This is a genomic window from Sulfitobacter sp. TBRI5 (genome assembly GCF_051013555.1).
Taxonomy (GTDB): Bacteria; Pseudomonadota; Alphaproteobacteria; order Rhodobacterales; family Rhodobacteraceae; genus JL08.
This window is the reverse complement of the sequence record NZ_CP112884.1, coordinates 2,222,021-2,336,763: the sequence shown is the minus strand read 5'-3', so window position 1 is coordinate 2,336,763 and position 114,743 is coordinate 2,222,021. Positions and strand designations below refer to the sequence as shown.

114 protein-coding genes and 2 tRNA genes (2 of these 116 running past the window's edge) are annotated in these 114,743 nt (G+C 56.8%); 51 read left to right on the top strand and 65 right to left on the bottom strand.

Translation table 11 applies throughout. The features are described 5' to 3' along the window. From OLX72_RS11735 to OLX72_RS11670, 14 genes are all read right to left on the bottom strand, one after another. Positions 1–846 carry the 5' portion of a LysR substrate-binding domain-containing protein gene (locus tag OLX72_RS11735; protein WP_162798004.1) on the bottom strand. It extends 42 nt beyond the left edge of the window, so only the first 846 of its 888 coding nucleotides appear in the window; the start codon lies at positions 844–846; its stop codon lies off the left edge, out of view. 795 nt (positions 847–1,641) lie between these two features. Further along, positions 1,642–3,006, bottom strand: a complete 1,365-nt coding sequence (locus tag OLX72_RS11730; RefSeq protein WP_433988715.1) for a phospholipase D family protein — start codon at positions 3,004–3,006, stop codon at positions 1,642–1,644. Between the two features lie 311 nt (positions 3,007–3,317). Further along, positions 3,318–3,686, bottom strand: coding sequence for a cupin domain-containing protein (locus OLX72_RS11725; protein WP_162797998.1), 369 nt, complete (start codon positions 3,684–3,686; stop codon positions 3,318–3,320). Between the two features lie 41 nt (positions 3,687–3,727). Further along, positions 3,728–5,440 carry a mechanosensitive ion channel family protein gene (locus tag OLX72_RS11720; RefSeq protein ID WP_433988714.1) on the bottom strand — a complete coding sequence of 571 codons (1,713 nt, stop codon included), beginning with the start codon at positions 5,438–5,440 and terminating at the stop codon, positions 3,728–3,730. Further along, positions 5,437–6,750, bottom strand: coding sequence for a mechanosensitive ion channel family protein (locus OLX72_RS11715; protein ID WP_114870241.1), 1,314 nt, complete (start codon positions 6,748–6,750; stop codon positions 5,437–5,439). The genes OLX72_RS11720 and OLX72_RS11715 overlap by 4 nt, the downstream gene beginning before the upstream one ends. A 48-nt stretch (positions 6,751–6,798) precedes the next feature. After that, a complete protein-coding gene (locus tag OLX72_RS11710; RefSeq protein ID WP_205388900.1) occupies positions 6,799–7,929 on the bottom strand; it encodes a BamA/TamA family outer membrane protein in 1,131 nt (376 codons plus the stop codon). A gap of 102 nt (positions 7,930–8,031) precedes the next feature. Beyond that, positions 8,032–8,529, bottom strand: coding sequence for a hypothetical protein (locus tag OLX72_RS11705; protein ID WP_114870242.1), 498 nt, complete (start codon positions 8,527–8,529; stop codon positions 8,032–8,034). Between the two features lie 46 nt (positions 8,530–8,575). Then, positions 8,576–8,944, bottom strand: a complete 369-nt coding sequence (locus OLX72_RS11700; RefSeq protein WP_114870243.1) for a hypothetical protein — start codon at positions 8,942–8,944, stop codon at positions 8,576–8,578. An 81-nt stretch (positions 8,945–9,025) separates the two neighbouring features. Continuing rightward, on the bottom strand, positions 9,026–10,060 hold the full coding sequence (locus OLX72_RS11695; RefSeq protein ID WP_433988713.1) for a carbohydrate porin: 1,035 nt from the start codon (positions 10,058–10,060) through the stop codon (positions 9,026–9,028). A gap of 157 nt (positions 10,061–10,217) precedes the next feature. Continuing rightward, a complete protein-coding gene (locus tag OLX72_RS11690; RefSeq protein ID WP_433988712.1) occupies positions 10,218–11,108 on the bottom strand; it encodes a hypothetical protein in 891 nt (296 codons plus the stop codon). Between the two features lie 108 nt (positions 11,109–11,216). After that, on the bottom strand, positions 11,217–12,251 hold the full coding sequence (locus OLX72_RS11685; RefSeq protein WP_433988711.1) for a YSC84-related protein: 1,035 nt from the start codon (positions 12,249–12,251) through the stop codon (positions 11,217–11,219). A gap of 89 nt (positions 12,252–12,340) precedes the next feature. Continuing rightward, positions 12,341–12,679 (bottom strand): hypothetical protein, encoded by a 339-nt coding sequence (locus OLX72_RS11680; RefSeq protein ID WP_433988710.1) that lies wholly within the window; start codon positions 12,677–12,679, stop codon positions 12,341–12,343. A gap of 180 nt (positions 12,680–12,859) precedes the next feature. Continuing rightward, positions 12,860–13,585 carry a DUF3299 domain-containing protein gene (locus OLX72_RS11675; protein WP_433988709.1) on the bottom strand — a complete coding sequence of 242 codons (726 nt, stop codon included), beginning with the start codon at positions 13,583–13,585 and terminating at the stop codon, positions 12,860–12,862. 158 nt (positions 13,586–13,743) lie between these two features. Beyond that, positions 13,744–15,189 (bottom strand): amidohydrolase family protein, encoded by a 1,446-nt coding sequence (locus tag OLX72_RS11670; RefSeq protein WP_433988708.1) that lies wholly within the window; start codon positions 15,187–15,189, stop codon positions 13,744–13,746. 110 nt (positions 15,190–15,299) lie between these two features. Here OLX72_RS11670 and OLX72_RS11665 point away from each other — a divergent pair, with 110 nt between their 5' ends. Together OLX72_RS11665 and OLX72_RS11660 are read left to right on the top strand one after the other, a co-directional pair. Next, the gene (locus tag OLX72_RS11665; RefSeq protein ID WP_433988707.1) at positions 15,300–16,385 is read left to right on the top strand and encodes a helix-turn-helix domain-containing protein; all 1,086 of its coding nucleotides are present in this window, start codon (positions 15,300–15,302) and stop codon (positions 16,383–16,385) included. 259 nt (positions 16,386–16,644) lie between these two features. Beyond that, entirely contained in the window at positions 16,645–17,805 is a 1,161-nt protein-coding gene (locus OLX72_RS11660) for an IS30 family transposase (protein ID WP_114869640.1), read from the top strand. 102 nt (positions 17,806–17,907) lie between these two features. Here OLX72_RS11660 and OLX72_RS11655 read toward each other — a convergent pair whose 3' ends face one another. From OLX72_RS11655 to OLX72_RS11625, 7 genes are all read right to left on the bottom strand, one after another. Further along, complete coding sequence (locus OLX72_RS11655) at positions 17,908–18,522, bottom strand: dimethylsulfonioproprionate lyase family protein (RefSeq protein ID WP_433988706.1); 615 nt, start codon at positions 18,520–18,522, stop codon at positions 17,908–17,910. 664 nt (positions 18,523–19,186) lie between these two features. Continuing rightward, on the bottom strand, positions 19,187–20,467 hold the full coding sequence (locus tag OLX72_RS11650) for a DUF3631 domain-containing protein (protein ID WP_433988705.1): 1,281 nt from the start codon (positions 20,465–20,467) through the stop codon (positions 19,187–19,189). Then, positions 20,464–20,706, bottom strand: coding sequence for a hypothetical protein (locus OLX72_RS11645; RefSeq protein WP_433988704.1), 243 nt, complete (start codon positions 20,704–20,706; stop codon positions 20,464–20,466). Before OLX72_RS11645 ends, OLX72_RS11650 begins: the two co-directional genes overlap by 4 nt. 115 nt (positions 20,707–20,821) lie before the next feature. Next, entirely contained in the window at positions 20,822–21,109 is a 288-nt protein-coding gene (locus tag OLX72_RS11640) for a hypothetical protein (protein ID WP_433988703.1), read from the bottom strand. Positions 21,110–21,224: 115 nt separating this feature from the next. Then, a complete protein-coding gene (locus OLX72_RS11635) occupies positions 21,225–21,395 on the bottom strand; it encodes a helix-turn-helix transcriptional regulator (RefSeq protein WP_433988702.1) in 171 nt (56 codons plus the stop codon). 57 nt (positions 21,396–21,452) lie between these two features. Further along, positions 21,453–22,052, bottom strand: a complete 600-nt coding sequence (locus OLX72_RS11630; RefSeq protein ID WP_433988701.1) for a hypothetical protein — start codon at positions 22,050–22,052, stop codon at positions 21,453–21,455. Positions 22,053–22,122: 70 nt separating this feature from the next. Next, the gene (locus tag OLX72_RS11625) at positions 22,123–23,322 is read right to left on the bottom strand and encodes a tyrosine-type recombinase/integrase (protein ID WP_433988700.1); all 1,200 of its coding nucleotides are present in this window, start codon (positions 23,320–23,322) and stop codon (positions 22,123–22,125) included. Positions 23,323–23,825: 503 nt separating this feature from the next. Between OLX72_RS11625 and OLX72_RS11620 the strand changes: the two genes are divergently transcribed. Continuing rightward, positions 23,826–25,469: a hypothetical protein gene (locus OLX72_RS11620; RefSeq protein ID WP_433988699.1), complete on the top strand. Its 1,644-nt coding sequence runs from the start codon at positions 23,826–23,828 to the stop codon at positions 25,467–25,469. Positions 25,470–25,580: 111 nt separating this feature from the next. On the opposite strand, the gene OLX72_RS11615 is transcribed toward OLX72_RS11620, so the two are convergent. The 4 genes from OLX72_RS11615 to pdxH all read right to left on the bottom strand — a co-directional run bounded on the left by OLX72_RS11615 (position 25,581) and on the right by pdxH (position 27,443). Continuing rightward, positions 25,581–25,657, bottom strand: a tRNA-Pro gene (locus OLX72_RS11615). 56 nt (positions 25,658–25,713) lie between these two features. After that, positions 25,714–26,208: a DUF192 domain-containing protein gene (locus tag OLX72_RS11610; RefSeq protein WP_433988698.1), complete on the bottom strand. Its 495-nt coding sequence runs from the start codon at positions 26,206–26,208 to the stop codon at positions 25,714–25,716. Continuing rightward, positions 26,175–26,690 carry a cold-shock protein gene (locus tag OLX72_RS11605; RefSeq protein WP_433988697.1) on the bottom strand — a complete coding sequence of 172 codons (516 nt, stop codon included), beginning with the start codon at positions 26,688–26,690 and terminating at the stop codon, positions 26,175–26,177. Before OLX72_RS11605 ends, OLX72_RS11610 begins: the two co-directional genes overlap by 34 nt. 147 nt (positions 26,691–26,837) lie before the next feature. Next, entirely contained in the window at positions 26,838–27,443 is a 606-nt protein-coding gene (gene pdxH / locus OLX72_RS11600; RefSeq protein ID WP_433988696.1) for a pyridoxamine 5'-phosphate oxidase, read from the bottom strand. Positions 27,444–27,587: 144 nt separating this feature from the next. Between pdxH and fabI the strand changes: the two genes are divergently transcribed. From fabI to trpE, 6 genes are all read left to right on the top strand, one after another. Beyond that, positions 27,588–28,394, top strand: a complete 807-nt coding sequence (fabI, locus tag OLX72_RS11595) for an enoyl-ACP reductase FabI (protein WP_114871098.1) — start codon at positions 27,588–27,590, stop codon at positions 28,392–28,394. A gap of 7 nt (positions 28,395–28,401) precedes the next feature. Beyond that, positions 28,402–29,004 (top strand): LysE family translocator, encoded by a 603-nt coding sequence (locus OLX72_RS11590; protein ID WP_114871099.1) that lies wholly within the window; start codon positions 28,402–28,404, stop codon positions 29,002–29,004. 4 nt (positions 29,005–29,008) lie between these two features. Further along, complete coding sequence (gene gpt / locus OLX72_RS11585) at positions 29,009–29,512, top strand: xanthine phosphoribosyltransferase (protein WP_114871100.1); 504 nt, start codon at positions 29,009–29,011, stop codon at positions 29,510–29,512. A 159-nt stretch (positions 29,513–29,671) separates the two neighbouring features. After that, positions 29,672–30,847, top strand: coding sequence for an aminotransferase (locus OLX72_RS11580; protein WP_114872375.1), 1,176 nt, complete (start codon positions 29,672–29,674; stop codon positions 30,845–30,847). 66 nt (positions 30,848–30,913) lie between these two features. Next, positions 30,914–32,755, top strand: a complete 1,842-nt coding sequence (locus OLX72_RS11575; RefSeq protein WP_433988695.1) for a peptidyl-prolyl cis-trans isomerase — start codon at positions 30,914–30,916, stop codon at positions 32,753–32,755. Positions 32,756–32,765: 10 nt separating this feature from the next. Beyond that, positions 32,766–34,274: an anthranilate synthase component I gene (gene trpE, locus OLX72_RS11570; protein WP_114871102.1), complete on the top strand. Its 1,509-nt coding sequence runs from the start codon at positions 32,766–32,768 to the stop codon at positions 34,272–34,274. A 51-nt stretch (positions 34,275–34,325) separates the two neighbouring features. On the opposite strand, the gene OLX72_RS11565 is transcribed toward trpE, so the two are convergent. After that, positions 34,326–35,162: a LysR family transcriptional regulator gene (locus OLX72_RS11565; protein WP_433988694.1), complete on the bottom strand. Its 837-nt coding sequence runs from the start codon at positions 35,160–35,162 to the stop codon at positions 34,326–34,328. A gap of 103 nt (positions 35,163–35,265) precedes the next feature. On the opposite strand from OLX72_RS11565, the gene tmpA reads away from it, so the two are divergent. The 3 genes from tmpA to OLX72_RS11550 all read left to right on the top strand — a co-directional run bounded on the left by tmpA (position 35,266) and on the right by OLX72_RS11550 (position 37,530). Beyond that, entirely contained in the window at positions 35,266–36,408 is a 1,143-nt protein-coding gene (gene tmpA, locus OLX72_RS11560) for a 2-trimethylaminoethylphosphonate dioxygenase (protein ID WP_433988693.1), read from the top strand. Continuing rightward, positions 36,405–36,995 (top strand): (R)-1-hydroxy-2-trimethylaminoethylphosphonate oxygenase, encoded by a 591-nt coding sequence (gene tmpB / locus OLX72_RS11555; RefSeq protein WP_433988692.1) that lies wholly within the window; start codon positions 36,405–36,407, stop codon positions 36,993–36,995. Before tmpA ends, tmpB begins: the two co-directional genes overlap by 4 nt. Positions 36,996–37,200: 205 nt before the next feature. Further along, a complete protein-coding gene (locus OLX72_RS11550) occupies positions 37,201–37,530 on the top strand; it encodes a cupredoxin domain-containing protein (protein WP_162798112.1) in 330 nt (109 codons plus the stop codon). 28 nt (positions 37,531–37,558) lie between these two features. Here OLX72_RS11550 and OLX72_RS11545 read toward each other — a convergent pair whose 3' ends face one another. Further along, a complete protein-coding gene (locus OLX72_RS11545; protein WP_433990458.1) occupies positions 37,559–38,218 on the bottom strand; it encodes an SOS response-associated peptidase in 660 nt (219 codons plus the stop codon). Between the two features lie 114 nt (positions 38,219–38,332). On the opposite strand from OLX72_RS11545, the gene OLX72_RS11540 reads away from it, so the two are divergent. Next, entirely contained in the window at positions 38,333–40,105 is a 1,773-nt protein-coding gene (locus OLX72_RS11540; RefSeq protein WP_433988691.1) for a tetratricopeptide repeat-containing sulfotransferase family protein, read from the top strand. On the opposite strand, the gene OLX72_RS11535 is transcribed toward OLX72_RS11540, so the two are convergent. After that, positions 40,106–41,683, bottom strand: coding sequence for a bifunctional metallophosphatase/5'-nucleotidase (locus OLX72_RS11535; RefSeq protein WP_114871107.1), 1,578 nt, complete (start codon positions 41,681–41,683; stop codon positions 40,106–40,108). A gap of 141 nt (positions 41,684–41,824) precedes the next feature. Here OLX72_RS11535 and OLX72_RS11530 point away from each other — a divergent pair, with 141 nt between their 5' ends. Genes OLX72_RS11530 through arsC form a run of 3 tightly spaced genes read left to right on the top strand, consistent with a single transcriptional unit; the run spans position 41,825 to position 43,550 of the window. Next, complete coding sequence (locus OLX72_RS11530; protein ID WP_114872378.1) at positions 41,825–42,163, top strand: DUF952 domain-containing protein; 339 nt, start codon at positions 41,825–41,827, stop codon at positions 42,161–42,163. After that, positions 42,160–43,212, top strand: coding sequence for a quinone-dependent dihydroorotate dehydrogenase (locus OLX72_RS11525; RefSeq protein ID WP_433988690.1), 1,053 nt, complete (start codon positions 42,160–42,162; stop codon positions 43,210–43,212). Before OLX72_RS11530 ends, OLX72_RS11525 begins: the two co-directional genes overlap by 4 nt. Then, positions 43,209–43,550: an arsenate reductase (glutaredoxin) gene (gene arsC, locus OLX72_RS11520; RefSeq protein WP_114871109.1), complete on the top strand. Its 342-nt coding sequence runs from the start codon at positions 43,209–43,211 to the stop codon at positions 43,548–43,550. The genes OLX72_RS11525 and arsC overlap by 4 nt, the downstream gene beginning before the upstream one ends. A gap of 3 nt (positions 43,551–43,553) precedes the next feature. On the opposite strand, the gene OLX72_RS11515 is transcribed toward arsC, so the two are convergent. From OLX72_RS11515 to OLX72_RS11505, 3 genes are read right to left on the bottom strand one after another with little or no spacing between them, the layout of a single operon-like run. Next, on the bottom strand, positions 43,554–44,888 hold the full coding sequence (locus OLX72_RS11515; protein WP_114871110.1) for an MATE family efflux transporter: 1,335 nt from the start codon (positions 44,886–44,888) through the stop codon (positions 43,554–43,556). After that, positions 44,881–45,390, bottom strand: a complete 510-nt coding sequence (locus tag OLX72_RS11510) for a PaaI family thioesterase (RefSeq protein WP_114871111.1) — start codon at positions 45,388–45,390, stop codon at positions 44,881–44,883. Before OLX72_RS11510 ends, OLX72_RS11515 begins: the two co-directional genes overlap by 8 nt. A gap of 1 nt (position 45,391) precedes the next feature. Continuing rightward, positions 45,392–45,811, bottom strand: coding sequence for a PaaI family thioesterase (locus OLX72_RS11505; protein WP_114871112.1), 420 nt, complete (start codon positions 45,809–45,811; stop codon positions 45,392–45,394). A gap of 116 nt (positions 45,812–45,927) precedes the next feature. Here OLX72_RS11505 and OLX72_RS11500 point away from each other — a divergent pair, with 116 nt between their 5' ends. The 8 genes from OLX72_RS11500 (at position 45,928) to OLX72_RS11465 (ending at position 54,464) form a co-directional block, all read left to right on the top strand. Beyond that, positions 45,928–46,296: a MerR family transcriptional regulator gene (locus OLX72_RS11500; RefSeq protein WP_433988689.1), complete on the top strand. Its 369-nt coding sequence runs from the start codon at positions 45,928–45,930 to the stop codon at positions 46,294–46,296. 190 nt (positions 46,297–46,486) lie between these two features. Then, a complete protein-coding gene (locus tag OLX72_RS11495) occupies positions 46,487–46,888 on the top strand; it encodes a MerR family transcriptional regulator (protein WP_433988688.1) in 402 nt (133 codons plus the stop codon). Positions 46,889–46,921: 33 nt separating this feature from the next. Beyond that, the gene (locus tag OLX72_RS11490; protein ID WP_114871115.1) at positions 46,922–48,703 is read left to right on the top strand and encodes an acyl-CoA dehydrogenase C-terminal domain-containing protein; all 1,782 of its coding nucleotides are present in this window, start codon (positions 46,922–46,924) and stop codon (positions 48,701–48,703) included. A 24-nt stretch (positions 48,704–48,727) separates the two neighbouring features. After that, positions 48,728–48,940, top strand: a complete 213-nt coding sequence (locus OLX72_RS11485) for a hypothetical protein (RefSeq protein ID WP_114871116.1) — start codon at positions 48,728–48,730, stop codon at positions 48,938–48,940. 17 nt (positions 48,941–48,957) lie between these two features. Then, a complete protein-coding gene (locus OLX72_RS11480; protein ID WP_114871117.1) occupies positions 48,958–50,106 on the top strand; it encodes an acyl-CoA dehydrogenase family protein in 1,149 nt (382 codons plus the stop codon). Positions 50,107–50,392: 286 nt separating this feature from the next. After that, positions 50,393–51,028: a glutathione S-transferase family protein gene (locus OLX72_RS11475; protein ID WP_433988687.1), complete on the top strand. Its 636-nt coding sequence runs from the start codon at positions 50,393–50,395 to the stop codon at positions 51,026–51,028. Positions 51,029–51,039: 11 nt separating this feature from the next. Next, complete coding sequence (locus OLX72_RS11470; RefSeq protein ID WP_114871119.1) at positions 51,040–52,251, top strand: acetyl-CoA C-acetyltransferase; 1,212 nt, start codon at positions 51,040–51,042, stop codon at positions 52,249–52,251. An 11-nt stretch (positions 52,252–52,262) separates the two neighbouring features. Then, the gene (locus OLX72_RS11465) at positions 52,263–54,464 is read left to right on the top strand and encodes a 3-hydroxyacyl-CoA dehydrogenase NAD-binding domain-containing protein (RefSeq protein WP_433988686.1); all 2,202 of its coding nucleotides are present in this window, start codon (positions 52,263–52,265) and stop codon (positions 54,462–54,464) included. 166 nt (positions 54,465–54,630) lie between these two features. On the opposite strand, the gene OLX72_RS11460 is transcribed toward OLX72_RS11465, so the two are convergent. The 3 genes from OLX72_RS11460 to OLX72_RS11450 all read right to left on the bottom strand — a co-directional run bounded on the left by OLX72_RS11460 (position 54,631) and on the right by OLX72_RS11450 (position 57,064). Next, on the bottom strand, positions 54,631–55,305 hold the full coding sequence (locus OLX72_RS11460; protein WP_433988685.1) for a Hint domain-containing protein: 675 nt from the start codon (positions 55,303–55,305) through the stop codon (positions 54,631–54,633). Between the two features lie 185 nt (positions 55,306–55,490). Then, complete coding sequence (locus OLX72_RS11455) at positions 55,491–56,138, bottom strand: sulfotransferase family 2 domain-containing protein (RefSeq protein ID WP_433988684.1); 648 nt, start codon at positions 56,136–56,138, stop codon at positions 55,491–55,493. 14 nt (positions 56,139–56,152) lie between these two features. After that, the gene (locus OLX72_RS11450; protein ID WP_114871123.1) at positions 56,153–57,064 is read right to left on the bottom strand and encodes a DMT family transporter; all 912 of its coding nucleotides are present in this window, start codon (positions 57,062–57,064) and stop codon (positions 56,153–56,155) included. Positions 57,065–57,164: 100 nt separating this feature from the next. Between OLX72_RS11450 and OLX72_RS11445 the strand changes: the two genes are divergently transcribed. Together OLX72_RS11445 and OLX72_RS11440 are read left to right on the top strand one after the other, a co-directional pair. Next, positions 57,165–58,793 carry an AMP-binding protein gene (locus OLX72_RS11445; RefSeq protein WP_433988683.1) on the top strand — a complete coding sequence of 543 codons (1,629 nt, stop codon included), beginning with the start codon at positions 57,165–57,167 and terminating at the stop codon, positions 58,791–58,793. A 117-nt stretch (positions 58,794–58,910) separates the two neighbouring features. Beyond that, positions 58,911–59,924, top strand: a complete 1,014-nt coding sequence (locus OLX72_RS11440; RefSeq protein WP_114871125.1) for a hypothetical protein — start codon at positions 58,911–58,913, stop codon at positions 59,922–59,924. Positions 59,925–59,962: 38 nt separating this feature from the next. Here OLX72_RS11440 and OLX72_RS11435 read toward each other — a convergent pair whose 3' ends face one another. The 6 genes from OLX72_RS11435 to OLX72_RS11410 all read right to left on the bottom strand — a co-directional run bounded on the left by OLX72_RS11435 (position 59,963) and on the right by OLX72_RS11410 (position 65,658). After that, positions 59,963–60,853, bottom strand: a complete 891-nt coding sequence (locus OLX72_RS11435; RefSeq protein WP_114871126.1) for a hypothetical protein — start codon at positions 60,851–60,853, stop codon at positions 59,963–59,965. Between the two features lie 106 nt (positions 60,854–60,959). Continuing rightward, complete coding sequence (gene upp, locus OLX72_RS11430; protein WP_114872379.1) at positions 60,960–61,592, bottom strand: uracil phosphoribosyltransferase; 633 nt, start codon at positions 61,590–61,592, stop codon at positions 60,960–60,962. Between the two features lie 60 nt (positions 61,593–61,652). Further along, the gene (locus OLX72_RS11425; protein WP_433988682.1) at positions 61,653–62,867 is read right to left on the bottom strand and encodes a phosphopentomutase; all 1,215 of its coding nucleotides are present in this window, start codon (positions 62,865–62,867) and stop codon (positions 61,653–61,655) included. Beyond that, a complete protein-coding gene (locus OLX72_RS11420) occupies positions 62,867–64,171 on the bottom strand; it encodes a thymidine phosphorylase (RefSeq protein ID WP_433988681.1) in 1,305 nt (434 codons plus the stop codon). The genes OLX72_RS11425 and OLX72_RS11420 overlap by 1 nt, the downstream gene beginning before the upstream one ends. A 4-nt stretch (positions 64,172–64,175) precedes the next feature. After that, entirely contained in the window at positions 64,176–64,568 is a 393-nt protein-coding gene (locus tag OLX72_RS11415) for a cytidine deaminase (protein ID WP_114871129.1), read from the bottom strand. A 1-nt stretch (position 64,569) separates the two neighbouring features. Beyond that, entirely contained in the window at positions 64,570–65,658 is a 1,089-nt protein-coding gene (locus OLX72_RS11410; RefSeq protein ID WP_433988680.1) for a cupin domain-containing protein, read from the bottom strand. Positions 65,659–65,814: 156 nt separating this feature from the next. Here OLX72_RS11410 and OLX72_RS11405 point away from each other — a divergent pair, with 156 nt between their 5' ends. Both OLX72_RS11405 and prpE read left to right on the top strand, forming a co-directional pair. Then, positions 65,815–68,085, top strand: a complete 2,271-nt coding sequence (locus OLX72_RS11405; protein ID WP_114871131.1) for an NADP-dependent malic enzyme — start codon at positions 65,815–65,817, stop codon at positions 68,083–68,085. A 113-nt stretch (positions 68,086–68,198) separates the two neighbouring features. Next, the gene (gene prpE / locus OLX72_RS11400) at positions 68,199–70,097 is read left to right on the top strand and encodes a propionate-CoA ligase PrpE (RefSeq protein ID WP_114871132.1); all 1,899 of its coding nucleotides are present in this window, start codon (positions 68,199–68,201) and stop codon (positions 70,095–70,097) included. A gap of 13 nt (positions 70,098–70,110) precedes the next feature. Here prpE and OLX72_RS11395 read toward each other — a convergent pair whose 3' ends face one another. Beyond that, the gene (locus OLX72_RS11395) at positions 70,111–70,872 is read right to left on the bottom strand and encodes an NAD kinase (protein ID WP_433988679.1); all 762 of its coding nucleotides are present in this window, start codon (positions 70,870–70,872) and stop codon (positions 70,111–70,113) included. Positions 70,873–71,048: 176 nt separating this feature from the next. Here OLX72_RS11395 and glyA point away from each other — a divergent pair, with 176 nt between their 5' ends. Then, positions 71,049–72,344, top strand: a complete 1,296-nt coding sequence (glyA, locus tag OLX72_RS11390; RefSeq protein WP_114871134.1) for a serine hydroxymethyltransferase — start codon at positions 71,049–71,051, stop codon at positions 72,342–72,344. A 51-nt stretch (positions 72,345–72,395) separates the two neighbouring features. Here the strand turns inward: glyA and OLX72_RS11385 are convergent, their stop codons facing one another. Continuing rightward, complete coding sequence (locus OLX72_RS11385; RefSeq protein ID WP_162798114.1) at positions 72,396–72,770, bottom strand: hypothetical protein; 375 nt, start codon at positions 72,768–72,770, stop codon at positions 72,396–72,398. 90 nt (positions 72,771–72,860) lie between these two features. On the opposite strand from OLX72_RS11385, the gene OLX72_RS11380 reads away from it, so the two are divergent. Continuing rightward, positions 72,861–73,616: an alpha/beta fold hydrolase gene (locus tag OLX72_RS11380; protein WP_114871136.1), complete on the top strand. Its 756-nt coding sequence runs from the start codon at positions 72,861–72,863 to the stop codon at positions 73,614–73,616. Between the two features lie 9 nt (positions 73,617–73,625). Here OLX72_RS11380 and OLX72_RS11375 read toward each other — a convergent pair whose 3' ends face one another. Next, on the bottom strand, positions 73,626–73,805 hold the full coding sequence (locus tag OLX72_RS11375) for a CTP synthetase (RefSeq protein WP_114871137.1): 180 nt from the start codon (positions 73,803–73,805) through the stop codon (positions 73,626–73,628). 169 nt (positions 73,806–73,974) lie between these two features. Between OLX72_RS11375 and OLX72_RS11370 the strand changes: the two genes are divergently transcribed. Beyond that, entirely contained in the window at positions 73,975–74,112 is a 138-nt protein-coding gene (locus tag OLX72_RS11370; RefSeq protein ID WP_114872380.1) for an entericidin A/B family lipoprotein, read from the top strand. A gap of 69 nt (positions 74,113–74,181) precedes the next feature. On the opposite strand, the gene OLX72_RS11365 is transcribed toward OLX72_RS11370, so the two are convergent. The 3 genes from OLX72_RS11365 to lepA all read right to left on the bottom strand — a co-directional run bounded on the left by OLX72_RS11365 (position 74,182) and on the right by lepA (position 77,054). Further along, positions 74,182–74,370: a hypothetical protein gene (locus OLX72_RS11365; protein ID WP_114871138.1), complete on the bottom strand. Its 189-nt coding sequence runs from the start codon at positions 74,368–74,370 to the stop codon at positions 74,182–74,184. 235 nt (positions 74,371–74,605) lie between these two features. Further along, positions 74,606–74,782: a hypothetical protein gene (locus OLX72_RS11360; RefSeq protein ID WP_162798115.1), complete on the bottom strand. Its 177-nt coding sequence runs from the start codon at positions 74,780–74,782 to the stop codon at positions 74,606–74,608. A 472-nt stretch (positions 74,783–75,254) separates the two neighbouring features. Beyond that, positions 75,255–77,054, bottom strand: coding sequence for a translation elongation factor 4 (gene lepA, locus OLX72_RS11355; protein ID WP_114872381.1), 1,800 nt, complete (start codon positions 77,052–77,054; stop codon positions 75,255–75,257). Positions 77,055–77,269: 215 nt separating this feature from the next. On the opposite strand from lepA, the gene OLX72_RS11350 reads away from it, so the two are divergent. Then, positions 77,270–77,647 carry a hypothetical protein gene (locus tag OLX72_RS11350; RefSeq protein WP_433988678.1) on the top strand — a complete coding sequence of 126 codons (378 nt, stop codon included), beginning with the start codon at positions 77,270–77,272 and terminating at the stop codon, positions 77,645–77,647. Between the two features lie 12 nt (positions 77,648–77,659). Here the strand turns inward: OLX72_RS11350 and OLX72_RS11345 are convergent, their stop codons facing one another. Genes OLX72_RS11345 through hisD form a run of 3 tightly spaced genes read right to left on the bottom strand, consistent with a single transcriptional unit; the run spans position 77,660 to position 80,667 of the window. Continuing rightward, on the bottom strand, positions 77,660–78,352 hold the full coding sequence (locus OLX72_RS11345; RefSeq protein WP_433988677.1) for an aspartate/glutamate racemase family protein: 693 nt from the start codon (positions 78,350–78,352) through the stop codon (positions 77,660–77,662). Then, positions 78,349–79,359 (bottom strand): D-cysteine desulfhydrase, encoded by a 1,011-nt coding sequence (locus tag OLX72_RS11340; RefSeq protein WP_433988676.1) that lies wholly within the window; start codon positions 79,357–79,359, stop codon positions 78,349–78,351. The genes OLX72_RS11345 and OLX72_RS11340 overlap by 4 nt, the downstream gene beginning before the upstream one ends. 12 nt (positions 79,360–79,371) lie before the next feature. Next, entirely contained in the window at positions 79,372–80,667 is a 1,296-nt protein-coding gene (hisD, locus tag OLX72_RS11335) for a histidinol dehydrogenase (protein WP_114871141.1), read from the bottom strand. 79 nt (positions 80,668–80,746) lie between these two features. Here hisD and OLX72_RS11330 point away from each other — a divergent pair, with 79 nt between their 5' ends. Both OLX72_RS11330 and OLX72_RS11325 read left to right on the top strand, forming a co-directional pair. Then, complete coding sequence (locus OLX72_RS11330) at positions 80,747–81,715, top strand: LysR family transcriptional regulator (RefSeq protein ID WP_114871142.1); 969 nt, start codon at positions 80,747–80,749, stop codon at positions 81,713–81,715. A 198-nt stretch (positions 81,716–81,913) separates the two neighbouring features. Further along, complete coding sequence (locus OLX72_RS11325) at positions 81,914–82,606, top strand: NAD-dependent deacylase (RefSeq protein ID WP_433988675.1); 693 nt, start codon at positions 81,914–81,916, stop codon at positions 82,604–82,606. Here OLX72_RS11325 and OLX72_RS11320 read toward each other — a convergent pair. The 4 genes from OLX72_RS11320 to meaB all read right to left on the bottom strand — a co-directional run bounded on the left by OLX72_RS11320 (position 82,603) and on the right by meaB (position 85,050). After that, positions 82,603–83,097, bottom strand: a complete 495-nt coding sequence (locus OLX72_RS11320; protein ID WP_433990457.1) for a copper chaperone PCu(A)C — start codon at positions 83,095–83,097, stop codon at positions 82,603–82,605. The two genes, OLX72_RS11325 and OLX72_RS11320, sit on opposite strands and share 4 nt — an antisense overlap. Before the next feature lie 43 nt (positions 83,098–83,140). Then, positions 83,141–83,497: a hypothetical protein gene (locus OLX72_RS11315; protein ID WP_162798116.1), complete on the bottom strand. Its 357-nt coding sequence runs from the start codon at positions 83,495–83,497 to the stop codon at positions 83,141–83,143. A 113-nt stretch (positions 83,498–83,610) separates the two neighbouring features. Then, positions 83,611–83,898, bottom strand: coding sequence for a 50S ribosomal protein L28 (gene rpmB / locus OLX72_RS11310; protein ID WP_114872384.1), 288 nt, complete (start codon positions 83,896–83,898; stop codon positions 83,611–83,613). Between the two features lie 165 nt (positions 83,899–84,063). Then, entirely contained in the window at positions 84,064–85,050 is a 987-nt protein-coding gene (gene meaB / locus OLX72_RS11305) for a methylmalonyl Co-A mutase-associated GTPase MeaB (RefSeq protein ID WP_114871145.1), read from the bottom strand. 117 nt (positions 85,051–85,167) lie between these two features. On the opposite strand from meaB, the gene hrpB reads away from it, so the two are divergent. Together hrpB and OLX72_RS11295 are read left to right on the top strand one after the other, a co-directional pair. Continuing rightward, a complete protein-coding gene (hrpB, locus tag OLX72_RS11300; protein ID WP_433988674.1) occupies positions 85,168–87,609 on the top strand; it encodes an ATP-dependent helicase HrpB in 2,442 nt (813 codons plus the stop codon). 12 nt (positions 87,610–87,621) lie between these two features. Beyond that, on the top strand, positions 87,622–88,176 hold the full coding sequence (locus OLX72_RS11295; protein WP_433988673.1) for a sugar O-acetyltransferase: 555 nt from the start codon (positions 87,622–87,624) through the stop codon (positions 88,174–88,176). Here OLX72_RS11295 and OLX72_RS11290 read toward each other — a convergent pair. The 3 genes from OLX72_RS11290 to OLX72_RS11280 form a co-directional block, all read right to left on the bottom strand. After that, the gene (locus OLX72_RS11290) at positions 88,173–89,726 is read right to left on the bottom strand and encodes an acetolactate synthase large subunit (protein ID WP_433988672.1); all 1,554 of its coding nucleotides are present in this window, start codon (positions 89,724–89,726) and stop codon (positions 88,173–88,175) included. The genes OLX72_RS11295 and OLX72_RS11290 overlap by 4 nt on opposite strands. A gap of 12 nt (positions 89,727–89,738) precedes the next feature. Further along, positions 89,739–90,665: an ornithine carbamoyltransferase gene (gene argF / locus OLX72_RS11285; protein WP_114871149.1), complete on the bottom strand. Its 927-nt coding sequence runs from the start codon at positions 90,663–90,665 to the stop codon at positions 89,739–89,741. 85 nt (positions 90,666–90,750) lie between these two features. Next, entirely contained in the window at positions 90,751–91,917 is a 1,167-nt protein-coding gene (locus OLX72_RS11280; protein WP_114872385.1) for an aspartate aminotransferase family protein, read from the bottom strand. A gap of 285 nt (positions 91,918–92,202) precedes the next feature. On the opposite strand from OLX72_RS11280, the gene OLX72_RS11275 reads away from it, so the two are divergent. The 9 genes from OLX72_RS11275 (at position 92,203) to mdoH (ending at position 104,402) form a co-directional block, all read left to right on the top strand. Next, positions 92,203–93,093, top strand: a complete 891-nt coding sequence (locus OLX72_RS11275; RefSeq protein WP_114871150.1) for a DMT family transporter — start codon at positions 92,203–92,205, stop codon at positions 93,091–93,093. A gap of 128 nt (positions 93,094–93,221) precedes the next feature. Further along, on the top strand, positions 93,222–94,481 hold the full coding sequence (locus tag OLX72_RS11270) for an MFS transporter (RefSeq protein WP_114871151.1): 1,260 nt from the start codon (positions 93,222–93,224) through the stop codon (positions 94,479–94,481). 148 nt (positions 94,482–94,629) lie between these two features. Further along, on the top strand, positions 94,630–95,193 hold the full coding sequence (locus OLX72_RS11265; protein WP_114871152.1) for a GcrA family cell cycle regulator: 564 nt from the start codon (positions 94,630–94,632) through the stop codon (positions 95,191–95,193). A 200-nt stretch (positions 95,194–95,393) separates the two neighbouring features. Then, positions 95,394–96,998, top strand: coding sequence for a thiamine pyrophosphate-binding protein (locus tag OLX72_RS11260; protein WP_114871153.1), 1,605 nt, complete (start codon positions 95,394–95,396; stop codon positions 96,996–96,998). Next, a complete protein-coding gene (locus OLX72_RS11255) occupies positions 96,982–98,187 on the top strand; it encodes a CaiB/BaiF CoA transferase family protein (protein ID WP_114871154.1) in 1,206 nt (401 codons plus the stop codon). Before OLX72_RS11260 ends, OLX72_RS11255 begins: the two co-directional genes overlap by 17 nt. A 169-nt stretch (positions 98,188–98,356) precedes the next feature. After that, positions 98,357–99,718, top strand: a complete 1,362-nt coding sequence (locus tag OLX72_RS11250) for a tetratricopeptide repeat protein (protein WP_433988671.1) — start codon at positions 98,357–98,359, stop codon at positions 99,716–99,718. Between the two features lie 30 nt (positions 99,719–99,748). Continuing rightward, the gene (locus OLX72_RS11245; RefSeq protein WP_433990456.1) at positions 99,749–100,969 is read left to right on the top strand and encodes an OpgC family protein; all 1,221 of its coding nucleotides are present in this window, start codon (positions 99,749–99,751) and stop codon (positions 100,967–100,969) included. Next, complete coding sequence (locus OLX72_RS11240) at positions 100,969–102,504, top strand: glucan biosynthesis protein (protein ID WP_114871156.1); 1,536 nt, start codon at positions 100,969–100,971, stop codon at positions 102,502–102,504. Before OLX72_RS11245 ends, OLX72_RS11240 begins: the two co-directional genes overlap by 1 nt. Beyond that, the gene (gene mdoH / locus OLX72_RS11235) at positions 102,501–104,402 is read left to right on the top strand and encodes a glucans biosynthesis glucosyltransferase MdoH (protein ID WP_433988670.1); all 1,902 of its coding nucleotides are present in this window, start codon (positions 102,501–102,503) and stop codon (positions 104,400–104,402) included. Before OLX72_RS11240 ends, mdoH begins: the two co-directional genes overlap by 4 nt. A gap of 3 nt (positions 104,403–104,405) precedes the next feature. On the opposite strand, the gene OLX72_RS11230 is transcribed toward mdoH, so the two are convergent. Genes OLX72_RS11230 through OLX72_RS11220 form a run of 3 tightly spaced genes read right to left on the bottom strand, consistent with a single transcriptional unit; the run spans position 104,406 to position 106,271 of the window. Next, on the bottom strand, positions 104,406–105,311 hold the full coding sequence (locus OLX72_RS11230; protein ID WP_254684627.1) for an alpha/beta hydrolase family esterase: 906 nt from the start codon (positions 105,309–105,311) through the stop codon (positions 104,406–104,408). Further along, on the bottom strand, positions 105,251–105,763 hold the full coding sequence (locus tag OLX72_RS11225) for a rhodanese-like domain-containing protein (RefSeq protein WP_254684628.1): 513 nt from the start codon (positions 105,761–105,763) through the stop codon (positions 105,251–105,253). Before OLX72_RS11225 ends, OLX72_RS11230 begins: the two co-directional genes overlap by 61 nt. Continuing rightward, positions 105,753–106,271 carry a YHS domain-containing (seleno)protein gene (locus tag OLX72_RS11220; protein ID WP_114871158.1) on the bottom strand — a complete coding sequence of 173 codons (519 nt, stop codon included), beginning with the start codon at positions 106,269–106,271 and terminating at the stop codon, positions 105,753–105,755. The genes OLX72_RS11225 and OLX72_RS11220 overlap by 11 nt, the downstream gene beginning before the upstream one ends. A 301-nt stretch (positions 106,272–106,572) precedes the next feature. Between OLX72_RS11220 and OLX72_RS11215 the strand changes: the two genes are divergently transcribed. Then, entirely contained in the window at positions 106,573–107,160 is a 588-nt protein-coding gene (locus OLX72_RS11215) for a VOC family protein (RefSeq protein WP_114872389.1), read from the top strand. A 26-nt stretch (positions 107,161–107,186) separates the two neighbouring features. Here the strand turns inward: OLX72_RS11215 and OLX72_RS11210 are convergent, their stop codons facing one another. Then, positions 107,187–107,639, bottom strand: coding sequence for an Lrp/AsnC family transcriptional regulator (locus tag OLX72_RS11210; protein WP_433988669.1), 453 nt, complete (start codon positions 107,637–107,639; stop codon positions 107,187–107,189). A gap of 72 nt (positions 107,640–107,711) precedes the next feature. Between OLX72_RS11210 and OLX72_RS11205 the strand changes: the two genes are divergently transcribed. Both OLX72_RS11205 and OLX72_RS11200 read left to right on the top strand, forming a co-directional pair. Further along, a complete protein-coding gene (locus OLX72_RS11205; protein ID WP_114871160.1) occupies positions 107,712–108,305 on the top strand; it encodes a LysE family translocator in 594 nt (197 codons plus the stop codon). A gap of 83 nt (positions 108,306–108,388) precedes the next feature. Next, complete coding sequence (locus OLX72_RS11200; RefSeq protein ID WP_433988668.1) at positions 108,389–109,351, top strand: acetyl-CoA carboxylase carboxyltransferase subunit alpha; 963 nt, start codon at positions 108,389–108,391, stop codon at positions 109,349–109,351. 7 nt (positions 109,352–109,358) lie between these two features. Here the strand turns inward: OLX72_RS11200 and OLX72_RS11195 are convergent, their stop codons facing one another. The 5 genes from OLX72_RS11195 to OLX72_RS11175 form a co-directional block, all read right to left on the bottom strand. Beyond that, positions 109,359–110,150: an ABC transporter permease gene (locus OLX72_RS11195; RefSeq protein ID WP_433988667.1), complete on the bottom strand. Its 792-nt coding sequence runs from the start codon at positions 110,148–110,150 to the stop codon at positions 109,359–109,361. Next, positions 110,143–110,910 carry an ABC transporter ATP-binding protein gene (locus OLX72_RS11190; RefSeq protein WP_433988666.1) on the bottom strand — a complete coding sequence of 256 codons (768 nt, stop codon included), beginning with the start codon at positions 110,908–110,910 and terminating at the stop codon, positions 110,143–110,145. Before OLX72_RS11190 ends, OLX72_RS11195 begins: the two co-directional genes overlap by 8 nt. Before the next feature lie 9 nt (positions 110,911–110,919). Then, positions 110,920–111,933, bottom strand: a complete 1,014-nt coding sequence (locus tag OLX72_RS11185) for an ABC transporter substrate-binding protein (protein WP_433988665.1) — start codon at positions 111,931–111,933, stop codon at positions 110,920–110,922. A 139-nt stretch (positions 111,934–112,072) separates the two neighbouring features. Then, entirely contained in the window at positions 112,073–112,723 is a 651-nt protein-coding gene (locus OLX72_RS11180) for a GntR family transcriptional regulator (RefSeq protein ID WP_114871164.1), read from the bottom strand. A 66-nt stretch (positions 112,724–112,789) separates the two neighbouring features. Further along, on the bottom strand, positions 112,790–113,476 hold the full coding sequence (locus OLX72_RS11175; RefSeq protein WP_114871165.1) for a M48 family metallopeptidase: 687 nt from the start codon (positions 113,474–113,476) through the stop codon (positions 112,790–112,792). Between the two features lie 103 nt (positions 113,477–113,579). Between OLX72_RS11175 and OLX72_RS11170 the strand changes: the two genes are divergently transcribed. The 3 genes from OLX72_RS11170 to OLX72_RS11160 all read left to right on the top strand — a co-directional run. Further along, on the top strand, positions 113,580–113,906 hold the full coding sequence (locus OLX72_RS11170) for a TIGR02300 family protein (protein ID WP_114871166.1): 327 nt from the start codon (positions 113,580–113,582) through the stop codon (positions 113,904–113,906). A 102-nt stretch (positions 113,907–114,008) separates the two neighbouring features. Then, a tRNA-Ala gene (locus OLX72_RS11165) sits at positions 114,009–114,084 on the top strand. Between the two features lie 184 nt (positions 114,085–114,268). Then, positions 114,269–114,743, top strand: partial view of a hypothetical protein gene (locus OLX72_RS11160; RefSeq protein WP_433988664.1) — the 5' portion only. 275 nt of this gene lie beyond the right edge of the window; only the first 475 of its 750 coding nucleotides appear in the window; the start codon lies at positions 114,269–114,271; its stop codon lies beyond the right edge, outside the window.

Genomic DNA, 114,743 nt, shown 5'->3' with positions numbered 1-114,743 from the left:
GGCAAAAGCAATCAGGCGCGGGTCCGGGTATGCGGTCTCAGCATAAACGACATACATGCTTTTCTCAGAAGGAACTGTTTCGGGATGCAGTCGAACGAGGTGGCCATTGCGTACATCGGCTTCGGTCAACAGGGTGTCGGCGAGCGCAACGCCATTGCCCGATAAAGCAAGATCAATGGCCTTGGCGCGGTCAGAATACTCAATCAGTTGCTGGCGCGCGTCAGGAAAGGCATTGCACTGAGCAAACCATCTCGGCCAATCGCCTTGAGTACCGAGGTTATATGCAAGGGGCAACTTGGCAATCTCTTCAGGAGACATTGGCAAATCATACTCTTGCACCAGTTCCGGTGCGGCCACTGGGCCGACCTGATCTTGCCTGAGCAAGATCGAAGCGAGGCCTGACCACGAACCGTCTCCGTACCGCACTGCACCGTCAATATCACTGCCTTTGAGGATTACGACATCTGCGTCCATCTCCGGCATAATGCGAATATCTGGATAAACCTCGTGAAAATTCCGTAGCAGGGGCAACAGCATTCGGTTTGCGTAGAACGGAGCAACTGACAGCTTCAGACTACCAGCCATCTGCTGACTGCTGATCCGCTCAACAGAGGCCTGCATTTGCGCAAAAGCACCAAAAAGACCTTCAGCAAACTCTCTTGCTGCATCCGTCAGCACGAGTTGGCGGGTCTTTCGGTGAAAGAGTTTCTTCCCAAGATGATCTTCGAGTGCACGAACCTGATGGCTTATCGCCGCCTGTGTCACATTTAACTCTTCTGCCGCTTTCTTGAAGCTCTGATGCCGGGCGGCGGCTTCAAAGGCGTGTAACTGTTTGAGCGGAGGCATTCGGAAGACCATAACGCATCATACACAAATTTTTCTTTTCTATGTACCAAAAAACCATCGTTTGTCATGGGCCCCCAGACCGGAGCATTCTTTCTTCAGAGACCACCAAATCAAGAGACCATAAAGAGGAAATGACAATGCACTCCGGACAGAAAACCAAGCCATTTGCTGACTACGAAATGATGATGCTTCGGGAGGGGTGGAACCCCCGATGTGAACTACTTGAGTTGGAAATTACCCGGCTTGAAGCTGGCCATGAAATGCGCGGGAGTTTCACATGCGAGGTCTGCGTCCGCCTTGCGGCAATACTTCACAAGGCCGCTCGACGTCTTGAGGAATTTGCTGCGACCAGCGAGCCAGTTTGACCGAAAAACACTGCGGACAGAGCGACCGTTCTGTCCCGCATGTGAGACATACGTCGCAACCGCAGCGAACGTCCGGTCCTGGTGAAAGCGGTCGTTTAGAACCAAAACTTCAAATTTCCGGTTGTGAACGGCTGCTTAACGCGACGAACCGGTCATCAGAGAAGAACAGTCGAATGACTGCATCGAGCCCGAAGCCGCCGGATTGAAATCGTGTGCTTCGCCGGTGCAGCAAGCTGAGTTCCCTGATCGATCCGAGAGCTACGCTGCAAAGTAGTCACAGAAGCCGACGTTCGACATTAACGCAGTGAAGATCCAAATGCCTACAATCGAGTTGCAGACGAAGCATGCATTCGATGCTGTTGTCCCCAAGGCTGTTTTTACCAAAGTTTTAGCTTCTCCGCCCACCAAACAACGATATGAAACCAACAACCTACAATTGTTGTTCTACGGGCAGCCACCCTGTCAGTCTCGCTATCAACTTACGCACGAATCCTGCGTTGGGCTCGTCGTAGTAGATTTCGCTTATGCCAGCCCCTTCATATCGCCAAATTGGTTCGCCGCCGGGTCCAGCAACTACGTCGAAGACGTAGTCTCCAACCTCGGCATTCCACTGGTTCAACATATCCGACGCCAGTTGTGGGCTTTCTATGATCATCCCTATTTCAGTATTTTGCCGAATGGACCGAGGATCGATGTTTGTCGAACTTACAAACAGTCTTTCTGCATCGATGATTGCGAGTTTCGAATGAAGCACCAACGGGGTCCGACTGCCTTCGGCGATCAACGGCGCATCTGCGCGAACCTCGATAAACTCTATCCCTGATTCCAGGAGGCGGTTCCGGTATTTTGCGTAACTACCATGCACATAAGCGTGGTTCGTAGATGCCAGAGAGTTTGTGATGATGCGCACCCGCAAACCGCGCGAGACGAGCCTTTCGAAGATATCAGCACCGTAGTCCTCAGGCACGAAATAGGGTGTAACTATCAGAACCTCACGTTTGGCTGACAGAAGCGTATTGTAGAAGGCATTGCCAACTTTAAACGGACCTTGGCCTGGTGGTCTACGCAGCTTCTCGGGATCGTCCGTGACCACATACGCCGCCCCTCGATACGACGGCTTCATTCCCTCTCTAAGATCTCGAAGATATTGAGAGTTAACAGCGCCTCTGTAAACTTTGGAAGCCGGCGCGTCGGGGACGGCACGTAGGACGGTGACCGCCTCACTCAACAATGTCGAGTCGCCGCGCGTAAAGCTTTCGACTGGTACCGCCCATTCATCATTCCAGAAGAGGTCGAAAGCATCTGATATCTGTTCAACCGGCGGACCGGCAACGAATAAATCAAAATCAGCAAATTCGCTTTCTGTTTCTATTTGGTAATATTCGTCCGCGATATTGCGACCGCCTACAATGGCCAATGCGCCATCGACGATGAAGGCTTTGTTGTGCATGCGTCGATTTACACGCCTAAAATCAAGCAGGAAGTTAACTGCCAGCGTGCTGTTTCTTGACAGGGGGTTAAATGCGCGGATTTCGACATTCGGATGCGCGTCGAGGGTTGCGATCTCTTCATCGCGTGCACTTGTAAACACGTCGTCGTATAGGAGGCGGATTTTGACGCCTCTTTCGGCTGCGTCATAGAGCGCCAGCCAGATCAACGCACCAGCAGTGTCTGGCTTGATGAGAAATGTTTTGAGGTCGATCGATGCCTCTGCCTGTTCGATCATTCTCAATCGTGCGCCCAAGGCATCATTGCCATTGCCTAGCGGTGCCAGCACAACCTGATTACCGCTCAACTTGGTTCCTGATACATTTTCCAAACGACTGACGGTGGACTGTGCAGGCGGCAAAGCATTTTGTGTCGGGCGGTTTGTTTCGAAAGGTACGTATGTGCAAGCATTCAAATGCGCAAAGCAAAACGCAAAAACAGCTAAAATGAGACGCCGGCCACAGAGATATCTTATTGCGCCGCTCCCCGCCAAACGGTTTGGGTATGCATGAATGCCTCTGTGTCGCTTGGCTTTGCCAATATTGAGGGGGTGCCACCGGCATATCCGGGATAGCCCGGCTCTTGCGAAAGGTATTGTGAAAGCAGAGGCCCCAAGTTTCACGCTTGCAGGACCATAAGACGCACAGCTTCCGGCCCGATGGCTTCCAATGTGTGGGTGGAGCTTGCAGCCTGCGGAAGGCGGAAAATTCCTCCAGGTCCAAGAAGTGTCTCTTCGTTTTCTGGCGCCGATATACGCAATGAGCCGCTCAGAACCACGGCTAACTGATCTTGATCGGGTACCCGCTTCCCGCTCTTGAAACCGGCTGGAAATTCAACAAATACCACGAGCTTGCACTTGGTTGCCTCAGAAATTTTGGCCATATCGCCCATCAGATCGTTGTTGGATACACGCAGCCTTACCTCCGATTTGTCCAGATACGGCTGACCTTCTTCGTCAGACAAGAGTTCTGTTATACTTAAGGCCAAGATTTTTCCTTTTCTCTTTTATCTAAAGGTTCGGTCAGGTCTTACGGTGATTTTCGCGCTGCAAGTTTCCCATTCCATACTTCTACTGGAACCTTTGGTTGATCCGGATCTGCTACGTATGATGGCGTCATGATCTGAACGCCGTTTTCGTGGAACACATCCACAATGTTGCGGTGCAAATCGGACAAGATGCGAGGCAAGCTTGAGCCACGAGTGGTAAAGGCGTTGATTTGATAGTTGATCGCATAGTCGGCCAGTTGCGCCCAGAGAACGAACGGCGCAGGTGATTTTTTGAGGTCACGCGTTCGATTAGCGGCTTCAATCAGCATGGCCTCCACTTTGTCTTGCGGCTCTTCGTAGCCGATGCCCACAGTCGTATGAACGAGCAGACCACGCCCGTCGATCTTTCGCGAGTAATTCACGACCTCGGAATTTAGAAGCTGGGCATTAGGAATGCTCACCATTTCGTTTTTGACGGATTTGATAAGTGTTTCCATCATCTTGATTTCGACAACGTCCCCAACCTGATCGCCTACTTTAATTCGGTCACCGATGTTAGTGCTGCGACGGTAAATGACAAACAACCCCGCCATCATGTTGCTCACCACTGTGTTGGAGCCAAAAGAAACCATGAGGCCAGCAAGAATAGTCAGTCCCTGAAATGCGCGACTGCCTGATCCGGGTATATGTGGATAAGCAAAAACGATAGCGATCGCGATGATAATGACCCGCGCAATGTTAAATGTCGGCTTGATCCAGCTTTGTTCAAAGTCCTTCCATTCGATTGCGCCGGCTTCGATGTTGTCCATGAAAAGACGCAAGCCCTTGATCAGATAGCGGGTAACCAAGAAGATTATGATCAGCGTAATCAGATTGGGCAGATAGCTGAAAAAACCGAATATCACATCCATCAGAGGTTGCGAGACATAGGTGAGCAGAAACTGCGCGAATGGGCGGGTTTGAACAAAGGACAAGAGAACGAACGTGAGGTAGTAGTAAAGGATAAAAATCCATCCAATCCACAGCACCATATTGGTTCCAAAACCGATCAATTGCGCTACAGCTTTTCCTTTTACAACTGCATTGGTGGCCTCTTCGAATTGCGTAAACCGCTTTATAGTGACCTGCTGTATCCATCGAATAAGCTTTGAGCGCCCTTTCAAAAACAGGAAGGTCAACAAGGCAAATCCGACGGTCAACCCGACAGCAACCAGCGCGCTGTCGACCAGCGCCTCTTCTGACCGACCAGAACGATAATTGGCGATAGATTTTTTGATTGCCTCTGCATGAAGCTCGGCCAGCACTATAAGGCTTATTTGCTCAAAGTCCGCATCGGCCTGGGTCGCAACCGTCAAAAGGCGTCCGTTTGCCAAAATCGCAAGCCCGAGACCATCTTCACGGATCTCATAATCAAGCTCCACAAATTCCGGTAACTCAGCAATCTCCAGAATCCGTTGTTCGATCCTTGCAGCCCGTTCGGGCGCAGGCAGTGCGCTGAAACCGCGCACGAGAAACAATGTCTCACCGTCAATGACAACTGGAGCAGCAAAAGCGTCGTCTGCCTGTGTTTGGGTTTCAGCGGCCTCTGGAGCGCTCTCCTGAGCCTGCACCACTGTTGAAAGCAGCGTGAAGAGTACAAGCGAGAGAGCAATCAAGGCCGTCCGCAAAATTTTTCCAATGCACTGCAAACAGTAGCCATAATCATTAGTTTTTTTCCTATGCTGACTGCACAACTTGCGAGCTCCTAACGTCATGTTGAAGCGCCGTCTTGGACTAGCTGCCCATTGTGAATGACGTGAACGTCCCGTTGTGGAAACGGTATTGATATTCCTTCCGCATCGAAACTTTCTTTCGCCTGGCCTGTCAAATCCCAATAAACTGTCCAATAATCATCGGACTTTGACCAAGGTCGACAGAAAATATTGACGGAGCTGTCGCCCAGTTCACCGACAAATACCTCTGGGGCAGGATCGTTCAGGCATTTGGGGTGCGCTGCCACCAGTTCTTTGAGAACCTCGATGGCCTGTGCTGCACTATCGGAATATCCGATACCAAAAACCAGATCGACACGGCGTTCAGGGGATACGCTAACGTTGGTAATAACGTCGCCCCAGATCTTGGAATTTGGCACAACAATGATCTGATTATCAAATGTTCGGATTTGAGTGGATACAACCGACATCTCGTTGACAAAGCCGGAAGCCCCGCTGACTTCGATGTAATCTCCGGTATCAAACGGTTTGAGGATCATAATCATCAGCCCGCTTGCCAGATTGCCGAGCGTATCTTGCATGGCAAAACCAAGGATGAAGGACAAACCGCCGAAGACGGCAAACAGAGGGGTCACGTTGACGCCGAAGAAACCCAGCACAACCAGAATGCCCAAGATAAAGGTGGCCCAATACACTGCACTGATAATGAAGCGCTGAAGCAGGCGAGACAGATTTGGCACTCTCGCAAGACCACGAGTTGTAGCGCGCCGCAAAAGGCGCGCAACATAGTACATAACCCATAATGCAACGAAGAATCCGGCGATCTTGAGCAGGAACCCCAATCCCCCTTCTGCGGAGGTCAGCCAGTTGACGGAAAGCTGCCAAAGCGTTCTCGGGTCTGTTGTCCGCACGGCTTCGAGCCCGAGTGCGTTAATATATGTATCATGTACCTGCGTCTCTTCTGCAGCAGCGCCCTTTGTGCGCCAGGCTTCAATGACAGCAGAGTAGCTGTCTTGAACCTCGCGCTGTCTTTCCAATGCAGCAGCCAGTTGACCGCGCAAAACAGCGTCGCGCGCTTCGTTTTCTACCTCGAGTTCCAGATTGAGCAAGGCGATTTCTTGCAAAACGCCCTTGATGTGCTCCTGCCATGTTGTGGCAAGGTCTGATAGTTCATCCGCCGTCATCGGAACGGTGAGAATTTCAAGCTCACTTGCGGTCGTGGTTACGGCAGTCGGCTCCGGCGCAGAAAATATTGGAACAGCCTGATCTTGTGCGACGGCATCAGAGCCGAGCCCCACAGATAATGTGAGACAGCAGATCGAAAGGAGTGACAAAAGACGGTGATGGGTCATTGAGTTTTCACTTTTTCCAGGCCAAGGAATAACCTTCTGTTTTCAGATTTAGAAACGCTGTCCCACGAATATATAAAGAAACTCTTCGGAGTCGTTGTTTGTAGAGACGTCGACGGAGAAATCCACTGGGAACTTTTGTGACACGCGATAGCGAACTCCAATGCCGCCAGCGATGCGGTCGCCGTTGTCTGTGAGCGATCCGAATTCTGAACCGGTCCAGCCAATTCCGGCGAAAGCGACAAAGCCAAATCGATTGCCCAGACGTTGACGGTATTCCACTTGCGCCGATACCAGCCGGGTGTCGTAAAATTGGGTCGGATTGAAGCCCCGAAGCCCATCGGTAAAGCCGATTGAGCATTTGTCAAAAAATGGCGCATCAGATGAGGCAGCACATGCCGATAGTCTACCAGCGACAACTTTTTCAGCGCCGACCGTACGGTAAGCATCAAAATTGAGTGAGGCGTAGTTATAAGCTCGTGAACCTTCAGACAAAGAGAAACCGCGGTTTACGTTAGCACTCAAACGGGACCCGTTTGTTGGATAGTCGCTGTCATCTCGGAGGTCCCACTCGTAGCTCACTCCCAGGCTTCCAAGCTCAAGCTCCAAATCGGGCAAAAGGTCATCTGGAATGCTGGTTCCGCCAGTGTTTAATCCGATACTTGTGTTTAGGTAACGCAGGTTTAGGCCAAAAGTGTTGGTCTCTGTTACAGCGAATGTAAGTCCGCCGTTAAACAGCTCGCCATCTTGCTTGATCGGAAGCTTCAAACTGCCAAAGAACAAATCATAGCGTATATCCGCTTCCGCCAAGGCAAGGTTGAACCCCCAACCGGTACCAAATGACAGATTGGCCGCAATCCCATAGGCTTGGCTGCCATTGTCAGACCCCATGGCGCCGAGACCTACAAAAGACGTGTCTGCTTCCGGTGATAATTGAAAGAGGTAGCCTGCGCCCAAGGATAAGCCGGCACCGATGGCAGGATTTGAAAATGGAATGGGGACGACCAATGCAGAGCCGTTCCTGATGCCGTAGTCCGAGTTTTCCTGAGGTGCGCGTACAGGTGACAAACCGTTGTCAACAAGATTGGGGTTTGCCAGCAAGTCACTAGATATACAGCTCGCAAATATTGCTGTTCCAATTAGGACGCCCACGTGTTTCGAAAAGCACTTCAAATTCTTCACATGGTGTCTCACTTGTCCGCTATCACTAAGCTATTCTTGCTTACTTATTGGTTTGAAGCTTATTTATCTCTGCAATTTGAGCTTAAGTAAAAAACGGGCGTCCTATCGAGCCAAAGATTTTTCAAGCTCTTCCAATTTAACCTTTGCATCACCTGGAGTGTCCCGTAGCAACTCCATAAAGGCGATTACTTGCGTCTTCGTTTCAATTGGAATTTCGGACTTATCCACTGCGCTAATAGCAGCATCTAAATCGATACCGTTGTCTGTAACGATTCCAGTTTCTCGCCAGTCAGCGATCAAACTCTCGATTTCTTTTCTCACTTCGCCGGACGTTTCCGTCATTTGCCTGGAAATCGTGTCACTCAAGATGGCGGCACTAGCTTCAAGTTCTTCCATTTTAGCTTCAGCTTCGACTTGGAGCGCTTCGGCCGCTTCACCCGTCGCGGATGTCAGATCGTCGGCGGCGTCAGACAGGGCATCACCCGCTTCTTGTGCCGCTTCGGACAAACGTTCTGCTGGCGTCGGTTCGGGTCGCGTAAACGTGTATATCGCAGCAGCTACCACCACTGTCACTACGGCAATTAAACCGATTTTCTTCATGATAAAAACTCCCGTCCTTTTGTCAGTATTGCAGCTTGTTTCGCGCTTACTTAAGCAGATCCCCAACGATCCCTACGGCATCGACCACGGTGGTCAAGTCTTGGCTCACTTCAAGGATTTCATCATCTACGCGAATGTAGCGATTACCTTTTCCAGGTGCTTTCAAATTCCATTTCGACAAATCATCAATATCGTCAAAATCAAGATCTTTGGGCAGCTTGGCGCCCCGCGTATACCTTTTGATCTGCCCCGGCGGGACTGCTTTTGGTCCCTTACCGGGTTTGTTATCAATCTGAACGGCTTTGTCTTTCTTGCCCTTGCCTTTGTCGCTCTTGTCTTTTGCAACCGCCGCGTCTGCCGAAGCGAGAACTGCCACAACGGCCAGGCAAGCAGTGATTAAAGTGAAGTTTTTCATCAGTTATATCCATTTTAAGGTCACGCGACTGATCCTGTCATGTGTGCATCATTGAGTGCCTCAAACGAGGGCAGTCTAGAGCTAAAAGACAATCCGCGCTCGCAACCCAAAAAGCGTTATGCTTGATTCATCCGAAGTCAGCAGCGGGTCCTTGATAAACTGGACCGAAGGCGTGATCTGCAGGTTGGGCGAAATAGAGAAGCGGTAAAACGCTTCAATAGTTTTCTGGTCGCCTGAGATACCGTCTGCTTCGGCCCAGTTGAGACCGATGCCCGCCAAGTCCGTGTTGCGTGCAAAGTAACCAAGACCCGCTGAGACGGACTTCTGATACAGGGCTGCCCGTCCTTTGGACGTACCCGCGCGAAAGAAGGGCATCCACTTGTTCTTAAGAAACCAAGCTGCGGAGAACGTCGCGCCGTAGTCTTCGCGGCGGCTTCCGTCATCCGCTTCATCGGCATGCCAGAACGTGAAATGGATATTGTCAAAGTAGATGCGATCAAAGCCGCTCGTGTAGCCGATTTCTACACTTTTGAAGAGCTCACCATCGGAGAAGACATCAAGATCGGGGCTTGACGGGTCCGCATTCGCGTCAGCGACAGCGCCAGTCACATAGAAATTCGAGCCAAGTTTTGCGCCGCCCGCGATCGCGAGCCCGGGGTTGGGGGCGTTGATCGTAGGGTTCGTATTGAACGCCAGATTTTGGAAGGCGGTATATGGGCTGACAAGCCCGTAAACATCTAGGAAGTCCGTCACATCGATTTGGCCGATCTGGAAGGTCCACGCGCCATCGTCTGCCCGTTGCGTCCAGAACAGGTTTGTCAGCAGCGTGCCATTGTCGTTAAAGGCTGTGCCGGTGATGGACAGCGCGCCGCCGTCAAACCCAAAGTTTTGTGGCGCAACGTCGCCGTAGGCATGGCGGTCTTCCAATTTGAACGTCAGGGAGCCATTCTCTGTTGCCTTCCAGTTCCCGTAGAACCTGAAGATGCCACCTGATGCGTTACCCTCTCCCAGATCGGAGTCCGACCACTGCCCCAGTGACAGGTAGTCAAAATTGAAGCTGAAGCCATTCTCAGCCAATCCTTCTTTCCATCGGAAGTAGCCGGGTGCAATGTTCACTGGAAAATCTGACCGGAACTGTGGGTCAGTGAGCCCATCGCCGGGCTGCAAATCGGCCTGTACAGAAGATGGCCCGCCCAACCCTTGTGCGATGGCTGCGCTTGACAGGCAGACCAGAACTGACGCTAGAGAGAGTATTTTTCTAACCATGTGAGACCTAACGGATGGGTGCAAGGACAGCGGCGCGCGTTGCCGCGTCGACCGGTGGAGACGGCGGGTTTGGCTGGAACGGATTGCCGATGACCGGGCTGAATTGCAGGGTGAACTTCCAGTCCGATGCAAAATCATCAGGCGCGACTACATTCTTTTCGATGCCCGCATTCAGTTTGACAATCTGGTTCCCGATCGCCGTTGTCTTCGAGACTTGTACACCGAATGGTACGGTCCAGTCATTTTCGCTGTCCGCGTTCCAGTCATAGGTGATCGTGGGTCCGGTCCCGATTTGCCAGCCGTCATTCAGACTGAAAAACAGGAAGTACTGCAATGATGTGATCGACGTATCATCACCGCTGCCGCCAACCTTTTCATTGTGGAACGGGAAGAACCCCCAGATACCCCAGTCAGTGGGCTTGACAGCCAGAAAGCTTGGGCCCAGCAGCCAGTTGTCAGACGAAATGCCGCTGCCTGTCGGTATCGCACCAACGACACCCGCGCCGAACGTCCAGCCACTGCTGCTCCAGGAATACAGCAAGTCATAGGATATGTCGCCGAACTGACTAACGTCCGAAAAACCTGACGCCGAAGCAATGGGCTGATCGAAGACATAAGAAAAAGCAGGGCGGAAGATCAGGTTATTTCCGTTCTCCAATACGAATGGAAGCGCAGGTTGAAATATGGCTGTCAGACTATCTTGATCGTCTGCACCGGGCAGGTCGCCGTCGAAACTGCGATACTCCAGTTTGAAATTCAAAGTCGCATTCGCCGCGCCGGGGTTCGCAAGTTCTTTGGCCAATTCGTCGATATTGGGGCCGACTTGGGCATAGACAGGGAGAGACAACAGGGTCACCACGATAAAGGCGGCTAGTGATTTGAAACACATATGCTTCACTCAATGTTCCTCTGGCAAACGCGCTCATGTCATAAAATGGCGCGCCGTTTCTACGTATAGCTGTACGCCGCCCCTCAATGAGACGGCGTACACGTTCGGTCCAAGGTACTACTGTTCAAGTTCTCTGATGCGCGAGGCCTCAAGCGTCCAATTCGCCATCAAGCCTTCTTCGTCATACACGAATGCAACCGTATCGACTTTGGTTTTGGTTGTATCAACTTCAGCTGTGATCCCGGCGCGGAACACTGCTACCGAAGCGTCGACACCAAGTTCGAGGCGCTTTCTGGAGAAAAACCGCTTATAGGCTTGTTCGTCAAGAAACATTACCGCGTATCCGTAAGACTGCGCACCTGCTTGTGCGCCAACCGAAAGCGACGAAGTACGGTAATGTCCCAGAACCTGACCGTCTTTAAACAATACGCCATTCCCGGCTTCTCCACCAACAACCAGTCCAGCTTTCTTTATTTCAGGAAACACCATCACGGCGACGGCCTCATCTGCGTAGCGCGCGGCGCGCCTGTTCCCTTCCAGCAGGGAATTCCAGCTTGCTAATGCGTTAGCTTCAAGCGTGCTCAGTGTTGCAGCGTCACCCATGTCCTCCACTGCGACGCCATAGCTATCGCAAAGCTCTGTTGCCGCCATGGCTTTCAGCGTTCCGTCAAGGCTGATCTTTATCGGGTTTTCGTCAGGATTTAGCGTCAACACATACTTTCGCGCCAACGCTTCTCCAAACTGAGGATTGTTCGCCTTCATGTAGCCGCCACGATACCCTTCGCGGAAATCAAGATCTCCAACGGCAGTACCAGTAAAGCGTTGTCCGTCGATGTCGAGAACAACGTCACCTGTAACGCCGCCGTAAATATTTACGTCAGGGTTTTGGGTGTAGACGCCGATGTAGCCGAAGGGCGCGCCTGCTTTTTCCTTGCCCAGACGCACGAGATACCCGTCATCCATGGTGCGTTCCATCACGCAGCCCAGACTTTCGGTCCCTTGGTAAATTTCCCAGCCTTCGACTGTATCCAGAAGAACGTCAGTTTCAGCAAAAGCCGCGCTGGAGGCTCCAATAAAGAATGTTGCGAGCCCGCAAAGACCGAAGGTTCTTGTTTTATTCATAATATTTTGGTTCCCAGTTTTGTTTCCCACCTGATGGTGCTTGGTTTTGGCTAAAAATCGCGTGGCTGGCGCAGGCCGAGGTTAGCACCATGCGCCAGCCATATTACTCGCTACTCAACTCAATTGATGGCGTATTGCGTGAGCAAAATTTTACGGACGCTTTCACAACGCCCTGCGTCCAGCGGGTCGCCGAGGTATTCGCCGTCTTCCGCTGCTTTTTTCATAAGCAAGGCTTTGGCCTTATCTTCACCTTCAGCAATGTTGCCGAAGTCTTTGGTTGTGGCTGCGATCAACAAGGCATATCGGCCATTGTCATCATCGGTCATAAAGTTGTCGCGGCAATATTCCATCGCGCCGGCGTTTGCGCCTAGTTTTGACGCGTCTGACACGTCGGCGGCAGCCGTCATTGTCAAAAGCAAGCTTGTAAAAACACTTAAGGCAGGGGTTCTGAGGTTCATTTTTTACTCCTAGGGTTGAGGAAGATTCGATTAATTATGCTGCGTCTTTCGGGCTGTGGTTGTCATTGCCTTACGCAAGAGCCGAAGGCGAAGCGAGACAGCGGCGTCTCTCCAACCAGCGTGACTGTGTAACCGCGAGCGGGACTGAAGACGCTGGCAGCCATTGTGGCCGCCAGGAAACTACGGCGACTCTTCATTGGTTGTCCCTTTGTCTTGCAGTTGCCCTGATGCACGCAGGCGCTCCGCAATGGATGCTGCCCATTCATTTGTGGCCTGAGGCGGCGAGCCAAAACTGGGGGCCGTTTCAACGTCTGTTGCGTCCAAGATATAGCTAGCGCGCATTGGCACCTCACCGTCTACGATACGGAAACTGTGCCTTGTCTCTTTAACCGAAAGCGTTCCGGTTAGGCGCACAGGTTCATGCATACTACTCGGGCTCCAGTCGCCTTTGACGCGCGCGCGGATCATCTGATTTGCATTGGGCGGTGGTGTGTGGCTGCACATGCCCCGTTCAGGAACGAGATAGACAACTGTCGTTCCATCCTCATTCGGAGGTGCCGAAACGGCAAACCCGGCTAGCGTTATAATTTGTCCATCAAGGTTAGGATTGGCCGCAATTGCGGCTTTCTCGCGCAGGTCGGCAACGAGCCAGCGTTGGTCGATCAGCCAATCTGCATCAATCCTGTCTTCAGCCAGTTCTGCAAGCGCCGCATTGATTTTTGCGGCACTGTCGGCCATCTGCGCCTCGCTGAGCGTGGGGTCATTTAGCCGGGCGCGGTTCTGGACAATCGTCCGTAAGGCTTCGATCTGCTGACTGCTCAGATCTCGAAAAGGATCTTCGAAGATCTGCGCCGATGGATCGACAAGATCGGCCCATGCGACAGGATCGCTTTCGCTCGCCTGCACAGCCACAGACATGACCAGAGTGAAAGCAACCGCATGGCTAAAAACTGAAAACACATTCATTTTGATATCCCCCGATCTCAAATTTTTTGCGGGGCGGCCGAGGTAAACAAACCGCCCCGCTGTGTCACAACTGTTGTGACGAAGCCCAGATCATAGGATCAGGGGTAGACCTTTGGTTCTGAAACCGCGGGCCGGTACATGATGCTGTCGCTGTCTGCCAATGTGTTCTTGTAAGCACGACCGTCCTTCATCACCAACTGCAGCTTGCTCTCGTCGAGGATCAGATTGATGTCCTCCAACGGGTTGCCGTCCCAAAGCAAAATGTCTGCGTAGCTCTCCGGGGCAATCCGGCCAAGGTGGTAGCTCGGATATGGATTTTTCGGACCAGACCAGGCCATCACGATTCCGGCATTTCCAGTCCAGTGCTTCAAAGCTTGTGCAGGTGTAAAGCCAGCGTCGACATTGCAGGTGATGTCTTCCTTAATCTTCTCGACCAGACCGGGGCTGAACATGTCAGAACCGCCGATGGTAAACATATCGTATTCGTTCATCCATTTGGACATCGCCCGAACACCTTCGCCAACCCGGACACCCTTCAGCTTTTGCTCATGCGTAAAGAATGCGGGCATGGATTCGTAGCTGCCGAAGGAGTTAACACTCATAAAGCACTGGAAGCTCCAGACGATATCCTCGGTCTCTTCGTATTTGGCCACCATACGTTTGACCATATCCTCGGAGATGAGGAAGCCGTGTTCAAAGGATCGCGTGCCAAGGCGCAGGTGCCGGTCATAACTTTCGTCGTGATAGGCATGCACTGCCACATAGGTGCCGTTGTCGGCCGCGATTTCCACAGCTTTAGATACTTCTTCTTCGGACAGGCCCATGATGTCGAGCGGGTCAAATTCGCTGGCGACACCGCCACCGCCCATGACCTTGATGAACCCTGCGCCGCGCCGCAGGTTCAGGCGTACCGCCTTGGTCACCTCGTCAGGGCCATCAACAGTCCAAGAGTTTTGCGAAGCTTGAGTCACGTCGGCATGTTCCGCGATAATCCCAGGAGGGACGTTGCGACCGGCCCAATCACCATGACCACCTGTTTGTGAGATAGCGCCACCAGAAGAGACGATCCGCGGTCCGGGAATTAGTCCCATGTCAATGGCCTTGGCAATGTCCAGCGGATCTCCTGCAATATCCCTAACAGAGGTAATACCCTTCATCAGAATGTTGTTTACAAGATGATGCTGTGCGATCGCGCCGCCTGATGCCTCGTCCCATCGCGTCTGATATGCGGCTGTGCCCTCGGGAGGGTTCAGCATGACGTGCTGGTGCATGTCGATCAAGCCGGGTGTCATTGTTTTACCAGTACCATCGACTTCAAACGCACCGTCAATCTCAATCGGATCAGTCGATACTTGCGTGATCACATTGCCCTCGACCAGAACATTGGCGTTCATGATCAGGTCGGGGCTAAATCCGTCGAACACATTAACATTGGTGAACAGGATGGGTGGCGGAGCCTCTTCCTCTTGTGCCACGCCAACTTGGGGCGCGAACGCCAGTACGAAGCTGGCAACGACGCCAGCCATAAAACTGCTGTTTTTCATGTGATACTCCCAGTGTGTCATTTGCCCCTCAGGACGGCTGCCTCACTTAAACACAAAAGTTTCAGATCCTCTGGTCATGATCGGACAAACGTAAAGAAATATGTCGCCTAATGATCGATGACGCGTATTTTTTCATTGACCCACAGACACTATGGCTGCTGAGGTCAGCCGGACAAGGAGATCTGCACCAAGTGACTGACTCGCTTCCTCTGGTTCAATTGCAACTCATAGCGCCACTTTTGACCGCGTTGAAAGCGCGGGGCATCGACCCGGAGATCGTCCTAGAAAGCGTTGGCCTGACGCTCTCTGCTGTGGAGCAGCCGGGATCATCAGTTCATGTGATGGTCATCCACCAGTTCCTTCAAAGCTGTGCTGAAGTAACCAATGACAAAACCTTCTGCGCCGAGGTCGGTGCCGGCCTCGATACAACGGGCTGGCCAATGATTCAAAAAGCGCTGACTGACGCCAGAACGCTTGGCGGGTTTCTGACCATATATGTCACGCTCTCCTCTCAGGTGGCATCATCCGTTATGGCCTTCCTTGATATCAGAGGCGATATGGCCGTGTTCGGGGAGCGTCGGAAATTTAAGCCATTGATTTTACCAGCCCAGAATGATGGGTTTATGATCTGCCTGAAGCTGTCGCTGATTGAAAGAGCCATGGGCGCGCAGTTGGATGACACCCGCGTTTCGCTCGTTGTGAGCGATCCGAGTATCTTGCCGAAGACGATGAAACGTTTTCAGGTGTTAAAAGGTGACGAAATGGGATCAAAAATCCAGTTTCCGTCAGAGTGGTTGAATACCCCGCTCTCTGCACATGGAGTTGTCGAAAAATCGGCGACCAATCCGGCTAAAGTTTCTGATACCAGTTTTTTGATGGGCTTTCGTATGCTTTTACGCCAGCATGTTCCGATGGGCGGTATAAGCGCAGAAGATGCGGCCGGATTGGTTCATTTGAACGCCAGAACGCTTTCCCGCCGACTTTCAAAATTTGGAACGACCACGGCAAAGGAAGTACTGGCAGCCAAAATTGAATACGCTCAAAATGTCTTGGAGAAATCAGATCGAAGTACTGAAGAGATCGCACTTGATCTGGGGTATTCGGACCCATCCAACTTTTCACGCGCGTTTGTAAAAGCCGTCGGAAAAACGCCATCCAAGTATCGCACGCTGCATCGCAATATGAAGATCGAATAGCGACAGTCGAACCACAATTCATTGAACCTGAAGCGACAACCGCGTCAGTTCTTTCTGCCCCAGTAATTGTTAGGCATTCTGAGGCAAACGTTTCAGTCACCAGTGCTATCATTCCGCTCGTTTGCAGTGAATCAACGAACGTCTGCCTTGCGGAAAGGTGATGCAAAAATGGAAGGAATTGAGTAATGGCTGGTTTGTCCGGCGGTTTCAACGGGTCGACGCAACACTTTAATCTTTGACCAAAGATGGAGTGAGCATAATGAAGTATCGTCGCCGGATATTTTTCACAGATAAACAGAAGTCAGAGATATGGGATCGATGGCAACGCGGCGAGTCGATGAGTTCGATCGGACGTTTGTTTGAACGCGAGTCATCGTCGATCTATCCGCTGCTTGCGCGCACTGGCGGCATTCGCCCGCCGGACCGTGTGAGGTCTCGGCTCGCTCTGACGCTTTCCGACCGCGAAGAGATATCCAGAGGCTTGCGAGCGCAGGTCTCGCTGCGTTCAATTGCTCAAACATTGAAGCGACCGGCATCCACAATCAGTCGCGAGGTCAGGCGCAATGGCGGCGCCAAACTTTATCGAGCAGCGGTGTCTGATGCAGCTGCTTGGGACCGCGCCCATCGCCCAAAGCTCTGCAAGTTGGCGGGCAATGACTATCTGTGCCGCGCAATATCGGCCAAGCTGACGCGCAAATGGTCTCCACAACAAATCGCAGGCTGGTTGATGCGTGAACATCCCGATGAAGACAACAAGCGGGTCTCCCATGAGACGATCTACCGAAGCCTTTTTATCCAGACAAGAGGCGTACTTAAGAAAGAATTATTGGCGCATCTGCGGGCGACACGATCCATACGCCGATCCCGCCATGCCACCTTGAAGCGCAGCGGCCTGGGTAAGTTCAACGACGCAATATCGATCCGTGACAGACCTGCGGACGTTGAGGATCGAGCAGTGCCGGGCCATTGGGAAGGAGACTTGATTGCAGGGTCTGGCAACAGCTTCATCGCGACATTGGTCGAACGTCACACCCGCTTTGTGATGCTGGCCAAGGTGAGCAACAAGGACAGCCACAGTGTCATTCAGGCATTGATCAAACAGTCTCGCAAGTTGCCAAAAGAGCTGTACCGCTCGCTGACCTGGGACCGCGGAACGGAGATGGCTGGACACAAGGCCTTCACCCTGGCCACGGATATTGACGTCTTTCTGTGCGAGCCACATTCGCCATGGCAACGCGGCACAAACGAAAATACCAACCGTCTGCTGCGACAGTACTTCCCAAAGGGCACAGATTTGTCGATACATAGTCAGGCGAAGCTCAGCGCCGTCGCCAGACAACTCAACGAACGACCTCGAAAGACGCTCAACTACGAAACACCAGCCGAGCGTTTCAATGCATGTGTTGCGTCGACCCGTTGAAACCGCCCCGCACAGCCGACATTGTTTACTACCATCTTTGACGTCTGCTTTTGGGATAGCTCTGCTAAAAACAGTATTGAAAACACATGGGTAGAGCGCTCGTCAGGCCAGCAACTCAGTCTCGTGATCCTCGATGAAGGCATAGGAATGGGTATTTATGTCGCCACTCCAACGCCAGATTGCGAGGAAACCCTCAGATCCGGTGCGAAAGGCATGCGGCATCAGGCTGGGATGATGGATCATGTCACCCGCCCCTCGCATCTGGGTGTCATCGCCGGCTGTCCACAGCGCCCGTCCTGCAATAATGGCATAGGTCTCGTCAGCATCATGAAGATGCAGCGGATAATAGCTTTCGGGTCGCATATAGACCAAGCCCAGCCTTACATCTGGCGCGGGGATCGGTCCCTCTGGCCCCATCAGTGTCAACACGCTTATCATCGCAGCAATACTCTCTTCGGTATTTCCTTCGACGGGGTTTGATCCCCAGGACAGGAAATTCTGTGCGGTCAGAACCGAGCGTGCTGTCGGGTGGGTGCTGTCAGCCAAGACCGCGCGAATGCCCGCATCAAACAGGCAGGGCAGAACAGGGTTGAAGGCCACAGGCGATGGTGTCACCAAAAGGGTTTTGGCCGTATGAGGCCCTTGCGGATCGGCTTCGGTCTCGTAGACCTCCGCGATTGCCCGCAGCATGTCGTGAAAGATATTGTTTTGCACCATGGTAAGTGGACTCCGAATGACAGCCCAGACGTTGTCGGTTTTCGTTCGTCTATCTGCGAGGAACGCGACCGGTTCAGGTCGTAATTATGCTTGGACAGTTCGAAAAAGCTGTCTGACCAATCTGTTTTAGAGGTTGGCGAGAAATCTGCGAAAACGGATCCAACCCAAAAGCAGAGCACTTGTAGAAGGACAGCTTCGCCCCGCATGTGAGACGTCCGTAACCGGCGCAGCGTACGACCGGTTTGGATTTCGGCCAATTTGGACGATTTCAATGGCCGCTTTCGGGAAGCCGTGCTGCGCCGCCGCGTCTTGACGAGAAATTAGATTGTGGCTCGAAGGGAAGTTTCGCTGCATCAGCATCAAGCGGCTAAGTCCCGCAACTGAGACATTCGTCCAAGGTTCAGCGAACGACCGGTGCTGTTGAAAGCGGTCGTTTCTGCGCTGGCCCGTGCCTATGACGCTTGCATGACACTTAGAATGACGCTTAGTGTTTCCTTCTTTTAGGGCTGGAAATAAGCGTCACAAGTGTCACGGTCGTCATGGGTCATTGAAATCATTATGTTTTCTGTGACACTTGCTGACGCTTATGATCCAGGTTGCCAACCGCCGTGACGGGTGTGACGCTTGTGACGCTATTTTGAGAGGGGGCCTGAAGGGTATGCCATCAGACGTACCTCGCAACGGCGGTGCGCAGGTCGTCAACGATATAGAAGCGTGACCCTGCATCTCTTTCAGGGCGAACACCGTAAGGCTTCAGAAGCGATGCCACCATGCGCGAGGTGATAGGTTCGCCCCCACGCCAGACCTCCCACGGACCATCCTCAATAGCCACCAGTTCAGCCACCAGATCAGTGCTTTTGATCCGCCCACCTTTCCAAAGCTCAAGAATGTCGCCGATGTCCGTCAGCAGCATCACGCCTTTGGATTTCCGCTCTTCTCCGGCGCGCATCGCTGCCATTCCAATGAGCGCAGTTCTGATGGTCTCCGGCCAAATGCCGCCTGCCACATCTGCGATGGCACAAAGGCAGCGCGCATTATCTTGCGCGCGGTCGTTCAATTGCTCAGGCACATCGGGGTCGGCATTTGCCAATGAGATTTCATTGTCAGCCACCCAGCGCGCCAGCATCCGGCGCAGCGGCAGCAATTCACCAACACGGCTTGCCCTCATGCGCTCCACCGCTTCGCCGCTCTCCTTGCGCTTCAACTGAATCACTAGCGCCCGGTCTTCGAGTGTGTCCGGCAGATCGCCTATCATTGCCACCGCCTTGGGCGACCAGACATCAAACTTCTTCGGCTCGAAGTCGTCGCCCTCGCAGCGCCAGACAAAGGCCAGTTGCTTGTTGTGCCCCCCATTTATCATCCCGCGCATTTCTTCGCGGGCTTCTAGAAACGTGTCCGCTTCATCAATCAGCAGCGTCGGCTTGTGCTTCGCGATGAGGCGGAACATGACGGCGGAAGAAAGGTTGGCAGCAATCTCAGCCCTTGGCGTCAACGCATGGACGACGGCCATCGCCGTTGACTTGCCGCAGCGCTTTTCAGGGGATGTGAAGGCCAGCACCGGGCTTATATCAGCGGCATCATGCGCCCAGGCGTGGACGATCCAGGATGCCATCAAGTGTGCCGCGTATTCTGGAAGGATACAAAAACGCTCCACCGTTTCCACCAGATTACCAAGCAACGCGGCACCATCGACAGTCTCACTCCAAAGCTCGACCTCTTCGAAGGCCGAAGCGCCGCCGTCACTGACAACATCGCGCTGCCGCAACTTCTGTACCTCGGTATCCAGCGTCGAGACGCGAATATTGTGTTGTTTGGCGATACTCTCGCGTTGTTGGTCGTATGTAATAGGATCAAGATTGGCCAGATCGGGCAACAAAGTGTCCAATTGCGCCGCGTCGGCTGGGCAGCCGCTATCGACCCATTTATCAAAATCACCGTCGGTCATATCGCATCCTCCACAACAAGAGCGGCGTGTTCGGCGCTTAGAGAACGCAAAGAACTATAGGCAAGTGCCGCGCGTTCCGCGTCAGACAGACGCAAGATCAAAAGACTGGTCAGCTTGTCCCAAGAAGATGCATCCCCAAGGGTCAGGGCGTATCCGATAGCGCGGGCCACGGCTTTGTGCGCGCGCTTAGCGTAGCGCGACATCGCATTGAGGTTTTTGGGAGTGGTCTGGACGTTCATTATTTCACCTCCCCATAATACAGACCCGCAATGACGCGGGCCTGTGTTTCGGTTAGGCCGTATTTCCACCGGAGGCGGCGTTCCTGGCGCGGGCGGGGGTTTGAGACTTTAGCGTTCATGCCGCACCCCCTTTCACGCCAAGCGACTTAGCTGATTGCGGAAAACGCAATTCGCTGACTATGGCGTCCTTGCTCAACCAATAGTGCGCGATGTTATCCGGGCCACGATATTCGACCAGAATGGGCCAGTGTAATTCCGCCTTTAAACGATGGATAATTGAGCCAAGACGCCAGCCGCGCACTTCACGGATTTCGGTCTTATGGGAGATGGTGCGCCCATCGTTTAACGCTTTGCAGGTCCATAAAATCTGCGTTTTGCCTGAGTGCCAATTGTTACTGCTCATTATTGATGCCTTTCTAGCTTGAGCAAAAAAGGCGCGGGGCGTATATAGAGGGAGTATCCCGGAAAGATATATTCCCGCCCCAACGCCCAAGCGCCTAGCTTGGGTGGGGTGGGTCTTATTTCGATAGTTCCGCTATTGCGGCGTCGATTGCATCTTCCGGCCAATAGAGCCGGGAACCGAGTTTGACGGGCTTTGGTAGCCGTCCTGCTTCAAGGTCGCGATAAATGGAAGACCGGCTCCGGTTCCCCAGTTTTGCCTGAAGTTGGCCGAGTGTAATAAGCTGCATATTTGCACCCCAAGTGGTTTCATGGGGCGACCATAAAATACATGGGATGCCTTTAAATCACCACTTGCTCAGGAATTTTCCACCGGAACTGGTTACATTTCGAAATGCGCGCATTGCAGTCCTTGCACTGGGAGGCTGCTCATTTGGCAATTGAGTCCTGAAGATTTCATCTAGTAAATCCTGTAAGAGGCGCCCAAATGGACCGGGCGCGTCAGCGTGGATCGATTTCGGTGCTGGTTTCCCAGTAATCTTGAACCAAACAATTGCGGCAAAACCGGCAACAGCAGCATTTTTCCAGTCGATTTTGCTATTGATCGATTTGCGCTCAATACAACGTGTTAATAAATTAATGTCGGTATGCAGTTGCTCCAATGGTTCGAGATTAATCAAAGAAACTCCGGCGCTTTGACCTATTCGAACTCGTCTATTGTGTTTGTCATTCTGGACCAACCGTGTTGTCACGGAAATGGAGTTTATTGCCTTCTTGAAGCCTACAAGGTGCCGTCGAGCCGCTTCCAAAGCGTCCAAGTCATTTTTTTGCGAAACAAATTGGAACTGAGATTTGCCTAAATCAAACGCCCCAAAAACAAGTGCGCCGGCGACGGAAAGAGCTCGAGTTTTGTCCGGGTGTCCGTCAAACAAAAACTTCGTAGACAAGTACGAATGCCATTGCGCACTATGTTTCAAATGCTCGTTAAGTATGGACCCCAAGTTCCGATTTAGGTCTTCAATTTCCAAATTGCACCAATTCAACTTTCGTGGCAGTCCCTACGGTCAAAAGCTTTGCCCACCGTTCCATTAACGCCCGCCGCTGTTCAAGAAAGTCCGTGCGCCTGTAGGCCCGCTCCACCGATCCGCCAACGGTATGCCCAAGGCAGGTTTCAGCCACGTCATGCGGCGTGTTGGTGGTTTCGGCGACCCAGTCGCGGAATGACGACCGAAAGCCGTGTGGGCGTTCGGCCATGCCACGCCGTTCCATGAAACGCGACATTGTGGCGTCAGAAATCACGCCCTTGCGGACGCTTGGGAATAGGTACCCGTCGCGCTGAAACGCAGAGGCTTGATTAATCACGCCCAGCGCCTCCTGCGACAACGGCACCCGAAAATCGCTGGTCGCATCCTTGCGGCCTTTCATCATTTCTGCCGGGATAGTCCAGATGTCGCCTTCGATCTGGTCTAGGCGCATGAACCGCAATGGCCGTGAACGTACAGCAGTCAGAATGAGAAGGCGCAATGCCAGATGGGTTACGGAACCGTCAGTCAGGTTTTGATAAAATTCCGGCACGTCCCGCCAGTGCAAAGCAGGTACGTTCTGCGTCTTGTGGCGCTGTTTGCCTAAAAGCGCCTTGGCCTTGTCGGTTGCTTGTAAGTCAACGTCCAAGCCCAGCGCCGCCGCGTGGCGCATGCATATGCTCAGACGGTTCATGGCCTTTTGCGCGGTATGGGCTTTTTCATGCCAGATGGGGGCCAGTGTGTCGCGAATATCGCGCTGGTCGATCTGCGACACAGGCATCGTACCTAGCTTCGGCAGTACATGTAGCTCGAGCGGGCTGAACCAACGCCCAGCCTCACCGTCACCCTTCAGTTCCGCTTTGCGGCTTTCGAAAGCATCCAGCGCGACGTCTCTCAGAATGTACATGTTATTTTCGGCTTCGCGCTGCTGGCGCTCACGTTCTTTGATGGCGTCCTTGCCTTCGCGCAGAACCGCGTGCCACTTGTCGGCCTCGTCCCGCGCGGCTTTCAATGACACATCAGGAAAGCCGCCAAGCCCCATCTCATGCCGCCGCCCGAAAATCGTGTACCGCAGAAACCATTGCGAACCACCGTCCGGTCGCATGTGGAACCAAAGCCCTCCACCGTCCGAATATTTGCCAGGAGGTTTGGCCTTCAATTCCGCGCTTGTAAGCTTGTGTTTTGGTCGAGCCATTTTCTATCCACCCTGCTACCCACCTCTATATATGGTATATAGTGGGGCACAATGGAATAGGGTGAAACAGTTATATTATTGTATTTAGGAATATTTTGTAAAAGTGCATGTCCCATGGGATACCAAGATATAGTAATTCAATGCCCTCTCACAGCACCATTACTTTTTTTAACACATACTTAAAAATTGTATGCCAAATGCAATGGTATCGATCTTCACGATTGTCCACCTACCAATCTTTGATTGGCCGATAGCAACGTTCGCCGAATTCAACGGCCAGACGTCGGGTGTGGTAAATCAGGTCACTGCCCAAACCCAACAAACTCGTGCGCGGCAAACACCGCTTCCACACCCCATCGAAGAACCAATCCTTTGGAATGCACGGGTGAATTGTTGCGAGCTTGCCGTCAAGTTGTTGGGTAAACACTACGCGTTGGCTGCATAATGTGTCAGATAGGGAAGTTCAGATCGAGCTAATCAAACCAAAGATTGCAGGAGATGGCATGGAAATAGTGGCGCAAAGCAGCTCTCGCCCCGAAATTGGACGTGGCCGATCCGGCATAGTCTATTTGCAGGACGATGGGAGTGGCGGCAAGCTTGCCTGCAAGGTCTTTGACTCTCGGGGACTTACAAAAGCCGTTCAATGGTTCACATTGGGTGCTCCAAATCCGTATGTGTGGAATGTTGATGCTGCTGAATGTGCAAAAATCCGCCGTAACATTCTCAAACTGCTGGTTCCGGTCTGGATGGATGGCGATGTCGATGTTGCCGATGCCAGTGCCGTCGTCTTGAATAAAGAAGAAATGACATTTGAATTGCAAACCAGACTGGTGCGTGGTTGGGCCGCTCATTTGCATCATCCATTAAGCGTCGAATTCGACGACGAAGCGGAAAACCTGTGGCGACGTATGATGCCGGCGCTTCGGGCGCATCTCCAAGATGCGGGATTTGACGGCCTGTTATGGCAGGCAGGCGCTGGTAATCCGGTGGCACTGAACAATTTTCTGTATGAACCGAACGATGAACAAGCGGAAACGACCAATACAGAAAGCAGCGACGGACGCTGGGTCTGGATTGATCTTGAGTCCGGTGTGCCGGCCATTTTTCCGATCTCGCCAAAAGTACTGCTTAATTATTCTCTCGCGCATTGGTGGCGGCTTGGACGTCCAATGTTTGATGACGTCGAAATCCCCCGCCTCAAAGACTATCTCAAAGCAAACGCTAGGGAACTTAAGCTATCGCTTGGTGTGAAGAATTATGAGTCCGTGGTTTCAGATGCGGAGCGTCTGGGAAAACATCAGGTCAAATGGAAATCAATCGGGCGGCTGCAATCATCCATTCAATACCGAGTGGCACGTGGCGATATCGACCAATCTCAGGCTGACTACTATACCAAGCACAGGCTGCGATGGCTGTTCAGAGAGTGGGTTCGAGGCCTGCTATCTTCCCTGAAAGCTTTGAAGGGCGGGTTTCTTTCCATTTGGAAACGTTTGAAACGTCTCGACTTGAAAAGCCTTGTTCACGTTTGCTGGAAATTTCTGATTTCGCAGAAGTACCGAGAAGCTTTTGTCCACGGTTATCTCGACCGAAGCATTAACCAATGGACCAAACGGGGTCAGTTAACGAACGAGCATGCGAACATCCTTCGTGAACAAATCGGATCACCTAACTCCAGCGTGTACATAACGGATTTCGGCATACATATCGCGATCAAACCGGCTGTAAAAGCAACTCAATACTGGGTGCTACCGGCCTTGTTTGCGTTCGGATTGTTAGGTGGGAAAACCGTCGCAATTCTGATCCTTACCGGCGGTGCCATCGGGCGTTCCGCCTATACTCTCGGGCGAATGCTGCAATCAGCCGCCAATGGACATGAAAAACCTTGGATTGCTCTGGGTGTTGGTCTGTTGCCAGTGGTCGGTAACTTGGCCTACCCGGCTCAGATGATCTATTCGGCCGGAGATAAAGATCAGAAACTGGCACGATTCATGATGGATGATGGTTTCGCCCGGATTGGACGGCATTTCCCAATTTGGGGAGGTCAAGATACATGGACAGAACACGCACTCAATCGCATCCCCCGAAACTTGAACAGATACTTGAGAAAGATGGGAAAACGCAGGGCTTTCCATAGAAAACCGGGTTGAACGACACACGCCGGAAGAATGATCGTCACGAAGTCACGGCCGGTTGAGCATTAAAATGAAGCGATCCGTGGCGAACCCGTGAAATCCGATATTTTGCGAGGGTTTTCTTACTGGTCGGGACGGTAAGATTCGAACTTACGACCCCCTGTACCCAAAACAGGTGCGCTACCAGGCTGCGCCACGCCCCGAACCAGAGCCTCTCCTTAGACTGGCCTGCCGGATTTGAAAAGCCCCATTGATCGAATTAACACGGCCACGCGGCGGGCCCGTCGGAAAAAGCCGGATGGCGCATTTCGCTGCCGACGGAAATGCCCAGAGATTTTGACAGCCCGCCATTTATTTCCAGAACCGCCAACAGATTACCGCCGCTGGATTTGGGCTGCAAATCACCGGGTTGCGCGCGGTGATGTATGCTGCGCACGGTTCCCGTCTTGTCCAGAAAGATCATGTCCAGTTCAATCAGGGTGTTCTTCATCCAGAACGAAAGCGTTTGCGGTTCATCATAGACAAACAACATGCCCGAAGACTGCGGCAGGTTTTCGCGAAACATCAGGCCGCGACCACGTTCTTCTGCGGTGTCGGCGATTTCAACAGTGAAACGGGCCTGCCCCCAGTCGCCGCGCAAGGTAACTGCGTTTTGCTGACATGCCGCAAATGCGGTGCCGCACAGCATCACCAGAAAAGCCGTAACAGAAAAAAGCCGGATCACGTTTCGCTTTTGCCCAGCGCCGCTTCCCATGCGAACACTTCTGCCGCCATGCGGCCGCGTTTGCCTTCTACAACGCGCAGGGCCAATGCCTCGCCCGGTTGCAGATCGGCCAGACCGGACCGGCGCAGGACTTCCATGTGAAGAAACACATCTTCGGGCTGGCCGAAAACATTGGCAAAGCCAAAACCCTTGCCTTTGTCGAACCATTTCACCCGTCCGGGGGCAAGCGGCGTGTTGCGCACCGCATCCAGATCAAGATCAACGAAATCCGCAAGAGTTACCTGATCATTGCCGACAGGCGGTTCGATCGACAGAACTTCGACGGCCTGCACACCACGGTCAGTGTCCTGCACCATGATATCAACCTGTGCAGAATCGGCGACAGAGCTTTGGCCAAAATTACGCAACACGTTCACATGCAACAGAATATCCGGGCCGCCGGTTTCCGCGACGACAAAGCCAAACCCCTTAACCGGGTCAAACCACTTAACAAGGCCATGAACCTGGCGCATGTTCTGTTCACTGTCCGTCAAAACTTCAAACCTCAATCGCGTCCCGCGCATGTAACTTTCTGTTCACTCTTGCGACATATTGCTCTTTTGATTCAAGCTTAAAAAGCAACCTGTTTTCATACTGTTGCATTTCACGTCACGTGAAATTCACGGATTTAGGCGGGAAACCGCCCAGTCTGACCCCTCATTTTCACGTCTCCAGACAAAACGGTCGTGCAACCGAAAAGCGCCATCCGCCCATAATTCAATCTCGGTGGGAACAATCCGGTAGCCGCCCCAAAACGGCGGCCGTGGCGGGTTTGGACCCTTCGATGCCGTGATCTTAGCAACCTCTGCCAACAAAGTCGCCCTCGATTTTAAGGGCGACGACTGATCCGATGCCCACGCGCCCAACCGGCTTTGCAAAGACCGGGAGGCATAATAGGCATCAGCGGCAGGGCCGTTCTCTTTCGTGACCACTCCGCGCACCCGAACTTGGCGGCGCAGACTTTTCCAGTGCATGACGAATGCGGCTTTGCCGGCCTGGTCGATCTCTAGTGCCTTTTGGCTTGTGTAGTTGGTGTAAAAGACAAACGCGCGGTCTTCGATTTCCTTCAGCAGAACCATACGCACATTGGGCATACCATCGGCATCGACCGTCGACAGCGCGATCGCATTGGGATCGTTGGGTTCGCTGCTTTCCGCCTCGTCCAGCCAGCGCCGTGCAATTGCGATCGGGTCATCCCCGGCAAAAATTCCGCTTCGTTTTTCCATCACGCTCGTCCTGCCTTCAAAATAATACGTTCACAAGGATTGCCCTGCTCCGGCAAACCGGCATACAGAGCGCGCTCTTGATGCAGTCTGTCCAATCGCCTAAAGGACATGATACCAGAAATGCCAAAGGGCAGAGAGGCTGATATGTCAAATAATCTGATGACCGGCAAGCGCGGTCTGATCATGGGCTTGGCCAACGACAAGTCAATCGCCTGGGGCATTGCAAAGGCCTGTGCGGATGCCGGTGCGGACCTGGCGTTTTCCTTTCAGGGCGACGCGTTGAAAAAGCGGGTTGAACCGTTGGCGGCGCAATTGGGCAGCAACATCGTTTTGCCCTGCGATGTCGGGGACGAGGCATCGATGGATGCGCTGTTCGCCGCGCTGAAAGACGTTTGGGGCAGCATTGATTTTCTGGTTCATGCCATTGGATTTTCTGATAAAAACGAACTTCGCGGCCGCTACGTGGATACCAGCCGTTCGAATTTCCAGATGAGCATGGATATATCCGTCTACTCCTTTACCGCCGTCGTGCAACGCGCAGAAAAGATGATGAACGAAGGTGGATCGTGTCTGACGCTGACCTATTACGGCGCAGAAAAAGTGATGCCGCATTACAATGTGATGGGCGTGGCCAAGGCCGCGCTGGAAGCGTCGGTCCAGTATCTTGCCGAAGATCTTGGCAAGGACGGTATCCGCGTGAATGCAATTTCGGCCGGACCGATCAAGACACTTGCGGCATCGGGTATCGGTGATTTCCGCTACATCATGAAGTGGAACGAATACAATTCACCGCTGCGGCGCAATGTAACCACCGAAGATGTCGGCAAGGCTGCGTTGTTTCTGCTCTCCGATCTCGGATCGGGCACAACGGGTGAAAACCTGCATGTCGATGCAGGATACCATGTCGTCGGCATGAAGGCCGTCGACGCGCCGGATATGTCAAAGGACTAGGGACAGGATGACATTTGAAAGCCTGATCGCCTTCAACCTTGTGCTGATGGCGGCGATTGCCAGTCCCGGCGCGGCGCTGCTTTATTTTGTCAAAACAACGGTCGCAGCCGGTCGCCGCGCGGGATTGATGACCGGGCTGGGTTTGGGAACGGCTGCTGCCGGCTGGACTCTGGCGGCCCTGATCGGGCTGGAAAGTGTGTTCCGGTTGTTTCCATGGGCCTATTCCGCTCTGCGTATCGGCGGTGCCCTCTACCTGATCTGGATCGCGATCCAGACGTGGCGCCATGCCAGACATCCGCTTCCAGACACACCGATGCCGCACGGACGGGCCTTCCTGTCCGGACTGCTGGTCAATGCAGGAAACCCAAAATCCATGCTGTTTGCCGCTGCGGTGATTGTGGTGGTGTTCCCGCAGGGCCTGACCTCTCCGGAAATTGCGCTGATCGTGCTGAACCACTGGCTGCTAGAGCTTGCGTTTTACGCGGTTTTTGCATTTGCGCTTGGCTCAAACGCGGCGCGCACGCGCTATCTGCGGCTTAAACCTTTGCTGGATCGTATTGCCGCTACGTTGCTGGGGGCACTCGGGCTGAAACTATTAACGGACAGGTAACCAAATGACAGACCGCCTCCCTCACGAAAAAGGCTTCCACATCAGCTGGGATCAAATTCACCGCGACAGCCGTGCACTGGCCTGGCGGCTGGATGGTCATGGACCGGATGACGGCGCATGGCGCGCGGTGGTGGCGATTACCCGGGGCGGCATGGCCCCCGCGATGATCGTAAGCCGTGAATTGGATATTCGCACCGTCGATACAATCAGCATCAAATCCTACGACCATCAGGCTCAATCAGAAGCCAAGGTTCTGAAATCCCCCGATGTCGAACTGATGGGAGATGGCACCGGAATTCTGATCATCGATGATCTGGTCGACAGCGGAAAAACTCTGGAAGTGGTGCGCGCGATGTTCCCAAAGGCGCATTTTGCCACTGTCTATGCAAAACCAAAGGGCCGCCCGCAGGTCGATACCTTTATCACCGAGGTCAGTCAGGACACGTGGATCTTCTTTCCGTGGGATATGGCGCTGCAATATGTTGAACCCTATCGCGGCACCGACTGATCAGGCCTCCCCGCGCGAAAAAAGACAAAACCACCCCATGCCAGCCCCGGCTTTCATCTTTTCGAAAATACTTTCGCCGGAGGCCCGTCGCGCAAAGCGCGACACAGCATGAAACCCTGACCGAAATCGCGCGTATTGCGCCGCAACTGGATTGAACCGATGCCCCTGACCCGCACCGTAGCCACCTTCGCCCCACCCGTAATGGAGGCCCGCCGCTGGCTGGACGGGATCGCTTTTCCAGCCGACCGCCCGCTGATCAACGTCAGTCAGGCCGCCCCGGTTGATCCACCCCCCGACAGTTTGCGTCAGGTCATGGCCGATGTTGCGCTGAACGACAACAGCACACATCTTTACGGTCCGGTTCTGGGGCTTGACGCATTGCGCACCGAACTGGCGCAGCAGACAGGTGAACATTATAACGGCAAGGTAACGCAGGAAAACGTCGGCATCACTTCAGGCTGCAATCAGGCGTTTGCCGCCGCAATCATGTCCCTGACCAGCGAAGGCGACGACGTGATCCTGCCCACGCCGTGGTACTTCAATCACAAGATGTGGCTGGACATGACCGGCGTTGCGTCGGTGGCGCTGCCCTGTGGTGCGGCCATGCTGCCCGATCCGGAACAGGCCGCCGCGCTGATCACACCACGCACCCGCGCCATCGCCCTGGTCAGCCCCAATAACCCCAGCGGCGTGGAATATCCGGCGGATCTGCTGCGTGCATTTTTCGATGTTGCCCGTGCCAACGGCATCGCGCTGATCGTCGATGAAACCTATCGCGATTTTGACAGCCGCACAGGCGCACCGCACGATCTGTTCACCGATCCCGACTGGGACGACACGCTGATCCATCTGTATTCCTTTTCCAAAGCGTACCGCCTGACAGGCCACCGTGTCGGCGCGCTGATCACTTCGCCCGCGCGTCTGGCCGAGGTTGAAAAATTCCTCGATACGGTTGCGATCTGCCCGGCACAGATCGGCCAGCACGCCGCCCTGTGGGGAATGCGCAACCTGAAACAGTGGCTTGCCGGAGAGCGGTCGGAAATTCTGGACCGGCGCGCCGCCATTCAGGATGGATTTCCAGCGCTTGCGGCCAAGGGCTGGTCGTTGCTCGGGCTGGGGGCGTATTTCGCCTATCTGGAACATCCCTTTGATATGTCATCGGCAGATCTTGCGCGCAAACTGGTAGCCGATGCATCCGTTCTGGCGCTGCCGGGCACGATGTTCACCCCGCCAGAGGATGCCAGCGGACAGCGCCAATTGCGTGTCGCTTTCGCCAATCTGGACCGTGACGGCATCGGAACTCTGATTTCGCGGCTTTCAGACCTCAACTATTGATCCATCCGGCCTTGCCCCGCACTGGCGTGCATCGTAGACACGCTTGAAGTCAACCAAGGGGGCATCATGGCCGCGCGCGCTAGTCTTTCGAAAACCTTTGTCTGGATCATTCTGGCGCTTCTTATTCTGGGGCTTGCCGGCTTTGGCGCCACGAACCTGTCGGGCACGATCCGCACTGTCGGCCATGTCGGCGATAAATACATCGACGTAGAGGATTACGCGCGAAGCCTGCAACAGGAAATCCGCGCGATCGAAGCAGAGACAGGTCAGGCGCTGCCCTTTGATCAGGCGCTGGCGCTGGGGGTGGATCGGGCGGTGTTGTCGCGCCTTGTCACTGCCCGCGCGCTTGATAACGAAGCGGCGCAACTGGGTCTGTCCATTGGTGACGAAAACCTGCGCGAACAGATCGTCCAAATCCCAGCCTTTTCCGGCGTGGACGGTCAGTTTGACCGCGAAGGCTATCGCTTTTTGCTGGAACAGCGCGGCATGACAGAGGCACGGTTCGAGGAAAGCATTCGCGACGAAAGTGCGCGGACCTTGGTTCAGGCCGCAATCGTTACCGGCGTCGAGATGCCGGAAACCTTTATCGAAACGCTGATGACCTATGTCGGACAACGGCGCAGTTTCACATGGACGACACTGGACCGTAACAATCTGGAAACGCCGCTGGCCTCTGCCTCGGAAAGCCAGATCACGCAGCATTACGAACAGAACATCGACCGGTTCACGCTGCCGGAAACCAAACAGATTACCTACGCAATGCTGACGCCTGACATGATCCTTGATCAGGTCGAAGTTGACGAAGAGGCCCTGCGTCAACTTTATGAAGAGCGTGCAAACGAATACGATCAGCCCGAACGCCGTCTGGTGGAACGTCTGGTGTTTGCCACCGATGCCGATGCCAGCGCGGCCATGGCGGCGTTGGAAGTGTCCGGCACAACATTCGAGGCACTGGTGGAAGAACGCGGTCTGGCCCTGGCCGATGTTGATCTGGGTGATGTTACAGGCCAGGACCTGGGCGCTGCCGGCGACACGGTTTTTGCCGCAGAGGTCGGGGATGTTGTCGGCCCGGCACCCTCGCCGCTTGGTCCGGCACTATTTCGCGTGAACGGCGTATTGCCCGCCGTCAATACCAGCTTTGAAGACGCACGGCCCGACCTTCAGGAAGAACTGGCCGCAGATCGCGCCCGCCGCGTGATCGAAGCCGAGGCGCAATCCATCGACGATATGCTTGCCGGCGGCGCGACACTGGAAGAGGTGGCTGCCGAAACCGATATGGAACTGGGCCAGATCGACTGGTTCGATTCAATCGGCGAAGGCATCGCAGCCTATAATGATTTCAACGAAGCCGCGATTGCGCTGAGCGCCGACGATTTCCCGCAAATCACAGGCCTGGAAGATGGTGGCATGTTCGCCATGCGCCTTGATGCCGTTTTGCCGCCGCGCCCCGCACCCTTGGAAGATGTGCGGCGTGATGTGATCGCCGACTGGGAAAACAACCAGTTGCTGACCCAGTTGCGCGCACAAGCCAAGGCGGTGTTACCTGAATTGGAACGCGGTGCAGGTTTTGGCGACGTGGCGCTGGACGCCGTTGTTGAAACCGATCTGATCCGCAGCGCATTTGTGCCCGGCACGCCACCGGATTTCATGACGCAGGTCTTTGACATGGAGATTGGCGACGTCGCGATTGTCGACAGTGAACAGGCTGTCCTGATCGTGCGCCTAGATGGCATCAACCCGCCCGATGATAGTGTCGAAATGAATGCATTGCGCGATGGCTTGGGGCAGCAGATGGATCAGGCGGTGGCACAGGATCTGTTCCAGGTCTTCGCCCGTGATGTGCAGTTGCGCGCCAACCCCACAATTGACCAAAGGGCGATCAATGCGGTCCACGCCAACTTTCAATAGGGCCGTCTGAATGGCGCTGATCCCCAGTTTCGAAGCGTTCGAAGCCGCGTATGCATCCGGCCAGAACCAGATCGTCTACACGCGTCTGGCTGCCGATCTGGATACGCCGGTGTCTTTGATGCTCAAGCTGACGGGCGCCCAGAAAGACGCGTTCATGCTTGAATCCGTCACAGGGGGCGAAGTGCGGGGGCGCTATTCCATCATCGGAATGAAGCCCGATCTGGTGTGGCGCTGTCACGGCACAAAATCCGAACTGAACCGCACCGCACGCTTTGACAGCACAGCGTTCGAGGCCCAGCAGGGCAATCCGATGGACAACCTGCGCGCGCTGATTGCCGAAAGCAGGATCGATCTGCCCGATGATCTGCCACAGGCGGCTTCGGGGCTGTTTGGCTATCTGGGCTATGACATGGTGCGTCTGGTCGAACACCTACCCCATATCAATCCCGACCCGATCGGCCTGCCCGATGCTGTGATGTTGCGCCCTTCGGTGGTGGCCGTTCTGGACGGTGTCAAAGGCGAAGTGACCGTTGTTTCGCCCGCATGGGTCAACGATGGGCAATCCGCTCGCGCCGCCTATGCGCAGGCCGCCGAACGCGTCATGGATGCCGTGCGCGATCTGGAACGTGCCATGCCAACCGAAGCCCGCGATCTGGGTGAAGCCGCAGATGCCCCCGCGCCGGTTTCAAACTTTACCCAAGCCGCGTATATGCAGGCCGTTGAAAAGGCGAAAGACTACATTGCCGCCGGCGATATTTTTCAGGTTGTCCCGTCACAGCGCTGGACACAGGAATTTACCCTGCCGCCCTTTACGCTTTATCGCAGCCTGCGACGCACGAACCCGTCGCCGTTCATGTTCTATTTCAATTTTGGCGGCTTTCAGGTGATCGGGGCCAGCCCCGAAATCCTTGTCCGTGTCTTTGGCAAACAGGTTACAATCCGCCCCATCGCAGGCACCCGTCCGCGCGGTGCCACCCCCGAAGAAGACCGCGCGTTGGAAGCAGAACTGCTGGCTGACAAAAAGGAACTGGCGGAACATTTGATGCTGTTGGATCTGGGCCGAAACGATACGGGGCGCGTTTCAAAAATCGGCACGGTGCGCCCGACAGAACAATTTATCATCGAACGCTACAGTCACGTCATGCACATCGTGTCCAACGTGGTGGGTGAACTGGCCGATGGCTGTGATGCGCTGGACGCGTTTTTTGCCGGAATGCCCGCAGGAACGGTTTCGGGCGCACCCAAGGTGCGTGCGATGGAAATCATAGATGAGCTTGAGCCCGAAAAACGGGGCCTTTATGGCGGTGGCGTTGGCTATTTCAGCGCCGGCGGCGACATGGATATGTGCATCGCTTTGCGCACCGCCGTTGTGCAGGACAAAAAGCTGTTTATTCAAGCCGGGGGCGGCGTGGTTTACGACAGCGATCCCGAGGCCGAATATCAGGAGACAGTGCATAAATCGAACGCGATCCGGCGCGCGGCGGCAGATGCATCACGCTTTACTGGTGGAAACAGCTAGTTTTTCCACAGGCCCGCAACAATGCGTTGCATACTCCTCTCAACCCTGATCCTAACAAAACGCACGACACAGGATTTCCCATTGCCGCCTGGTGATCGCGGAGCGATCCGCGCACATCCAGTATGTCGCCTCGGTCTTCAGAACGGCATCCGTCAACCGCCGTACCGCGCCTCTCTTCAATGCGGCGTCACTCAGCGGCAGGGACGCCAGCAAAACACCTGCCCCGGCCATTGCCGCCGCCAGTGCGCCGGAATAACTGTCAAATCTCAGATGCGGAACGGGTGTTGCAGACGTGCCCGAATATCGCGCCCAGTCCTGCCATCCGGCACGCGGGCCGGACACACCCAGACGCGGAATATCCTGCCATTCCTGATGCCCTATTTGGGCAACCGGGCTCAGGGCCTCTTCAAACAGACGCACGGCATATCGCCCCGGCCAATCGCCCAGACCGTACCGGATTTCAACGCCTGACTCCTTTGGGCTGAAATCGGATTGCAACACCATGCTGGCAAAAGAAACCTCCATACCGTCGGGAAGGGCACGCAAGCGCGGCGCCAGCCAAAGCTGGGTGACAGAAGCACTTGCCGTGATGGTGATTTTGCCCTGCCGCGCGCCAAACAAATCCTGCGAACTGTCGCGCAGCGTGCGCAAGGCATCACTGACATAAGGCAGCCACGCTTCACCATCGACGCTCAGGCTCACGCCTCGGGCCGAGCGTACAAACAATCGCGTCCCCAGACGCCGTTCCAGGTGCCCGATACGCTGACTGATCGCCGCCTGAGTCAGTCCGGTTTCCGTTGCGGCCGCCGTAAAACTACCCAGCCGCGCCGCAACTTCGTAAGCGCGGATCCACTCTAGCGGCAAGTCCTGAAAGCCGGGTTTAGCCATTAGCGTTTCGATACCCCAGATCACATTTCCCTTAATTGTGTTTATGTCAAAACCTGTCAAATTCAAACAAATCAATCGACGCACTTGTTAAAGTGACGGCCCTATGTGGACCCATGGTATATCTTCCGACGGTCAGGTTCTGACCTTGACAGACGGCACACAAAGCGCCCGGTTTCATGCTGTGTGGCTGCGCGACAATGCATGGGACAGCGCGACACGTTCGCCCGGAAACGGGCAACGTCTGATCGCCCTGCGCGATATCCCGACTGACACAAAAATACGATCGGCAACGATGACCGAGAATACAGTGACGGTTGAATTTTCTCCGGAAAACAAGGTGATCACGTATGATGTCCCTTGGTTGATGGAAAACCGCTATGATCGGCCGGCTAGTTCCGCGACCGGCTGGATGCCGCCCGAGACCGTTCCTTGGAACAGCAACCTTGAAGCCGACCTTCCGCAAGCCGATTTCGAAACTGTCAAAACAAATCCCGACGCGTTGAAAGACTGGCTGGCGCAGATTGCCCGCTATGGTTTCGCAAAGCTGAATGGCGGCCCCATTGCCGATCAGGCATTGATGCAGGTTGTCGATCTGTTCGGTTTCGTGCGTGAAACCAATTACGGGCGCCATTTCGAAGTACGCACCGAAGTGAACCCGACCAACCTTGCCTATACCGGGCTTGGGCTTCAGGCGCATACCGACAACCCCTATCGTGATCCGGTGCCGACCATTCAGGTGCTTTACTGTCTGGAAAGCTCGGCGGCGGGGGGCGAGAATATGGTTGTCGACGGCTTTGCCGCAGCGCTGCGGTTGCGGGACGAAAACCCCGACTATTTCGACGTCCTATCACGCTATTGCGCGCGCTTTGAATATGCCGGTGATGACAGTGTTGCCTTGCGTACAAGACGCCCGATGATCGAACTGGCACCTGATGGCGAATTAATTGCCATCCGCTTCAACAACCGGTCTGCCGCCGCGATAACAGATGTGCCTTTTGATCAGATGGAAACCTATTATGCCGCCTACCGCCGTCTGGGTGAAATCATTGATGACCCGATGATGGAGGTCACCTTTCGCCTGAACCCCGGCGAAAGCTTTGTTGTTGATAACAAACGCGTTCTGCATGCGCGAAAGGCCTATAGCGGCACCGGCACCCGATGGTTGCAGGGATGTTATGCGGACAAGGACGGTCTGTTGTCAAAACTGGCGACACTCAGCGCCCCCAAAGCCATGGCCGCACAATGACAGATCCAACATCAAACCCGCTGACCGCCCGAACCATCGTTGCGTTTCTGGCCGACATCTTTGAACGCCGCGGCGGAGAGGAATATCTGGGCGAACCGGTCACCATGGCCAAACATATGCTGCAAGGCGCCACGCTGGCCGAAAACGCAAACCTGCCAGAAATCATTGTGGTGGCTGCCCTGCTGCATGATATCGGCCACTTCACCAGCGAATTTGGAACCTTCCGGATGGACGACACCGAAGACCGGTTTCACGAAGAGGCCGGCGCACAGGTGCTAGAGGAGTTCTTTCCGATTTTGGTGACGGATTGCGTTCGCTACCACGTGGCTGCCAAACGGTATCTGTGCGCCACCAGACCGGACTATTTCAACCGCCTGTCCGACGCATCCGTACATTCGCTGAACCTGCAAGGCGGTCCGATGAGCCCGCAAGAAGTAGCAGAATTCGAACAGAACCCGAATTTGGAGCAGATCATTCAGGTGCGATATCTGGATGATGCAGGCAAACATGCAGACATGGAAACGCCGGATTTCGCGCATTTTGCACCGATGGTGCAGCGGGTCGTGGATGCCCATTGTTCCGCCTGACCTGCCCGCACTGTTACGTCATTTTGTCTGTTTTCTTTGATTGAAGGCACGTTTTTCTCAACAACCGCAGGTTTTCCGCGCGATTGTTCCCAACTCGCGCCCAGTCCGACGCAATGCTTTCTTGGCGCGGCCCCATTTCGGTCGCACTCCGTTTCTAGACAGAGGTCAGGCAAATAAAAAAACAGGCAAAACGGAAAGCAGTACCATGTTGAGCAGATTGGAAATTATCGCATTCGCCACGTTCATGTGTCTGGCCAGCATTGGCCGCGCCGACGAACAGGTTATCATCGTGATGAGCAACACGTTCTTTCCCGACATATCCTACGTCGAAGTCGGAGATACGATACGGTTCGTCAATTCCACCACGCAGGATCAAACCATCATATCCGCAGATGCGGCCTGGTCCGTTGGCCCACTGGCCGCCGGGCAGGAAGCGGTTATGACCGTGGTCCAGGGCATTTCAACCGAGTTTCGCAGCGCTGCCCTTGTCAGCATGGATGGCAGTTTCAGCTTTGCTCCGACCCCGATGGAATGATCGCGGCACGGCCATCCAACACCTTGCCCTAAACCGGTTCGATCAATTCGCGCCCACTGGCGCGGTTTGAATTGACAGCCGGATCAACACGATGGAACGCCAGCGTGTCGTCGGGCGCGGACGCCATCAGGGCTGCGGCCCCCTTTCCGTCTTCGCCCAACCACAACGGCCAGTCTTTTTGTGCCAACACCACAGGCATCCGGTGGTGAATTGGGGCAATTGCTGCATTTGCACCGGTGGTGACAATCGCGCAGGTATGCATTTTTTCCCCTTCGCCGCCCCAGCTTTGCCAAATGCCAGCAAAGGCCAGCGGGCTTTGATCGGCTGCGTGAATGTACCACGGCAAACGGTTGCCCTCGGGTGTTTTTGTCCATTCGTAAAACCCGGACACCACGATCAGGCAGCGCCGTTCCCGACAGGCTGATTTGAAGGCCGGTTTTTCCGCAATCGTTTCCGCGCGGGCATTGATCAGCAACGGCCCGTCATTGGGTTTCTTGTACCAATGTGGCACAAACCCCCAGCGCATCGGGGTCAAGACGCGGCCGGTTTCGGCCAATGATACAACATGCACCTGATTGGTCGGGCAAGCATTGTAATTGGGTACATCCGGCAAAGTGTTGGCCGGGGCCGCCGCAAAAAGCTGCGCCATCGCGTCATTGGGCAGGGTGATCGCAAAACGTCCGCACATGGATGTCAGTCTAAGTTCTTCGCGTCGCGCTTTCCAGATGCGTTTCGGCGACCTTGTGTTCATCCATGCCGCCCCCTAAAACGCAGGCACCGTTGCCAATCCAAAGGGCCCGTCATGACTGCTGAACAAGACGCCAAAGCCATCGCCGCATTGCTGAATCAAGGCGAAGCGAAGAAGGCACTGAAACAGGCCAAGATAGCGATCAAACGATATCCGCGCACGGCGTTTTTCATGAACCTTGCGGGATTGGCGCTGAGCACGTCAGGCCAGCCGCGCGAGGCGATCAGATATTTTCAGGACGCGGTCAAGACACAGCCGGAATTTCCTGATGCACATCGCAATCTGGCGCAAACCCTTGTTCTGATCGGACAGCCGGACAAGGCGGTTACAGTGCTGAAACGCCACCTGGCCAGATCCCCGAAAGATGCTGAGGCGGAATATCTGCTGGCACAGTCCTATTCGCAGGCCGAAGACCCTGTCACAGCCGAAGGTCATGCAAGCCGTGCCATTGAACTGAACCCGCGCATGGCCAAGGCCTATAACCTGCGCGCGGTCCTGCACAGCGGCTTTCAACGCTACGACGAGGCATTGAAAGACTATGAATCAGCGTTGTCTTTCAATCCTAATGATCCCAATGCGCTGACCAACATATCGCTGCCTCTGGCGCGCCAGAACCGCCACGAAGATGCGATGAAAGTCATTGAAAAGGCGCTGTCCATCGCGCCATTGAATATCGCCACTATTTTGCGGTATGGCGTCCAGCTGAATGAACTTGGCCGCGTGGACGAGGCGGTGCAGGCCTATCGTCAGGTGCTGGATCTGGCCCCCGGCCATCCCACGGCACTGACTCGTCTGGCGATGATTGCCCCCGCCGATCAACTGGATGAAGTGATAGAACAACTTGTGCCCGCCTTTAACGCCGCGCCGAAACGCGGCGAGGATCGCGTGCAGCTGGCCTATGGTCTGGCAGAAGCGTTCAAGAAACAGCGCAACACGGAACAGGTGCATCACTGGCTGGCGCAGGCGAATGCGGCACAATCCATGCTGACGCCCACCGTGCAACAGGACACGTTTGAAAAGTATCAGGTCAACCTGCACAAACGCATCACCGAACGTTTTGCGGATGTCATCACGCCGGATGCAAAGGGGGATGCAGAAAAACCGACGCCTGTTTTCGTTCTGGGCATGCCGCGTTCTGGCACCACGCTGACGGAAACGGTTCTGGCCACCCACCCAAGTATCGCGGGCATGGGCGAACGCGCCACGGCGGCAACGCTGCTGCGCTATGTCCTGCGCGATGATCTGCCCTTTGGCAACGAAGAGGCCCGCCAGTTTGCCGCCGATTACCGCGCAGACCTGCACGGTATGCCGGAAGGCCCGGAATTTTTCATCGACAAGATGCCTGAAAACTACCGGCTGATCGGCTTTCTGCACATGGCGTTCCCAAAGGCCAAGATCGTGCATCTGGTGCGCGATCCCCGTGATGTCGCATGGTCGATCTGGAGCAATTATTTCACTGGTGGTTTGCGTGTGTACACCTACGACATGAAGCGCATGGCCCAGCGTTGCAACGATTACAAACGCCTGATGGCGCATTGGCACAGGGTCTGCCCCGGCGTCATCCATGATCTGAAATACGATGATCTTGTGTCCGATATCGACGCGGCCAGCCGTAATCTGGCCGCCTATATCGGACTGGACTGGATCCCTGAAATGGCCGCGCCGCACACCAGCACTGCCCCCGTTCTGACGGCGTCCGTCAACCAGGTGCGCGAGCCGGTTCATACCAAATCTATCGGCAACTGGCAAAAGCACGAACAGGAACTTACGCCCTTCATCAAGGCGCTGGACCCCGAGCTTTGGCCCGAGGTCTTTGACAACGCTTGACTATTTTCGCGCGATGCGCCCGTCGGTATAGGGCGTGTACGGGCCCTGCGCCGCCAGATACTCGGCTGTGACATCTGCCAGATCGGGGCCGTAATCATAGGCGTTCTTGTCATCGCCTTTGAACATGTCATACCCGTCACCGCCGTTTCGCACGTAGTTGTTTGTCACGACCTTGTAGGTTTTGGCAGGATCAATCGGCACAAAAGCATCTCCCTCGGCAACCAGAACTTCGGTGATCCGCCCGTCCATCGGGGATGCCGCCGGATTCCAGGTAAACTTGATGCCTGCGACTTGCGGGAAACGGCCCTTTACTTCTTCGACCTGGCTTACCCCGTTTTCCAATGCCGCGATCACGCCCGCGCCGTTGATTTCGAATGTGGACAGCGTGTTCTGAAACGGCAGCACAGTCAGCACTTCGCCCATTGTGATTTCGCCTGCATCAATGCTGGCCCGTAAACCGCCGGAATTGGCAATCGCGATCGTGACACCCTGATCTTTGACACGGTCCAGCATGGCATCAGCCACCAGATTGCCCATGTCACATTCCTGAACGCGGCACACATCACGGTCACCGCCAATAGGCGCTGCGGCCTGCGCCACCACCTTTTCACGGATTTCATTCAGCGGGGCAGCCATTTCCGCAATCCGTGCAAGTGTGCTTTCATCTTCGCTAACACCTGCATCCATGATCAGCGGTTCACCGATTGCAGTCACGACATCGCCCGCATCATTAAAGGTTACATTCAGTTCGCCCAGAAACTTGCCATAGGCATAGGCCTGAACGATCGCAGTGTTCCCCACCATTGTAGGATATGGCCCGACAGCGCGGTCGGACGTGTTGCTGAGCAACGTGTTGGAATGCCCCCCCACAATCACATCCACACCGGTTGTGCCCGCAGCAACAATCTGGTCCACAAAATAGCCAGAGTGGCTGAGCACGATAATCTTGTTGATGCCCTGCGCCGTCAGACGGTCCACCTCGCCCTGAACGGCAGGCACCGGATCGCTAAAAACGATATTCGGTCCCGGGCTGGCCAGTTCGTCGGTATCCTGCGGGGTCAGCCCGATCAGGCCAAGTTTTTCGCCCCCGCGTTCGATCACGGTGGATTTCAGCAATTTGTCCGCCAGCAGCGGTTCCGCCGAAAAATCGGCGTTGGACATCAGAACAGGAAAGTCGACGGCATCCATGAACCCGCGCAGCACTTCGGGGCCATCATCGAATTCATGGTTTCCCACGGTCATCGCATCATAGCCCATCTTGTTCATCATTTCGGCGGCCAACTGGCCCTTGTAATAGGTGTAAAACAGCGTGCCCTGAAACTGATCCCCGCCATCGACCAGAATGGAATTGTTCGATCGTGCGCGGGCCCCGGCGATGGCTGTCACCAAACGAGCAGATCCGCCAAAACATTTGCCTTCGGCGGCGTCTTCTGCGCCGCATCCGCTGTCATATTTGTTGATCGGCTCAAAGCGGGCGTGAAAATCGTTGGTATGCAGGATCGTCAACGTATAGTCGGCGGCCGCCACTCCGGCAGTCAGGGTCAGGGCGGCGACAGAGGCTAGCAGGCGGGACATCATGGCAGAGATTCCTTTTGAAAATGGCGCTAACCCAAATGCTGCGCCCAAGACGCGCCAAAGTCAAAGGTCACGCACATTCACCTGACGTAAATCGCCCGATCCCGCTTGACCACCGCAAGTGCCCAAGGCATCACAAATGCCATGCAGATATTCAAAATCCTCCGCCAGGACGAATGGAAGGCGCTGCGCGCCGAAAAAGAAACCCAAGGTGCGCCGATCGACATCGCGGACGGCTATATCCATTTTTCAACCCCCGAACAGGTTGTCGAAACGGCGTCCAAACATTTCGCCGGCGTTGGCGATCTTATGCTGTTGTCACTGGACAGCGAACACCTTGGCCCCGCGCTGAAATGGGAACCGTCCCGCGGCGGCGCGTTGTTTCCGCATCTCTACGGACCGCTGAAGCTTTCCGACGTGGAATGGGCGCAGCCTTTGCCGCTGAACGGGGACACCCACGCCTTTCCGCCGGGGTTGTTGTGAGCGTTCTGGAACGGGTCGGTCTGTCCGCATTGCGCAGGATCGACCCCGAAGCGGCGCACACGCTGGCGCTGCGCGCATTGCGCGCAGGGCTTGCCCCGATGCCGGGGCCTGTGACTTCGCCGCGTCTGCAAACCACGCTGGCCGGTCTGACGCTGCCCAATCCTGTGGGGCTGGCCGCAGGGTTTGACAAGAACGCCGAGGCGCTGCACCCGCTGTCGCGTGCAGGGTTCGGATTCATCGAGGTGGGCGCCGCCACGCCTCGCGCCCAGCCCGGAAACCCCAAACCGCGCCTGTTCCGCCTGACACGCGACAAGGCGGCGATCAACAGGTTCGGGTTCAATAATGACGGAATGGATGTGATTGCAGCCCGTCTTGCAAAACGTCCCTGTGATGCAGTGATCGGGCTGAACCTTGGGGCGAACAAGGACAGCCCTGACAAATCAGCGGATTTTGCCACAGTCCTGAACACATGCGGTGCATATCTGGATTTTGCGACCGTCAATGTGTCGTCGCCCAACACCGAAAAGCTGCGGGATCTTCAGGGCCCCGCCGCCCTGAGCGAGCTGTTGAACGGTGTGATGCGCGTGCGCGATGCGCTGGCGCGCCCCATTCCGGTGTTTCTGAAAATCGCGCCGGATCTTACAGAAAACGATCTGACAGATATTGCTGCGGTCGCCAGCAAAACCGGTGTGGATGCGATCATTGCCACCAATACCACGCTGGACAGGGCGGGCCTACATGGCCCGCACGCCTCAGAAGCGGGCGGCCTTTCGGGCGCACCCCTGTTTGAAAAATCGACACACGTTCTTGCGCAGCTTGCAACGCTTAGCGATCTGCCGCTGATCGGGGTTGGCGGTATCGGTTCGCCCGATCAGGCCTATGCAAAAATCCGCGCCGGCGCATCGGCCGTCCAGCTTTATACGGCGCTTGTATATGGCGGTCTGTCATTGGGTGCCAACATCGTCCGCGGGCTGGACGAATTGTTGCGCCGCGACGGGTTTGATACGGTCGCAGACGCTGTCGGCACCGGCAAAAAGGAATGGACATGATCACGATATGGCACAACCCGCGCTGTTCCAAATCCCGTCAGGCGCTTGCCCTGATCGAAGGCAAGACAGATGTCACAGTGCGCAGATATCTTGACGATGCACCATCGGAAGCGGAAATTCGCGCGACCCTCGCCGCGCTGGGTCACCCGCCTGCCATCACCATGATGCGCATTGGTGAAAAGCTGTTCAAAGAACTGGGCCTGACCAAGACCACGGATGACACGACCCTGATCGCGGCGATGGCACAGCACCCGATCCTGATCGAACGACCCATTGCTTTTGCAGGCAATCACGCCGTGATCGGGCGACCGCCGGAAAACGTGCTGAATCTGGTGTAGCGGCTAATCGGCCAACCGTTCCAGTGCAGGGTATCGCGCGCCCAGCGTGATACCGCGCGCGACAAAGGAAATGATCAGGGCCAGCCACAATCCATGGTTGCCAAAGGCCGGAACCATCAGACTGGCGGCAACAACATAAATGACAAAGCTGATCGCCATCATGTTGCGCATGTCGCGCGTTCGTGTTGCGCCGATAAAGATACCGTCCAGCATCCATGCGGCAAGGCCCGCAAGTGGTGTGAAAATCATGTAAATCAGATAGATACGCGCCTCTTCTCTGACATCGGGTGAAGTGGACATGACATCAATGATCCATCCCCCGAAAAAGGCAAAGCTGAGGGACAGGAGACTGACACAGAACAGTCCCCAACCGCTGGTCAGCAAAGCACCGCGCCGCAATGTCGCCCGCGCCCTTGCACCCATGGCCTGCCCCACAATCGCTTCGGCGGCAAAGGCGAACCCGTCCAGTGCGAAGGCCGTGATCATCATGAATTGCACCAGCACCTGATTGGCGGCCAGCGTGACATCGCCGAAACCCGACCCAACAAACAGGAACGACACGAATATCGCTTCAAGCAACAGCGAGCGGATCAGGATATCCGAATTCACCACCGCCATGTGTTTCAGGCGAACCGCGTCAAACACCCGCGACCAGTCGCGCCAAGCAGGTACGGCAAAGGCCGAACGACACAGCCACAGGCCCAGCGCAAAGCCGCTCCATTCAGCAAGAAATGTTGCAAAAGCAACGCCCTGCACGCCCCAGTTCAGACCAAGCACGAACCACAGGTCAAGCAGGATGTTCAATCCGTTCATCCAGACCTGCATGACCAGAACCGCGCGGGTGCGTTCCTGCGCGATCAGCCAGCCTGTGATGCCATATAGCCCGATGGCCGCCGGCGCCGACCATATCCGGATTTGCATATAATCCCGCGCCAGCGCCTCGACCTCGGCGCTGGCGGGGGCCGCCATGAACGCCGTCCAGAACACCGGCACCTGCAACAGGATCAACAACAGACCGGCGGACAATCCGATGATCTGGCTGCGAGTCAGCAACGCAGCCACCTCTCCGTCATTGCGCTGGCCGACGGCCTGCGCCGTCAATCCCACGGTGCCCATCCGCAAGAACCCGAATATCCAGTAGATCGCGCTGAGAACGATGGCACCGATCCCCACTGCGCCAATTGGCGCTGCCAGCCCCATCTGCCCGACCACACCGGTATCAACCGCGCCCAATATCGGCACGGTCGCATTTGACAGTACGATTGGCAGGGCAATGTTCAGAACACGCCGGTGGGTGACCGGTTTTGCCTTATCCCGAAATTCGATCGCTTCAGCCATTTCGCGAAGGCATCAGGAAATGCCCTGTGGCCTGCGCGAAAAGACGGTGGCGGTTGTCCTGCCATGCTTCAACATGCACGGACGCGTACCGACGCCCGGACCGGTTGACCCGTGCGCGCGCATAGGCATCGCGGGGCAAACCGGATCTTAGATAATCCACTGTGAAATCGATTGTTTTCGGCAGTCGCGGCAATTCCCCCGCTTCAAGCTGATCCAGTTGGATCGCACCGGATTCGATATCTTCCCACAGATAGGTCCAACTGAGCGAAATAACCGAAGTCACCTCGAGAAAGGCGGCAGTAACACCACCATGTAACGCCGGCAGCAGCGGATTGCCGATCAGCTTGTCGTCAAATGGCAGGATCGCGGTCAGTTCGTCGCCGCGCCTGTCAAACTCAATACCCAGAAACTGGATGTAAGGGACACCTTTGGCCAGCGCGCGCAGGGCCGCATCGCGCCGCTGTTTAACGACTTGCACAGGTTCTGGGGTTGGTCGCGCCATGTTATCGCCCTTCGATAGTAAAGGCCCCGGTGGCTGTTGCCACCGGGTTTTCGGTGTCATCATCACATGCAGTGGCACGCACAAACGCAACCGAACGGGTCACATGATAACAGGTTGCGCGGGTTGTAATCGCCTGCCCCGGCGTTGCCGCGCGCATGTAATCGATGCGTAAATCAATGGTCGCGGTGCCCGCCGGCGCGGCGGGGTGGCTCATCACCGCGGCCCCGCAGCACGTATCCATCAGCGCCGAAACGGCCCCCCCATGCAAAACACCTGTTTCCGGATCCCCGACCAGATGCGGCGCATAGGGCATCGTAATCACTGCCGTCCCGTCCTGCAGTTCCGTCAAATGCATTCCCAGAGCCTGCGAATGGGGAATTGCTTCGATGAACTGCCGTGCCAGTTTGGTTTTGTCTACCATACCCAAATCCTTGTCTGGTCTGTCACGCCTTTATGATCCCCGCCAGTGCCCGAGGGCAAGCCCATGTGTTGCGCTTTCGGTGACATCGTTTTACGATTCGTCAGGGAGATTTTTTCATGACCGAGTCACGCCGTTCATTCAAAGAAATGTGCGCCGAGTTTGACGTGACGCCACGTACGCTGCGGTATTACGAATACATCGAATTACTGCAACCCGACCGCGAAGGCCGGTCGAGGTTTTATGGCCCGCGTGAAGTCGCCCGCATGAAACTGATCCTGCGGGGGCGCAAATTCGGGTTTCAGCTTGAAGACATTCGGCAGTGGCTTTTGATTTATGAAAACGAAGGCACCAAGGCGCAGATGCAGGCGTGGGTTGAACTTGCAGACCGGCAGTTGCTGGAACTTGCGGAGCAGAAATCGCAACTGAACGAAGCCACGGACGAGCTGCAATCCTTGCGTGATAGTATCGCTGCGGAAATCCGCTAGGGGGCGATTTTCGCCCCAATTCCCCCTTAAGACCTGATTCCTCATAGTTGACGCGGCTTTATGCTACGTCACCCTGAAAAGTGACGTGACGTTCAGCTTACGTCAACGTCAACCGGTGTTGTAACAGGATCAGGTGGTTTCCATCTCAGGTCCAAGACACCGAGAGTTCCACAACCATGAGAGAAAGACGATGACAACCGAAACCCTTACAATTCGCGAAATGTGCGACGCCTACGAAGTGACACCGCGCACATTGCGATTTTACGAAGCGAAGGAATTGCTGTTTCCGATCCGGGAAGGGCAAAAACGCCTGTTTACCAAACGGGACCGGGCCAGATTGAAACTGATCCTGCGCGGAAAACGCTTTGGGTTCAGCCTGGAAGAAATTCGCCAGCTTCTGGATCTTTACCACGCCGGCTATCAGCAGCACACGCAGCTGGTGCGCACCTACGAAATTGCCCGTGCTCGGTTGGCAGACATGGAATCCCAGCGCGATGAACTGACAGAAGCCATCGACGATCTGAAAGACCAATTGAAATGGGGCGAAGACATGATCGCCTCGATGACGACACGACAAAAAGCCGCCGAATAAGGCCACAACCACAACGTTCAAGGGAAAACCACCATGCCCAGCTACACTGCTCCGACGAAAGACATGCAATTCGTTCTGCACGACGTTCTGAATGTCTCGCACTCCGATATTCCCGGATATGACGAACTGGAACCGGATTTTACCGCCGCTGTTCTGGAAGAAGCAGGCAAGCTGACAACCGAGGTTCTGGCCCCCTTGAACGTGGTCGGCGATGCAGAAGGCTGCACACTGGAGAACGGTGTTGTCCGCACACCGACCGGCTTCAAGGACGCCTTTGAACAGGTCAAGGCCGGTGGCTGGCCCGGCCTGGACATGCCCGAAGAATATGGCGGGCAGAACATGCCTTATGTGCTTGGTTCCGCCGTGGGCGAGATGTTTTCCAGCGCAAACATGGCCTTCACCATGTATCAGGGCCTGACGCATGGCGCGGCATCGGCCATTCTGGTGCACGGAACCGATGCGCAAAAGGATATGTACCTGCCCAAAATGGTTGCCTGCGACTGGACAGGCACAATGAACCTGACCGAACCGCATTGCGGCACCGATCTGGGCCTGATGCGTACCAAGGCAGCACCGCAAGACGATGGCAGCTACAAGATCACCGGGCAAAAGATTTTCATTTCGTCCGGTGAACATGACATGGCGGACAACATCATCCATCTGGTTCTGGCCAAAATCGAAGGCGGACCGGAAGGCATCAAAGGCGTGTCGCTGTTCATCGTGCCGAAATTCATGGTGAACGAAGATGGTTCACTTGGCGCGCGCAACGGCGTCGCCGTGGGCAGCATTGAAGAAAAAATGGGCATTCACGGCAATTCCACCTGCGTGATGAACTATGACGGCGCGACCGGCTATCTTCTGGGCGAAGAACACAAAGGCATGCGCGCAATGTTCACCATGATGAACGAAGCGCGCATCGGTGTTGGCATGCAAGGTCTGAGCCAGGCCGAGGCCGCCTATCAGAACGCCCTGATCTACGCCAAGGACCGCCTGCAGGGGCGCGCCGTCACCGGCGATGAAAACCCCGATGGCCCCGCCGACCCGCTGATCGTACATCCCGATATCCGGCGCAGCCTGATGGATCAGAAAAGCTTTGCCGAAGGTGCGCGCGCCTTTATCCTGTGGGGCGCCACCCTGATCGATGCCGCGCATCGTGGTCAGGACAAGGAAGCCGACGGCCTTGTGTCGTTGCTGACCCCTGTCATCAAGGGCTTTCTGACCGATCAGGGTTTTGACATGACGGTTCTGGCCCAGCAGGTCTATGGCGGTCACGGATATATCGAAGAATGGGGCATGTCCCAGTTCGCCCGCGATGCGCGTATCGCGATGATCTATGAAGGGGCCAACGGCGTTCAGGCGCTTGATCTGGTCGGTCGCAAACTGGCGCAGGATGGCGGCAAACATGTCATGGCGTTCTTTGATCTGGTGAAATCCTTCATCAAGGACAACGCCGGCCAAAACGCCGAATACGACGCCACGTTTCTCGACCCGCTCAAGGCTGCGTCCAAGGATCTGCAGGCCGCTGGTATGTACTTTATGCAAAACGGCATGAAGAACCCCAATAACGCGTTGGCCGGATCATATGACTTCATGCACATGTTCGGGCATGTCTGTCTTGGCCTGATGTGGGCCCGCATGGGCAAGGCTGCCCGGGATGCACTTGCCACTGGCACGTCTGACGCCGCGTTTTACGAGACAAAACTGGCAACCGGGCGCTACTATATGGCACGACAACTGCCCGCGACGTCCATGCATCTTGCCCGTATCCAAAGCGGCGCGGACACGGTCATGGCGCTTGAGGCCGACCAGTTTTAACGCCAGCAACCCGAAAGGACGACAATGCCCAAACGTTTTCGACTGACCCGACGGTTTCCCGTGGCCATGACTGAAGACGGCTACCGCCGCCTGAAACGGTTCGCAACCGAGGCCGGTCTGGACGAAGGCGAGGCATTGTCTTTCCTGTTCGAAAACTTTGACAGCGTGACAAATTCGGAAAACCTGATCGCCCGGATGCGCCTGTTCAACGCCGAACTTGATGATCGCAAACGTTAATCGAACGAAAGCCCGACATGACCCAACACAGTTCCAGCTGGATGACCGAAGAGCACCGGATGATCGCGGACATGACCGCGCAATTCATCAATACCGAATGGGCCCCGCGGTTCGACAAATGGCGCAAACAGGGCGAGATGGACCGCTCGACCTGGGCCGAAGCGGGTGAACTGGGGCTGCTCTGCCCTTCGCTCCCCGAGGAATACGGTGGCCCGGGCGGTGACTTTGGCCACGAAGCAGCCATTCTGATCGAAAGCAGCCGCGCCAACCTCGCGTCGTGGGGGCACGCGATCCATTCCGGCATCGTCGCCCACTATATTCTGGCCTACGGCACCGAAGACCAGAAACAGCGCTGGCTGCCCAAAATGATCAGCGGCGAAATCGTCGGCGCGCTGGCGATGACGGAACCCACCGGCGGGTCGGACGTACAGGGGATCAAAACCCGCGCGGTACGGGATGGCAACAATTACAAGCTGACCGGCCAGAAGACTTTTATCACCAACGGACAGCACGCGAACCTGATCATCGTTGCGGCCAAAACCGACACGACACAAGGCGCCAAGGGCACGTCGCTGGTGGTTGTGGAAACGGACGATGCCGACGGCTTTGCCCGCGGACGCAATCTGGAAAAGATCGGCCTGCACGCCGCCGATACATCCGAGCTGTTTTTCGACAATGTCGAAATCGCGCCGGAAAACATTCTTGGCATGCAGGAAAATCAGGGTTTCTACCAGATGATGAACCAGCTTCCGCAGGAGCGCCTGATCATTGCCTGCGGGGCGATGGGCGCGATGGAAGGCGCGGTAGAGCGCACAATTGCATATTGCAAGGAACGCGAAGCCTTTGGCGGGCCGATCATCCAGTTCCAGAACACCCGTTTCAAGCTGGTGGAGTGCAAAACCAAAACTATGGTTGCACGGGCCTTTCTGGATGAATGCATCAGCGAACACCTGCGCGGCGACCTGACGGCGGAAAAGGCCGCCATGGCAAAATACTGGCTGACCGACACACAGGGAGAAGTTCTGGATGAATGCCTTCAATTGCACGGTGGCTATGGCTACATGCAGGAATACGCGATTGCCGAAATGTGGACAGATGCCCGCGTGCAACGCATCTACGGCGGAACGAACGAGATCATGAAGGAACTGATTTCACGTACGCTTTGACACGTCATATCGCACCGTTCCGCAAACCGAGATTACAGGATGCCTCCGGCGGAAGTATTTATGAAAAGATGAAAGGAAAAACACCCTTGCCACGGGATCATGATCATCAGGACAAGGGTGCCTTCACCTTTTACGGCCATCGGCGCTTCCGCCTGTACCGCATCTGCGAGCACACACGATCAAGGTTAAACCGAGGTTAAGAAACGCCACCCAAGCTCTTCATCTTTTCAAAAATACTTGACTGCACAACGACCGCCCAAAGGGCCACAACAGAAAGTAGGCGACCATGACCATCAAACTCTATTGCTTCGGCGAAAGTGGGAATTCCTACAAGGCCGCGTTGACGCTGGAACTGTCAGGTCTGGAATGGGAGCCGGTTTTCGTGGATTTCTTCAACGGCGAAGCCCGCAGCGAAGCATTCCGCAAGATCAATTCCATGGGCGAAGTGCCGGTCATGATCGATGGCGATCTGACCCTGTCGCAATCCGGGGCCATTCAGGACTATATCAGCACCAAGGGTGGCAAGATGGGCGGCCACAGCGCGAACGAACGTCGCGAGATCATGCGCTGGATCCTGTGGGACAATCACAAGCTGAGCTCGAACGCCGGAACCACACGGTTTCTGATGAATTTTCTGCCCGAAGACAAACGTCCCAAAGAGGTTATCGCCTTTTTGCAGGGTCGCCTGAAGGCGGCCTATACCGTTCTGAATGATGAACTGGCCGACAAGGACTGGCTGGTGGGCGACCGTTTGACCATCGCGGATATCGCCTGCTGCGGCTATCTTTTCTACCCCGAGCCGTTCGGCTTTGATCGGGCCGACTGGCCCCATATCGACGCCTGGCTGACCCGTATTTCGCAAACCGAAGGGTGGAAACACCCCTATGATCTTATGCCCGGCTCTCCCGCCGACCGCGCCTGAAGGAGTTAAACATGACCGAAGCCTATATTTACGACGCATTGCGCACCCCCCGTGGCAAGGGCCGCAAGGATGGTGCCCTGCACGAAGTGACGTCTCTGCGCCTGTCCGCCGTGACACTGAACGCGCTGAAAGAGCGTAACAATCTGGACGGCCACGCCGTCGAGGATGTGATCTGGGGAAACGTCACGCAAGTGATGGAACAGGGTGGTTGTCTGGCACGATCGGCTGTTCTGGCGTCGGATCTGGATGAATCCATTCCCGGCCTCGCAATTAACCGGTTTTGCGCCTCGGGCATGGAAGCGGTCAATCTGGCCGCCAATCAGGTGCGTGGCGGGGCCGGATCGGCCTATATCGCGGGTGGCGTCGAAATGATGGGTCGCGTTGCGATGGGCAGCGACGGCGCTGCCATTGCGGTCGATCCGACACTGGCCATGGAACAGTATTTTGTGCCGCAAGGGATCAGTGCGGATATCATTGCAACCGAATACGGGTTTACCCGCGATGACGCCGACCAGCTGGCAATGGAATCCCAGCGCCGCGCCAAAGCTGCATGGGATGACAACCGGTTCGCCAAATCGGTGATCACCGTGCGTGACCAGAACGGGTTGGCCATTCTGGATCACGATGAATACATGCGCCCGCAGACAGACATGCAAACTCTGGGCGCGCTGAACCCCGCGTTTCAGGCCATGGGCGAGGTGATGCCCGGCTTTGATAAGGTGGCGTTGATGAAATATCCGCATCTGGAGCGGATCAATCACATTCACCATGCGGGCAATTCATCCGGCATCGTCGACGGGGCCGCGGCCGTTTTGATCGGCAACAAGGAATTCGGCGAGCGCCACGGGATCAAACCACGCGCGCGCATTCGTGCAACTTCCAAGATTGGCACAGATCCGACGATCATGCTGACCGGCCCGGTACCTGTAACGCAGAAAATTCTGGCGGATAACGGCATGGATATCAAAGACATCGACCTGTTTGAGGTCAACGAGGCCTTTGCCGCCGTTGTTCTGCGCTTCATGCAGGCCTTTGATGTCGACAGTGACAAGGTGAACGTCAATGGCGGTTCCATCGCCATGGGCCACCCGCTGGGGGCCACCGGCGCGATGATCATCGGCACCTTGCTGGACGAACTGGAACGCGCCGACAAAGAAGTCGGGCTGGCCACGTTGTGCATCGCATCCGGCATGGGTGCGGCAACCATTATCGAACGCGTGTAAGGAGCAGGGATATGAGCGATTTTACCATGAAAACCGACGCCGACGGCGTGGCCCTGATCACTTGGGATACCGTTGGCAAATCCATGAACGTGATGAGCCAGCAGGCGTTTAACAATCTCAGCGATCTGATCGATCAGGCGCTGGCGGATGAGGCCGTGAAAGGCATCGTTCTGACATCGGGCAAGGACGGAACCTTTGCCGGTGGCATGGATCTGAACGTCATTGCCAAGATGAAGGAAGACGCCGGCGACGATCCGGCGCGCGGTGTGTTCGAGGGTGTCATGCAAATGCACGGCGTGCTGCGCAAGATCGAACTGGCCGGGATGGACCCCAAGACCCAGAAAGGCGGCAAGCCGATTGCCACCGCCCTGCCCGGCACAGCACTTGGTATCGGGTTGGAGCTGCCCCTGTCGACGCACCGGATTTTCTGCGCTGACAATCCAAAAGCCAAAATCGGACTGCCCGAAATCATGGTCGGCATTTTTCCCGGCGCGGGCGGTACAACACGTCTGGTGCGCAAGATGGGGGCGATGGCCGCCTCGCCCTTCCTGCTTGAAGGCAAGTTGAGCGATCCGCAGGCCGCCAAGCGTGCAGGTATCATCGACGAGGTTGTTGCAGACCCTGTGGCCGCCGCGAAAGAATGGGTTTTGATTGCGAAAGACGCCGACATTGTCAAAGTGTGGGACGCGAAAGGCTACAAGATGCCCGGTGGCGCACCCTATCACCCCGCAGGTTTCATGACCTTTGTCGGCGCTTCCGCAATGGTCAACGGCAAGACCCAGGGCGTTTATCCCGCCGCCAAAGCATTGTTGAGCGCGGTTTACGAAGGCGCGCTGGTTCCGTTTGATACCGCGCTCAAAGTTGAAGCGCGCTGGTTCACAAATGTGCTGATGAACCCCTCATCAGCCGCGATGATCCGGTCCTTGTTTATCAACAAGGAGGCGCTGGAAAAAGGCGCGGTGCGGCCCAAGGATGTTGCGGACCAGAAGGTGCGCAAAGTGGGCGTTCTGGGCGCGGGCATGATGGGGGCCGGTATCACGCTGGTTTCGGCGCAGGCCGGTATCGAAGTTGTACTGATCGACCAGAAGCAAGAGGCCGCCGACAAGGGCAAGGCCTACACGGCCAGCTATATGGACAAGGGCATCGCCCGCAAAAAGGCGACCGAAGAGAAAAAGGCCGAATTGTTGGGCCGGATCACGGCGACAACAGATTACGCCGCCCTGAAGGGCTGCGATCTGATCATCGAAGCGGTGTTCGAAGACCCCAAGATCAAGGCCGACGTGACGGCCAGGGTAGAAGAGGTCATCAGCGAGGATTGCATTTTTGCCTCCAACACCTCGACATTGCCGATCACTTCGCTGGCCAAAGCCTCGAAGCGACCGGACCAGTTTATCGGCATCCATTTCTTCAGCCCGGTTGAAAAAATGCTGCTGGTTGAAATCATCAAGGGCAAGGAAACCGGAGATGTGGCCGTGGCCAAGGCGCTGGATTATGTGCGCCAGATCCGCAAAACGCCGATTGTAGTGAACGATGCGCGGTTCTTTTATGCCAACCGCTGTATCATTCCCTATATCAACGAAGGCATGCGGATGATCGCGGAAGGCGTCACGCCCGCGCTGGTGGAAAATGCTGCCCGTCTGGTGGGCATGCCCTTGGGGCCGCTGCAACTGGTCGATGAAACCTCGATTGATCTGGGGGCAAAAATCGCCCGCGCAACAAAGGCGGCGATGGGCGATACCTATCCCGATGGGGCCGTGGACGAGGTTGTGTTCTGGATGGAAGCCGAAGGCCGTCTGGGTCGCAAATCAAACGCCGGCTTCTACAGCTACGACGAAAAGGGCAAACGCCAGGGTCTTTGGGACGGGATCGCGGCAAAATATCCGACGGCCGAAGAACAACCCGATCTGATCACGGTGCAACACCGCCTGTTGTTCGCCCAAGTGCTGGAAGCGGTGCGTGCACTGGAAGAAGGCGTGTTGGAAGATATCCGTGAAGGTGATGTTGGCGCGATTCTGGGCTGGGGCTTTGCGCCTTGGTCGGGCGGGCCGTTCAGCTGGCTGGACATGATCGGCGCGCCCTATGCGGCGGAACGCTGTGATCAACTGACAGAAGCGTTTGGTGATCGCTTTGCCTGCCCCGCGCTTCTGCGCGAAATGGCAGACAAGAACCAAAGCTTTTATGACCGCTTTGGAACGACCGCCAAAGCGGCCTAGTCAAAAATGCAAGAGGGGCTGTCCCCACAGCCCCTCTTGTTCTCCTCTGATACCGGCGCGCCCGTTCTGGTTTTCGGGATCGGGCGTCAATCCGGTTATCGTTTGTGACCCGAGTACAGAGGAAAATTCAGTTTAAACGCTGGGACATCCAACCGCGTTTTCATGTCTACGCGACATAAGCAGCCAATGCCTCCCAATCGCCATCCCCGCTCATGTTGTCTTCTACCGACATGCATTCAACAAGGAATGCTGCGTCGTGAAGTGACAGGACATCATACAAGGCGCTTGTGGAGTTCACCTGCTCGGTGACCAGACACCCAAGGTGCGGGCAATACGCCAGCGTACCGCCTTCGACATAGACCACTTCATCAGTGGCAAAAAACAGGGTGACAATTTCGATCTGATGTTGTGGCGGTGCACGGTGGATGCCGCGTATGCCATTCAGGGAAAGCGCCGGAACCACCGCAAAGGGATCGCCCATCGCATCCGCTGCTGCTTCGCTTTCGACAAGAATGCCCTGATCCGGCAAAAGCGCCAGTTCACATCGGTTTCCCAATGCACCGGCAGGCACGGTGACGGGCCACATCTGGGGCGGCACATCCTTTGCATCCAGCCATGTAAGATCGCGGCGGATTTCGACAATCGGCTGCATTGCATTGTCGAATGTCAAAACCATGTCGCCGACACTCAGCGCATCAACCGCGCGCCATCCAAGGTTCGATGCAACATTTGTTCCCGCGACCAGACCATGCGTGATACCAACCAAAGCGCTGTTCATTGCACCGCCAGTTTCTGCCATGCGGTGAACATATGTGTCTGATTTTGCGTTCCATTCCGACATGTCATGTCCAATCCCTTTCTGCACTGCAACACGCGCAATGCGAATCGTGACAGTCAATCAAATTGGCGCGAGTGCCGTGTTAGTTGTATGCCTTTAAAATGGCACAATTGAGGCATTGTTTCGCGTTGAGCCTGCAATTTTAGGCAAAGTTCTGCATTTTCTGGTCGCGTGAAACAGAACCCGCCTTACTCAAAGCGATAGCCGAACCGCGCGATGTCTTCAGCGCAGGATTGTGCCAGCAGGTCAGCCGTCTTGTCGTCATAATAACTGCGGTAATCTGCCTTCCGGTCAGACCGGTTTTGCATGGGCAGGTGCAATGGAAACCCAAGGTGGGCAACCAGTGAAGCGGCATCTTCTTCCAAAGCCTCAATCCGGATGAAACTGGTACAGCGCTCTGCTCCGTCTGCGCAGGTCATGTAGTGCCGCGCCGGTGTGGCCCGAAAAGACGCCAAAGTCCGTTCATCTGCCACAAATGCGTCAAATGTCATGCTGCGGGCCATGTGCACTGCGGGATGATCGAACTTTTGCGCCCGCAACCAGGTGTAATAGCTGACCGCCCTGTCCCATGGATTGCGCACAAGTGTAAACGTGAACATCGACGAAATCTCGGGCACTGACATAAGACCGTCAATGTCTGACAAGGTCGAGTGTTTCCAGAGCCGTCCACGGCTTTGCGCATCTTTCAGACGGCGCCTGCGCTTTTTCGCCTTGGGCGTATCACCCAGCATCATATCATCTTTCATCGCCCGCGCCTCAAGCGCCAGAGCAACGGATGTTCCGCCGGTTTTCGGAATATGCACGAAAATATAGGCGCGACCGCGGCTGATGATCATCCCGGCATTCTAGATCAGCGCGAGCGCAACGCAATAATGATCCCGGCACCGGCGATCATGGCGATGCCGCCAGCCTGCCAAAGCGATATCGACTGACCAAGCAGGATCCACGCAAAGAACGGCCCGAATACCAGCGCCGTATATTCAAGAACAGCCACCTGACTGGCTTCGCCCAATTGATAGGATCGGATGATCAGAGCCACACCGATCACAGAGCCGACAGCCTGCAACACAAGCAGATGCATCACATTCCAGATCGGCCAAACCCACCCGCGCAACAGAAACCCCGCCGCACCATCGGGTATCTGCGGATCGACAACACCCAGAAGAACGAGGGCGACAATGCCAAACACGCCCTGTATCGCCATGATCCCGAACAGCATGCACAGGGTGCTTTCACCTTCACACAATGCGCGCGTCGCGACCGCCCCCATGGCATAGAACAGACCGCCAGCCACAGGCATGAAGGTCAGCCAGCTTAGGTTGGCGACATCCGGGTTCAGCACCAGCAAGATGCCTGCAAACCCGATGCCGACAGCCACAATCCGCCATGGCCCAATGGAATGACGCAGCACGGCAACCGTGATCAGCAACACGAAAAGCGGCGAGGTGAAAAGCCCCGCCACAGCTTGGGCAAAGGGCATGAAGGCCAGCGCACCAAAGTAAAACAGCATGCCCAGCCCGATCAGGGCACTGCGCACGGCAACAGCCCAAAACCGCGCCGGGCGCAATGTGCCCATACCGAAATGCGACATAAGCGCGATCAACGCCAAAGCCATGGTTGAACGCACCACATGAAACTGCCAGATGCCGATTTCGCCCGCGATTATTACAATGAAATTGTCGATGAAGCCGATAATGACCATCGCCATTACCATCAATCCTGCCGCAAGCAGCGCCTGATTGGGCGCATGTGGAATGGACATCCTGCTCAATTGTCTGACATTTCACTTTCCAAAACCGTTATTCCTGCAATACTCTTAATCGCAGAACAAACAAGAACCGTCTTCGGGGAGGTCGACGAAAATGGGCTGGATGGCAGATGAAAACGGGCTGGAAAAATGCGCCGCGAACCATGTAGCATTGACGCCGTTATCGCATTTGCGCAGGGCGGCGCATGTGTTCGAAGATCACCCTGCCGTCATCTATGGCACCCATCGCAAAACCTATGCGGAATATTATGACCGGTGTACCCGTCTGGCATCCGCAATGGCGGGCATGGGCGTTCAACCCGGCGATGTTGTTGCAACGCTGATCCCGAACCTTCCAGCCCAGGCCGAAGCGCATTTTGGTGTACCGGCCTGCGGGGCCGTATTGAACACCATCAACACGCGGCTGGATATCGATACGGTTTCCTACATTTTCGAACATGGCGAAGCCAAAATCGTTCTGGTCGATTCACAGTTCCTGCCCCTGGCCGAAGCCGCAGTCGAGCGGATGCAGGGCGCACAGCCCCAGATCATCGAAGTTCCGGACAACACTGCTGGCTTTCCCGCCAGCGGGCGATACCCGCAATACGAGGATGTTCTTGCCGCCGGTGATCCCTATTTTGAATGGATCATGCCGCAGGATGAATGGGAAAGCCTCGCGCTGAATTACACATCCGGCACAACTGGGCGCCCCAAAGGCGTCGTGTATCACCATCGCGGCGCATATTTGATGACGATGGGTACCGTGATCAGTTGGCGCATGGTGTTGCATCCTGTTTTCATGGCGATCGTGCCCCTGTTTCACTGCAACGGGTGGAACCATACCTGGATGATGCCGCTTGTTGGCGGCACATTGGTATGTTGTCGCGATATCAATGCGGGCGCGATCTATGACGCCATAGCAGACGAACAAGTGGCCTTTTTCGGCGGCGCCCCGATTGTTCTGAACATGATCGTAAACGCATCCGAGGACGAGCGCAGAAGCTTTGATCACCCGGTTGAGGTATTCACCGCAGGGGCCCCGCCTGCCCCCGCGACCCTAAGCAAGATCGAGCAACTGGGTTTTAACGTAACCCAAGTTTATGGCCTGACAGAAACATATGGCCATGTCACGGAATGCCTGTGGAAGGCCCAACACTGGGATGGTCTTGGCACAACGGAAAGGGCCAAAATCAAGGCCCGGCAGGGCGTGGCCTTTCCCATGATGGAACACATCACGGTGATGGACGAAACCATGACGCAAATTCCGATGGACGGAACGCAGCAGGGCCAGATCGTTATGCGTGGAAATGCCGTGATGAAAGGGTATCTGAAAAACCCCGAGGCCACGCAAGAGGCTTTCAAGGGCGGGTATTTCCATTCCGGTGACATCGCTGTGCAGCATCCCGATGGATACATTCAGATCGCAGACCGCGCCAAGGACATCATCATTTCAGGCGGCGAAAACATAAGCTCTGTCGAAGTCGAAGCGTGCCTGATGGATCATCCCGACGTTTCGCTGGCGGCAGTGGTGGCGAAACCCGATGAAAAATGGGGCGAAGTGCCTTGCGCCTTTGTTGAATTGAAGCCCGGATCAGCCGAGGACGAGGCCGGCCTGATCGCCTTTACACGGCAAACGCTGGCCGGGTTCAAGACCCCGAAAAGGATCGTGTTTCAGGAACTGCCAAAAACGTCGACCGGCAAGATCCAGAAATTCGAATTGCGCAAACGGGCGGCCGAACTTTAGTGCGGTTCTGACGGCCCGTTCTGGTATCCGTCAAAACCGGTGATGTCTGAATTGCCCGCCGCCGTGTTACCATGCTAGATTGAACCAAACGAGGCAGAGCAGGCCCACTTAAAAAGCATGACCGCGCTGAACCAATATGACAGGCTTGAGGCCAGCGGGCTTTGGCGCGCGCGCCCGGATGATCAGCGCAAGGAAGTTATTGTATCGATTGGCGAAGCGACGCTGGTCATCACTGATTTGGCCGACAGGGCGCTGGCGCATTGGTCGCTTGCCGCGGTCGAACGGGCAAACCCCGACGAGACACCGGCAGTCTATTTTCCGGATGGTGATCCGGGCGAAACGCTTGAACTGGCGGCGGACGCGCAGGAAATGATCGACGCGATCGCCAAGTTGCAACGCGCGATCGAGCGCTCGCGCCCGCATCCGGGCAGGTTGCGTTTGGCTTCGGTTCTGGTGTCGGTTGCTGCCGTTGCCGCGCTTGTCGTGTTCTGGCTGCCGGGGGCCATGTTGCGCCACACCGTTTCCGTTGTTCCCGATGTGAACCGCGCAACCATCGGGCGGTCGCTTTTGAAACGGATCGAACGGGTTTCCGGCCCCGCCTGCAATGATCCTGCCGGACAGGTCGCCCTTGCCAGGTTGGGCACTGCAGTGGGCGCGCGCGATCTGGTTGTTGTTCGTTCCGGCGTGCGTGATGCGCTGGTCCTGCCCGGAAACATCATCGTTCTGAACCGTTCCGTGATCGAGGATTTCGAAGAACCCGATGTTGTTGCAGGATTTATCATCATGGAACAGCTGCGAGCCAAAAAACGTGATCCACTGGAAGTGCTGCTGCGCGACAGCGGCGTCATGGCCAGCTTCCACCTGATCACTACCGGCACGCTAACCAACGAAACACTGGATGCCTACGCCCAGCATCTGTTGACCGCGCCGCGCCCGACGCTAAGCGAGGATGAAACACTGGCTGGCTTTTCGGCCGCGAGTGTCCGGTCAACACCGTACGCCTATGCCATGGATATTACGGGCGAAAATGTACTTGGCCTGATCGAGGCTGACCCGATGGCAGGCCAGGTTGCACCGGTTTTGCTGAAAGACAGCGACTGGATCAGATTGCAGAACATTTGCGGCGGCTGACCGTCACGTTTTTCAGTCGTCCGCCGCAATTACAGTGATCAGCGCAGATTATCCGCTTTTCCGGAACGTTTGACAGAACCCGGCACGGTTTTTTGTACCACCGCGTTGCTTTGTGTCGAAACCGCCATCGTCACCTGATTGATGCGGCGCGTTTCGGTTTCATACACAACGGGAACATCCGAAGCCGTGTTTTCCGTACCTGCCGCAACCAGACGCCGCGGCACGGTATTGGTCCAGACCATGTTCATCTGGGCACGTCCCCTCAGCGTTTGTTCCGCCCGGTAAGGGTTCAGCCGGTCATCCCGCCAGCCTGCACGGTAGCCTTTTGGAACCTTGAGATTTCTGCTGTCGCGACGGTTTTCGTAAACATGGCGTGGCACCACCCGCGTGTCGGGTGGCAACAATATTGTTTCGCCAGTGCTTGCGTTGATGGCTTTGATATAGCCTGTTGTGTTGCGCCCGGGACTGGCCGGAACGACAAGCGGTCTGGCTTTGACAGTCTTGGGTGCCGCAACAGGCGCGGCCGTACTTGCCGTCACCACAGGGGTAACCACAGCTGACGGTGCCGCAGCTGGCGCAGCCGGGGCGGTGGCAACCACACCCGGGACAGCATCCGGAACGATTTCAACCGGCGCGGGTGCCGCGGCACGCGGTGTTGGAACAGCCGCAGCGCTGTTGGTCTGCGCGCTGGGTTGATACCCGCAAATCTGTTTGCGGTCGCGCCCGACCCGCGGAACCCATGTTACATTCCCGCTGACGCCGGCGCGGATGAAAATACACCCGTTGCTGTCAACGTATTGTTTGCCCGTGAAACTTGCCGGCGGAAATTCTGCCGGAACGGCGGTGTTCGCGGTGGTTTGCGCATGCACACCTGTCAGACTAAAAACCGAGGCCGCCAGAGATAAAGCAACAATTCTGGTAATTTTCATAATTGCCCCCACAATATATAGACCAAGGATGCCGGATTCTTGCTTTCGAGTAAAGCAAGACTATTGGAAAATCCTTAATGCGGTGCGGATTCTTGCGCCTGTTTTGTCACTTGGTGCCAAACATCCTGTCGCCCGCATCGCCCAGCCCCGGCACGATATAGCCGATGTCATTCAGGGCGTGATCGACAGATGCGGTCACAATCGGTACATCCGGGTGCGCCTCTTTCATGCGGGCGATCCCTTCGGGGGCGGCCAGCAGACACAGAAACCGGATGTTTTTGGCCCCTGACTTTTTCAACAGATCAATTGCCGCGACCGATGAATTTCCGGTGGCCAGCATCGGATCAACGGCAATCACCAACCGGTCTTCCAGCGCATCCGGCACTTTGAAATAGTACTGAACCGGTTGCAGGGTCTTTTCATCCCGATAAAGGCCGACAAAACCGACGCGGGCGGACGGGATCAGTTCCAACATGCCGTCAAGCAGGCCATTGCCAGCCCGCAGAATGGAAATCAGCGCCAGTTTCCTTCCGTCCAGAACAGGCGCATCCATCGCTTGCATCGGCGTTTCGATATGCTTTGTCGTCATTGGCAGATTGCGTGTCACTTCGTATGCCAGCAACTGGCTGATTTCGCGCAGCAACTGGCGGAAAACAGCAGTTGATGTATCTTTTTCACGCATCAGCGTCAGCTTGTGTTGTACCAACGGGTGGTTAACAACGGTCAGATGGTCGGTCATGGCAGGCTCCTTTGGCAGTTGGCCCTTTGTGGCCCCATACACGCAGGCCCGCAAGGTTGCTTAGCCCAAAAAAGTCCGCCCCGGTCCTTGTGACGGCACGCCAAGATAATGCGCAATACTTGCGGCCACATCGCAAAACCCGATCTGGCCAATTGTTCCGGCACCGCATCCCGCAACCAGAAACGGAACACGTTCGCGGGTATGATCTGTTCCGGGCCACGTCGGATCGTTGCCATGATCCGCGGTAATGATCAAAAGGTCATCAGAACGTAATTTGCGCAGTATGTGCCCCAGTTCGGTATCAAACCATTCCAGCGCGCGCGCATAGCCGGACACATCCCGCCGGTGGCCATAAAGGCTGTCAAACTCGACAAAATTCGAGAATATCAGGCTATGATCCTGTGCGGTTTCAAGCAATTCGTGCATATGCGCCATCAACGTCGCATCGGATCCTTTGAAACTGCTATCAATGCCCTGCATCGAAAAAATGTCACTGATCTTTCCAACGCCGTATACATGCCCGCCTGCATCCTGCACCCAGTTGGTCAAAACCGGTTCGGGGGGCACTATCGCAAAATCGTGCCGGTTCACCGTGCGGGTAAACCCGCCACCGGCATCCCCGACAAAGGGGCGCGCAATGACCCGGCCAACCTTCATTGCGTGTAGTTCTGGGGCCAGCGCTTCACACAAATCCAGCAATCGCTGCAAACCAAAGGTTTCTTCGTGCGCTGCAATCTGGAACACACTGTCGGCCGACGTATAACAAATAGGCCAGCCCGATTGCATATGCGCCGCGCCTTCGCGATCAATGATCGCGGTACCGGGGGCATGGCAATTTCCCAGAATGCCATCCGTGCCTGCCGCAGCGCAAACTCTTGCCACCAGATCATCGGGAAAACAGGGTTCGGTGTCGGGAAAGTAATGCCAGTCCCACGGCACCGGTAAACCGGCCAGTTCCCAATGACCAGACGGGGTATCCTTGCCTTTGGACAGTTCGGTGGCAGCCCCCCAACGGCCTACGATGTCGGTAGTCTTTAGGCCCAGATCTTCGCCGCTCGCAAGCTTGACAGCGGACCAAAGACCCAGCGATGCCAGATTGGGAACGTGCAACGTACCATCGCGGCCTTCTTGCGCCCGACCCGCAGCACAGGCCTGCGCAATATGTGCGACAGTGTTCGCGCCGGTATCGGGCAAATCGCCGTTAAAAAAACGATCTGCATCCGGCGCGCCCCCGATGCCGACAGAATCCAGAACGATCAGAAAGGCGCGGGCCATCAGCTGATCCTGTCCTGTATCAGCGCCGCTACATCGGGTTTTTCGGGGCTTACGCTGATCGCTTTGCTGACAGTATCAACAGCCAGACGCGCCGCATCTTCACGCGCGGCATGGACGCGCGCAATGGTCTGTCCACGCTGCACCGCCGTGCCAAGCGGCACAACATCCGAAAGGCCGACGGCCGGATCTACACTGTCGCTTTCCACCTGCCGTCCGCCACCAAGGGCGACAACACTCAGGCCCAATGCTTCGCCATCCATACTGTGGACAAAACCGTCGCTGCCGGCGCGCACTTCGCTGATCACCGTTGCCTCGGGCAGAAAACGCGACCAGTTGTCAACAAACTGCACCGGGCCGCCCATCGCCGCGATCATCCTGCCAAACCGGTCTGCCGCGCGCCCGTCACGCAAAGCCGCATCAATTGCATCGGCACCGGCTTTTGCATCCGGTGCAAGCCCCGCATCAGCCAGCAATACGCCCCCCAGAGCGCATGTGACCTCGGCAATCGGGCCCATTGCCTGCCCGGTCAAGACCCGCATGATTTCCGCAACTTCCAATGCGTTGCCCACACTGGGGACAAGAGGCTGGCTCATATCTGTCAGGATCGCGGTGGTTTTGCACCCGGCTGCATTGGCCGTCTGCACCAAAGCCTGCGCCAATGCGGCAGCTTCTGCCTTGGATTTCATAAAGGCGCCGCTGCCGGTCTTGACATCCAGAACCAGCGCATCCAGCCCGGCCGCCAGCTTTTTTGACAGGATCGAGGCGGTGATCAGGTCAAGGCTTTCCACTGTCGCCGTGACATCGCGCACCGCATAAAGCCGTTTGTCCGCAGGTGCGATATCGGCACTGGCCCCGACGATGGCACACCCCGTCTGGGCAACAATTTCGCGAAACCGCTGTTCATCCGGCGTGGTCGTCAGGCCGGGGATCGCTTCCAGCTTGTCCAGTGTGCCGCCGGTATGGCCCAGACCGCGGCCCGATATCATTGGAACATACCCGCCACAGGCCGCCACGGCAGGCGCCAACAGCAATGATACGCAATCACCGATCCCGCCTGTGGAATGTTTATCCAGCACCGGACCGTCCAGATCCCAGTCAAGAATGCGCCCGCTGTCGCGCATACCCAAGGTCAGCGCCACCCGTCCGTCATTACCCAGTGTGTTCAGACAGATCGCCATGGCAAAGGCACCGGCTTGCGCATCGCTGACGCCGCCATCAGCCAGACCTTGAGAAAACCACGCAAGTTCCTGTGTGTCAGGCACCTGTCCGCGGCGCAGCTTGGCAATGATAGCACGTGCATCCACAGCATCAGGTCCCGGACATATGCGTGCTGGCGAACGCACCGGGCAACAACGCCTCGAGCGTCGTCTTTTGTTCGGTACCTTGGGTCGTTGCCAGTGTCACCGGCACATCCTTTGCGCCGAATTCCACCAGTTTTTGACGGCACCCGCCGCAAGGCGGAACCGGTGTCGGACTGTCGGCAATCACATAAACCTCGGTTATCTGCGTGTCGCCGCCGGCGATCATTGCAGCAATGGCCCCGGCTTCGGCACAGGTTCCTTCCGGGTAGGCCACGTTTTCCACGTTACACCCGACATAGGTTTGCCCGGATGCCGTGCGGATCGCCGCCCCGACCTTGAAATTGGAATAAGGTGCATAGGCATGCGCGCGCACGGCGGTCGCCAAAGCTTTCAGTGTCATTTTAATCCCCGATCACGGTCTCAAATGCCCCGGGCAGGGCGACTTCCAACAATTCGATATCATCCGAAGCATCGGCATATCTGGTTTTCATACCGGGCGGAATCACAAAGGCATCGCCTGCTTCAAGTGCGTGGGGGTCGCGCCCTTCCCCTTCCAGAACCATGTTTCCTTCCATCACAAAGGTGAACAGAATGTCTGTATCATGGGCCGTCCACTTCGCGGCGCCCTGCCCTTTGCGCAGAACGTTTACCCCCGCCACATTCCGGGTATTTTGCGCAATCGTGGTGTCGCGGCTTTTGAACCCCGGAAGGCGCGCTGCGGCCCAGTCTGCCCCTGCGGCCTGATTGAACACGAATTTCTGCCCCTGCCATTCCCGGTCCGGCCGCAAATGCTGTGTCGGCAGTTCCATCTCATGATCAATTTCGGTTTCATGCTCGGCCGGCACACCGATTTCAATGACTTCCACATTGTCACTTGCCAGCAGCACGCGATGACGGATTTCGGGCGGCTGAATAAAACAGTCGCCCGCAGTCAGCCGCATTGGCGGGCCCTGATCCTCGTACACCACATCAACCCATCCGCGATAACAAAAGATCAGCTGGAACCCGACCTTGTGAAAATGCACCATGTCCGGCACCGGCCCGCCATCCGGTATCCGGATATGACTGGCAATGATGGAGCCACCCAACCGGTCCGGAATAAGATCCCTGTATTGCATGCCCGCGCGCCCAATGATCCAGGGCGCCTGATCTGCAAGGCGGCGCACGACAAAAGAATGGACCGTTTGCGGCATCACAACCGGCGGGTTCAGGGGTTCAATTTCGATCATCGTTCCGTTTGGCGCGGTCAGCCGGGTCTGCCCGTCTGCAAAACTGGCCGGATCCTCGCAAAGAATGCGCAATGTGCCGGGGGATTCTTGCGCGTCTTTTTCTATCCGTATGCGCAGACCGTGGCCCGAAAACACGGCCACCTTCGGATCATCCGCCGGATAGATACTGTCCATCCGCATCCCAAGAACCTTGGTGTAAAACGGGATGTCCTTGCGCAGTTCCTGGGTTGGCAGGCGCATTTCGGCTTTGATCTCGGGCATGTGTCCTCCGGTATTGAAAATGCAGAGTGTGCCTTTGCTTTCGTATTTGCAATAATAGGCGGCAACGGGTGACAAAAAAATGCCCGCTCATGTCGCAGATTGCGCCCGTGATAAAACTAGTTTAACGCTAAACTAAATTTGGGAGGAACGTTTCAAATGTCCGACAACCAGTCCGCGCGTCAGGCTGCACTTGACTATCACGAGTTTCCTAAACCCGGTAAGCTTGAGATACGGGCGACCAAGCCTTTGGCAAACGGTCGCGATCTGTCGCGCGCCTATTCCCCCGGCGTGGCCGAGGCCTGCCTTGAGATCAAGGAAGATGCCGCCAACGCTGCGCGCTACACAAGCAAGGGCAATCTGGTTGCGGTCGTCACGAACGGCAGTGCGGTTCTGGGCCTTGGAAACATAGGGGCTCTGGCGTCAAAACCGGTGATGGAGGGCAAGGCCGTTCTGTTCAAGAAGTTCGCCAATATCGACTGTTTCGATATCGAAGTGAACGAAAGCGATCCCGAAAAACTGGCCGACATCGTGTGTTCGCTGGAACCGACATTCGGTGCGATCAATCTGGAAGACATAAAAGCGCCGGATTGTTTTATCGTCGAACAATTGTGTCGCGAACGCATGAACATTCCGGTTTTTCACGATGACCAGCACGGGACAGCAATTGTTGTCGGGGCCGCTGCAACCAATGCGTTGCGCGTTGCCGGCAAAGCGTTCGAAGACATCAAGATCGTGTCCACCGGCGGCGGAGCGGCAGGAATCGCCTGCCTGAACATGTTGCTGAAACTGGGTGTTCGCCGCGAAAACGTCTGGCTGTGCGACATTCACGGTCTGGTTTACGAAGGGCGCACCGAAGATATGAACCCGCAAAAAGCGGCGTTTGCGCAATCCAGCGATTTACGCACTCTGGATCAGGTGATTGACGGCGCCGACATGTTTTTGGGCCTGTCAGGCCCCAAAGTGCTGACGCCTGATATGGTCGCCAAAATGACAAAGCGTCCGATTGTATTTGCACTGGCCAACCCGACACCGGAAATTCTGCCCGACGAAGCCCGCAAAGTCGCCCCTGACGCCATCATTGCAACCGGTCGCAGCGATTTTCCCAATCAGGTCAACAATGTATTGTGCTTTCCCTTCATTTTCCGCGGCGCGCTGGATGTTGGTGCGACCGAGATCAATGACGAAATGGAACTGGCCTGCATTGCAGGCATCGCCGAACTGGCGCGCATCACCACCAGTGCCGAAGCCGCGGCCGCCTACAAGGGCGAACAGCTGACCTTTGGCGCAGACTATCTGATCCCCAAACCGTTTGATCCGCGTCTTGTTGGAATCGTATCCTCTGCTGTCGCCCGCGCTGCCATGGAAACCGGCGTCGCCACCCGCCCGATTGCCGACATGGACGCCTATAAACAGCAACTTGACGGATCCGTTTTCAAATCTGCCCTTCTGATGCGTCCGGTGTTCGAGGCCGCGCGCATGGTCACACGCAAGATCGTGTTTGCCGAAGGCGAGGACGAACGCGTTTTGCGGGCCGCACAGGCTATGTTGGAAGAAACCCGCGAACAGCCCATTCTGATCGGTCGTCCCGATGTGATCGAACGGCGCTGCGAACGCGCGGGTCTGACGCTGAAACTGGGCGTGGATGCGCAGATCGTGAACCCGGAAAACGACCCGCGTTACCGGGATTACTGGGAAACCTACCATCACATCATGGCGCGGCGTGGCGTAACCCCCGATCTGGCCCGCGCGATCATGCGCACCAATACCACTGCCATCGGCGCGGTCATGGTCGAACGGGGCGAAGCCGACAGCCTGATCTGCGGCACATTCGGTGAGTTTCGCTGGCATCTGAATTACATCGAACAGGTTCTGGGGCACGGGCGGAATACAGTTGGCGCCCTTAGCCTGATGATTCTGGAAGACGGCCCGCTGTTCATCGCCGATACGCATGTGCGTTCAGAACCCAGCCCCGAACAGATTGCACAAACCGTGATCGGGGCCGCGCGCCATATCCGGCGGTTCGGGCTGACCCCCAATATTGCCCTGTGCGCGCAATCACAATTCGGCAATCTGGATTGTGACACCGGACGCCGCTTGCGGGCCGCGATCGAAATTCTGGACGGACAAGACCTTGATTTCACCTATGAAGGCGAAATGAACATCGACGCGGCCCTTGATCCCGAGCTGCGCGACCGCGTCTTTCCCGGGAATCGCATGCAAGGTGCCGCAAACGGCCTGATCTTTGCACATGCGGATGCGGCCAGCGGTGTGCGCAACATCCTGAAAATGAAGGGCGGCGGGCTGGAGGTTGGCCCTATCCTGATGGGAATGGGAAACCGCGCCCATATCGTGACGCCTTCTATCACGGCCCGCGGCATTCTGAACATGAGCGCCATAGCCGGAACACCGGTCGCGCATTACGGCTAAGACCCGCTGTTACCGCCAACCGTGGCTCTATGGCGCATGACCCGGGACTTGTCCGGTCCCGGTGGGCTGCGTAATAAAGTCGTACAAAGATATAAAAATTTAAGGGACAGATCATGGCCTATAGCGAGATTTACAATGCTTGGAAATCCGACCCCGAAACATTCTGGATGAATGCGGCCAAGGCCATCGATTGGGACACCCCGCCAACGCGCGCCCTGAATGATGACAATGCACCGCTTTATGAATGGTTTACCGATGCCATGGTCAACACCTGCTACAATGCGGTCGACCGCCATGTGAAAGCCGGCAATGGCGCGCGTGTCGCCATTATTCACGACAGTCCGATCACCGGTACGAAACACGAAATCACCTATGCCGAACTTCAGGCACGCGTTGCGTCGCTGGCGGGTGCGCTGCGGGCCAAGGGCGTGGAAAAAGGTGATCGCGTCATCATCTATATGCCGATGGTGCCCGAAGCGCTTGAGGCGATGCTGGCCTGCGCAAGACTGGGCGCGATCCATTCTGTTGTATTTGGCGGCTTTGCCGCAAACGAACTGGCGGTGCGTATCGACGATTGCACGCCAAAGGCAATCATCGCCGCCTCTTGCGGGTTAGAGCCGGGGCGGGTTGTCCATTACAAACCGCTGCTGGACGGCGCTATCGAAATGGCACAGCACAAACCTGATTTCTGCGTGATTTTCCAACGGGATCAAGAAGTTGCAAAGCTGGAAAGCGGACGTGATTTTGACTGGCACGCCTTTCAATACGGCGTGGAAGACGCCGAATGCGTTCCGGTTGAAGGCAATCATCCTGCCTACATCCTGTACACATCCGGCACCACCGGCGCGCCCAAGGGCGTGATCCGTGCGACGGCGGGCCATCTGGTTGCGCTGAACTGGACAATGAAATCGATCTACAATGTCGACCCCGGAGATGTGTTCTGGGCGGCATCGGATGTTGGCTGGGTCGTCGGCCATTCGTACATCTGTTATGGCCCGCTAATTCACGGCAACACAACGATCGTGTTCGAAGGCAAACCCGTTGGCACACCTGATCCCGGCACGTTCTGGCGCGTGATTTCCGAACATAACGTGAAATCGTTTTTCACCGCCCCGACCGCCATTCGCGCGGTCAAACGCGAGGACCCGAAAGGTGAATATGTCCGGAAATACGACATTTCATGCCTGAATACTCTTTATCTGGCCGGTGAACGCGCCGATCCGGATACCATCGAATGGGCCCAGAACATCCTGAATGTTCCGGTGATCGACCATTGGTGGCAAACCGAAACAGGCTATTCCATTGCGGCCAACCCGATGGGGATTGAACCGTTGCCGGTCAAAATCGGATCGCCATCTGTTGCGATGCCGGGGTATGACGTGCGTATTCTGGACGAAGGCGGCCATCCGATGAAAGCGGGCGAACTGGGCGCGATTGCGATCAAACTGCCACTGCCTCCCGGTACCCTGCCCGGGCTTTGGAATGCGAATGACCGGTTTCGCAAATCCTACCTGACACAATACCCCGGATATTACGAAACCGGCGATGCAGGCATGATTGATGAAGACGGGTATCTGTACATCATGGCGCGCACCGATGATGTGATCAACGTCGCGGGCCACCGATTGTCGACCGGCGCCATGGAAGAAGTGCTGGCCAGCCATCCCGATGTGGCCGAATGTGCCGTGATCGGTGTAACAGACCAATTGAAAGGCCAGGCCCCGATGGGGTTCTTGTGCCTGACAAATGGTGTTGACCGCCCCCACGAAGACATCACATCCGAATGCGTAAAACTGGTGCGAGAAAAGATCGGCCCGGTTGCGGCCTTCAAACTGGCGCTGGTGGTTGATCGTTTGCCCAAAACACGGTCAGGCAAAATCCTGCGGGCGACCATGGTCAAGATTGCGGACAACGAAGATTTCAAGATGCCCGCGACAATCGACGATCCTGCCATTCTGGATGAAATCCGCGCATCGCTTCAACAGATCGGGTACGCTGGCGCCAAAAGTTAGATCCGGCAGGCGCTTACGAGAATTGCTCGCTGATCAGGCGCTCTTCCAACCCGTGACCGGGATCAAAAAGAATACGATGTGTGATTGATGGATCCGATCCGATTTCGACGCATGCCACATTGAGGACAGACCGGCTGTCGGCATCTGCCATGACCGGCCGCTTGTCTGCCTCTAACACGTCAAACCGCACCTTTGCCGTTTTGGGCAGCAATGCACCGCGCCACCGTCGCGGCCGGAACGCCGCCATTGCCGTCAGGGCCAATACATCTGATCCGATGGGCAATATCGGCCCGTGCGCAGAATAATTGTAGGCGGTTGATCCTGCGGGCGTTGCAACCAGCGCGCCATCGCACACCAACTCTTGCATCCTTAGGCGTCCGTCAACGCTGATACGCAGCTTGGCGGCTTGCGGACCGGCACGAAGCAGGGAAACCTCGTTTATGGCCAATGCTTTATGCGTCGATCCATCGACGCAGGTGGCATGCATGTAAAGCGGATTGATCTTGGCTTCTTCAGCCTGCTCCAGTCGACGCAATAATCCGCTTTCGCGGTATTCGTTCATCAGAAAACCGATGGTTCCCCGGTTCATCCCGTATACGGGGGCCGGAATGTCCTGGGTATTGTGCAGGGTTTGCAACATAAACCCGTCGCCCCCCAGGGCAACAATCACCTCGGCCTCGTCCACAGGGCAATCGCCGTACCGTCCGATCAGCGCAGCGCGCGCTGTCTGGGCCACGGGGGCCGGGCTGGCGGCAAAGGCGATCTTGATGGCCATTGGCTATGGGTTTCCTGTCTTATCCCTTTGAGTCCGAAACAATCACATATTCCCGCGCACTGCCAGCATTGACGCGCTTATCTGTGGAATGGTCGCTTTACAGGCTTTCTTGGGGGGCTGGTTTCCTATACGAAACGCCTCAAATAATATCCCATAGCCTTACGGAGTTTGCCCAAATGAACGTGCCACACCGCACCACCGGATTTTTTACAGAATCCCTGTCCAGCCGCGACCCCGAAATTGCGGCCTCGATCACATCCGAACTGGGCCGCCAGCGCGACGAGATCGAGTTGATCGCGTCGGAAAACATCGTGTCCGCCGCCGTGATGGAAGCGCAAGGCAGCGTGATGACGAACAAATACGCAGAAGGCTATCCGGGCCGTCGTTATTATGGCGGATGCCAATATGTCGATATCGCGGAAAACCTCGCGATTGAACGCGCCTGCAAACTGTTTGATTGCAGTTTCGCCAACGTGCAGCCGAACTCGGGATCGCAGGCCAATCAGGGCGTTTTTCAGGCGCTATTGACACCGGGCGATACGATCCTTGGCATGTCTTTGGATGCAGGAGGCCACCTGACCCACGGGGCGGCACCGAACCAGTCGGGCAAGTGGTTCAATGCGATCCAGTACGGTGTGCGCAAAGAGGACAATCTGCTGGATTACGATCAGGTCGAAGCGTTGGCGAAAGAGCATCAGCCCAAAATGATCATCGCTGGCGGGTCCGCCATCCCGCGCCAGATCGATTTCGCCCGCATGCGCGAAATCGCAGATATGGTTGGTGCCTATCTGCATGTGGATATGGCGCATTTTGCCGGTCTGGTGGCAGCGGGCGAACATCCCAGCCCGTTCCCGCACGCCCATGTCGCCACAACCACAACGCACAAGACATTGCGTGGCCCGCGCGGCGGCATGATCCTGACCAATGACGAAGCGCTGGCGAAAAAATTCAATTCGGCGATTTTCCCCGGCATTCAGGGCGGGCCGTTGATGCACGTGATCGCGGCCAAGGCTGTTGCCTTTGGCGAAGCGCTGCGCCCGGAATTCAAAGACTATATCAAACAGGTCGTGATCAACGCGCAGGCGCTGTCTGATCAGTTGATCAAAGGCGGGCTTGATACCGTCACCCATGGCACCGACACCCACGTGTTGTTGGTTGATCTGCGCCCGAAAGGTGTAAAAGGCAACGCCACGGAAAAAGCACTGGGGCGCGCGCATATCACCTGCAACAAGAACGGTGTTCCGTTTGACCCGGAAAAGCCGACTGTGACGTCAGGTATCCGTCTTGGGTCGCCCGCCGGCACAACCCGCGGGTTCGGCGAAGGCGAGTTCCGCCAGATCGCAGACTGGATCATTGAAGTGGTGGATGGTCTGGCCGCCAATGGTGAAGACGGCAATGGCGCGGTCGAAGCCAAGGTAAAAGCCGAAGTTGCGCAATTGTGCGCACAGTTCCCGCTTTACCCGAACCTTTAGGTTCGGTGTTGAAATTCACGAAAGCCCCGCGTCTGACGCGGGGCTTTTGCGTTAGATAAGATCCCGCCAGACCAGCACCAGAACCACCATCGAAATGATGAACAGAAGTTTCAGTGCAATCTCGGCCGTCAGGTTCAGCAACCGGTTTCGCCGCGCTTCTGACGGATCAATTTCGCCCAGATAGGCCATGATGTCTGAATGGGCTTTTTCGACCTCGCCAGGGTCCACCATGCGCATCAACTTGGGATGGCCACCATAGCTTTGCGCCTGCAGGATGGCTTCGGCCTTTTCTGCCAAAGAGGCGGGCAACCGCCGCCCGGTCTTGCGCAAGGCCTTGGCCAAGGTGGTGGCCTTCACGCCGAAAGCGCGCTGCAACTCGGCCTGAAGGCTGGCTGCCTTTTCAGATAGGTCTTTTTCTTCAATCACTTGGCGCTCTCCCTGACCAAGCATAATATGACGTGCATCCAGCCTCAATGGGGGTGGTTTTTGACACGCCGCACAGGTATCAATCCGCCCATGTTGAACATGATCCAGTTCGGGCGCCCCACTGCGCTGCCGCCCTTGCTGATTGTGCACGGGCTATACGGATCCGCGCGCAATTGGGGGGTGATCGCAAAACGTCTTTCGGAAACCCGGCAGGTGTTTACCGTTGATCTGCGCAATCATGGCCAAAGCGACTGGTTCGACAGCCACACTTACGATGATCTGGCCGGTGATCTGGCCCAGGTGACCACACATATCGGGCCGCCGATTGATGTGCTGGGTCATTCGATGGGGGGCAAGGCGGCGATGGTGCTGGCTCTGTCCCATCCGGAACTTGTAAATCGCCTTGTTGTCGCGGACATTGCCCCCGTAACCTATGGCCATTCACAAATCGAATTTATCAAGGCGATGAAGGCGGTTGATCTGTCCCGTGTCACACGCCGGTCTGAGGCTGAAGCGCAACTGGGCGATTTGGGTGTCGAGCCTGCGCTGCAAAGCTTTTTCACGCAGTCACTGGATGTGCCGGAAAAACGCTGGCGTCTGAACCTTGATGCGCTGGCCGATCAGATGCCGCACATCATGTCATTTCCCGAAACAGCGGGAACCTATACCGGGCCAACCCTGTTCCTGTCCGGGGCAACATCTGATTATGTCACCCCCGAACACCGCCCGCGTATCAAGGCGCTGTTCCCCAATGCGCGCTTTGCCAAAATCCCCGGTGCCGGGCATTGGTTACACGCTGAAAAACCGCGCGAATTCGTGGCGGCGCTGTCAACGTTCCTGTCGTGATAGTTCGGGTCAGGCTGTGATCTTTTTGGCGACCAGATAAGATACCGGCAACGCCAGAATGGCACCCACGACCGCCGCCATCAGAATAGGTTGCAACGTGCCATATCCCATTGTCAGAACAGCAATGATAAAGCTGCCGGCAAGCGTTGTGGCAATGAGCGAATAAAGAATGGAAGCAAGACGCAACATGACAAGTCTCATTGCACCAAAAAATCGGCGCGGTTTCTGAATTCGCTTATATTAGACTTGCCGAATGTATCTGACGTTGATTTGGGTCAAGCTGCGGATACAGATCGCCTTGCACCACGCCCCCGCAAACGCGTAAATGAACTGTCAGAAAATGCCTTCGGAGGATGCAATGATCCGCGCTGCCATGTTGTGTATAGCCATTCTGGGGCTTAGTGCCTGCGAAACCGCCAAAGGGGCGGGCCGTGACATTGAAAAAGCCGGTGATGCGATCACCAATACAGCGCAAAGTGTTCAGAATTCGCTATAGTTGAGTTCGTGATCTGGCCCGATGGGCCGGGGCGGGGCGACCATTGCGCCCACGCCCGAAACAGCAGACTTAGTGCGTGGCCACCCACGCAGACGCGGGCGAGGATGCCGGCTCCTGCCAGGCCGTTTGGGTCGACAGGACCGATCCGCGCGGCAGGGCAGAGCATTTGCGCCCCCGCAATTTGCTGGCACAGCTGCGTGCGTCCATGCGTGGGTCGTAGTAGGAGTTCTGGATATGTGCGACGTTGATATGTGTCATTTTGTGGTCCCCGTGAGATTGGACAGATGCGCGCTTGTCCTGCAAACATCTCCGGATGTTGCGCGCCTTGATTGATTTTGATGGGTACACGGGTAAAGCGTCGATCGGGCCTTAGGGGCCGGGGGCCTGTCGGGCGGGGCTTGCGCCTCCGCCTCGGGCGGTATCGACGGAACTGCGGGGCGAACCCCGAAATTCGTTCACTGGGAAAAACGTAAGGTCTTGGGTCGTAACTTGATCAGATGCCGAGAGAGCGGCAGGACGAGAACTGGATTTGCGCCTGCATTCTGGCTTCGGATTCACGAACAGACAGGCCGGACGGCATACCACCGTTCATATCGGACTGGCGGCGTTTCAGTGCATCCAAAGCATCAAGGCGGCGGGTGCGGGCGATCGTGGTGTAGTTGGTAGTCATTTTGTATTCCTTCCCTAGTGGTCGTTGTTGACATCCATAGGTTGCGATCAATTTTAAGACATTTTAAGGGAGAATTCTTGAAACGGTTTGTTTCCGTTTGGGAAATCCAGCTCAATTTCAAGGCGGAATTCATATTAAATTAATATTAATCAATTATTTAACGCTTGGCGAAATCTTGCCTTTTTTGCCACTTTCGACCCAATTTACCGAATTTGCACCGGCTGCCTGTCTGGCAAATGTGTCAGCAAAGCGCCGATCACACAGGCAATGTGGCAAGACTTTGTTCGCCTTATGGTTGAAATAAGGTACCGCTAACATAATATGGCGCGCGCGTGACGACGATTCCGAATCGCCTGACCGGCGCGCGCGGTGCCATGGACGCGCCAAAACGCTGCCGACAGCCTAAAAAAACTACATCGCGGGGTCGACTGATCCGTTGGGAAATCGAACTGGCCCAGTGCCGTTACTGCGCCTAGCTGTCCATCTTCAGCGCTGAAATGAACGCCTCTTGCGGGATATCGACTTTCCCGAACTGGCGCATTTTCTTCTTCCCCTTTTTCTGCTTGTCCAGCAGCTTGCGTTTGCGCGTCATGTCGCCACCGTAGCATTTGGCGGTCACATCCTTGCGCATCGCAGACAGGGTTTCACGGGCGATCACCTTGCCGCCAATGGCGGCCTGGATCGGTATTTTGAACATATGGCGCGGGATCAGATCTTTTAGCTTTTCCACCATGCCGCGTCCGCGCGCCTCGGCGCGATCACGGTGCACCATCATCGAAAGCGCATCCACCGGTTCGTCATTTACCAGAATGGACATTTTCACCAGATTGTCCTGCCGGTATTCGGTCAGCTGATAGTCAAACGACGCATAGCCCTTGGTCACGGATTTCAGGCGGTCGTAAAAATCAAACACCACCTCGTTTAGGGGCAGATCATACACCACCATTGCGCGGCTGCCCGCATAGGTCAGATCCATCTGGATACCGCGCCGATCCTGACACAGTTTAAGCACGTCGCCCAGAAATTCATCCGGCACCAGAATCGTCGCCTTGATCCGCGGCTCTTCGATATGGTCCACATGGGTCATATCGGGCATGTCGGCGGGGTTGTGCAGTTCGATCATCGAACCGTCGCGCATATGCACATGATAGATCACCGAGGGCGCAGTGGTGATCAGATCAATGTCATATTCGCGTTCAATCCGGTCGCGGATCACCTCAAGATGCAAAAGGCCAAGGAACCCGCAGCGAAACCCAAAGCCCAGCGCGGCGGAAGTTTCCATTTCATAGGAAAACGACGCGTCATTCAGCGCCAGCTTTTCGATCGCGTCGCGCAGGTCTTCGAATTCGGCGGAATCAACGGGGAACAGACCGCAGAACACAACCGGTTGTGACGGTTTGAAACCGGGCAGTGCCTGCGTCACTCCGCCCTTTTCGTGGGTGATGGTATCCCCCACACGCGTGTCGCGCACCTGCTTGATCGACGCGGTCAGAAATCCGATTTCGCCCGGCCCCAGCGCTTCGATCGTTTCCATCTGGGGGCGGAACACACCGATCCGGTCGACATGATGGATCGATCCGTTCTGCATCATCTTGATCTTGTCGCCCTTTTTCAGAACGCCATCCATGATCCGGACCAGAACGATCACGCCCAGATAAGCATCATACCAACTGTCCACCAGCATCGCCTTGAGCGGCGCGGCACGATCGCCCTTGGGGGCGGGCAGATGCTGCACAATCGCCTCTAGCGTTTCGTGGATGCCCTGCCCCGTTTTCGCGCTGACCCGAATGGCGCCCGAAGCATCGATGCCAATCACGTCTTCGATTTGTTCGGCGACGCGGTCGCAATCGGATGCAGGCAGATCAATCTTGTTCAGGATCGGCACAATTTCATGATTGGCATCAATGGCCTGATAGACGTTGGCCAGTGTCTGCGCCTCGACCCCTTGGGTAGAATCGACAACCAGCAAAGACCCTTCGACCGCGCGCATGGAACGGCTGACCTCGTACGCGAAATCGACATGGCCCGGCGTGTCGATCAGGTTCAGAACATAGGCTTCGCCGTTGTCTGCCTTGTAGCTGATGCGCACGGTATTGGCCTTGATGGTAATCCCGCGTTCGCGTTCGATATCCATCGCGTCCAGCAATTGTTCTTTCATATCCCGCCCCGACACCGTCCCCGTCTCTTGGATAAGACGGTCGGCAAGGGTGGATTTGCCATGGTCGATATGCGCGACGATGGAGAAATTACGGATATGGGCAAGGTCTGTCATAACAGGGGATATGATTTGCTTTGGTGTGTTGGTCAATGGGTATGTAAGGGCCATTTGCGCGGCGGCGTTTTCCGGTACAACGCCTGTGCGCGCCAAGTAGGACAAGGATCAGGACGTCAAGGGAAGATGGACGTGACGAACTGCATCTGACCGATTGAAAGCATCCGGTTCTTGCGGCATATTCGGCGCAAGCAGCAGAGACGCCGGAAACCGGCATGACAATCAACGGGGCGCGACAGATGAAAGTGGCAGGCATCCTGATTTTGGCGGTTGTTTTGACCGCTTGTTCCAATTCGAACCGCAGTCGCGGGACAAATGATTATTCTGTCGTGACACGCGCGGCCAGCGGCCCTATCAGCCGCGCCTGCCTGTCCTCTGATCGCAAATCCCGCAACAGCCAATTGTGCGGCTGTATTCAGGCTGCGGCAGATCGCACATTGTCCAAGTCAGACCAGAATTTGGCCGCCAGTTTCTATGGCAACCCGCAAAAGGCGCAGGACATCCGCCAGTCAAACCGCACGGGCGACGAGATTTTCTGGCAAAAATACAAGAATTACAGCGAAACCGCCGAAGCCATCTGCCAAATCCGTTAAGCAGCGCGCGCTTTAGTCTGGGCAGTTCACGTCCGATCGGGCCGCCCGAATAATCGCGTCGGTCAGACAATCAAGGCTGTCACTCCAAGCCATATCGGCCCCCAGACCACCCGCATAGAGCGAAAGTTCGGTGCAGGCGATCAGAATGTGATCAGCGTCCTGATCCAGCAGCGCCGCTGCGGGGGCACGCAGCGCATCTGCGGTCAGAACATGCCCGGCCTTGACCGCCCGGATCAGGCCCAGAACAGGCGCATCGTCCACCGGATAAATCTGTGTCAGTCCCTGTTTTGCAAACGCCGCGTCAAACACGCCCGTCAACCGCACCGCAGGCGAGGCCAGCAGCCCGATGCGTTTGGCCCCTGCCCGAGCCAGATGCTGCGCTGTCAGATCCAGCATATTCAGGAACGGCAAATCGGTCGCATCGCAGATCGCCCCCGCATAATGATGCGCCGTATTGCACGGCATCGCCAAAGCCGTTGCGCCGGCGGCCTGCAAATCGCGGGCCATTTGTGCCAGCACCGGTGCCGGGTCCGCGCCGGTACCATCGATCAAGGCCGCAATCCGGCTGGGTACAGCCGGATTCTGATGCACGATCAACGAGATATGATCGGCATCATCTTTGGCTGGGACAGCACGCAACACTTTCTGCATCAGCAGAACGGTTGCATCCGGCCCCATACCACCAAGGATGCCGACCGGCTTCATACCTTCGAGGCGATATCGAATTCGTGGGTATAACCGGCCAGACCAATGGCCCCGCCCGTATGCAGGAACACCACGGTTTCACCCTTTTTGAAATGTCCTTTGCGGCACAGATCAATCAGCCCCGCGGCGCCTTTGGCGGAATAGACCGGATCCAGCAAAATAGCCTCGGTGCGGGCGAACAGATCAATCGCATCCAGCGTATCCTGTGCGGGCATCCCATAGCCGGGCCCGACATAATCGGTATTGGCCACAACATCCTCGGGCGCAACCACACCTGCGCAGCCCAGTTTTTCAGCGGTTTTCACGGCAAGATTGTAAACGTTTTCTTCCTGCTTGGCCTTGGGCGCGCGCACGCCGATACCCAGCAGGGGAATATTTGCGTTCATCGCCTTTAATCCGGTGATCAGGCCCGCCTGCGTGCCCGCACTGCCCGTCGCATGTACGATATGGTCCACGTTCAATCCGGTCGTGACGAACTGGTTCAACAGTTCCAGCGCACAGTTCACGTATCCCAACGCACCTGTCGCGTTCGATCCGCCACCGGGAATGGTATAGGCGTTGCGCCCATCGGCACGCATCTTGTCCGCAACCGCTTCCATTTCCGCATTCATATCCAGATCCGGCCCGCGGTGCTCGATGGATGCGCCATGCAGCACGTCCAGCAGAACATTGCCGTTATAGCGGTAGTTTTCGTGGTTATACCCCGTGCGGTCCTCAAGCAGGATATGGCAGTCCATGCCCAGTTTGGCGGCCGCAGCCGCCGTCTGGCGCGCGTGGTTGGATTGGGTCGCCCCCTGGGTCAGAACCACATCCGCGCCTTGTTCCTGTGCCTCTGCCATCAGCCATTCCAGCTTGCGGGTCTTGTTGCCACCTGTCGACAGGCCAGTGCAATCATCGCGTTTGATCCAGATATCAGGGCCGCCCAGTGCGGCAGACAGGCGCGGCATATATTCCAGTGGTGTCGGCAAATGGGCAAGCGAGACGCGTGGAAATTTGGCAAGGTTCATCAGGGTTTTCCTCTAGTGACTTGCGGCCAGTTTCAACTGGCCGGTATGTTTCAATAATCGAATATCCGCTGTACGCGCATGGCCTTCCATTCCCTCGAAACGGGAAATCGTGGCCGTCGCACGCGCCAGATCTGGAATCGCGACAGGATCGGCAGTTTGCCAGGTCACAGTCTTGATAAATTTATGCACCGACAGGCCGCCCGTATAACGGGCCGCACCGGATGTGGGAAGCACATGATTTGGGCCGGCCGCCTTGTCTCCGAACGCAACCGTGCTGTTTTCCCCCAGAAACAGCGAACCGTAGGCTGTCAGGGCCGTTTTCCACCATGTCAGATCCGCCGCCTGAACATGCAGATGTTCCGGTGCATATGCATTGGCAGTTGCGGCCATTTCCGCGCGATGATCGCACAGCATGACTTCGCCCAACGCAGCCCAGGCTGCCTCGGCACTGTCGCGGTTGGGTTGGGGCAGTTCAGCGATACAGGTGGGCACCAGCTCCAGCACCTGCTGCGCAAGTTGCGCGCAATCCGTGACCAGCCAGACCGGCGAGTTATATCCGTGCTCTGCCTGCCCCGCCAGATCCCAGGCCACCGTCAACGGATCAGCCGTGTTATCCGCAATCACCATTGAATCGGTCGGGCCGGCCACCATGTCGATGCCTGTCGGCCCGAAAAGCTGGCGTTTGGCTTCTGCAACGAACTGGTTGCCGGGCCCAACCAGAATATCCGCTTTCTGTGCACCGAACAGGCCGTTTGCCATCGCTGCCACGCCCTGTACGCCGCCCAGTGCCAGTATGGTATCGGCGCCGGCAAGGTCCATCGCATAAAGAATGGCGGGCGCGATGCCCTGCCCCTGTTTGGGCGGGCTGCATGCGGTGACGTGCCCGACACCCGCCGCACGTGCCGTCGTGATTGTCATTAGTGCCGATGCGATATGCGCATAGCGCCCGCCTGGAACGTAACAGCCGGCACTGGACAGCGGTATTTGGCGCTGACCAGCCACCAGACCGGGGCGCAATTCAACTTCAAATTCAGTGCACGTGGCACGCTGCGCCTGCGCAAATGCAAGGATATTGGCGTGCGCATAATCGATAGCGTCCCGCAAATCGTCCGAAATCATGGACTTGGCAGCTTCTATATCGTCGCGTCCCACGCAAATCGGTCCTGACCACCGGTCCAGATTCTGCGCATATTCACGCGCAACATCTTCCCCGCCTTCGGCGATGCGGGCCAGCATGATCTGGACCATGTCAGCCGTATCCTGACTGGCCCCATCGGGCAGGCCCGTTGTTGGTTTCAGGTGTTTCATTTCAAGTCTCACACAAACAAGAGGGTTGACGTAGGGTGGCCTTAGTTTCACAAATTTCAAAACTAGGAAGGGGTCTGTCGTGGTAATGAAGGGCGTAACCTTGCGTGGGCTGGAAGTGTTCGAAGCCCTGGCCGAAAGCGGTTCTGTCGCTGTTGCGGCGCAACAAACAGGGCTGAGCCAGCCTGCGGTCAGCCAGCAATTGCGCAACCTGGAAAAGGCGTTGGGTGCTGATCTTGTCGATCACGGGAAACGCCCGATGGTCCTGACGCCCGCGGGGCGCAGCTTTCTGATCCGGACCGAGGCGGTTCTGCGCGAATTGCGGGTGGCGCAAAGTGAACTGACAGTGATGGATCTGACCCATCTCAGCACCCTCAGCCTTGGGATCATCGACGACTTTGACAATGATCTGACACCGCGACTGGTTGGCATTCTTGCCGACAGCCTGACCAAATGCCGGTTCAAACTTGTCACCGCCCCCAGCCATGAAATCAACGCTGCGATGAAAGACCGCCGCCTTCATATCGCAGTGTCCGCCAGCACCGGCGAAGTGATCGACGATGTCACGGAATATCCGCTGGTTCGTGATCCTTTTGTGCTTGTCGCGCCGAAAGGTGTGATCCCTGACGGGGCCGACGATATTCTGGCCCCGCTTTCCGGTCTGCCTTTGCTTCGCTATGACAGGCAACAACTGATCGGCCGCCAGATCGAAGCCCATCTTGCCCGGCAGAAACTGACCTTTGCCGAACGGTTTGAAATCGGCAGCCATCCATCCCTGATGTCGCTGGTCGCACGACAGACAGGATGGACGATCACCACGCAACTGGGGTTCATGCGAACAAAACGTCTGCACGATAAATTGTCGGTCCATCCGCTGCCCTTCAAACCGTTTTCGCGTACCATATCCCTGTTCGCGAATTCGGATTGGGCCGATCAGGTGCCGCGCGATGTGGCGCAGACCGTCCGGCATCTGGTACAAGACCAGATGATCACACCCTCGCGCGCGCAATTGCCCTGGCTGGGCACGCAATTGCGGGTGCTTGAAGGCTAGGGCCGCAAACGCAGCCGGTGTTGGTCGGACATGGCTGGTCACTAAGGTCGCGCGCGTCATGGTATGCTCAAGGGTGCAAAACATTATCAAGCGGCGAACCCGGTGCGACAGCAAGCCCGCAGGTCCGGGTTTTGGCAACAACAGAGAACAGATTTGGGAAAACCAAAGCCGGGCAGAACCACATCAGGAGGGCGGTAAATGACCAACATTGTTATTCTGACAGGCGCCGGTGTTTCGGCAGAAAGCGGTCTTAGCACGTTCCGCGACAGCGGCGGTTTGTGGGAAAAATACCGGCTGGAAGACGTGGCATCGCCCCAAGGGTTCGCCCGTGATCCGGACAGCGTTCACGCGTTTTACAATGCGCGACGCGCCAAGGCTGCCAGTGTCCTTCCAAACGCCGCGCACAGTGCGATTGCAAAATTGCAGCGCATGCGCGATCACACCGTCTTTCTGATCACACAAAACGTCGACAATCTGCATGAAAAGGCGGGATCACCTCAGGTCTTGCACATGCACGGACAACTCGACAGCGCCTTGTGCGGGGCGTGTGATCACAGGTGGCCCGCATCCACATCCCTGTCGGTCGATGACAGGTGCCCATCCTGCGCGGCGCATTCCGTCCGCCCTGATATCGTCTGGTTCGGTGAAATGCCCTATGGGCTGGACCAGATTGAAACCCAATTGCAGAACGCAGATATCTTTGCCGCCATCGGCACATCGGGACAGGTTTATCCCGCCGCCGGATTTGCGCAGGAAGCGGCACGTTCCGGCGCCCAACTGATCGCGTTCAATCTGAATGAAACAGACGTCGCGCCGCATTTTGATGCAGCACATATCGGTCCGGCCACCCAAACAGTTCCAGCATGGGTGGCCAGTCTTTTACAGACTTAGCCGCCTGTGTTGCTGCCGGAATGGTTCATCGCGCCATGATCCGGTTTGCGTTCCAGATCGACAGGGATATCAACAGTAACATCCCCGGCCTGTTCGAACGTCAGGGTGATAGTTACCACATCCCCATGCGCAAGAGACTGGTTCAGCCCCATCAGCATGACATGATCACCGCCACGCGCCAGCATGTGCATGCCACCCGCAGGAATGGCAAAGCCTTCTTCGACATGCATCATCTGCATGACGCCGTTGGCGTCTTGTTTGTGGGTGTGCAGCTCTGTCTTTTTGGCCACATCGCTTTGGGCCGCGATCAACCTGTCATCGGTCGCGCCCGTGTTCTGGACCACCATGAAAGCAGCACCCGATTTGGCCGAGGCCGAAGACACCCGAGCGTAAGGGTCTTCAATCTTGATCGACGACGCATCGCCTGCGAAGGCCGGAAAAGCGACCGCAGTCGCGCACAGAGCGGCAAGGCCGCTGGTTCTGAAAGACATCATGTCTCTCCTTTTCAAAAAAGTTAGTAGTTTTGATTGTAAATCAACCGCTTGGCAACATCCGACACAGCGGAGGAGCGCGCGCGCGGTGCGCGGGTGCACCCGTCTGCGTGGCAAGTGCGTCCAGACCGGCCCAGTGCAATTCAAGCTCTGCAAATGCGGGTTGCGCCGCCGCAAGTACCGGCAATACGTCGACGCCAAATGAAATGACGCAATCAGGGCAGATATGGGCCGGCCCGACTGGTGTTCCATTCTGATCCGTGTTGACGATCACAGGGCCGGTGCCGGTGCACAACACAATCTGACCGGCAATCATGGAAGACCCGCGCGCCACAGCCGCCGACTGCGCGGTCAGAACCAAAAGCGCAACAACAAGCGCGCTGATTGAATGGCGGATCATGATCATCTTGGTTCAGGATATAGGCGCAGGCATCCCAGCCCACAAACACAAACAGCCCCGCCGGGGCGGAGCTGCTTCAATACGTCCCAGCTTGCGCCGGACACAGGCAAAGGTCAGGCGGCTGCCTGTGCTTTGCGAATTTCTTTTTTCACTTTCAGTGCAGTATCCGAAAGCTCTTCGTCCTTGGCTTTCGCCAGATACGCATCCAGACCGCCGCGGTGATCGACCGAGCGCAGGGCCGCGGCAGAAATCTTGAGCTTGATACCCCGGTTCAGGATTTCGGATTGCAGTGTAACATCATTCAGGTTCGGCAAAAACCGGCGACGGGTGCGGTTTTTGGCGTGGCTGACATTGTTGCCCGACATGGGGCCTTTTCCGGTCAGTTCGCAGCGGCGCGACATGGCATTGTCCTTTGTCATAATATTGGCAGGCAGATATTGCAGCCAAAACATACGGTCCGCAGGGCGGTCCGTGGAAAATCGTTTGCTGGCTTTAGGGGGAATCGCGGCGCGGGTCAAGCCGGTAGGTCGTGTTCCGGCCCCGGGTTTGAAAAAATGCGGCCCGCCCTATTCGCCCGCACGACTTTGCAGACGTTCCAGCGCCTGTTCCGTTGCTTCATGCGCGGGCATGACACCTTCTGCCACCGCCTGTCCCAGACGTTTCATTTCCACCTGAATCTCGGGCCTGTCCAGACCGGCAAGCAGGCTCTGGCGTACATCCTGTTCGAACCAATACCGTGCCTGCGCGGCGCGCCTGTTGCGCCAGTGCCCCTGCTCTTTGCGCCATTCGGCCAGATGCTCCATTTCGGCCCAGGCTTCGGCCAGACCGGTCTGCTCTACAGCCGAAACCATCATGGCCTTTGGAAAACCGTCGGGATCATGCGGGCGCTTGCGCAGCAGCCGCAAGGCGCCGGAATAATCTGCACAGGTGCGCATTGCCGCCTGCTTCAGATCACCATCCGCCTTGTTGATCAGGATCAGGTCCGCCATTTCCATGATCCCGCGCTTGACCCCCTGCAATTCGTCACCACCTGCCGGGGCCAGCAGCAAGACGAACAGATCGGTCATTTCGGACACAACCGTTTCCGATTGCCCGACGCCCACCGTTTCGATCAGCACCACATCAAATCCGGCAGCTTCGCACAGTTGGACCGCTTCGCGCGTCCGACGCGCCACGCCGCCCAGATGGGTCTGACTGGGCGAAGGACGGATAAAGGCGTTGGGATCACGGCTAAGCCGGTCCATCCGGGTCTTGTCCCCCAATATGGACCCGCCCGAGCGTGCCGAACTGGGATCAACAGCCAGTACCGCAACGCGCAACCCCTGCCCTGTCAGCATTGTCCCGAAGGTTTCAATAAATGTGGATTTGCCCACCCCCGGTGTACCGGACAGGCCGATCCGCATCGCCTGACGCCCTGTTGTGTTCACCTTTTCCAAAAGCGTGGCGGCCGCAACACGATGATCTGCGCGCCCGCTTTCGATCAGGGTAATCCCCCGCGCAAGGGCGCGCCGCTGCCCTGCGATGATCCCTTTTGCCAGTTGCGCGATATCCATTTTGCGTCATGCCCTCGTGATTGGCTTTTGCGGTTTCCCTTTTGTCCGGCAGCAGACCCGTGATGTCCAGACACAGTTGCACTTGGCCCGCCCGCCAATCTGCCCGATAAGGTGCATATGAAAGACAGATTGCCCATTGACGACGTGTTGCCCGATGTTGTCGACGCCCTTCGCACCGACAAACGCGTCGTTCTTCAGGCGCCCCCCGGCGCGGGCAAGACAACCCGGGTGCCTCTGGCTGTTTTGCAGGCGGGGTTCTGTGATGGCCGTATCATCATGCTTGAACCCCGCCGTCTGGCGGCACGTGCCGCCGCAGAACGCATGGCGCAAACCCTGGGTGAAAAAGCCGGCCAAACCATCGGCTACCGGGTGCGCGGTGAGTCAAAGGTTTCGGCATCCACCCGTGTCGAGGTCGTGACCGAAGGCATTCTGACCCGGATGATCCAGAGCCAGCCCGATCTGCCCGGCGTGAGCGCCGTTATCTTTGACGAATTCCACGAACGTTCGCTGAACGCCGATCTGGGACTGGCGCTGTGTCTTGAAATCGCCGGCGCCCTGCGGCCTGACCTGCATCTTGTTGTCATGTCAGCCACGCTGGATGCCGGCCCGGTCGCGGATTTGATGGATGCCACGGTGATCACGTCACAAGGGCAAAGCTTTCCGGTCGATATCCGTTGGGCGGAACGGCCCACCGCGCCCAAGATGCGGTTGGAATCGCTGGTGGCCGATGCCGTTCTGCAGGCAACACAGGAAACCGACGGCGGTATTCTGGTCTTTTTGCCGGGTGAACGGGAAATCCGCCGGGTCGAAGCCACCCTGAAAGGTCGTACCCCGCCGGAATACACCGTGCGCCCGCTGTTCGGCGCGATGGAATTCGCCGCGCAACGTGCAGCCATTTCGCCAGACAGAACCACCCGCAAGATCGTACTGGCCACATCCATTGCCGAAACCTCGCTGACGATCGAGGACGTGCAGGTAGTGATCGACGCCGGACTTGCGCGGCGCACGCGGTTCGATCCGGGCAGCGGCATGTCGCGGGTGGTTACCGAACGGGTCAGCCAAGCCGAGGCGATACAGCGCACAGGGCGGGCCGGGCGTGTCGCTGCGGGAACCTGTTACAGGCTTTGGACCAAGGGCGAACACGGCGCACTGGCTGCATTTGCCCCCGCCGAAATCGAAGTGGCCGATCTTGCCGGGCTCGCTCTGGAACTGGCCAACTGGGGAAGCACGCTGGACGATCTGGCCTTTCTGACACCGCCCAATCCGGGCAGCTATGCCGAAGCGCGGGCCTTGCTGAACCTGCTGGGCGCGCTGGATGATGCGGGGCGCATCACGGCCCATGGCAAGGCGCTGGCCGAAGTCCCCTTGCATCCACGACTGGCACATATGCTGTTGATCAGCGGAAGGGCTGCGGCCCCGATTGCGGCGGTTCTGGCTGAACGGGACGTGTTAAAAAACGCCCCCGTCGATCTTGGCCTGCGTCTGGAAGCGGTGCGTGATCCGCGCCGGTTCGGCACATCCCGTTCTTACGAGATCCGGCAGGGTGTCATGGCGCGCATTCGTCAGGATACCAAACGGCTGGAACGGTTCGTGGCAAAAAACGGTGGTAAAAGCGATGCCGAGATGGCCGCGCTGGCCTATCCTGACCGCGTCGGATTGCGCCGTGCGGGCGATGCGCCGCGCTATATCCTGTCCGGTGGCAAAGGGGCCGTCATGCCCGAAGGCGACCCGCTGGCGTCTACGCGTCTGATTGTTGCCCCCGATCTGGATGGCAACCCGCGCGAGGCCCGCATCCGCGCTGCCATTGCGATCACCGAAGGCGAGGTGCGCGCGTGTTTCAAAGACCGGATCACCTGGCAGAACCTTTGCGAATGGTCCCGCCGTGACCGGCGCGTTCTGACCAGACAACAGGAACAGTTCGGTGCACTGGTCTTGCAAGACCGCATTTGGCGCGATGCATCGGAAAGCGAGATTGCACAGGCAATGCTGCAAGGCGTGCGTGACCTGGGCATTGTTCTGGACGGGGCCGCGGCGCAATTTGCTGCGCGTGTGGAACTGGTGCGCGCCGGTGGCACATCCCTGCCCGACATGTCGCCGGACGGGCTTATCACATCCATCGACGACTGGTTGTTGCCGCATCTTGGGGGCGTGCGCACGGCGGATGACTGGAAACGGTTTGATTTGCTGCCTGCGTTGCGGGCCGCGTTGAACTGGGATCAACTTCAAATGCTGGACAGGCTGGCGCCGGCACATTTCATCACTCCGCTGGGGCGCAAAGTCGCGATCGACTATAGCACGAGGCAACCGGAAATTGCGATAAAGCTGCAGGAACTGTTCGGCGTTACCCGCCACCCGGACATCGCGGGGACACCGCTCAAGATGACATTGCTGTCACCGGCGCAGCGCCCTGTTCAGGTCACGATGGACCTGCCGGGTTTCTGGGCCAGTTCCTATCAGGATGTGCGCAAGGACATGCGCGGACGTTATCCGCGCCACCCCTGGCCCGAAGATCCAACCGTTGCCACCCCGACGACCCGGGCCAAACCGCGCGGAACATAGAGAGAGTTTAAAATGGGCCGGTCAGAGCTTGATAAAATGAAAAACGGCCACTGGTACACCTGTCTGGACCCGGAACTGGAACGGATGCGTGACCGCGCACGAAATGCGGTTCACAGGCACAATACAACCGCCCCCGAAAAACGCGGCGCGATCGCGCCCGAACTGGCTGCGCTTCTGGCCTCTGTCGGACAAGATACAATGATCGAAGCCCCGTTTCATTGTGCCTACGGCATCAACATCACCTTGGGTGACGCTGTTTACCTGAATGCGGGTTGCATCATACTCGATACCGGCCCGGTCAGCATCGGGGATCGATCCATGCTGGGGCCCGGCGTGCATGTGTATTGCGCCGAACATCATAAAGAGGTTGCAAAACGTCGCGCCGGGCTAGAGGTGGCGCGCCCTGTGCGGATTGGTCAGGATGTCTGGATCGGCGGTGGTGCGATCCTGCTTGCTGGCATATCCATCGGCGATGGAGCCATCATAGGCGCGGGCAGTGTCGTGACCCGCGATGTTGCTGCCGGTGCCACTGTCGCCGGCAATCCTGCGCGCGAAATCACCGCTTAATCCGCAGGAACCACCAGTTCGATCAGAAAAGGACCGTTGGTGTCCAACCCCTTGGTCAAGGCATTATTGAACGCCTCCATCGACGTGGCGCGCGCTGCCGGCACACCATGGCCCTGCGCCAGAGCAACCCAGTCCAGATCCGGATCAACCAGATCGAACATGCGGTGCGCATTGCGTCCGACGCTGTCCACACCGACAGCTTTCAATTCTCCGTGCAGAATCTGATAACCGCGATTGGCAATCACGATAACAACCACGTTCAGGTGTTCACGCGCCATCGTCCACAGCGATTGCAGCGTGTACATCGCCGATCCGTCACCACTTAGCGCAATGACCTGACGATCCGGGCACGCCACCGCGGCGCCGGTCGCACAGGGCAAACACTGGCCAATTGCGCCACCGGTTGTCGCCAGCAGATCATGCGGACGGGCCGTACGCGTGGCGGAGAGCAACGGAAACGATGCCGTGACGCTTTCATTCACGATGATGCTGTTTTCCGGCATCAGCGCCGCAATCGCAGTCCCCGCCTTTTCCAGTGTTACCGTTCCTTCAGGCAGCGCGGGCAATTCCAGCGGTACAATGTCCGCCGGCGCATCGTCCGAAATGCCGAGTGTCTGCGCAAGCGCGTACAACGTGCCCGCTATGTCCATACCGGGATCACACAGGGAATGGACCTGACAATCTGCCGGTTCCGGCAGGCTGGGTTTTCCGGGGTACGCAAAAAAGGCGACCGGCCGGTGAAGGCCGCACAATACAATGTGGCTTGCCTGTTCAAGCTGTCCCAGTTTTCCGTCGATATGATAGACCAGCGGTTCAATCTGCACCGATCCGCCGCCGCGCTCGAGCCGAGGCACAGCCGTGTCGGACATCAGCCGACACCCAGTTTCATGCGCGATCTGTCCGGCAATCCGACGCAACCGGCCGTAAAGCGCATCGCGCCCCACCATCAGGCAGGCGCCGGGATTGCGCAGAACCTCGGCCGCTGCCGCAATCCGGTCGGCCCCCGGCAAACGCGGTTCCGGAACGGGTGCGCAAACGGCAACATCACCGCCCGGCTCCCAAGCTGTATCGGCAGGCAGGATCAAGGTCGCTATCTGCCCGCCGCCTGAACGCGCCGCCGTTATGGCAGCCGCCCCGTCCAAGGCAACGGATCGGGCATTCTGACAGGTGCGTGTCCAGTGCGATACGGCAGCACTGATCCCTTCGACATTGCCTTTCAGCGGGCTTTCATATTTCAAATGATAGCTGGCATGGTCCCCGACAATGTTGACAATACCGCTGCCGCCCTTGCGCGCGTTGTGCAGATTGGCAAAGGCGTTGCCGAACCCGGGCGCAAGATGCAGCAATGTAGCAGCAACATTGCCCGTCATGCGGGCATATCCGTCAGCGGCCCCTGTCGTGCCACCTTCGAACAGGCACAGGATGCACCGCATGTCGGGGTTTTCATCCAGCGCCGCCACAAAATGCATTTCGGACGTACCGGGATTGGCAAAACAGGTGTCTACCCCGTTCTCCAACAAGGTGCGCACCAGTGTTTCTGCCCCGTTCATCCCGTACGCCCCCTACACGCCCAGACACCAGCGCATGATCGCCTTTTGCGCATGCAACCTGTTTTCGGCTTCGTCGAAAATAACCGAATGCGGGCCATCCATGACAGCGCTTGTTGCCTCGTCCTCTCGGTGGGCAGGCAGACAATGCATGAACAATGCATCGGGTTTGGCAAAGCCCATCAGCCGTTCATTGACCTGATAGGGGCGCAACTGGTTGTGGCGCCGTTCCCGCGCGGATTGCGCATCATGCATCGATACCCAGGTATCGGTCACGACCAGATCAGCCCCAGCCACGGCGATCTCGGGATTGCGTTCAATCTCGATTTGCACGCCCTTTGCGCGCGCCTCCTCGACGAAACCCTGTTCGGGGTCCAGCGTCGGCGGGCCGGTGAAGGTCAGATCGAAACCGAACTGGCCCGCTGCATGAATGAAAGAGGCGCAGACATTGTTGCCGTCACCGGTCCAGACAACCTTTTTGCCCTTGATCGGGCCACGATGTTCTTCAAACGTCTGGATGTCGGCCATGATCTGGCAGGGATGTGTGCGATCCGTCAGCCCGTTGATCACCGGAACATCGGCATATTCTGCCATTTCTGTCAAAACCGCCTCGTCAAAGGTGCGGATCATGATCAGGTCCACATATCGGCTGAGAACGCGCGCCGTATCAGCGATTGTTTCGCCGTGGCCCAACTGCATGTCATTGCCGGACAGAACCATGGTGGTGCCCCCCATCTGACGGGTTCCGACATCAAAAGACACCCGGGTGCGGGTCGACGGCTTTTCGAAAATCAGCGCCACGATATGCCCGGCCAGCGGCTGATCGTCATCGGGCATCCCCCGAAGCCGCCCCTTGCGCGCCTTTTTCATGGCTGCGGCACTGTCAATCATCGTGCGCAGATCGGTTGGATCAGTTTTGTGGATATCCAGAAAATGTTTCATATCAGTCTCTTTGCTGGTCCGGTACGACCGGGGGTTTTACCCCCGGCCCCCCAAAGTATTTGTGAAAAAGTGAAGCAAAAGCGGCTTAAAGTGTGGCGGCGGCGCGATCCAGTCGATCGACCGCTTCTGCCAGATCCTGATCTGAAATGTTCAGCGCAGGCAGAAGGCGCACGACATTGTCTGCGGCCGGAACCGTCAGCAGGTTTTGATCGTATGCAGCCGCCACCACATCTGTGTTCGCTTTCCTGCATTTCAGCCCCATCATCAGACCGACACCGCGCACGCTGTCAAAGACATCGGGATGCGCTGCCACCAGACCTTCGAGCCTTTGCCGCAGGAAACCCGCCTTGCGGCTGACATCCGCCAGAAAATCCGGGTCTGCAACGATTTCAAGAACAGCCCGTCCGACAGCACAGCCCAACGGATTTCCGCCATAGGTGGACCCGTGCGTACCGGCCGTCATCCCCGAGGCCGCATTTTCACGCGCCAGCACGGCCCCGAGGGGAAAACCGCCCCCGATGCCCTTGGCCACCATCATGATATCGGGTTCGATCCCCGCCCATTCATGCGCAAACAGCTTGCCAGTGCGCCCGACGCCGCATTGCACCTCATCCAGAACCAGAAGGATGCCGTGTTCGTCACACAGATCGCGCAAGCCCTTGAGGCATTGATCGGGAAGCGGGCGGATGCCGCCTTCGCCCTGCACCGGTTCGATCAGGATCGCGGCGGTGGTATCGCCGATCGCGGCGCGCAAAGCATCGTGATCAGCCCAGTCCAGATGCACAAATCCCGGCAAAAGAGGGCCAAAGCCCTTCGTCATCTTTTCGGATCCGGCGGCTGCTATGGCCGCCGCTGAGCGCCCGTGAAAAGCCCCGGCGAAGGTGATAATGTCGACACGATCCTGCTGGCCCTTTTCGTACCAGTACTTGCGCACCATCTTGACCGCCAGTTCGCAAGCCTCGGTGCCGGAGTTTGTGAAAAAAACGGTATCCGCGAACGTATGGGCAACCAGAAGATCCGCCAGCGCCGTCTGGTTGGGAATGTTGTAGAGATTGGCCGTGTGCCAGAGTTTCTGTGCCTGATCGGTGAGCGCGGCGACAAGAGCAGGATGGGCATGGCCCAGCGCATTCACGGCAATACCCGCACCCAGATCCAGAAACCGTCGGCCATCCGCCTCGACCAGCCAGGAACCGGCGCCTTCGGTAAAAGAAAGCGGCGCACGCGAATAGGTCGGAAGTACGGAAGGGATCATTTTGGCTGTCCTTTTGAAAGTCGGGCCGAACAGAATGTATTCGTGCAGTTGGATCAATATTTATGCAAACAGGGCGGCTGGCAAGCCGCCATACAGGATCGCGCGCGGGTCAGGCGCGGGTGGTTCGGCGTCGCAAGAACGCAAGGGAAACCAGATCATTCATGGCGCGTGTCTAGCCCAACACGCCCGTTGTGAAAAGCAAAAACTACGACCCTGCCCTACCCGCTCAAACCACCTTGCAATCCGGGGCTTGCGCGCTGTGCAAAGCCTTGTCATAGCGCTGCAATGTATGCAGCCAAACAGAACAATCCGGCGCTGGCGGCGGCCCTGATCGGGGCGGCCACCGCCTTTATCGCGTCCACGACCCTGTTGGCAAAAATGCTGGGCACCGACACGTTGGGACCACCCCTGCATCCGTTGCAGATCAGCCATGGCCGGTTCCTGTTCGCATTTGTCAGCATTGCCATGATTGCAACCGCTGTGCGCCCGGTTCTTGGCAAACCCCATTGGGGGCTGCATATCGGGCGCACCCTGTCTGGCTGGCTGGGCGTCACGCTTATGTTTGCATCGGTTGCCTTCATCCCGTTATCCGATGCAACTGCCATCACATTTCTCAATCCGGCCTTTGCGATGATCCTGGCCATTCCGCTGTTGGGCGAACGCGTCGGCCAAATTCGCTGGTCTGCTGCGGCCATCGCTCTGGCGGGTGCCATGATCCTGCTGCGCCCGGCACCGGACAGTTTTCAACCGGCGGCATTGCTGGCATTGGGGGCGGCCATGATCATGGGGCTTGAGCTGATTTTTATCAAGAAACTGACACGCCGCGAAAACCCGTTCCAGATATTGCTGGTCAACAACACCCTGGGTGTCTGCATTGCATCCGTCGCCGTCGTGTCTGTCTGGCAAGTGCCCACACCCGCGCAATGGGGCGCGCTGGCCGCACTTGGCATCTTGATGGCGACGGCACAGGCGCTGTTCGTCAACGGCATGGCGCGTGCGGATGCTAGCTTTGTCGCCCCGTTCAGCTATGCCACGCTTGTGTTTGCAACGCTTTATGACTTTGCAGTGTTTGATGTCATACCGGACGGCATCAGCGTTCTGGGCTCTATGATCATTCTGGCGGGTGCGCTGCTTTTGGCGCTGCGTGAAAGCCAGTTGCGGCGCAAAAGAACCTGACTTCCCCATGCCCGGATCGCGTTTTGTGGCCCTTGGATGGTTCAAAGCCGTCGCAAGCCTGTCGCAAACAAGGGCGCATTCGGCACAGTATTTCGCCACTTTGGCCGCAAAACACCAAGGCCTGAACAATGCATGAACGTCGTATTCCCGAATGGCTGCGTCACGCGCCGGCCCCCAGCGTGCGCGGTTTTGCGGTTCTGGCCGGGCTTGAGGCGGTGGCGCGCGGCATTCTGATTTCGGTCATTCCGCTCTTGATGTATCGCACGCTTGGGGATGCCCAGCTTGTATCCAGCATCTATTTTGTCTTTGGTGTTGTTTCGCTTCTTGTGGGCTTGATGGTGCCATGGCTGATCAGGTTTCTGCCACGCCGCTGGATGTATACATGCGGCGCTGTCATGTATATTTCCGGATCGCTTATAGCTATTCTGGACACGCCCGCAGCCGTTGTTGTCGCGGTCGGTTTGAACACAGTCGCCATCGTTGTCACTTTTGTCTGCTTTAACGCCTACGTGCTGGATTACATCGCCAAGATTGATCTTGGAAAATGTGAAACGTCGCGGATGCTCTACAGCGCCGCAGGCTGGACGGCAGGCCCCGCAATCGGCGTTCTGTTATACGCTTGGTGGCCCGCCCTGCCGTTTCTGATCGCGGCTTTTTCCTGCGCCTCGATGCTGGCAATGTTCTGGTACTTGCGTCTGGGGAACGGCAAACTCATCACACGGGCGCGCGCGCCGGCCCCCAATCCCGTCGCGTTCCTGACCCGCTTTTTTGTGCAACCAAGGCTGGTTGCGGGTTGGCTGTTTGCGGTGATCCGGTCATGCGGCTGGTGGATTTATGTCGTTTACCTGCCGATTTTCGCAATCGAGAACGGGCTGAGCGACCAACTGGGCGGCATCCTGCTTTCGGCAACCAATGCCTGTCTGTTTTCAGCCCCGCTGATCCTGCGCTGGATGCTGCGGCGTTCATTGCGCCAATCGGTTCAGACCGGATTTGCGCTGGCGGGCATCACGTTTTGCGCGGCTGCGGTTTTGTCCGGTTGGCCTGCCATAAGTGTGGCTGCGCTGATGTTGGGATCTTTCTTTCTGATCGTTCTGGATGTGTGCGGCGGATTGCCATTTCTGATGGCAGTCAAGCCGTCGGAACGAACAGAAATGTCCGCCGTCTATTCCAGTTTTCGCGACGTATCGGGCATTCTGACGCCGGGTGGGGCATGGCTGGTGCTGATTGTCGCCCCCACGTCCGGCATTTTCTTGGTTGGCGGTCTGGCCATGTTTGGGGCGTGGGCCATCGCATCGCGCCTGCATCCCCGGCTGGGTCAGGCCCGCGTTTCGATGGAACCGCCACGCGCACCTGCATTGCCCATGACGCCGGATGCCCCGTCTGTCTGAGATTGCGGCGGCATCGGCAAAACCGCATTGATCGGCATTGCGTGTGCAAGACGCCTTGTAACTCGTCCCGCAGTGATTAGAATAGGTCGCTGACACGATTTTTAAGGGCGGTCCACAACGGGGCCGCTTTTTAGCTAAGGAAAGCCCCATGTCCTGGACAGATGAGCGCGTAGAGATACTCAAGAAGATGTGGGGCGAAGGCCAATCCGCAAGCCAGATTGCAAAGGAACTGGGGGGCGTTACCCGGAACGCTGTTATCGGCAAGGTGCACCGTCTGGGGCTGTCGAACCGCGCAGGCAGCGGCGGCACAGCCAAAGCCGAACCCAAGGCGAAACCCGCCGCAAAAGCCGAGGCCAAACCCAAATCTGCACCAAAGCCAGACGTGCAGACCGAAGAACAACCCGAACCGCCCAAGCCCGTTCTGCCGATCCGCAAGCAGATCATTCCCGCCGGTCAGCCCCTGCCACCACAACCTTCCGCCAATGAAATCAGCCCCGAAGCGCTGGCCAAGGTCAGCGAAATCGAAAAAAAGGCCAAACGGCTGACGCTGATGGAATTGACCGAACGGACCTGCAAATGGCCTGTCGGTGATCCTGCGACAGATGATTTCTGGTTCTGTGGTCTTCCGGTCAAAGCCGGCAAGCCCTATTGCGAAGCCCATGTCGGCGTTGCCTTCCAACCAATGAGCGCGCGACGCGACCGTAAACGCTAACACGCGTTACAACCGCTTCTTTTTGCTGAAAATACGGAAAAGCCCGGCCTGCTTCATGCGGGTCGGGCTTTTTGATTGAATTGCCGCGCTCTACACCTCTGCGTGAATAGGAGTTGCGACCCAACGGCCCTCATGAGAAAGCTGTGTTGAATTCGCAATCCAGCCCGAGGTTCACATTGACTTATTCCGCACCTGAAAAAATGCGCGCAGCCGATGCCATTGCCAAACGGTTGTACAAGGCCGGTTGCCGCCATGCGTTTGGTATGCCCGGAGGAGAAGTGCTGACCCTTGTTGATGCGCTTCAACGCGCCGGGATCAGGTTCATTCTGGCCAAGCATGAAAATGCCGCCGGGTTCATGGCCGAAGGTGTCTATCATCGCGATGGCGCACCCGGCATCCTGGTGGCCACAGTCGGGCCCGGCGCATTGAACGGCCTGAATGTCGTGGCCAACGCACATCAGGATCGCGTTCCGATGATCGTGCTGACAGGCTGCGTTGATGCAGACGAGGCACAGACCTATACGCATCAGGTTCTGGATCAAACGCGCGTGTTTCGCGCCATTACCAAAGCCACTTTTACGCTGTCCCAGGGGGCCGCACACACGATCGCAGACAAGGCCGTTGCAATCGCCACAGAAGGCAGACCCGGACCGGTCCATATAGATGTCCCCGTCGAAGTCGCGGATGCGCTTGTGACCGGCATTGTGCCAACCTGCCGTACAGATGCATCCCCGACAGCCCCAAGCGGCCCCGATCTGGAACGGGCCCGCGCCATGCTTGCAAACGCCAGAAGGCCGCTTGTTGTGGCCGGTGTCGATGCAATGAACCAGAACGCGGCCACTGCGCTGTTGTCCTTTGCCGAGACATTCGGCGCACCCGTCATCACCACATACAAGGCCAAGGGGTTGATCGCGGAAGACCACGATCTGGCACTGGGCGGTGCCGGCCTTTCCCCCAAGGCTGACGCGGTCCTGCTGAAACTGGTGGAACAGTCTGATCTGATTATCGGTGTCGGCTATGATCCGATCGAAATGCGCCCGGGCTGGCGCAATGTCTGGGATGCCTCGGTCACCAACATGATCGATATCATTGCCGAACCCAATCACCATTACATGCATCAGGCGACACTGAATTTCATAGCCGACTGTACGGCAACGCTGAACGCGATTGGCGACAACGTGTCGCCGCAAACCACCTGGCAAGACGGAGAAGTCGCACGCGTCAAGGCCGAATTGGCCAATGCCTTTCCTCAGGACGAAGGCTGGGGACCGGCCGCAATCATCAACGAATGCCGCAAGACCCTGCCGCGCGACACACTGGCCAGTGTGGACAGCGGCGCGCATCGTATTTTGCTGTCGCAGATGTGGGAATGTTACGAACCGCGCGGATTGGTGCAATCCACCGCATTGTGCACGATGGGCTGCGCCCTGCCGCTGGCGATGGGCATGTCACTTGTGGAACCGGACAGGCCGGTTGTTTCGTTTTCCGGCGATGCGGGGTTCCTGATGGTGGCCGGCGAATTGAGCACCGCCGCGGAACTGGGCCTGAACACCATATTTGTCGTCTTTGTCGATGCATCCCTTTCCCTGATCGAAATGAAACAGCGGGCGCGCCAGATGTCCAATCAGGGTGTCGATTTCGGGCATCACGATTTCGCGGCAATGGGGGCCGCTTTCGGAGGGGCCGGTCATACCGTAACTTCGCGGGCTGAATTGCGCGAGGCACTGGAAACCGCGCAATCGGCTGACACATTCACCGTGATCGCCGCCATCATCGAACGGAACAGTTATGACGGACGTATCTGACACACCGATGGCACTTGACGGGCTGATTGTGCTTGATCTGACGCGCATTCTGGCCGGGCCGACTGCAACGCAATTGCTGGGCGATCTGGGGGCCACGGTGATCAAGATTGAAAACCCCAAAACCGATGGCGATGATACGCGCGGCTGGGGGCCGCCTTATGCACCGGGAGTGGACGGAAAAGACACCGATCTCAGCGCTTATTTCATGGCCGCGAACCGCAACAAAAAATCTGTGGCAATCGATATTGCAACGAAAGACGGCCAACAGACCGTGCGCAGGCTGGCCGCACGCGCTGATGTAGTGATCGAGAACTACAAACCGGACGGGTTGGTGAAATACGGGCTGGATCACCGGACGCTGTGTGCGGCCCATCCCGGACTGGTCTATTGTTCCATTTCCGGGTTCGGCCAGACCGGCCCCAACCGCAACCGCCCCGGTTACGATCTGATGGCGCAGGGCTATGGCGGCATCATGAGCCTGACAGGCGCACCGGACGGGCCACCGATGAAAGTGGGCGTTGGCATCGCGGACGTGATGTGCGGCATGTACGCGACCGTCGGCATACTGGCTGCGCTGCGCCACCGGGACGCAACAGGACAAGGCCAACATATCGATCTGTCGCTGGTTGATGCGCAGATGGCCTGGCTGATCAACGAAGGTACGAATTTTCTGGCATCCGGCCAGTTGCCGCAACGTCGCGGCAATGCGCATCCAAATATCGTGCCCTATGATGCGTTTGCAGGGGCGGATGGCCATGTTCTGATCGCCGTCGGCAACGATGCCCAGTTCGCACGTTTTTGCGATGTTATCGGTCTTACCGATCTTTCGGCAAACCCGGATTACGCGACAAATTCGATGCGTCTGCAACACCGCGAAGCGTTGATGGGGCATCTGCACCCTGCGCTGGAAAAGCTGCCGGTGGCCGAGATATTGGAGCGGTTGAACTCTGTCGGCGTACCGGTAGGCCCGATTCTGAATGTAGAGCAGGCATTGACGTCGGATCAGGCAGAAGCACGCGAAATGGTCGTCAGCGCGGATTGTCCCGGAGTTGATGGAGGCCAGGTGCGCCTGCTGGGCAATCCCTTGCGATTTTCACGCACCCCCGTCCAATACCGGATGGCACCACCGCATTTTGGCCAGCATACGGATGAAATACTGGACAGTCTGCTTGATCCGAAAGACGCCTAAAGGCTGGGCAGATCGTAATAAAACCGGCTGAATCACGCCGATCTGTTCACTCCTATTCACGAAGTCCGCGATCCGCTTCACGGTTGCGTGTGAGGTGCGCACCATCTCTTTTTTTGCGGCATAAACACAGTACACACAAACCCTATTGGTATTCTGTCAGGAGGGCCGCATGGCCACAGACATCTGTAATAGTGACGTGACTTTGACGAAAGCGGAAGCGCTGGAAGACTGGAACGCGATGGTTCTGGCCTTTCTGGCGCATGGCACGGACACCCCCGTTCGGCTGGCTGCCGTTCTGGATCGCGAACCTGATTTTGCAATGGGCCATGCCGCGCGCGGGCTGTTTTCGATAATGATGGGGCGACGCGAGTTGATGGACACCGCCCGCACAGCGCTGCGCGCCGCGCGCCATGCTGCCCCCATTTCGGGCCGTACTTTCCGCGAACGGGGCTGGATCACCGCGCTGGAGGCCTGGCTGGCAGGCAGACCCAGCGGCGCCATTTCAGAAATGGAAAAGATTCTGGCGCAAAACCCCGCTGACACGCTTTCAATGAAGGTCAGCCACGCGATCCGGTTCATTCTGGGCGACGGTCCCGGCATGTTGCGCTCTGTCGAAGCGGTGTTGCCCGCGCACGGTGAAGACCACCCCTGCCGTGGATATGCGCTTGGCTGTCATGCTTTCGCGCTGGAAGAGGCCGGCGAATATGCAAAAGCAGAAAAACAGGGCCTGATCGGGCTTGAACATGCAAAGGACGACGCATGGGGGCTGCACGCAGTCACCCATGTTTTTGACATGACCGGACGTTCCGCAGGCGGCATAAAACTGATCGAGGATTATGACAGCGCGTGGCTGCACTGCAACAATTTCCGGTATCATGTCTGGTGGCACAAGGCGCTGTTGCACCTTGATCTGGGCGAACAGGATCAGGTGCTTGATCTTTACGATCAGAAAATCCGGCATGACAAAACAGATGATTATCGCGACATTGCCAATGCAACATCGCTGTTGATGCGGCTGGAACTGGAAGGCATCGCAGTGGGCGACCGCTGGGGCGAGCTTGCTGATCTGGCACAAAAGCGAACCGATGACGGATGTGTTGTTTTTGCTGATCTTCATTACATGCTTGCCCTGACCGGCGACAAAAGACCCTCAGATGCCCAGGCCCTTTTGGGGCGCTTTGCCTCCAGCGCACAAGCGCCCGGTGAGATGAACCAGATCGCGGCCGATCCCGGTGTCGCAGCCGCATCTGGCCTGACTGCATTTGCCGAAGGGCATTACGGCGAAGCGTTCCGCCAGCTGGCCGCGGCCCGTCCCAAGATGCAAACCATCGGGGGCAGCCACGCCCAGCGCGATGTGTTCGAACGGATCACCATTGATGCTGGCCTGCGCGCGGGTCAGTTCGATCAGACCGAGGCAATCCTGACGCACAGGCTGGTGCGGCGCGGCGGCGCCGAAGATGCGTTTGCCGCCAGCCGTTTTGCCGCACTGGACGCAGCAAGACTGGACGCCAGCCGAATTCCGGCGCAATAGCAGCACCGAATGCAACGGACCAGAATGGCAATGACCTTGGCGGACCCGATCCAAATGACGGCCCAGAACCCCGACCGTGCCAAAAGCGCGCCCGGGGGTGCTGTGCCTACCATACGCGATCCGCGACTGGATTTCTTTCGCGGCATGACGATGTTCATCATCCTGATCGCGCACACGCCTGGCAACTGGCTGACCCTGTGGATCCCGGCGCGGTTCGGATTTTCGGACGCGACCGAAGTATTTGTATTCTGTTCCGGCATGGCCTCGGCCATCGCCTTTGGAAAGGTGTTTCGCGATCAGGGCCTGCCCATGGGCACAGCCCGCGTGGCGTTTCGCTGCTGGCAGGTGTATTGGGCCCATATCTGCCTGTTCATCGCCATCGCAGTCACGATGGCAGCGTTGAATGCGTCGGAACTGTTTTCGCGCGATTATGTCGGGCAGCTTAATCTTTATCCTTTCTTCAAGGATCCGATGACAAACCTGCCCGCCTTGGTCACGCTGCGATATGTGCCCAACTATTTTGACATCCTGCCGATGTATCTGGTTGTGCTGGCGATGATGCCGGTTGTGATCGCACTTTACCGTTTTGCGCCGCTGGCCGCCTTGGGATTTATCGTTCTTGTTTGGGCGGCGGCGGATCTGGGCGGGCTGGCGCTGCCGGCGGAACCCTGGTCCGAACGTGAATGGTTTTTTAATCCGTTTGGCTGGCAACTGGTGTTTTTCACCGGGTTTGCGCTGATGTCGGGCTGGTTGCCGGTGCCGCCGGTGGACCGCCGTTTGATCATGCTGGCCGCTGCTGTGGTTCTTGTCATTGTACCCCTGTCCTATTTCCGCCTGCTGGGCACGTTTCCCGAACTGCGCGAGGTGCGCAACAGCCTGAGTTTCTTTACCGACAAGACGGATTTTGGATTGCTGCGATATGTCCATTTCCTCGCGCTGGCCTATCTGGCGTGGGTCGCGGTTGGCCCGAAGGGCGCACGCTTATTGCCGCCCTCGCAGGATAGCTTGGGCGCGCGGATATGGCGCTTCGTGCTGAAGGTGATCATGAAAGTGGGCCAGCAATCTCTGGCGGTGTTCATCGCGTCAATGTATCTTGCGCGGCTGTTGGGCGTGTTGCTGGATGTTCTGGGCCGCAACTACGCATCGATGTTTTTTGTAAACATGCTTGGTTTTGCCTTGCTGATTGGGGTTGCGTATGGTGCGGGCTGGTTCAAATCCCAGCCTTGGCGCCAACGGGCAGGAGTGCGCTGATGTTGCGCCGTGACGTATTAAAGGCGCTGGCGGCACTGGCCGCCGTACCCACCGCCGCATTCGCCAGCGAACCCGGCTTGCAGGTGGGTGACGCCACGCCGTTTTCGCACGATGCGTTGATTGCGCGTGCGCGCGCCATGGCCGGGCAGGCCTATGAACCGCGCGCTAACGTTCCACAGCCGTGGATCGACCTGACCTATGACCAGTACCGCGCCATCTGGTTTGACAGCCGCAATGCGCTGTTTGAAGGCACGGATGCCCCCCTGCGCGTTGATGTGTTTCCGCCCGGTCTCTATTTCCCGCAACCGGTCAAGCTATCGGTGATCGAAAACGGTGCGGCACGCCCTGTACTGTTTGATATGGCCGTGTTTGACACAACTGATCAGTTTCCCGATTTGCCTGTCGACGGCAACATGGGCTTTTCAGGTTTGCGCCTGCGCGCGGAACTGAATGAGCCCGGGATCTTTCAGGAATATGCGGTCTTTCAGGGGGCCAGCTATTTTCGCGGTATCGGCACCGGGCAGATTTACGGCCTGTCTGCCCGGGGCATCGCATTAAACACAGGTGAACCGGAAGGCGAGGAGTTTCCCGACTTTACCGAATACTGGATCGAACGACCGGCCCCCGAAATGGGCGACACGGTGATGTACGCCCTGCTGGAAGGACCAAGCTGTACCGGCGTTTACCGGTTCGATATCCGCCACGGCTCTGTTCTGGAAATGGATGTGCAGGCACATATTTTCGCACGCACCAACCTGACACATGTTGGCATTGCACCCCTGACATCGATGTTTCTGTTTGATGAAACGATGCGCGACCGGTTTTCCGATTTCCGGCCCGCCGTACATGACAGCGATGGAATGCTGATCCGCAACGGTGCGGGCGAAACCATCTGGCGGCCGCTGACCAATCCGCGCAGTCTTCAGATCAGCGCCTTTTCCGATATCAACCCGCAAGGGTTCGGCCTGTTACAGCGCGAACGCCGGTTCGGTGATTTTGCCGATCTCGAAGCGCTGTATCACCGCCGCCCCGGCCTTTGGATCACCCCCAAGGGCGATTGGGGGCGTGGGGCTGTCACCTTGGTCGAAATACCTGCCGATCTTGAGATTTATGACAACGTTGTAGCCTATTGGCGCCCGTCCGATCCCATTCCACAAGGTGGCGAGGCGCAGTTCGCCTATCGCATGGATTGGGGCGTTGAACCCGATCTGCCCGACGCGCCGTTGCGGGTTTTGAACACACGCATGGGGGCCCGTCCGCCCTTTGGCCCGGACGCGAAACTCGGCTTTATCATTGCCATTGATTTCGAAGATGGCGCACGGGTACCCGACGATCTGGACAATATCGAAAAACTGATCCGCACCAGTGCCGGCACCGTGTCCGAGGGCGTTTTGCAGACAAACCCGGAAACCGGTGGCCCCCGGCTTGCCTTTGCATTTGAACCTGAAGAGGCACAACTGGCGGAATTCCGCGTGCAATTGCGCCACGATGGAACCCCGCTAAGCGAAGTGTGGTTGTACCGGTGGACACCATGACATTCGCTTTTGAAAACCCCGCGCCGTTGATGCCTCCCCGCGCTCCGCTGGAAATGGTGGTGCAGGATTTGCGCCGCCGGTCTGCCAGCCAGGTTGCCCCGATGCCCAAACGCCCCGTTGCAGCATGGCGGGCGGCCGTTTTCATTCCGGCCCTTCTGGCAACTGCCGCCCTGCTGTTCGGCATCCACGGCTGGCTGTCGAGCGCCGGAATGACGTGGCTGGAATACGGTTTGCTGTTCCTGATCGGAACGATGTTCGTCTGGGTTTCCCTGTCGGTCAGTACGGTCATTGTCGGCGTTCTGGGCACGTTGCGCAGCGCAACCAAACCGGCATCGGGGCCAGCCGCTGCACACACACCGCTTAGTGTTGCACTGTTGGTCCCGATCTATAACGAAAGCGCGGCCGATGTGTTTGGCAACGCCGCCGCCATGATTGACGATCTGGCCCGCAAACGTTCAAAACACAGTTACAGCCTGTTTATCCTGAGCGACACGCAAGACATTTCGATTGCGCGCACAGAAGAAACCGCCCTGACAGCGTTGCGCGCGCAAGCGCCCGAAAACTTCAATATTTACTACCGCAGGCGTCTTGCAAACACGGACAAGAAGGTTGGCAATCTGGTTGATTGGATCACCGGTTGGGGCGCCGGTTATGATGCGATGCTGGTTCTGGATGCCGACAGCCTGATGAGCGGGCACGCCATAACGCGGCTGGCGGATGAGTTGGCCGCGGATCCGGCAGCAGGGCTGATCCAGTCTTTTCCAACGCTGATCGGGGCCGAAACCCTGTTTGCGCGCATCCAGCAATTTTCCAATATCGCTTACGGGTGGCTTCTGGCCGAAGGGCTGGCGCTTTGGGCCCAGCGCGAAGGTAATTACTGGGGCCACAACGCAATCATTCGCACCCGCGCCTTTGCGGCCTCTGCAGGTCTGCCTTACCTTCAGGGGCTGCGCGGGGAAAAGCAGCTGATCATGAGCCACGATTTCGTCGAGGCCGGTTTGCTGCGGCGTGCGGGCTGGGGTGTTCGGTTTCTGCCGCGCATCGGTGGCAGTTTTGAAGAAACCCCGCCCACGTTGATCGATTACGTATTGCGGGACCGGCGCTGGTGCCGGGGCAATCTGCAACATCTGCGCCTGCTGGCCACGCGTGGTTTTCATCCGGTTTCCCGTTTTCACCTGTTTCACGGCGCGGTCAGCTATCTGTTGTCGCCGGCATGGTTCATTCTGCTGATTGTCTGGGCATTACTGGGCAAAAGCGCCGAAACGAACGTGATAAGGTATTTCAACGAAACCAATCCGATGTTTCCGGCGTGGCCCGACATCAATCAGACAAATTCGCTGGTTTTTCTGTTGATCATGTACTCGATGCTGCTGACCCCAAAAATGACCAGTGCAATCATGATCGCCCTGTCGCCCAAGGCGCAAAAGCTGTTTGGTGGGCGCCGCGCGTTCCTGACGGCGTTTGGCGTCGAAGTTGCGTCTTCGATTGCCTATGCACCCATTCTGATGGTGCAGCAAACACAGGCCGTATTGCGCGCCATGTTCAGTGCGGGTGGCGGGTGGATGCCACAGCGGCGCGGGCCAAGCAGCTATAACCTGCGCACCCTGTTCGCGTTTCACTGGTTCGAAACGCTGATCGGCGCAGTGCTGGCGGTCGGGATCGTGGCGGGGCTGGTATCGCTTTGGTTGCTTCCGATCATAGCCAGCCTGCTTCTGGCGGTTCCCCTGTCGGCGTTCAGCGCGGTGAACCTGGCCAAGACGGCCCGTGGAGGATGGCGTCTGGACAGCCCCCACACGATCCGCGAACCCGGTATCGTTGCACAGGCCCGCATACAGCGCGCAAGGATAAACGCAGCCCTGCTCAACGCAGGCGACGCGCCCCAGATTGCCGCGGAATAATGACTACTGTGCCTCGAACCAGGTCAGGGCCATATCTGCCCAGCCTTGCGGCACACCATGCCCACCGGGAAACAGCGCCAGTTCCAGCGCGGTGCCTTCGCTGCACCGGGTCCAGCTGCGCCGCCAGAACGCTTCTGTCACGGTGAAATCGTCTCCGCGCAGTTGAAAACATCCGTTGGCGACCCGCCAGATTTCCATTGTGTGAAAGATATCGCCCTGCATCAGGGCCGCCGGATCATTGCTGTCAGCCCCGCGCAGCACGCGCCCCTCCAGCGGAACGGTCTTGTCGGTCCAGCCATGGGTGTGAAACAATTTGACGGGGCCGGCGCAGGTCGTCGGGTGCGGCCGCCAGAAGCCCCCCGCAACAGGTGCATAGGCGGCAAAGGCATCAGGTACCGCGCATGCCAGATAAGATGTCATGGAACCGCCGATCGAAAAACCGGCCAGCAGCATGTTTTCGGCATTCAGCCCGTGGCGCGCGGCGGCATCATCCCGCACTGATTGCAAAAAGGAAACCTCGTCCCGCAGTTGCGTTCTAAGCGGGTGAAAGGACCAGCTGCGCCCGTTGCGCCCCGTCATCGGCATCCCGTCCGGCGCGATGACGGCATAGCCGCGTGACAGTGCCACATCCACCATCCCGCGGTTGCGCAATGCACCTTCGCCGGTGCTGCCATAGCCATGGATAAACATCAGCGCAGGCCGCCCCGCGGCGGCGGTTTCCGGCAATTCGATATGGTAGGTACCGGATGCAATTGCGCAGGGGTCCGGCGATGTACTGCAGGCTGCCATGGCGGCGTTTGCCAACCCGAGCGACATCGCCAGTCCTGCAACAACGCCCAAAAGCCGCATCAGATTTCCGCCTTTTCCTGCGCCGTCATCTGGCGCACCGGCAATCGGCGGGCCATCCATCCCGGCCCTGCACCAGAGCCCAGCATACCTTCCGGCACATCCAGAACACCGGCAAACCCGGCTTCCATCAAACTGGCCGCTAGGCGACGCGAACGCACCCCGCGCGCGCAGATCACAGCGACGGGGCGATCGGGATATTCGGCATTCAGGCGCTGTAATTGCGCCGCAAAATCCGGGCGCCGCATGTCTATTGCAACGGCCGGGGCAGGAATGCCGGTTAGCGCCCATTCATCGGGTCGTCGGATATCGATCAACAGGATTTCGTTGCGCACCGCCGCGTCATGGGCGGCCTGAACATCCAGTTTGACGCTGGCGTTTGCTTCCAGATCTCTTTTACGCCACCAGACCGCGCCAATTGCGGCGGCAGACACCAGACCGACGCCAAACATCCGGCGCGACAGGTGCGCCGGATGTTTGACCTTCGGGTCATTCTGGGGCGTGTTAGTTGGCAACAGGGGCCGCAGACATAAAGTCAGGCACTGTTCGGTCAGATGCCTCTTGCGGATCCAGACTGACCCAGTTGCCTTCGGACAGTTCCAGGTTGCCGGGAATGTCTTCTTCCCAGAATCCGACGACATTTTGCGTAATGTTCAGATACAGCTTGTCATCCACGATCCGCCACAGATTGGGGTTCCCGGGAACCTTACCGCCCTTGGCAACGCCAAAGGCGCAGTGACCGTCATACTGTGGCGCGTATTTCGCCGGATCGGCCAAGAACGTGTCTCGGTTTTCTTCAGATGAAAAGGCGAATTTGGCGCCATTATATTCAGCCGTGATATCGGCGCGTCCCGGAATACCTTCGGGTTGGGCGCTGCCAACAGGGTTTTGCGTCAGGCTGCGATAGGCAACCACGTCATAGCCGGAAACCGCAAAGCCGGTTTCGTCAATATACTGTTCGCCAGCAAAGGCGGCTGTGCTCATCGACAGGATGGCGGCAGCGACAAAAGAAAAACGTTTCATTCGGAAAATCCTTGGATGTGTGTGCAGTGTCCACAACCTATGAAGATAATCGAAACCATGTCAGTCCCTCTCTCGGGTTTGTGAATTTGGCAATCGTTTCGTGATGAGACTAGCGTGGTTCCTAGTGGCTTTGCACGCATCTTGTAACGGTTGGGCCATGGAGGCGCTCAAGCATTGCGGAAAACTGAAACATCTGCCTTCGCTCGCGCCACGCACAGAAGATGTGCGCAGGACCGAAATGACATTTTCGGCCGTGTTCGTTAAAATCAGACATCCTTTCGAACTCTCAGAGGGCAAGATTATGCGAAAAATCCAGACGCAAGGCGTTCATCACATCACAATCACGGGCGCGGATCGTCAAACCTCGATCGATTTTTGGGAAGGTGTGTTGGGCATGCCGTTCGTGTTTGACCAGCCCAATCTGGACAATCCCGACGAAGGGCACGTGTATTTTGATCCCGGTGACGGCCGCCTGATCACGGTCTTTACCAACGAAGATCGCAAACCGGATCCGAAACGCACCCCGACCGATGCGGGATGTGTTCACCATCTTGCCTTTGCCGTCAGCAAGGCGAGTTTTTCTCAAGCGGTCGAGCGACTGGACCAGCGCGGGATCAAGCATTCCGGCCCGAAGGATCGCGGCTTTATGGATTCGATCTACTTCAAGGATCCGCTGGGTCTGCTGATCGAACTGGCCTGTTACCGGTTCGAGCCGCCGTTCGGATACAGCCATGCAGATGTGATGATCGCCGCGCACAGAATTCGGGTTGCGCGGGGCGATTACAACATTCAGGAATTGCACCTTGCCGACGCAATCGAAGAACTGGTTGCAAAGCGACAGGGGTCTTTGTCCGATGATCGCTCTGCCAAGGATCCGTATTCAAACTGAACCCCTGCGCTGGTACATGCCCGCAATCAGGCGCGTTCATCCTTGGGGGATCCCATCACCACATAGGATGTCAGCGATCTGACCTGCGGCAAGGTGCCCAGAACGTCTGTGTGGAACCGCTTGTAAGAGGGCAGATCGGCACATTCGACGCGCAACAAATATTCAATCGTGCCGGTTATGTTGTGGCATTCCCGCACCTCGGGCGCGTGTGCGACGGCCTTTTCAAACGCTTCCTGCGCCGCTTTGTTATGCACCCCAATTCCGACACCGATATATGCCGTGAAACCACCGCCCATGGCCGACCGGTCCAGCACGGCGCGGTATCCCTTGATCACGCCAGCGCGTTCCAGATCCTGAACGCGGCGCAGGCAGGCGGACGGTGACAGGCCGACTCGATCCGCCAGCTCCAGATTGCTGATCCGTCCATCACGGGACAGTTCTCGCAATATATGATCGTTTATTTGGTCAAGTTTTGCCATTCGTTGCTAAACTTCACGCTGCCACGCGAATTATGCAACTTAATTCGTCAAAAAATGACTAATAATTGCGCAGTGAACTATGAAATCCTCACAGCGCTAGCCGCTTTTTGCTTTGTTTCCTCGATCACACCGGGGCCCAACAACCTGATGCTGATGGCGTCAGGCGCCAATTTCGGATTCCGGCGCACCATTCCGCACATGCTGGGCGTCGGGCTGGGATTTGCCTTTATGGTTGTTCTGGTCGGGGCCGGGCTGGCGCAGGTCTTTAGCCAGTTTCCCGTTACCAACACGATTCTGAAAATCGTCAGCGTCGCCTATCTTTTGTTTCTTGCATTCAAGATCGCCACCGCAGCCTCGATCAAGAAAGGCGTATCGGTCGGCAGCCCGATGACATTCATGCAGGCCGCACTGTTCCAGTGGGTCAACCCCAAGGCATGGACCATGGCCGTCACGGCCGTGACGGTTTACATGCCATCAAATACCTACGCCGCAATCCTGCTTGTCGCGGCGGTGTTCGGGGCCATCAATCTGCCGTCGGTCAGCACGTGGACGTTGCTGGGACAGCAAATGGCGCGAATCCTGACAAACCCGCGCCGCCTTGTCATGTTCAACTGGTCCATGGCGGCCCTGCTGGTTGCATCGCTTTATCCTGTCCTGTTCCCGTAACGCTGCCCGTCATCGGGCAAACCGGATTGCAAAGGCGCGCATTGCCCGCCATATAAAGGTCCGTGACCGTCAAGGAGCGCCGCATGACCCATTATCTGGATTTCGAAAAACCGCTGGCCGAAATCGAAGGCAAGGCCGAGGAATTGCGCGCCCTGGGGCGGGCAAACAAGGAAATGGATGTCGCGGACGAAGCCAAGGCGCTGGACAAAAAAGCCGCCGATATGCTGACCGATCTTTACAAATCGCTTACCCCTTGGCGCAAGTGTCAGGTGGCGCGCCACCCCGACCGCCCGCATTGCCGCGACTACATCAACGCGATGTTCAGCGAATACACGCCACTTGCCGGCGATCGGAACTTTGCCGATGATCACGCCGTGATGGGCGGGCTGGCCCGCATCGACGGACGCCCGGTGATGGTGATCGGCCATGAAAAGGGCAACGATACAAAATCCCGCATCGAACGCAATTTCGGCATGGCGCGCCCCGAAGGATACCGCAAGGCCATCCGCCTGATGGAAATGGCGGGCAAGTTCGGCCTGCCGGTGATCACCCTTGTCGATACGCCCGGCGCATATCCCGGCAAGGGCGCCGAAGAACGCGGCCAGTCCGAAGCGATTGCCCGCGCGACCGAAAAATGCCTGCAAATCGGAGTGCCTCTGATCAGCGTGATCATCGGCGAAGGCGGATCGGGCGGGGCCGTTGCCTTTGCCACGGCCAATCGTGTGGCGATGTTGGAACATTCCGTTTATTCGGTCATTTCGCCCGAAGGCTGTGCCTCAATCCTGTGGAAGGATGCGGAAAAGATGCGCGAAGCCGCCGAAGCCCTGCGCCTGACCGCGCAGGACCTGATCCAGCTGGGTGTCGCCGACCGCATCATTCCCGAACCCAAGGGCGGCGCGCATCGCGATGCTGTCACGGCAATGAAATCCGTCAAATCCGAAATCCTGTCCATGCTGGATGAACTGAGCGATCAGAAACCCAAAGACCTGATCAGTGACAGACGTCGCAAATACCTGGATATGGGATCCAAGGGGCTTGCAGCGTGATTGGTGCCTAACTACGCCAGCGCAAGACGCGGCGTTCAACAGCCCCGATCATGGCGCTGGTGGTGACGCCCAGAACCGACAGGATCACAACACCTGCAAATAACCGTTCCAGGTCGTACAAGGCACCGGCCTGTAGAATGTAAGCGCCGATGCCATATTCGGCCCCCAGCATTTCCGCCGCCACCAGCAGGATAATCCCGATTGCTACGCTGACACGCAGCCCCGACAGGATACCGGGCAGCGCCCCCGGCAGCACGATCTTGCGCACGATGGACCACCACCCAAGGCCGAAACTCTGCCCCATCCGCACCAATGTGCGGTCGACGTTGTCGACAGCGCCATAGGTTGCCACAACTGTCGGTGTAAACGTCCCCAATGCGATCAGGGCGTATTTCGAAGCTTCGTCAATTCCGAACCAGATCACAAACAGCGGCAACAACGCAATTTTCGGGATCGGGAATATTGCGGCCACTAAGGGCACCAGCCCGGCACGGACGTAACTGAACAATCCAATCAGAACGCCAATGCCGACACCTGCCGAAATTCCCAAGGCGCCCCCGACCAGCAGCCGCGTCAAAGATGGCCAAAGGTGCTGCCACAGCATCCCGCTTTGCCAGAGATCGACAAATGTTGCGGCCACATCGCTGGGCCGTGGCAGGGTCAGATTGCTGATCCAGCCTGCGCGCGTGCCCCATTCGATGATCAGGACAAGCACAACAAAGACAGCTATGCCGACGCCGCGCTTGCCGGTCGGGCGAAACCCGCCGCCACGAAACGGAACGGGGGTGCCGCTAGACATGCAACAATTCCTGATCCGCCGCCGCTGCTTCCTCTTTCATCAGCGTCCAAAGCCGCGCCTGATGCACTTCAAGCTCGGGGTGGTTCATATGCCGGTCTTCCAGTGGCAAATCTATATCGATCACCTCGCGGATACGCCCCGGACGGCGCGAAAGAACGACAACCCGATGACCAAGGCGCACCGCTTCGGCCAGATTGTGGGTGACATAAACACCGGTGAACGGCGCCCGCGTCCACAACGCGATCAGATCCTCCATCAGCAATTCGCGCGTTTGTGCATCGAGCGCCGACAATGGTTCGTCCAGCAACATCACGGCAGGGTTCACCGCCAGCGCGCGGGCAATCGCCACGCGCTGCTTCATCCCGCCCGACAACTGGCGCGGCAGGGCCTTGCGAAAATCGCCCAGTTTGGTGCGCGCCAGAACATCCGCAACAATGGCGTCCGTCTTGCTTTGGCCCAACCCGTGATCTTCCAGAACCAGGGAAACGTTGCCCGCCACATCCCGCCAGGGCAGCAGCGCAAAATCCTGAAAGACAAAGGTCAGCGGGTTCAGACAGCCGGTTGGCGGTTCGCCCAGTTGCAAGATCTTGCCCTGATCCGCACGTTCCAGCCCGCCGATCAAACGCAGCAGCGTCGATTTTCCACATCCGGACGGTCCGATGATACACACAATCTGGCCCGCTGGAATGTCCAGCGAAATATCATCCAGCACCGCCACGTCTCCGTAGCGGTGCGTGATGTTCTGAAGCGTCAGGTCCAAAGGTCCGGCTTACACCGCCTCGACATAAGACGGATCAACCAGTGTATCGACCGTGATATCGTCCTTGATCAGGCCTTCTGATTTGAACCAGTCGACCTGATCCTTCACCGACGCCATGTTCAGCGCAGCGCCCGCGTTGATCCGCATCGCGCCGTTGACGATTGATGGCTTGGCCTTTTCATAGGGACGGTCTGTATAGACGTATTTGTGAACCAGCTTCACCATGTCTTCGGCGGCATCGTCCCCGGCTGTTTTATCAACAAGGGCTGCGTTGAAATCGTCCGCACCGCGCGAAAAGGCGCGCAGGAAAGCCTCGGTCTTGGCCCGCTCATTCGCCGCATTGGCCGCCGATGTGAACACGGTTGTCACCTGATATCCGGGCAGATAATCGGCGACATCGCCAATGATATGCACCGCGCCCGAAGCAGCCAGCGGTTTGGCGATGTGCGGCACGATCGACCACGCATCAACCTGCCCCGACTTCAGTGCGCCAATGATGGCGCCCACTTTTTGCAGCGGCGTAAACCGCACGCTCGCCCCTTCAGCGCCACTGATCTTGGCGCCCATGTAATGAAACGAAGACCCCGGTTGCGTCACCCCAAAGCTTTTGCCATCCAGCATCGCGGGAGATGTCAGTCCGGCCTGAAACGCCGCATCCGAGGCCAGGATTTTCTGCCCGTCAATGCCGGCTTCTTCGCTTAACGCGCCGCCAATCACCTTGGCCGCGCCTTTTTCTGCCAGGGAAATCAAACCGCCGGAAATCGCTGTCACGGCATAATCCGCGTCCCCTGATGCAATCGCCACCGCCATCGGCTGGGCGGCCTCGAAGAACCGGAATTCGACATCCAGACCTTCATCGCTGAAATATCCTCGCTCGAATGCGACGAAACTGGCCGCGTGGCTGGTAAAGCGCAACGCGCCCACATTCAGTTTCGTGCTGGCATAGGCCGGCGCGCCCAACAGCGGTGCCGTTGCAGCCGCCCCCATCAGGCCCAGCGTCGAACGGCGTGTCAGATGTGTCATGATAGTCCTCCCAAGGATTTAGCGAAATGTTGTCACAATGCGTTGCGGGGATGTTATGTCGCTTTGTGCACCAAGGGCAATCTGTCAGCACCGATATCTTCTTCTGTTTGAAAATATCCCCGCCGGAGGCTCCTGCCCTTTAACTGGTCAGCATCCGCAATCCCTGTGTCACATCCGACCGGACAGCCAGACGCAATCCCGGTTCGTCCCCGGCCTTTAACGCCGCCAGGATCAGGCGGTGGTATTGCGGGGGTTCCGTCCGGCGCAGCCGACCGTAAAGCGCGCGCATCGTTGGCCCCATCTGCAACCAGACGGTTTCTGCCATCGCCAGAATGGCCGGCGCCTGTGCGCGCAGGTAGAGCGTGCGGTGAAACTCCAGATTTGTGCGGATGTAACCGACCGAATCGCGGTTCAGGACAGCCTCGGCAATGGTGGCATCAATTGCCTGCATCCGGTCGATCAGGGCCATATGCGCGCGCGGCAGGGCGCGGCTGGCAAGTTCGACTTCCAGCAAGGCACGCAAAGCGGCCAGTTCTTCGATCCGTTCACTTGTCAGTTCCGGTGTCGAAACGCGCCCCGACGCTGACAGAAACAACGCACCCTCGGCCACCAGCCTGCGCACGGCTTCGCGCGCGGGCGTCATCGAAACCCCGTACTCTTTTCCGATCCCGCGTAATGTCAGCGCGCTGCCGGGGGCGATTTCGCCATACATGATACGGGTCCGCAACCGCCGGTAAACGGTATCGTGGGCTGCTGGCGTCGCTTCGGCCGGGCGGGGATTGATCATCATGCGCTATTTGTGATCACAAACCGGAAAAAGGTCAATCTGTCGCGTGATCTCTCCCTCGAATCTCTTTTAAAACCGGTACTGGTGCAGGCCGGCCCCTTCCCGACGCAACCAACCGCGCGGAGCTTCGTACGCGCCGTAAAGCGATTGCACGACATCCCAGAAACGCTCTGAATGGTTCATTTCCTGCAAATGGGCCACTTCGTGCGCCGCGACGTAATTCAGCACCTGGGTCGGGGCCAGGATCAGTCGCCATGAATACATCAGCCCCCCTTCTGCGGAACACGACCCCCAGCGGGATCGTGTATCGCGGATGGTCAGCTTGGCATAGGGCCGGCCCAGTTTCGATGCATAGTAATCAGACGCATGGGCCAATCGAGTGCGGGCAGTCTGTTTCAGGAAACCGGACAGGCGCGCCGGCACACGATCAGGCGGCCCGGGAACAGCGATTTTCCCGTCCGAGACCAGAACAGATCGCCCCTGCCCAGCAACAATTTCGAACATCGCGCCCTGAAATGGCAGGGTTGCGCCCAACCCGATAACGGTATCGGGGCTGCGCGCATCCAGATGTTTGCGAATCCACCGTTCTTTCTCCGCTGCAAATTCAAGAGCTTCACGCTCGGCGCAGCGTTTGGGCAGGGTCAGCGTCACGCGCCCGTCCAGTTGCGAAATGCGCAGTGAAATGCGCCGGGCCCGGGCGGAACGGCGAAACAGCAGCGGAATTGGCGGATTGCCAGGAAGGGAATGATCTGTCATCGGTGGTCTCGGTTGCGCGTAAAGGCTTTGACACTGCCTGCCTCATATGGCACTTGGCCGGAATCGTCGACAAGACTCATGATATTTTTAAAGGGGATTACACATGCCCAAGGAAGAATGGGGTGTTAAGCGTATTTGCCCGACAACCGGCAAACGCTTTTACGACCTGAACCAAGTGCCGATCGTCAGCCCGTACACCGGCGAAAAGGTCGAAATGGAAAACGGCAAAAGCCGGATGATCGCAGCTGATGCGGAAGACGCGGCCACAACAAAGGCGAAACAGGCAGAGGCATCCGATGATGATGAACTGCTGGTAGATGACGACGACGTCGAAGTGGATCTGGATGATGATCTGCTGGAAGACGACGACGACGATGATGATGTTTCGCTGGATGAAATCGCCGATGTCGCGGCGGATGACGACGACTGATCGTCAGACTAGAAAAATGCTGCGCAGGGGCGGATTTTTTCGCTTGATCCGGCCCGCGCAAGCGCCTAGACAGCGGCGCATGCCAGACACGTCTGGCACATTGGGGCCTTAGCTCAGCTGGGAGAGCGCCTGCATGGCATGCAGGAGGTCAGCGGTTCGATCCCGCTAGGCTCCACCATAAACCCTTGTAAATTAAGAGATTTTTAGATGACATCTCGGGGGCGCACCCCTCGGGGGTGCGCTGGGGGTGCACCTTCAGTTTGTTGCGCGTTATGGAATCAGCGCCGACACCAGAACAAACGACACTACCCCACAAAGTACGGCAAGCAGTACACCCGTCATAAGGTTGGCTGGGGCAGGTGGTGCATCTATCACAATGCGTATCACCTTCGGCTGCCTTCATCGCCACTACCAACGAGACACAGGCCGTACATCTTGATCGAGATGATCGGCGCTGGACGGTTATCGAAGTCGCGCAACCATTCGATATGACCACGCATGACGGTCAGGAATCGGCATATGCTTTCTGGGAGCCATACCACCAGTTCATGAAGTCGCCAGATGGCCCCGGCATCGTGCTGAAATATCTTCTGGATTACTCCGTAGATCAGAGAGCGCTTACCTACGGTTACGGCACGGCAGCGAAGGCGCGGGACAAGGTGTCTTCCGACCCTGTGTTATCCGTTCTGACGGAGATCGCGGAGACGGCCGTCTGCCCCCATGATTTGCCGGGCAAGGGCGTTTTGTCGATCAAGACGCTGACTGAAATCGTACGCAATGCAGGCGGTCGCTCGAGCACTCCTGAGGAAGTGTCGCATCGTGTCGCAGAGCTGATCC

Bases quoted from the DNA above. Each gene is read 5' to 3' on its own strand.
- OLX72_RS11720 (WP_433988714.1), bottom strand. From the start codon at position 5,440: ATGACGTTAGGAGCTCGCAAGTTGTGCAGTCAGCATAGGAAAAAAACT.
- OLX72_RS11715 (WP_114870241.1), bottom strand. From the start codon at position 6,750: ATGACCCATCACCGTCTTTTGTCACTCCTTTCGATCTGCTGTCTCACA.
- OLX72_RS11705 (WP_114870242.1), bottom strand. From the start codon at position 8,529: ATGAAGAAAATCGGTTTAATTGCCGTAGTGACAGTGGTGGTAGCTGCT.
- OLX72_RS11700 (WP_114870243.1), bottom strand. From the start codon at position 8,944: ATGAAAAACTTCACTTTAATCACTGCTTGCCTGGCCGTTGTGGCAGTT.
- OLX72_RS11680 (WP_433988710.1), bottom strand. From the start codon at position 12,679: ATGAACCTCAGAACCCCTGCCTTAAGTGTTTTTACAAGCTTGCTTTTG.
- OLX72_RS11670 (WP_433988708.1), bottom strand. From the start codon at position 15,189: ATGAAAAACAGCAGTTTTATGGCTGGCGTCGTTGCCAGCTTCGTACTG.
- OLX72_RS11665 (WP_433988707.1), top strand. From the start codon at position 15,300: ATGATCGATGACGCGTATTTTTTCATTGACCCACAGACACTATGGCTG.
- OLX72_RS11660 (WP_114869640.1), top strand. From the start codon at position 16,645: ATGAAGTATCGTCGCCGGATATTTTTCACAGATAAACAGAAGTCAGAG.
- OLX72_RS11655 (WP_433988706.1), bottom strand. From the start codon at position 18,522: ATGGTGCAAAACAATATCTTTCACGACATGCTGCGGGCAATCGCGGAG.
- OLX72_RS11650 (WP_433988705.1), bottom strand. From the start codon at position 20,467: ATGACCGACGGTGATTTTGATAAATGGGTCGATAGCGGCTGCCCAGCC.
- OLX72_RS11645 (WP_433988704.1), bottom strand. From the start codon at position 20,706: ATGAACGTCCAGACCACTCCCAAAAACCTCAATGCGATGTCGCGCTAC.
- OLX72_RS11640 (WP_433988703.1), bottom strand. From the start codon at position 21,109: ATGAGCAGTAACAATTGGCACTCAGGCAAAACGCAGATTTTATGGACC.
- OLX72_RS11635 (WP_433988702.1), bottom strand. From the start codon at position 21,395: ATGCAGCTTATTACACTCGGCCAACTTCAGGCAAAACTGGGGAACCGG.
- OLX72_RS11625 (WP_433988700.1), bottom strand. From the start codon at position 23,322: ATGGCTCGACCAAAACACAAGCTTACAAGCGCGGAATTGAAGGCCAAA.
- OLX72_RS11620 (WP_433988699.1), top strand. From the start codon at position 23,826: ATGGAAATAGTGGCGCAAAGCAGCTCTCGCCCCGAAATTGGACGTGGC.
- OLX72_RS11610 (WP_433988698.1), bottom strand. From the start codon at position 26,208: ATGGGAAGCGGCGCTGGGCAAAAGCGAAACGTGATCCGGCTTTTTTCT.
- OLX72_RS11605 (WP_433988697.1), bottom strand. From the start codon at position 26,690: ATGCGCCAGGTTCATGGCCTTGTTAAGTGGTTTGACCCGGTTAAGGGG.
- pdxH (WP_433988696.1), bottom strand. From the start codon at position 27,443: ATGGAAAAACGAAGCGGAATTTTTGCCGGGGATGACCCGATCGCAATT.
- fabI (WP_114871098.1), top strand. From the start codon at position 27,588: ATGTCAAATAATCTGATGACCGGCAAGCGCGGTCTGATCATGGGCTTG.
- OLX72_RS11590 (WP_114871099.1), top strand. From the start codon at position 28,402: ATGACATTTGAAAGCCTGATCGCCTTCAACCTTGTGCTGATGGCGGCG.
- gpt (WP_114871100.1), top strand. From the start codon at position 29,009: ATGACAGACCGCCTCCCTCACGAAAAAGGCTTCCACATCAGCTGGGAT.
- OLX72_RS11580 (WP_114872375.1), top strand. From the start codon at position 29,672: ATGCCCCTGACCCGCACCGTAGCCACCTTCGCCCCACCCGTAATGGAG.
- OLX72_RS11575 (WP_433988695.1), top strand. From the start codon at position 30,914: ATGGCCGCGCGCGCTAGTCTTTCGAAAACCTTTGTCTGGATCATTCTG.
- trpE (WP_114871102.1), top strand. From the start codon at position 32,766: ATGGCGCTGATCCCCAGTTTCGAAGCGTTCGAAGCCGCGTATGCATCC.
- OLX72_RS11565 (WP_433988694.1), bottom strand. From the start codon at position 35,162: ATGGCTAAACCCGGCTTTCAGGACTTGCCGCTAGAGTGGATCCGCGCT.
- tmpA (WP_433988693.1), top strand. From the start codon at position 35,266: ATGTGGACCCATGGTATATCTTCCGACGGTCAGGTTCTGACCTTGACA.
- tmpB (WP_433988692.1), top strand. From the start codon at position 36,405: ATGACAGATCCAACATCAAACCCGCTGACCGCCCGAACCATCGTTGCG.
- OLX72_RS11550 (WP_162798112.1), top strand. From the start codon at position 37,201: ATGTTGAGCAGATTGGAAATTATCGCATTCGCCACGTTCATGTGTCTG.
- OLX72_RS11545 (WP_433990458.1), bottom strand. From the start codon at position 38,218: ATGTGCGGACGTTTTGCGATCACCCTGCCCAATGACGCGATGGCGCAG.
- OLX72_RS11540 (WP_433988691.1), top strand. From the start codon at position 38,333: ATGACTGCTGAACAAGACGCCAAAGCCATCGCCGCATTGCTGAATCAA.
- OLX72_RS11535 (WP_114871107.1), bottom strand. From the start codon at position 41,683: ATGATGTCCCGCCTGCTAGCCTCTGTCGCCGCCCTGACCCTGACTGCC.
- OLX72_RS11530 (WP_114872378.1), top strand. From the start codon at position 41,825: ATGCAGATATTCAAAATCCTCCGCCAGGACGAATGGAAGGCGCTGCGC.
- arsC (WP_114871109.1), top strand. From the start codon at position 43,209: ATGATCACGATATGGCACAACCCGCGCTGTTCCAAATCCCGTCAGGCG.
- OLX72_RS11515 (WP_114871110.1), bottom strand. From the start codon at position 44,888: ATGGCTGAAGCGATCGAATTTCGGGATAAGGCAAAACCGGTCACCCAC.
- OLX72_RS11510 (WP_114871111.1), bottom strand. From the start codon at position 45,390: ATGGCGCGACCAACCCCAGAACCTGTGCAAGTCGTTAAACAGCGGCGC.
- OLX72_RS11505 (WP_114871112.1), bottom strand. From the start codon at position 45,811: ATGGTAGACAAAACCAAACTGGCACGGCAGTTCATCGAAGCAATTCCC.
- OLX72_RS11500 (WP_433988689.1), top strand. From the start codon at position 45,928: ATGACCGAGTCACGCCGTTCATTCAAAGAAATGTGCGCCGAGTTTGAC.
- OLX72_RS11495 (WP_433988688.1), top strand. From the start codon at position 46,487: ATGACAACCGAAACCCTTACAATTCGCGAAATGTGCGACGCCTACGAA.
- OLX72_RS11490 (WP_114871115.1), top strand. From the start codon at position 46,922: ATGCCCAGCTACACTGCTCCGACGAAAGACATGCAATTCGTTCTGCAC.
- OLX72_RS11485 (WP_114871116.1), top strand. From the start codon at position 48,728: ATGCCCAAACGTTTTCGACTGACCCGACGGTTTCCCGTGGCCATGACT.
- OLX72_RS11480 (WP_114871117.1), top strand. From the start codon at position 48,958: ATGACCCAACACAGTTCCAGCTGGATGACCGAAGAGCACCGGATGATC.
- OLX72_RS11475 (WP_433988687.1), top strand. From the start codon at position 50,393: ATGACCATCAAACTCTATTGCTTCGGCGAAAGTGGGAATTCCTACAAG.
- OLX72_RS11470 (WP_114871119.1), top strand. From the start codon at position 51,040: ATGACCGAAGCCTATATTTACGACGCATTGCGCACCCCCCGTGGCAAG.
- OLX72_RS11465 (WP_433988686.1), top strand. From the start codon at position 52,263: ATGAGCGATTTTACCATGAAAACCGACGCCGACGGCGTGGCCCTGATC.
- OLX72_RS11460 (WP_433988685.1), bottom strand. From the start codon at position 55,305: ATGTCGGAATGGAACGCAAAATCAGACACATATGTTCACCGCATGGCA.
- OLX72_RS11455 (WP_433988684.1), bottom strand. From the start codon at position 56,138: ATGATCATCAGCCGCGGTCGCGCCTATATTTTCGTGCATATTCCGAAA.
- OLX72_RS11450 (WP_114871123.1), bottom strand. From the start codon at position 57,064: ATGTCCATTCCACATGCGCCCAATCAGGCGCTGCTTGCGGCAGGATTG.
- OLX72_RS11445 (WP_433988683.1), top strand. From the start codon at position 57,165: ATGGGCTGGATGGCAGATGAAAACGGGCTGGAAAAATGCGCCGCGAAC.
- OLX72_RS11440 (WP_114871125.1), top strand. From the start codon at position 58,911: ATGACCGCGCTGAACCAATATGACAGGCTTGAGGCCAGCGGGCTTTGG.
- OLX72_RS11435 (WP_114871126.1), bottom strand. From the start codon at position 60,853: ATGAAAATTACCAGAATTGTTGCTTTATCTCTGGCGGCCTCGGTTTTT.
- upp (WP_114872379.1), bottom strand. From the start codon at position 61,592: ATGACCGACCATCTGACCGTTGTTAACCACCCGTTGGTACAACACAAG.
- OLX72_RS11425 (WP_433988682.1), bottom strand. From the start codon at position 62,867: ATGGCCCGCGCCTTTCTGATCGTTCTGGATTCTGTCGGCATCGGGGGC.
- OLX72_RS11415 (WP_114871129.1), bottom strand. From the start codon at position 64,568: ATGACACTGAAAGCTTTGGCGACCGCCGTGCGCGCGCATGCCTATGCA.
- OLX72_RS11410 (WP_433988680.1), bottom strand. From the start codon at position 65,658: ATGCCCGAGATCAAAGCCGAAATGCGCCTGCCAACCCAGGAACTGCGC.
- OLX72_RS11405 (WP_114871131.1), top strand. From the start codon at position 65,815: ATGTCCGACAACCAGTCCGCGCGTCAGGCTGCACTTGACTATCACGAG.
- prpE (WP_114871132.1), top strand. From the start codon at position 68,199: ATGGCCTATAGCGAGATTTACAATGCTTGGAAATCCGACCCCGAAACA.
- OLX72_RS11395 (WP_433988679.1), bottom strand. From the start codon at position 70,872: ATGGCCATCAAGATCGCCTTTGCCGCCAGCCCGGCCCCCGTGGCCCAG.
- glyA (WP_114871134.1), top strand. From the start codon at position 71,049: ATGAACGTGCCACACCGCACCACCGGATTTTTTACAGAATCCCTGTCC.
- OLX72_RS11380 (WP_114871136.1), top strand. From the start codon at position 72,861: ATGTTGAACATGATCCAGTTCGGGCGCCCCACTGCGCTGCCGCCCTTG.
- OLX72_RS11375 (WP_114871137.1), bottom strand. From the start codon at position 73,805: ATGTTGCGTCTTGCTTCCATTCTTTATTCGCTCATTGCCACAACGCTT.
- OLX72_RS11370 (WP_114872380.1), top strand. From the start codon at position 73,975: ATGATCCGCGCTGCCATGTTGTGTATAGCCATTCTGGGGCTTAGTGCC.
- OLX72_RS11365 (WP_114871138.1), bottom strand. From the start codon at position 74,370: ATGACACATATCAACGTCGCACATATCCAGAACTCCTACTACGACCCA.
- OLX72_RS11360 (WP_162798115.1), bottom strand. From the start codon at position 74,782: ATGACTACCAACTACACCACGATCGCCCGCACCCGCCGCCTTGATGCT.
- lepA (WP_114872381.1), bottom strand. From the start codon at position 77,054: ATGACAGACCTTGCCCATATCCGTAATTTCTCCATCGTCGCGCATATC.
- OLX72_RS11350 (WP_433988678.1), top strand. From the start codon at position 77,270: ATGACAATCAACGGGGCGCGACAGATGAAAGTGGCAGGCATCCTGATT.
- OLX72_RS11345 (WP_433988677.1), bottom strand. From the start codon at position 78,352: ATGAAGCCGGTCGGCATCCTTGGTGGTATGGGGCCGGATGCAACCGTT.
- OLX72_RS11340 (WP_433988676.1), bottom strand. From the start codon at position 79,359: ATGAACCTTGCCAAATTTCCACGCGTCTCGCTTGCCCATTTGCCGACA.
- hisD (WP_114871141.1), bottom strand. From the start codon at position 80,667: ATGAAACACCTGAAACCAACAACGGGCCTGCCCGATGGGGCCAGTCAG.
- OLX72_RS11325 (WP_433988675.1), top strand. From the start codon at position 81,914: ATGACCAACATTGTTATTCTGACAGGCGCCGGTGTTTCGGCAGAAAGC.
- OLX72_RS11320 (WP_433990457.1), bottom strand. From the start codon at position 83,097: ATGTCTTTCAGAACCAGCGGCCTTGCCGCTCTGTGCGCGACTGCGGTC.
- OLX72_RS11315 (WP_162798116.1), bottom strand. From the start codon at position 83,497: ATGATCCGCCATTCAATCAGCGCGCTTGTTGTTGCGCTTTTGGTTCTG.
- rpmB (WP_114872384.1), bottom strand. From the start codon at position 83,898: ATGTCGCGCCGCTGCGAACTGACCGGAAAAGGCCCCATGTCGGGCAAC.
- meaB (WP_114871145.1), bottom strand. From the start codon at position 85,050: ATGGATATCGCGCAACTGGCAAAAGGGATCATCGCAGGGCAGCGGCGC.
- hrpB (WP_433988674.1), top strand. From the start codon at position 85,168: ATGAAAGACAGATTGCCCATTGACGACGTGTTGCCCGATGTTGTCGAC.
- OLX72_RS11295 (WP_433988673.1), top strand. From the start codon at position 87,622: ATGGGCCGGTCAGAGCTTGATAAAATGAAAAACGGCCACTGGTACACC.
- OLX72_RS11290 (WP_433988672.1), bottom strand. From the start codon at position 89,726: ATGAACGGGGCAGAAACACTGGTGCGCACCTTGTTGGAGAACGGGGTA.
- argF (WP_114871149.1), bottom strand. From the start codon at position 90,665: ATGAAACATTTTCTGGATATCCACAAAACTGATCCAACCGATCTGCGC.
- OLX72_RS11280 (WP_114872385.1), bottom strand. From the start codon at position 91,917: ATGATCCCTTCCGTACTTCCGACCTATTCGCGTGCGCCGCTTTCTTTT.
- OLX72_RS11275 (WP_114871150.1), top strand. From the start codon at position 92,203: ATGTATGCAGCCAAACAGAACAATCCGGCGCTGGCGGCGGCCCTGATC.
- OLX72_RS11270 (WP_114871151.1), top strand. From the start codon at position 93,222: ATGCATGAACGTCGTATTCCCGAATGGCTGCGTCACGCGCCGGCCCCC.
- OLX72_RS11265 (WP_114871152.1), top strand. From the start codon at position 94,630: ATGTCCTGGACAGATGAGCGCGTAGAGATACTCAAGAAGATGTGGGGC.
- OLX72_RS11260 (WP_114871153.1), top strand. From the start codon at position 95,394: ATGCGCGCAGCCGATGCCATTGCCAAACGGTTGTACAAGGCCGGTTGC.
- OLX72_RS11255 (WP_114871154.1), top strand. From the start codon at position 96,982: ATGACGGACGTATCTGACACACCGATGGCACTTGACGGGCTGATTGTG.
- OLX72_RS11250 (WP_433988671.1), top strand. From the start codon at position 98,357: ATGGCCACAGACATCTGTAATAGTGACGTGACTTTGACGAAAGCGGAA.
- OLX72_RS11245 (WP_433990456.1), top strand. From the start codon at position 99,749: ATGACCTTGGCGGACCCGATCCAAATGACGGCCCAGAACCCCGACCGT.
- OLX72_RS11240 (WP_114871156.1), top strand. From the start codon at position 100,969: ATGTTGCGCCGTGACGTATTAAAGGCGCTGGCGGCACTGGCCGCCGTA.
- mdoH (WP_433988670.1), top strand. From the start codon at position 102,501: ATGACATTCGCTTTTGAAAACCCCGCGCCGTTGATGCCTCCCCGCGCT.
- OLX72_RS11230 (WP_254684627.1), bottom strand. From the start codon at position 105,311: ATGGATGGCCCGCCGATTGCCGGTGCGCCAGATGACGGCGCAGGAAAA.
- OLX72_RS11220 (WP_114871158.1), bottom strand. From the start codon at position 106,271: ATGAAACGTTTTTCTTTTGTCGCTGCCGCCATCCTGTCGATGAGCACA.
- OLX72_RS11215 (WP_114872389.1), top strand. From the start codon at position 106,573: ATGCGAAAAATCCAGACGCAAGGCGTTCATCACATCACAATCACGGGC.
- OLX72_RS11210 (WP_433988669.1), bottom strand. From the start codon at position 107,639: ATGGCAAAACTTGACCAAATAAACGATCATATATTGCGAGAACTGTCC.
- OLX72_RS11200 (WP_433988668.1), top strand. From the start codon at position 108,389: ATGACCCATTATCTGGATTTCGAAAAACCGCTGGCCGAAATCGAAGGC.
- OLX72_RS11195 (WP_433988667.1), bottom strand. From the start codon at position 110,150: ATGTCTAGCGGCACCCCCGTTCCGTTTCGTGGCGGCGGGTTTCGCCCG.
- OLX72_RS11185 (WP_433988665.1), bottom strand. From the start codon at position 111,933: ATGACACATCTGACACGCCGTTCGACGCTGGGCCTGATGGGGGCGGCT.
- OLX72_RS11180 (WP_114871164.1), bottom strand. From the start codon at position 112,723: ATGATGATCAATCCCCGCCCGGCCGAAGCGACGCCAGCAGCCCACGAT.
- OLX72_RS11175 (WP_114871165.1), bottom strand. From the start codon at position 113,476: ATGACAGATCATTCCCTTCCTGGCAATCCGCCAATTCCGCTGCTGTTT.
- OLX72_RS11170 (WP_114871166.1), top strand. From the start codon at position 113,580: ATGCCCAAGGAAGAATGGGGTGTTAAGCGTATTTGCCCGACAACCGGC.